Here is a 114,804-nt window from a genome sequence, read left to right as displayed (position 1 = left end):
CTCGATGGCCTCCTCCTCGTCCTCCAGGTCGACGGTCTCGCCGTTGGTGTCGACGACCTTGGCGGCCTCGACGACCACGGCCAGCGCCTTGCCGCGGGCGACCTCGCCGACGAGCATCGGCACCTGGCCGCCCTCGACGACCGCCTTGGCGAACTGGTCGGGGCTCATGCCGGAGGAGGCGGCACGGCGCATGAGGTGCTCGGTGAGCTCCTCCTGGTCGACGTTCAGCTTCTCCTTGTTGACGATCTCGTCCAGGAGGAACTGGGTCTTGATGCCCTTGACCGCCTGCTCGGAGGTCTCGGTCTCGAACTCCTCGACCGTCTTGCCCTGGATCTCCAGGTACTTGTCGAGGGTCAGGCCCATCTGACCGAGCTGGTGGTGCTCCAGGTTGTGCCGACGGGTCTGGACCTCGTCCGCGAGGAGCTTCTCCGGGATCGGGACCTCGGCCAGCTCCAGCAGGGCGTCCAGGACGCGCTCCTGGGCCTGGGTGGCCTGCTCGTACTGGCGGCTCTCCTCAAGGCGCTTGCGGCTGTCCGCCTTCAGCTCGTCGAGGGTGTCGAACTCGCTCGCCATCTGGGCGAACTCGTCGTCCAGCTCGGGAAGCTCACGGGCCGCGACGGCGGTGACCTTGACGGTGACCTCGGCCTCCTTGCCGGCGGCCGAGCCACCCTTCAGCTCGGAGGTGAAGGTGGCCTCGCCACCCGCCTCCAGGCCGGTGACGGCGGCGTCGATGCCGTCGAGGAGCTCACCGGAACCGATGGTGTACGAAACACCCTCGGCGATGCCGTCCTCCAGGACCTCGCCGTCGACCTTCGCCTGCAGGTCGACCGTCACGACGTCGCCCTCGGCGGCGGCGCGCTCGACCGGGCTGGTGGAGGCGAAGCGCTCGCGGAGCTGCTCCACGGCCTTCTCGACGTCCTCGTCGCCGACCGTGACGGCGTCGACGGTGACCTCGATGCCGGAGTAGTCCGGGATCTCGATCTCGGGGCGTACGTCAACCTCGGCGGTGAAGGCCAGCAGCTCGCCGTCCTTCAGCTCGGTGATGTCGACCTCGGGCTGGCCGAGGACGTTGAGCTCACCCTCGTTGACGGCCTCGGTGTAGAACTTCGGGAGCGCGTCGTTGACGGCCTCCTCCAGCACCGCGCCGCGGCCGAACCGCTGGTCGATGACCCGCGCGGGGATCTTGCCCTTGCGGAAGCCCTTCACCGTGACCTGCTGGTTGATCTTCTTGTACGCCGCGTCGAGGCTGTCCTTGAGCTCCTCGAAGGGCACCTCGACAGTGAGCCGAACCCGGGTCGGGTTCAGGGTCTCCACGGCGCTCTTCACGGTTCGGTCTCCTTGTGGCTGACTTCTTGGGGTTCTGCTCCGCCGCACGGGAGGCGGCTTCGCGGACCGAGCCCGGTACATCAGACACACGGGCACGCATTTTGCATAGTAACGGCAAGGAGACGGACTCCCACAATGCGCTCTCGCCGGTGCTTCCGCGATCCCGCCGGGGCGATCCCGGCCGGTCCTGCCGGTGGTTCCGTGATCGTGCCGGGTGGTCCGTGTACGTGCCGGTGGTCGGGGTGGCCGGATTCGAACCGACGACCTTCCGCTCCCAAAGCGGACGCGCTACCAAGCTGCGCCACACCCCGTCGGTGCGACACGTAGGGTACATGCAGACAGGCGATGCATCGGCCGCTTTGCGCGGGCGGCTCGCAACGGGCGGCTCGCGCGGGTCGCGTTCCGGACGCGACGACCGGAGGAGCGGCCATCAGGTGTGCGGGCAGCACCCACGACCCGCTACGATGCTTCTCGTGCCGCCGGTCGCCGGACCAGCGGTGCGACGTATGCGGGCGTAGCTCAATGGTAGAGCCCTAGTCTTCCAAACTAGCTACGCGGGTTCGATTCCCGTCGCCCGCTCCACGCCAGGGCCCGGCCCGACGAGATCTCGTCGGGCCGGGCCCTTTGCGTCGGACCGTCCGCGCCCGCGGTTGCCCTCGGGGCCGGGACGCCGGCCGGGGCGGGGTCAGAAGCTGATCTGGTTGATGGTGTGCGCTATCGAGTCCATGAAGCGCTGGATCGTCGGCGCCAAGCCGGTCGAGGCGAGGAAGAAGCCGAAGAGGGCGGCGACGACCGCGGGGCCGGCCTTGATGGATCCGCCTCGGATCATGACCACCAGGATGATCGCCAACATCAGCACCACAGACAGCGAAATGGCCACAACTGATCACACCCTCGGTCGGTCCGCCTTGCCGGCCCGGAGGCGTGCGGCCGAGCACCCCTCCGATCCGTCCATCGTGCCATCAACTCCCCTCCGGCCGCCGCCGAGTGACGGATCGCACTGACAGGATCACGCCATCCTTGCGCCCCGCGCGCCCTCACGTGCGCCCCTCAAGGGCTGCCCCGCGGCCCCTGGTGGATCAGCGCACGGCGTCGGATGCGATGGCATCGCACGACGGAGGGACGTCCGCATACTGGACACATCCGGACGTTCCGACAACGCGACGAGGTGTCGCAGCTGTCGTCGTGCGCCCGTCAGGGATTACGGGACCGCCTTTGACGACGCCCTGGTGCACAACTGCACGGGCCCCGCACCACGGCGATCCGGCCACGAGCCCGCACCCCTGTGAATCACCTGTGCGCCGAATCGTCTGCGTACCGAATCGCCTGTGTGACGAATCACCCACGAGTCGGGAAATCACAACAGCGCATGAACATAACGGTTTCCGCATCCGCACACTTCATTCACATGCAATTCTCAGATTCGCGCACCGCGAAATTCCCCCCGCCAAAGAGTCTTCGATATGCCCCGTTCAAGGGGGATAAATGCGGGCATATCAGACAGTACTCCGCGGTTTCGCCAGTGAATGGACGCGGACATGTAATTCCAGCAGGCGGTTTTACGAATTGCGATCGGGGCGTCTATGGTGCTTTGGATGTTCCAAGCTCCGAACGTATTTCAGAGGGCCCCGCTCCCATCGGCGACCCGGGAGTCGGAGCCCAGACACCAAGGGCCGATTTCCTCTGCGACAGCGGCCGGTACGTCGACGGCCGATCCCGCGACGGCCTCGCGCGGGAATCCGGCGGCGGCTCCGACGAAGAAGCGGGATCCCTACTTCGACAACGTCAAATACCTCGCCATCGTGCTCGTGGCGATGGCACACGCGTGGGAACCGGTGATGGAGGGAAGCCGGACCGCCCGCGCGCTGTACATGGTCGCGTACACCTTTCACATGCCGGCGTTCATCGTCGTCTCCGGATATTTCTCCCGCTCGTTCGACATGTCGGCCGCCAAGGTGAAGCGTCTGGTCACCGGAGTCGCCGTGCCGTATGTGGTGTTCGAGACGGCGTATTCACTGTTCAAGCGATACGCGGACGACACTCCCGATCATCCGATCAGCCTGGTCGACCCCTGGTACCTCACCTGGTTCCTGGTCGCCCTGTTCGTCTGGCGCCTCACCACACCGCTGTGGCAGGCGCTGCGCCATCCGCTTCCGGTGGCGCTCGTCGTCGCTGTGCTCGCCTCCTTCTCACCGACCATCGGCGACGATCTCGACCTCCAACGCGTGCTCCAGTTCCTGCCGTTCTTCGTGCTCGGTCTCCGGCTGAGGCCCGAGCACTTCGACCTGGTGCGCCGGCGCGAAGTGCGGATGCTCGCCCCGGCCGTGTTCGCCGCGGCCGCGGTGTTCGCGTACTGGGCGGCGCCGCGGATGCAGCTGGGCTGGTTCTACCGCAGCAACAGCGCGCAGGAGATGGGCGCTCCGTGGTGGTCGGGCGCCGTGATGACCCTGCTCATGTTCGGCTGTGCGCTGCTGCTCACCGTCGCCTTCCTGTCCCTGGTGCCGCGCCGCCGCACATGGTTCACGGTGCTGGGCGCCGGGACCATCTGCGGCTATCTGCTGCACGGTTTCCTGGTCAAGGGCGCGGGATACGCCGGGCTGTTCGACGCCTACGACTGGCTGTCGTCGCCCGCCGGGCTCGTGCTCGTCTCCGTGGCGGCGGCCGGTGCGGTGACGCTGATGTGCACGCCTCCGGTGCGGCGGCTGCTGCGCCCGGTGACCGAGCCGGAGATGGAGTGGGCGTTCCGGCGGGGCGGCGCCGGACGCTGATGCGGTACGGACCGGTCCCGGGGCGGACGCCTTGCCCCGGACCGGTTCACCGTCAGCGATCGGTTCTGTGCCGGGGTCGGTCGCTCGCGGGATCGGCCCCTTCTCCGGGATCAGTCCTCGCCATGTTGGCTTGAATTCATTGGATGGTGGGCGATTCGCCCGAGGTGAGGCCGAGCAGTCGCCGGACGTGTGCATACTTCTCGGTCAGCCGGGTACGGGTCGCCGGTTCCAGTACGGCGAGGCGGGCCGGATCCGCGTTGTGCGCCAGGTCGGACTCCTTGATCAGCAGGGCGCCCGGGGTGTCGAGAATGCGCCGGGCGTACGCGCCGAGGTCCTCGCCGTCGCGCTTGGTGACGGCGAGGACCATGTCCTTGACCTGCTGCGGAAGTGCGGCCCCGGCCAGCCATTCCTCCGACAGGACCTCGTCCTCGACGGCGTCGTGCAGCCAGGCGGCGGCGATCTGTTCGTCGGTTCCGCCCCTGGCCCGGACCCCCTCGGCGACGGCGTGGAGGTGTTCCGCGTACGGGCGTCCGGCCTTGTCCGTCTGCGTGCGATGGGCGGCGCGGGCGATCGCCTCGACTTCGGCCAGGTCCAGGTTTCTGCGTGGCGTGGTCATGACCCGACTCTAGGACAGAGCCCGAGGACAGCCCCTAGGGACGGGCGGCCGCCCCGCGCAGGGCCGCCCGGGCCGGGATCGTCGCGGCGGCGAGCCCGAGCCCGAGGGTCACGGCGACGAAGGTCCCGTACAACACCGGTGGGATGTACGGGGGTTCACCGGTCAGCCCCTTCATCATCGGATTCAGCGTGGCCAGTGCGATGGCGGTGCCGAGCCCGGCCCCGGCCACGGTGACGAGCAGCGCCTCCCAGCGGATCATGCCCATGATCTGGCGGCGGGTGGAGCCGACGAGGCGGAGCAGGGTCAGTTCGCGGCGGCGGTCGAGCACGGTCATCACCAGGGTGTTGACGGCGGCGACGGCGGCGAATCCGCCGAGGACCGCGGCCATGACGGTGTTGGCCCAGGCGTTGAACTCGCGGTCGCGGTCCCGCGCGGCGGCGTAGCCGGAGGCGTCGGTGACGGTGCCGAGCGCGGCGAGCTTCCGCGCTGCCGCGGGGGTGGCCCTCACCAGCAGCTCGGAGGCGTACGGCGCGGTGACGCGGGTTTCGAGGTCGGCGGCGGGGAGTGTGACGAGGCCGGTGCCCAGGCCGCGGCCGTAGACGGCGACGATCTCCGGGGACGCCCGGGTGCCGTCCGGGAGGCGCAGTTCGAGGCGGTCGCCCGTCGTCCGGCCCGCGGAGTCGGCGAGGGTGGTGTCGATGGCCACGGTGCCGGGGCGCAGGCCGTCGAGCGAGCCGGTCCGGACGTCGAGGTCCTGGACCTCGGTCAGTGCGTCGCCGTTGCCGATGACGCCCTGTGCGGGGGCGTTGCGCATCATGCGCTCGTCGCCCGAGCCGACGGTCACCAGGACGGAGGTGCGGAGCAGGCCGACGGCGGTGGAGACCCCGGGGGTGGCGGCGGCGCGTCCGGTGGCGTCGGAGGCGAGTCCCCCGGGGGCGGTGACGACGTGGTCGGCGATGACCGCGTCGCGCTGCTGGTGCGCGATCACCCGCTCCTCGCTGGTGTGCATGAACACGAGCGTGGAGGAGAAGGCCATGGCGAGCACGATCGGGGTGATCGCGGAGGCCAGCCGCCGGGAGTTCGTACGGGAGTTGGCGGCGGCCAGCGAGCCGGAGGCGCCGGCGCCCCGCAGTGGGAGGCCGATGACGGCGGCGCAGGACCGGGCGATCAGCGGGCCGAGCAGGCCGACGGCGAGCATGAAGAGCATGGCGACGCCGAGGGCGGCGTTCGCCGCGTCCTCGCCGCTGCCGGCCCCCGCGACACCGGCGAGGGCGATGCCGCCGACGAGCGCGGCGATGCCGAGCGGGGTCCGGATCCAGCCGTACGGCGGCTGTTCGACCGCGGACTGCGCGAGGGCGAGCCCGGGTTCGGTCCGGGACGGGCGGCGGGCGGCGAAGTAACCGGCGGCGAGCGCGGTGAGCATGGTGGTGGCCGTGGCGATGGACAGCGGCAGCCAGGACACGTGCAGGACGACCGCCTCGGGGACGGCTCCCTTGTCCCGGAGCTGCCCGAACCACCAGTGGGCCAGGACGGTTCCGGGCAGGCAGCCGAGCGCTCCGGCGAGCGGCGCGATGAGCAGCGACTCGCAGGCGATGGCGCGGCGCAGCTGGCCGGGGGTGGCCCCGATGGCACGCAGCATGGCGAATTCGCGCCTGCGCTGGCCGACGGAGAGGGCGACCGTGCCGGCGGCGGTGAAGACGGCGACCGTGGTGGCGACGCCGCCGAAGGAGCCGCCGAGCGCGATGAGGAGTTCCTCGGCGTTCGCGAGGCCCAGGTCCTCGACGCCTCCGCGGTCGTCGCCGGTGTGGACCCGTGCCCCGGCGGTGCGGCCGACGCTCGCGCGTACCCGGTCGGCGAGGGTGGCGGTGTCGGTGCCGGAGGTGGCGAGCACGGCGATGGCGTCGACCCGGCCGGGGTGGCCGGACAGCCTCACGGCCTCGCGGTCGCCGAACCAGACGGTTCCGGTGCCGTTCTCGGTGGTGGCCGGGGCGTCGGCGGTGCCCGAGACACGGAACCTCCCGGCGCCCGCGGGGGTGTCGAGGGCGAGGGTGTCGCCGACGCGCGCCCCGGTGCCGGCGGGGACGACGACCTCGCCGGTGCGGGGTGCCTCGCCGGTGAGCAGCCGGTTGCCGGTGAGGGCGGCGGAGCCCCAGCCGTGGGCGGTGAGGGGGGCGCCGTCCCGGCGTACCGGGTAGCCGACGTCGCCGATCGCGGTGGCCGCGCCGGGGACCGAGGCCGCCCTGTCCACCAGGGACTCGGGGAGTCGTGCGGTGTCCGGTACGAGCGCGCCCACGTCGACCTCGCTCTCGCCGCGTCCGATCGTCATGTGGACCCGCTGGTCGGCGGCGACCACGACGGGCGCCTTCGCGTAGCGGTCGGCGGGGACGGAGGCGCGCAGGCCGGTCTCCAGCAGGATGCCGCAGGCGGAGACGATCGCGGCGGCCAGCAGGAGGGCGACGAACGTGCCGACGAACGCCGCGGGCCTGAAGCGGACGGCCGCGCGGGCGAGGCCGTTGGGAAGGCGTGGAACGAACATCAGGCCGCCGCTCCGGCGCGGGCGGTGGCGTCGCCCTGGGCGGCCGGCGCGGTCGCCGTGGTCAGCGCGGTCAGCCGGGCGGCGATCCGTGCGGCGTCGGCGCGCGGCAGACTGTCCACGATCGACCCGTCGGCCAGGAAGAGGACCCGGTCGGCCCAGGCGGCGGCGGCCGGGTCGTGGGTGACCATGACCACGGTGGCGCCGAGGACGTCCACCGCGTGCCGGAGCAGGCCGAGGATCTCGGCGGCGGTGGTGGTGTCGAGTGCACCGGTCGGCTCGTCCGCGAAGATCACGTCGGGGCGGGTGATCAGGGCGCGGGCGACGGCGACGCGCTGCTGCTGGCCGCCCGAGAGTTCGCCGGGGCGGCGGGCCCCCTTGTCGCCGAGGCCCACCGCGGCGAGCATCTCGGCCGCGGCGCGGCGGCTGCGGGCGCCACCGGTGCGCTGTCCGGCCAGGCGCAGGGGCAGCAGGACGTTCTGCTCGACCGTCAGGGACGGGAGCAGGTTGAACGCCTGGAAGACGAAGCCGAGACGGGTGCGTCGCAGTTCGGTGAGGCGGTTCTCCTTCATCCCAGTGATCTCGGTGCCGCCGAGGCGGACGGAGCCGGCGGTGGGGCGGTCGAGCCCGGCCGCGCACTGCAGGAAGGTCGACTTCCCGGAGCCGGAGGGGCCCATGACTGCGGTGAAACCGGAGCGCGGGAGGGCGAGGTCGACACCCCGCAGGGCGTGCACGGCCGCCTTGCCCCGGCCGTACTGCCGTCGGACGCCGCGCAGCTCGACCGCGAACTCCGTGCGGTCCGCGAACTCCGTGCGGTCCGCGTGGTTCGTGCGGTCCGAGCGGTCGGTGACGTCCGCGGACCCCGAGGGGCCCGCGAGGTCCGTGCGGTACGCCGGCTCCGTGCCGTCGGTGAAGTCCCTGCCGCCGCTCCGTGTGCGCACGCCCCGCGCGTCCCACGCGTTCCGCTCGTCCCGCTTCTGCGCGCCCTGCCTGGTGCGTCGCAGCGCCATGATGTCCGCCTTCCGTTGCTCACCGGCCGCTTCTCCGGCCGGCGATTCGAACGTACGGACAAGGGGCAGGCGCGGACCATGGCGGCTGCTGGCGGATCGGGGGTGGGGCAAACCCGAGGTCGGCGATCGGGAGCCCGGGCCATAGTTACAACGTCAATTGTTCGGTAAACTAATTACTGACGAATCCTTGACGCTCTCTTGACCCGAAGAAGGATCAGGCTCATCGGACACGCAGACACGCTCATCGCCATGGGCGGCGCCTTCCTCGCCGCCGCCGTTCTCGCCCGTGTCGGCAGCCGCATCGGACTGCCGACCATTCCCCTGTTCATCCTGGCCGGGATCCTGCTCGGCCCGCACACCCCGGGCATCGTGCTGGTCGCCGACCCGCACGACCTGGAGATGCTCTCGGCACTCGGCCTGGTGCTGCTGCTCTTCTACCTCGGCCTCGAATTCCACCTCGACGACCTCAAGGCAGGCGGCCGCAAGATGGTCGTCGCGGGCTCCGTCTACCTGATCCTGAACGTGGGGGCCGGGCTCGGATTCGGCTTCGCGCTGGGCTGGGGCACCTCGGAGGCCCTGGTCATGGCCGGGGTCATCGGCATCTCCTCGTCGGCCATTGTGACCAAGATCCTCGTCGACACGAAGCGTCTGGGGAGCCCGGAGACCAAGACGATCCTCGGCATCATCGTGGTCGACGACATCTTCCTCGCCCTCTACCTCGCCGCGCTCCAGCCGATCCTGTCGCGCTCGGACAGCCTCGCCGCCGCGCTTCTCGACGGGGGCAAGGCGTTCGGCTTCCTGCTGCTCCTGGCGCTCACCGCCCGGTTCGGCACGAAGCTCGTCAGCAAGCTCATCCACACCTCGGACGACGAGTTGCTCGTCATCTCCTTCCTCGGTGCCGCCGTGCTCGTCGCCGGGGTGTCCGAATGGTTCGGGGTCGCGGACGCGATCGGCGCGTTCATGATGGGTCTGATGCTCGGCAGCACGACGTCCGGCGGGCGCATCCTCAAGCTGGTCCATCCGCTGCGCGACGCCTTCGGGGCGATCTTCTTCTTCGCCTTCGGACTGTCCATCAACCCCGGCGACCTGCCCGGAGTGCTGTGGCCGGTGCTGGCCGCCGTGGTGCTGACCGTGGTGATGAACGTGCTCTCCGGGATGGTCTCGGCACGGGTCTACGGCTTCGGCGCGCAGGCCGCGGCGAACATCTCGACCACCCTGACGGCCCGCGGCGAGTTCGCCCTGATCCTCGCCACGATGGCCGCGGGCGCGGGGCTGGACGAACGGCTCCCGCCGTTCATCGCCGGTTACGTGCTCGTCCTCGCGGTCCTGTCGCCGCTGGCCGCCGGACGCTCGCACTGGCTGGCCCGCGTCCTGCCGGGCGGCCGGGACCGGGGTCCGGACCAGGGCAGCGGCGGTGGTCGTGGCGACGGCAGCACCGAAGAGGTCCCGGTCCCGGCATGAGACGGGGGCGGGCGGCCGGTTCGTCGGCGGGTACCGGGCCGGTGCCCGGACCCGCCGGGCCCGTCGCGCGGGCCGCGGACCGCTCGGGTGCCGTACGCGTACGACTCGGGGTCCGTCCGGTACCGGGTGTCGACGGCGGGGTCAGGCGGTCCGCGACAGCAGCAGCAGCGCCCGGTCGTCGTTGACGTCCTTGGCGCACGCCTCGATCAGATGCCAGGCCGCGCCCTCGAATCCGGTCGTGACATGGCGGTCGGCCTCGCCGGTCAGCCGGTCGATGCCCTCCGCGATGTCACGGTCGGACGCCTCCACCAGGCCGTCGGTGAACAGCATCAGCACGTCACCGGGGGCCAGCGAGCCCTTCACGGCGTCGAACTGCGCCCCGTCGTACACCCCGAGGAGCGGCCCCTCGGCGGCCTTCTCCTCCCACTGGCCGCTGCCCGAGTGGAGTTGCAGGGCCGGCGGGTGCCCCGCGGAGAAGAGTTCGTAGTCGCCCGATTCGAGGTCCAGGACCAGATGGATCGAGGTGGCGAAGCCCTCCTCCCAGTCCTGGCGCAGCAGATAGCCGTTGGCCGCGGGCAGGAAGCCGTGCGGGGGCAGCGAGCCGAGGAGACCGCCGAAGGCGCCGGACAGCAGCAGGGCACGCGAGCCCGCGTCCATGCCCTTGCCGGACACGTCGGTGAGGACGGCCTCCAGGGTCCGGCCGCCGTTCGTACGGGCCGCGACGACGAAGTCGCCGGAGAAGGACTGCCCGCCCGCCGGACGGAGCGCCATCTCGCGGTGCCAGCCCTGCGGCAGCCGGGGCAAGGCGCTCTGCACCCGGATGCGTTCACGCAGGTCGAAGAGCATGGTGCTGCCGCGTCGCCACGGCACCCCGACCCTCGCCCGGAACTGGGCGAGGACCAGCCCGAAGAAGCCGCAGGCCGCGACCACCAGGACGATGCCGGGCGTCACCCGGGCCGGACCGTCCTCGTACGGGCCGAGTCCGAGCGACTCCACGATCAGGGCCAGGGCGGCGGTCGCGTACACCCCGAGCAGGCTCGCGGGGCGCAGCAGCAGACCTCCCGCCACGATCGGCAGGCCGAGCGCCGCCGGTGAGAACCACACGGGGTTCAGCAGGGTGGCGCAGGTGATGGCCGGAACGGTGAGCAGCAGACCGGCCAGCGCGATCCAGTCGGCCCCGTCGCCCCGGAAGTAGTCGACCCCGGCTTTGCGCAGCGCGATGCGCGCCCGGTGCACCGATTTCCGCAATCGGGCCGGGTACGTCTCTGCTCCTGCGCGACGGGCCATTGCGGGGACCCTATCCACCCGACGGCTTCCGGTGCAGGGGGACCCCGTGACAATGCGTTCGAAATCGGGTCGACCAGGTGCTGCGCCCCTGATAGGTATGAATCATGACGACCGAGCTTCGCGTACTGCGCCCCTCCGAGTGGAACCAATGGTTCGAGTCCCTGGAACTCGCGTTCGGCGGAGTCGCGGAGCCACCGGAACAGCGTGAGCTGGATGAGCAGCTGACCGAGCCCGAGCGGTCGCTCGGCATCTGGGACGGTTCCGACGTGGTCGCCACGGCGGGGGCGTTCAGCTTCCGGGTGGCCGTGCCGGGCGGCGCGCTGGTGCCCGCCGCCGGGGTGACGATGGTGAGCGTCGCGTCCACGCACCGCAGGCGCGGGCTGCTGACCTCCATGATGCGCCGGCAGCTCGACGACGTCCGGGCGCTGGGTGAGCCGTTCGCCGTTCTGACGGCGTCGGAGCCCGTGATCTACGGCCGGTTCGGATACGGGGCGGCCAGCCGGCAGATGTCCCTGACGATCGACACGGACCGGGTGCGGCTGACGGTGCCGGAGGGCACCGACGCGGTGCGGCTGCGTCACGCGCGGCCGGACGAGGCGATGGCCGCGTGCGAGAGCGTCTACGCGCAGTTGGTGCCCGGTCGTCCCGGCACCCCCGCCCACGGCCCCGGCTGGGAGCGCAAGCCGATGGTCGATCCGCCGAGCGGACGTCAAGGGGCCTCCGCACAGCAGTGCGTGCTGGCGGAGCTGGACGGCGAGGTCGTCGGCTATGTGACGTATCGCATCAAGCCCGACTGGGACATGGCGGGCCCCCGGGGCACGGTCATCGTGAACGATCTCGACGCGCTGGACCCGGCGTCGTACGCGGCGCTGTGGCGGTTCGTCTTCGACATCGACCTGACGTCGACGGTGGAGGCGCGGAACCGGCCGGAGGACGACGCGCTGCTGCATCTGGTGTCGGACGTGCGGCGGTGCCACGTCCGGCTCCGGGACTCGCTCCACGTACGGCTGGTGGAGCTGGGGGCGGCGCTGGAGGCACGGACGTACCGGGCGCCGGTGGACGTGGTGTTCGAGGTCGAGGACACGTTCTGCCCCTGGAACGCGGGGCGTTGGCGGCTGACGGGCGACGCGAAGGGCGCGGCGACCTGTCGGCGCACCGAGGACCCGGCCGACCTCGCTCTGTCGGTACGGGAGTTGGGCTCGGTGTATCTGGGTGGCGAGTCCCTGACGGCGCTGGCGCGCGCCGGACGGGTGCGGGAGCTGCGGCCGGGCGCGCTGGCGGAGGCGTCGACGGCGTTCTCGTCGGACGTGGCGCCGTGGCTGCCCCGGGGGTTCTGAACCGGGGTGCCGTACCCGGGGGGTTTCGCCCCGGGGTACTGATCAGGCGGTTCCGGGACGGCCCCTTCCGGGACGGCCCCTTCCGGGGGGCTCCAGCTCGTGGGAGGTCACCCGACAGGCTCTCAGGCCGGTTGGCAGCCCGGGCACCAGAAGAGGTTGCGGGCAGCGAGATCGGCGGTGCGGATATCGCCGCCACAGATGTGGCAGGACTGCCGGGCCCTGCGGTACACGTACACCTCGCCGCCGTGGTCGTCGACGCGCGGCGGGCGGCCCATGGCCTCCGGGGTGTGCTCGGGACGGACCGTGTCGATCCGATTGTTCCGCACGCCCTCGCGCATCAGCGCCACCAGGTCGGCCCAGATCGCGTCCCACTCGGTGCGCCGCAGGTCCTTGCCCTGGCGGTAGGGGTCGATGCCGTGACGGAACAGCACCTCCGCGCGGTACACGTTGCCGACGCCCGCGATGACCTTCTGATCCATCAGCAGGGCGGCGACCGTGATCCGGCTGCGGGAGATCCGCCGCCAGGCCCGCTCGCCGTCCTCGTCGGTCCGCAGCGGGTCCGGGCCGAGGCGGTCGTGTATCGCGCGCTTCTCGGGTTCGGTGATCAGGGCGCAGGTGGTGGGGCCGCGCAGATCCGCGTGGTGGTCGTCGTTCACCAGGCGCAGCCGGACCGTGTCGGTGGGCGGCGGGGCCGGGGTGGTCCCGAAGCCGAGCTTGCCGAAGAGGCCCAGGTGGATGTGGACCCAGCCGATGTCCCCGAAGCCGAGGAAGAGGTGCTTGCCGTGGGCATCGACGCCGGTGAAGGTCCGGCCGTCGAGCAGCGCGGCGCTGTCGGAGAACTTGCCCTGCGGGCTGCTCACCCGTACCGGCCGCCCGGCGAACCTGTCCCGGTGGTCCGCCGCGAGGCGGTGGATCGTGTGTCCCTCGGGCACTTCGGCGGCTCTCCTCGGCGACGGTGGCGGTAGCGCTGACAGTGGCGGTGCGGCCGACGGCGGTGATGACGTCGCCGGCGGCGAGGGGCGCGACGGGCCGGACACGGCTGTGCCGCCGGGGGCTCCGGCGGCACAGGGGCGGTCGTCGGTCAGCCCTGCTGCGGGTGGTGGGCGGGGATCGGCGGGAGTTCGCCGGTCGTCTCGTACGCCGTCAGCATCTCGATGCGGCGGGTGTGGCGCTCCTCGCCGGAGTACGGGGTGGCCAGGAAGATCTCGACGAACTTGGTGGCCTCGTCCAGCGAGTGCATCCGGCCGCCGATGGCGACCACGTTGGCGTTGTTGTGCTCGCGGCCCAGGGCGGCGGTCTGCTCGCTCCAGGCGAGCGCGGCACGCACGCCCTTGACCTTGTTGGCGGCGATCTGCTCGCCGTTGCCGGAGCCGCCGATCACGATGCCGAGGCCGTCCGGGTCCGCGGCCGTCCGCTCGGCGGCACGCAGGCAGAACGGCGGGTAGTCGTCCTGGGCGTCGTAGATGTGGGGGCCGCAGTCGACGGCCTCGTGGCCCTGGGCCGTCAGCCACTCGACGAGGTGGTTCTTGAGTTCATAGCCGGCATGGTCCGAGCCGAGGTACACGCGCATGTTCCGAGTGTGGCACGAGCGGCGCCGGACAGCCGTCATCGGGGTCATGTCAGGGTGGCCTCCGGGCCCGCCGGACCCGGAGGCCACCCCGACGGCCCCGCGTGACGTACGACACACCCTCGTGCGGCGCGGCATGACGCCGTGTGAGGCACGGCACGTCCCCGCGTCGGGCGCGGTTCGTCCCGCGATGCGGTAGAACGCGCGCGGTGAACACGGTGCCGCACGGGCGGAACCCGCACGGCAACCGCCCCGCGCGGGGCCGGTCACCCCTGTGCCGTTCGTGTGCGCGCCGTGTGTGGGGAATGCCTCACCGGCAACTTTTCTGCCAAGAAATCGGAATGAAGGGTTCCGTTCTTGGTGTCCGAGGAGCTTCAATGCACCACGCCCTGCTCACGGCATCCGCGAGCCGGGCGACCGCGCCCCACCGCGGTCTTCGTGGCCGAGCGACCGCGCCCCACCGCGGCATTCGCACGGCGGCCGGGGCGTGCTCGAGTGATCGGCACACGTAAGGACTCCATTCCCATGACGTCGCAGACGACTCCGACCAGGCCGGGCCGGGCCGGCGAACCGGACCGGTCCGACGGGGCGGCCCCGGCGAACTCCTCCGGCGGACTCCAGGCGGGCCTCAAGAACCGCCACCTCTCGATGATCGCCATCGGCGGTGTCATCGGTGCGGGCCTCTTCGTCGGTTCCGGTACCGGCATCGCCGCGGCCGGACCGTCCATCCTGATCTCGTACGCCCTGGTCGGCCTGATGGTCGTCTTCGTGATGCGGATGCTCGGCGAGATGGCGGCGGCCCGTCCCAGTTCCGGTTCCTTCTCCGCCTACGCCGACCAGGCGCTGGGCCGCTGGGCCGGCTTCTCGATCGGCTGGCTGTACTGGTTCTTCTGGGTCGTGGTGCTCGCCGTCGAGGCGACGGCCGGCGCCAAGATCCTGGAGGGCTGGGTACCGGGGGTCCCGCAGTGGGCGTGGGCGCTGATCGTGATGGTCGTGCTGACCGCGACGAACCTGGTCTCGGTCGGGTCGTACGGCGAGTTCGAGTTCTGGTTCGCCGGGATCAAGGTCGTGGCGATCGCCGCGTTCGTGGTCGTCGGCCTGCTGGCCGTCTTCGGGGTCCTGCCCGGAGCGGACAACCCGGCCACGGGGTTCGCCCATCTCACCGACTCGGGCGGGTTCTTCCCCGAGGGGGTGGGCGCCATCCTCACCGGTGTGCTGATGGTCGTCTTCTCCTTCATGGGCAGTGAGATCGTCACCCTCGCCGCGGGCGAGTCCGAGGACCCGCAGCGCGCCGTGCGGCAGGCCACGAACAGCGTGATCTGGCGGATCGCCGTCTTCTACCTGGGCTCGATCTTCGTCGTGCTGGCCCTGGTGCCGTGGAACGACCCGTCGCTCGTGAAGGACGGCAGCTACGTAGCCGCCCTCAACGCCATCGGCATCCCGCACGCCGGCCAGGTCATGAACGTCATCGTGCTGACGGCCGTGCTGTCCTGTCTGAACTCCGGCCTCTACACCGCCTCTCGGATGGCGTTCTCGCTCGGCGAGCGCGGGGACGCGCCGAAGGCGTTCGCCCGGGTGAACAAGCGGGGCGTGCCGCAGGCGGCCATCCTGTCGTCCGTCGTCTTCGGCTTCGTCGCGGTGTTCTTCAACTACCAGTGGCCCGACACCGTCTTCCAGTTCCTGCTGAACTCGTCCGGCGCGGTCGCGCTGTTCGTCTGGCTGGTCATCTGCTTCACGCAGCTGCGGATGCGGGGCATGATCCTGCGCGAGTCGCCGGAGAAGCTGGTCGTGCGGATGTGGCTCTTCCCGTACCTGACCTGGGCGACCATCGCGATGATCTCGTTCGTCCTGGTCTACATGCTGACCGATGACAGCGGGCGTGAGCAGGTGCTTCTCTCACTGCTCGTGGCGGCGCTGGTGGTGGCGATCGCGCTGGTGCGCGACGTCCGGCACCGGAAGGCCGCGGGATCCGTGCAGGCCGCGAACGCCGTGACCGCCGCGGAGGCCGTGGCCGGCGGGGCGGCGCGTCAGGCCCGGGCCTGAGCGCCGCTCCGGAGCCGGGCGCGGAACGCGGAAGAGGCCGGGCCGGCCGTGACGTGTCACGGCCGGCCCGGCCTCTTCGCGTGTTGCGGGCGTACGCGGGGGTGGTGCGGGCCGGGGGTCAGCCCCGGCGGCCGGCCAGCTTCCAGGCCGCGGGCAGCGCGCCCATGGCGAGCGCGGCCTTCAGCACGTCACCGAGCAGGAACGGCACCAGGCCGGCCGCGATCGCGGCGCTCGCCGACATGCCGGTGGACAGCGCCAGGTACGGAACGCCGACCGCGTAGATGACCGCGGAGCCCAGCGCCATCGTGCCCGCGGTGCGCAGCACGGACCGGTCCCCGCCACGACGAGCGAGGGCGCCGACCACGACGGCGGCGAGCAGCATGCCGAGGACGTAACCGAACGACGGGAAGCCCATCCCGGACCTGGCCTCGGCGAACCACGGCATCCCCGCCATGCCGACGAGCGTGTACACGGCGAGGGAGAGGAAGCCGCGGCGGGCGCCGAGCGCGGTGCCGACGAGGAGCGCGGCGAAGGTCTGGCCCGTGACCGGGACCGGGGAGCCGGGGATCGGGACGGCGATCTGGGCGGCGATCCCGGTGAGCGCGGCGCCCCCGAGGACCAGGGCCGTGTCGACGGCGTAACGGTTCCGGGCGGCGGGCAGCAGGTCGGCGAGGACCGCTCCGGTACGGACGGGGGCGGCGGCAGCAGTGCTCATCGGGACTCCGCGGGGTGAGGACAGGAAGGGACAGACCGGACCGACGTTAGCCCACGGGTCAACGGCCGATCACCGTCAGCGGCTGACAAGCGCCGATCGAGGCATTGGTGGAGTTCACACAAAGACGCTGACGCAATCACACGGTGACGTGATGCTCGTCACTGAGGTGGGGCCTGATCACGCGTCCACCCGCTCACGGGATCTTCTCCGGGAGAACTGTAGGTTCCCCCCAAAAGCCGGTGCGGGCATTTCTCCCGGTTCGCGACGTCGGCGGCGGCACGTGCCCGTATGTGCACGGTGTGTGAGCATCGTGCCCGTATGGCGGACACCGGTTCCCGGTCGATGACAGGCGCGCCCAGACTGTGCGCGACGTCCCCCACGCCCCACCCCACGTCCCCCATGTGTCGCCTACCGAACAGAGCACGTCCATGTCGCGGAATCCCGCTTCTCCCCCCACGGAAGACCCCGCGGAACCCCGGGCCGGAACCGGCACCGGTCCGGGCTCCCCCGTCGAATCCCCCGGCACCGTCCCCGGCGCCCCCACCGACGCCGTCCTCACCCACGGGCTCAAGCAGCGGCACCTGTCGATGATCGCGCTCGGCGGTGTCATCGGCGCCGGGCTGTTCGTCGGCTCGGGCGCCGGCATCGCCGCCGCGGGTCCCTCGATCGTCGTCGCGTACGCCATCTCCGGGCTGCTGGTCATGCTCGTGATGCGGATGCTCGGCGAGATGTCGGCCGCGAATCCGGCCTCCGGTTCCTTCTCCGTCCACGCGGAGCGGGCGATCGGGCCGTGGGCGGGGTTCGCCGTCGGCTGGGCGTTCTGGGTGCTGCTCTGCGTCGCCGTCGGCCTGGAGGGCATCGGCGCCGCGAAGATCGTCACGGGCTGGCTGCCGGGCACCCCGGAGTGGGCCTGGGTCGCGCTGTTCATGGTGGTCTTCCTCGGGACGAACCTGGCCTCGGTGAAGAAGTTCGGCGAGTTCGAGTTCTGGTTCGCCACCCTCAAGGTGGTGGCGATCACGCTCTTCCTCGTCCTGGGCGTGCTGGCGATCCTCGGTCTGCTGCCCGGTACGGACGCCCCCGGCACCAGCAACCTCCGCGGCGAGGGCGGCTTCCTGCCGAACGGCGGCGAGGGACTGGTGATCGGCCTGCTCGCCTCCGTCTTCGCGTACGGGGGTCTGGAGACCGTCACCATCGCCGCGGCCGAGTCCGAGAACCCGGTACGGGGCGTCGCCAAGGCCGTACGGACCGCCATGTGGCGGATCGCGCTGTTCTACGTCGGTTCGATGGCCGTCGTCGTGACGCTGGTGCCGTGGGACGACCCGCAGATCGTGAAGGTGGGCCCGTTCTACGCGACCCTGAACCACCTCGGGATCGGTGGCGCCGCGCAGATCATGAACGTGGTCGTCCTGGTCGCCCTGCTCTCCGCGATGAACGCCAACATCTACGGCTCCTCGCGCATGGCCTGCTCGCTGGTGGCCCGTGGCCAGGGGCCGCGGCGGCTCGGCCGGATCTCGTCGGGCGTGCCGCGCACCGCCGTCCTGGCCTCGTCGGTGTTCGGCTTCCTGTGCGTGCTGCTCAGCTACTGGCGTCCCGACGACGTCTTCCCGTGGCTGCTCAACATGATCGGCGCGGTGATCCTGGTCGTCTGGATATTCATCGCCGTCTCCCAGCTGATCCTGCGCGGCCGGCTCCAGCGCGAGGCCCCGGAGAAGCTCGTCGTACGGATGTGGCTCTTCCCGGTGCTGACACTGGTGGCGCTGCTGGCGATGGCTGGGATCTTCGTCCTGATGCTGCGCCAGCCGGGCACGCGCGACCAGCTGGTGGCGAGCGGCGCCCTCACCGCCGTACTGATCGTCGCCGGTGTCGTACGGCAGCGGCGGGCCGCGGCGGTCACGGGCTGACGCCGGGGGCGCGGGGCGCGTCCGCCGCGTTCGGCACGGCGGGGTCGTCCGGGGCGCACGGCACCTCGGGGTCGTCCGGGGCGCACGGCACGTTCAGGGAGAGCAGCGCCCCGCCCCGCTCCCCGATCCGCACCTCGCTGATCGCCGTGTTCCGCAGCTTCGGGAAGACCCGGCGGTAGGCGCCCAACGGGATCGACAGCAGTTCGCAGAGGACGAGCCTGAGCAGGGTGTTGTGGGCGACGACGAGCACCCGCCCGCCCGGGTGCTCGTCCGCGATGCGGCGCAGTGCGGTCGCGCCCCGGGCAGCCGCCGCCCGGGGGTCCTCGGCCCCGGGGAACGGATGGGCCACCGGGTCGGTGCGGTACTCCCGTCCCTGCTTCGGATGCTCGGCCTCGAACTCCGCCAGGGTGCGCCCCTCCACCTCGCCGAAGTCGCACTCGCGCAGGTCGTGGTCGTGCCGGGGCGTGAGACCGAGCGCCAGGCACGCGGGCCGCGCGGTCTCGATCGCGCGGGTGAGCGTCGACGTCCGGATCGCGTCGACCGGGTGCCGGGCCGCCCACTCCCCCAGCCGCCGGGCCTGACGGCGCCCCTCGTCGGTGAGCGCGATGTCGCTGACTCCGGCGTAGCGGTTCTCCGCGTGCCAGACGGTCTGCCCGTGGCGGACGAGCAGCAGGGTGGCCGGGCTCCTGGTCATGGCTTCTCCGTTCGGGTACGGGCGGTCATGGCGTCTGCGTTCGTACGGGTCGAGGAGCGGTGTCCCAGGGCTCTCGCACGCGCCGGGAGGCACGGCTTCCCGGGACCGCCGCGGTCACGGTTTCCCCGCGCGGTCACGGGCATGGGCGGCGACGGGACCGGGGAGCCAGCCGCGCCGTTCCAGCTCGTCGACCAGCGCGACGTACGGCTCGGTGTACCACGCGGTGCGCGCCGGATGCGGGCGCAGCACGTGCCGCAGTCGTACCATCCGGTTCGCGGCCCCCGCCAGGGTGTCGGCGGCCCGCGCGCCGTACGCGGCGAGGACGGCCATGCCGAGCGCGGGTTCGGCGGAGCGCGGAATGTGCACGGGCCGGCCCAGGATGTCGGCGCGCAGCCTGTTCCAGTGGCCGCTGCGGACCGCGCCGCCGGTGAAGGTGATCCGGCCGTGCAGCGGGGCGCCGAGCAGGTCGAGGTAGTCGAGGCAGAGCCGTTCGACCAGGCCCGTCCCGGTGAGCAGGGCCGCCCAGTGCTCGGCCTCGTCGGCGGGCTCGCCGAGCAGGAAGCCGGTGGCCCCGGGCGCGGCGAAGGGGAAGCGTTCGCCCGTTCCGGCGAGGGGATAGGCCACCACCCGCGCCGGTTCGCACGCGCGGGCCAGCACGTCCATGCGGGCCGGGTCCGCGCCCGGGAACGCGGCGGTCAGCGCCCCGCCGCCGACCCCGGAGGCGCCGCCCGGCAGCCAGCCGCCGTCCGGCGCGCGGTGGTTGTAGACCACCCCGGCCCGGTCCACGACCGGCGACGAGGTGACCCCCTTCAGGACCAGCGTCGTGCCGAGCACCGAGTTCCAGGAGCCCGTGGTGAGCGCGCCCGAGGCGATCTGCGCCGCGCAGCCGTCCGTCATCCCGGACACCAGGAGCGTGCCCGCCGGGACGCCGGTCTCCTCCGCCGCCGCCCGCCCCACCTCCCCGATCCGCCGGCCGGGCCGCACCACCTCCGGGAACAGCTCCCGCGGCAGGCCCAGCCCGCCGAACCCGCGGTGCGGCCAGTCGTCCCGCTCCAGGTCGTACCCGGTCTTCAGGGCGTGGCTGGAGTCGGTGGGCAGCGGCGTCCCGGCGAGCCGGGCCAGCACCAGGTCGGCCTGGTGCATGACGCGCACCGTGTCGCCCACGCGTCCCCCGTGCTCCCGTCCGTACTCCCGCAGCAGCCACATCACCTTGGGCAGGGCCCAGCTCGGCGGCGTCCGGGCCCGGGCGGCCTCGGCCGCGGCCCGCCCGTCGTCGTACATCACCCCCGGCGTCAGCGGCCGTCCCGCCCGGTCGCCGAGCAGGACCGTGCCGGAGGTGGCGCAGACGGCCAGCGCGCGGGGCGGGGCGGGGCGGTCGCGCAGCGCTCCGCGGCAGGCCGCGCAGACCGCCGTCCACCAGTCGACGGGCCGCTGCTCGTGCCGTACGCCGTCGCGTCTTCCGGTGAGCGGGGCGGAGCCGCTGCCGAGGATCTCGCCCCGGTCCCCCACCACCACCGCGCGGACGCCCTGCGTGCCGAGATCGATGCCCATCCACATATCGGTCCCTCCTGTGAACTTCTCACTCTGCACCGAGAATTTCCGTTGCGCGAGGGATTGACGGTCAACTTCGCCTGTTCCAAGCTCTGTTAACCAGTCGATCTGGTGTGTGAACGGGCCCCGCCCGTGAGGAATTTCAGAAGAATTCGGGAATCAGAGGGATCAGCACGTGAGCAGCGTTCCGCAGCGGGGGCCGGCCCCGCGTCAGGCATCCATGGCCGAGTACGTCCTCGCGCAGGGCGAGGCGAGCGCCGCCGAACTGGCGGAGCGTTTCGACGTCAGCCTGATGACCATCCACCGGGACCTGGACGAACTGGAGCGGCAGGGCATCGTCCGCAAGTTCCGCGGCGGGGTCACCGCGCAGCCGTCCGGAGTCTTCGAGTCGAACGTCGCCTACCGGCTGAAGGCGATGCGGGCCGAGAAGGCCGCCGTCGCCGCGCGGGCCCTGGAGCTGGTCGAGCCGGGCATGGCGGTGATGCTGGACGACTCGACGTCCACGCTGGAGATCGCGCGCGGGCTGCGGTCCATCACCCCACTGACCGTCGTCACCAACTTCCTCGAGGCGATCAATCTGCTGTCGCGCGAGCGCGGCATCCATCTGATGGGGCTCGGCGGCGACTTCGACCCGCTGCACGCCTCCTTCCTGGGTGTCTCGTGCGTGGAGGCGGTGCAGTCGCTCCAGGTCGACATCTGCTTCACGTCCACCTCCGCCGTGTCCGGTGGTTTCGCCTACCACCAGGAGCAGCGCATCGTCTCGGTGAAGCGGGCGATGCTCGACTCGGCGAGCCGCAACGTGCTGCTGCTCGACCATTCCAAGCTGGGCCGGGTCGCCCTGCACCGGCTGGCCCCGCTCTCCCGTTTCGATCTGCTGCTGGTCGACGACGGGGCCTGTGAACGATCGCTGCGCGAACTCGACGAGCACAAGGTGCCCTACGAGGTCTGCCGCACCGGCCGGGAGCCGGGGACGGGAGGCCGCGATGACGGCTGACCGGGCCGGTCCCGCGCGGTCCCGGACGGGTCCGTGCCGGTGGTGCGGCCCCGCCCGGACGGGCGTCCCGGCGTCCCGCCGCCGCGAGCCCGCACCGGACGTCCCCCCGCGGCCCGCGCCCCGGACGGACGGCATGCCCCCGTCCGGGGCGGTGCCCGCCACCCGCCGCACCACCCGGCGGCGGGTCGCCCGGGGATGCCCCTCGGCCGGCCGGAAGATCTTCGTACGCGTCACCGCCGCTCCCCACGGCACATCCATGTCTTCGACGCCCGGACAGGAGACGCTCCGCGATGACCCGTCCCATGACGCCCGACCCGACGACGCCCGCCGACTCCACGACGCCCCGCCCCACGACGCGGGTGCTCGCCGCCGGTGACCACTTCGTCCGCAACTCCCTGATCACCCAGGCCCTGCTGCACGCCCTCGGCCCGCTCGACGCAGAACCGCTGATCACCGAACTCACCCTGCCCTGGCCCCTGGAACCCTTCGGAAAGGTCGCCGAGGTCGACGAGGCCAGCCACGCCGAGGACGCGCTGATCGGCGCCCTGGACGGGGTCGAGGTGTGCGTGACCCAGATGGGCCCGTTCACCGAGCGGGTCCTCGCCGCCGCCCCCGATCTGCGACTGGTCGTGGTCTGCCGGGGCGGCCCGGTGAACGTGAACGCCGCGGCGGCGCGGGCCCGCGGGGTGCGGGTGTGCTTCGCTCCCGGGCGCAACGCGGCCGCGACCGCCGAGTTCACGGTGGGCCTGATGCTGGCGGCGCTGCGCCGCATCCCCGACGCGCACCGCTCGCTCACCGCGCACCGCCGCTGGGACGCCTCCCACTACACGTACGAGCAGTGCGGTCTGGAACTGGAGGACACGCCCGTCGGCCTGATCGGCTACGGCGCGGTGGGCAGCCGGGTGGCCCGGGTGCTCACCGCGTTCGGCGCGCGGGTCGAGGTGTACGACCCGTATGTGCGCGGCGACGTGCACGGCATGCGCGCCCCCTCGCTGGAGGCGTTGCTCACCCGCTCCCGGGTCCTCACCCTGCACGCCAGGCTGACCCCGGAGACCCGGCATCTCGTCGGCGCCCGCGAGCTCGCCCTGCTGCCGCGCGACGCGGTCCTGGTGAACGCGGCCCGGGGCGGGCTGCTGGACACGGAGGCGTTGTGCGACGCGCTGGACTCGGGGCGACTGCGGGCCGCGGCGCTGGACACGTACGAGCAGGAGCCGCCGTCGCCCTCGTCACGGCTGTTCCGGACCCCGAACCTGCTGATGACGCCTCATGTGGCGGGCGCCAGCCGGTCCGTCGCGCGGAAGGCGGCGCGGATCGCGGCGGCCGAGGTCGCGCGCTACGTGCGGGGCGAGCCGCTCGCCCACGCGCTGTGACGGGAGGCGGGCCCATGACGACGTACGGAGGCACTCCATGACGACGTACCGGACCACGCCCCCCGCACCCACGGCCGAGGACGCCCCCACCCGGTACATCGGCATCGACGTCGGCACGTCCGTGGTGAAGGCCGCGGCCTTCGGCCCGGACGGCCGCACGCTCGCCGTCGAGTCCCGCCCGGTGGGGCTCACGATCCGCGACGGATTCGTGGAACAGGACATGGACGAGGTGTACGGGGCGGTCCGTGAGGTCCTGGCCGCGCTGGGCTCCGACGGGGTCGCGTTCGCCGGTCTCACCGGCCAGGGCGACGGGGTCTGGCTGGTCGACGCGGCGGGCCGGCCGGTCCGCACCGCGATCTCCTGGATGGACGGCCGTGCCCATGAACTCGTCGACGCCTGGCAGGAGTCGGGGGTGTTCACGGCCGTGTACCGGCGCACCGGCAGCGCGATGTTCCCCGGCTGTCCGGGACCGGTGCTGGCCTGGCTCGACCGCCACGACCCCGCCTCGCTCGACGCCGCCACCACCGCGCTGTACTGCAAGGACATGGTGTTCCAGCGGCTGACGGGGGTCCGGGCCACGGACGTCTCCGACGCGTCGATGCCCTTCCTGGACCCGATGACGCGTACGTACTCCTCCGATGTCGTGGCGGCGCTCGGCCTCGGCCATCGGGCCGCGCTCCTCGCCCCGGTCAGCGATCCGGTCGCCACGGCCGAGCTCCCCTCGGGCGTACAGATCTCCAACGGCCCGTACGACCTGCCGGCCTGCGCGCTGGGCGCGGGCGTCACCCGGCCCGGCGACGGTCTGCTGATCGTCGGCACGTGTCTGGCCGCGCTGGTGGCGACGGAACGGCTCGACCTGGACGGCGAACCCGCGGGCCTGCACATCTCCACCGACCGTCCCGGTCACTGGCTGCGCGCCATGCCCGCGATGGTCGGCACGGCGGCCCTGGACTGGGTCCTGGCCACGACCGGCGTACGCCACGCGGACGTCGACCGGCTACTCACCGCCACCCCGCCGGGCGCCAACGGCGTACGGGTGCTGCCCTACTTCGCCCCCTCAGGCGAACGCGCCCCCTTCGTCGAGCCCCGGCTGCGCGCCGAGTTCCTCGGGGTCTGTCTGGAGACCACCCCGGCGGACCTGGTCCGCGCGGTCTGCGAGGGCATCGGTTTCGCCGCCCGCCACTGCCTGGACGCCGCGGGCCTCACCGGCACCCTGGCGCTGTGCGGCGGCGGCACCCGCTCCCCCGCCTGGACCCGGCTGTTCGCGGACGTGCTGGGCCGCCCGGTGCGGATCGTCGAGGGCGAGGTGGGCGCGCGGGGTGCGGTCCTCGCGGCGGCGCGGCGCTTCGGCGCGGAACTGGACACGGCCGCCTGGACGGCCCCGACGGAGGTGGCCGAACCGGACCCCGCGCGTGCGGCGTTCTACACGAAGGCGTACGAGGACCACCTGACCCGCCTCGCCGAGGCCCGCACGCGCGCCCGCGCCTGAGGCCGGGACCGTGCCTGGAGCGGTTCCCGTACCCGAACCCGGGACCGTGCCTGGAGCGGGCTCCGTACCCGGGGCCGCTGTTTCCTCACTTCTCCCCGGGACCGCTCCGGGCGGACGGCTCACGGCGGACCCGGTAGCCATCCTCCGTGTCGGGGTCCCCCTCGAAGTACACCTCCGGCTCGTCCCCGCCCCGAGCGGCCCGGAGCAGGGCGAATCCGCCCTCATCGGTGAACGAGCCGCCCTCGGCGAATCTGAGCTCGATTCCACTGCCCGGGTCCCGCTGCCACTCCATATCCCATTTCCCCCTCCCGGAGAGGCTGCCCTTCCCGGGAGGGAGAGTGGAGAAGCTGGGCTTGACGGCACTCCGCGGGATGCCCGACATGTCGAACGTGCCGTCCGCCCGGAACTCGATCCGCCCGCCGTCGGAGCCTTTCCAGACACCGACAACCTCCTCGGAGCGAAGTTCCGGGCTCTCCTCCTCGCACCCCTGCATCACGAACAGGGCCACGAACAGCAGCAGAGGAACAGCCACGCATATCGCACACCCACGAAAACGTCTCATACCCAGCCCACTCGCTACTTGTAGATCTTTTCCTGCCAGCGGATATCGACCCGGAATCCTGCGAAATACCCGCCCATATGGCGCGGCGCCTCGTTCGCGACCTCTTGCCACTTGAAGTGGCTCGGGAGGAATGACTCGTTGTCGATGTCGGTCCACGCATGATAATTGACCGTTAGCGTGTCCCCCTTGGACTTCGTCACCGTGTACTCAAGCGCGTAGGAACCGAGAACGCCCTGGGCCACGCGGTCCTCCTTACCCATCACGAGCCCACCGAGGTCCGAGCGGTATACCCCCGCCATCTGAATGAGATTCAGATCGCTGCCGTCCCTGTTTTTGGCGGTGCTGTAGTCGGCCCGGTCGTTCTTCTTGCCAAGCCAGGCGAACTGCCCGGCGATTTTCACCCGTGCGTCCTTCATGCTCGAGGATTTGATCAGATCCTGCGTCAGTACGTCATCACCGTCGTAGCTCTGATTTGCCGTGGTGTTCTTGATTTCATTGCTCCCATGGCTTCCCAAGATCCAGCGAAAGGCCAGGCTCCATGGACCGCCGTACTTGACCTTTCCGTCACCGCCGAAGGTGCCGATCAGACGTCCGGAAGGCGGTCGGCAGAGGGCCTGAGACTCCATCAGCATCTTCTGGACCTTCTTCGTCTCCAGGCTCTGGTTGAACTGGACGGGGAGCGGGTCCGGGCCCAGCAGCAGCGGCGGCAGCTGGAGCAGCACCGGTGACGTCGGCAGGAAGCCGGTGAGCCCCTGGCTGGTTGTCGGTGCGCTGCCGGATGTCCCGCTTCCTGGGAACGGGGGAGCGGCGAACATGTCCGACATCATCGCGCCAACGCTGCAGTCCACTCCCACGGTGCACTCCGACGCCCGGCCCGTGGGGTCCGAGAAGGTCGCAGGGTTGTACCGGGGCCGACGCGGCGACACGGTCCCGGACCTAAGTCGAAGGGCTGATCACCATCGGCACGCCCTGCTGTTAGCCTGCTCCTGCTCTTGCATAGAGTTTGCAACAACAACAGGAAAGCAGCTGGAGGGTTCGAACCATGGCCACGTACACGCTTCCGGAACTCCCGTACGACTACGCGGCGCTCGAACCGGTCATCAACCCGCAGATCATCGAGCTCCACCACGACAAGCACCACGCCGCCTACGTGAAGGGGGCGAACGACACCCTGGAGCAGCTGGAGGAGGCGCGCGACAAGGGGACGTGGGGCGCGATCAACGGGCTCCAGAAGAACCTGGCGTTCCACCTCTCCGGCCACATCCTGCACTCGATCTACTGGCACAACATGACCGGTGACGGCGGCGGCGAGCCCCTCGCCGCGGACGGCGTCGGCGACCTCGCGGACGCGATCACGGAGTCGTTCGGTTCGTTCGCCGGCTTCAAGGCCCAGCTGACGAAGGCCGCGGCCACCACGCAGGGCTCCGGCTGGGGCGTCCTGGCGTACGAGCCGGTCAGCGGCAAGCTGATCGTCGAGCAGGTCTACGACCACCAGGGCAACGTCGGCCAGGGCTCCACCCCGATCCTGGTCTTCGACGCCTGGGAGCACGCCTTCTACCTCCAGTACAAGAACCAGAAGGTCGACTTCATCGACGCCATGTGGGCCGTCGTCAACTGGCAGGACGTGGCGAAGCGTTACGCGGCGGCCAAGGAGCGCGCCGACGTGCTGCTGCTCGCCCCCTGACCAGGAGGCGCGTGAACGTCCTGCCTCGTGATCGTCTTCTCAACCTTCACCGGGCAGGCGGATGAAAGGAGGACCCCCGCCAGGACGTGACTGGCGGGGGTCCTTCCATCGTGTCGCCGGGCAGGACGTCAGGGCGCGGGGACGTGCTCGAGCAGGGCGCCCAGCACCTGCTCGGCATGGGTCCAGAGCAGGGATCCGCCCGCGTCCGGCACGAGGTGCCGGACGGCGCCCGGGATGCGCGCGGCCAGTCCGTCGCCGTGGTCGGGCGAGTGGCCGGTGTCCTGTTCCCCGTACCAGAGGTCGACGGGCACGGCGATGTCCGACAGCGCGATTCCCCAGTGCCCCATGGCCAGGACGGTGTCCCGGGCGTATCCGTCCGCACCCTGCGCGAAGGCTTCGTCGAGGGCGCGGCGGTAGGCGGCGGCGAACGCGGGCTGCCGGTAGACGGCCAGATCGCGGTCCGGGCTGCCGGACATGACCATGTCCCACATCGCCCGCGGGGTGAACCCGGCGAAGATCTTCTCGGCGGCGCCAGGATCGGACACCGCCAGGTCCACGAGGCCCCGCAGGTCCTCCGGGAGCGCCTCGGCGAACCGCGGCTCGGCCACCTCGTCCGCCCCGGAGACCACGGCGAGCGCGCCGACCGTTCCGGCGGCGGCACAGGCGAGGGCGAAGGGCGCTCCCTGCGAGTTGCCGACCATCGGCGGCCGGCCCAGGCCGCGCAGGGCGGCGAACGTCCGGACGTCGTCGGCGAAGTCGCCGAACGTACGGCCGGGCAGCGGCGAGGAGGCGCCGAGCCCGGGGCGGTCGACGGAGATCAGCCGCACACCGAGCCGGTCCAGCGCGTCGGTGCCGAACCCGAGGTGCCTGCTGGTGGCCGCGCCGGGCGACAGCAGCACCGGCACACCGTCCTTCGGCCCCCATTCCGCCCAGCCCAGCAGCCGCCCTCCCGGCAGCCGCTCCGTACCGATACGAACCGGGTCGATCACGCGCAGATCCATGCGACTCATCCTGAGCGGGCCCCCGGGGCCTGTCGAACGAATTACGCCGACCGGTACCTAGCCGGTGACCAGGGCCAGCATCAGTCCGTCGTACCCCTTGGCGCCGACGGTCTGCAGCGCGGTCGCACTCAAGGTCGGTTCGGCGGCGACGAGTTCGGTGAACCGCCGCACACCCCGAACCTTCGGGTCATCGCTCCCGCCGTCGGTCACCTCGCCGTCCCGCACCACGTTGTCGGCGATGATCAGGCTCCCGGGACGGGTCAGCCTCAGCGACCAGGCCAGGTAGTCGGGGTTGCTCGGCTTGTCGGCGTCGATGAACACGACGTCGAACGGCCCCTGCCCCTCCGCCGCGAGCTCCGGAAGCGTGTCGAGCGCCGGGCCGACCCGTACGTCGACGACGTGCGCGAGCCCCGCCCGTGCGATGTTGGCCCGCGCGACCTCGGCGTACGCCGGATCGGCCTCCAGCGTGACGACCCTGCCGCCCTCGGGCAGCGCCCGCGCCAGCCAGATCGTGCTGTACCCGCCGAGGGTGCCGATCTCCAGCACGGTCCGCGCCCCGCGCAGCCGGGCCAGCAGATGCAGCAGCTTGCCCTGATTGGCGGCGACCTGGATGGCCGGGAGCCCGGCCTCGTCGCTCGCCGCGACGGCCGCGTCCAGGGCTTCGTCCGGACCCAGCAGCAGGCCGTTGAAGTAGTCGTCGACCTCGGTCCACCGTGCCGATTCCATGTGCGTTCCTCTCCGAACCAAAGAGTTCCCAAAAGGAACTTACCCCAGGCGGCCGGATGCGATGATGGGGGCCATGAGTCCCGCCCCCGACAATCCCGCCGCGCCCGCCGCGCCTGCCGATCCCACCGTGCTCCACCCGATGCCGGGGCAGCCCAGGGTCGTGCTGCTGAAGCCCCTGGTGAAGTCCGGACTGATCGAGGTCGGGGACTTCTCGTACTACGACGACCCGGACGACCCGACCGCTTTCGAGACCCGCAACGTGCTCTACCACTACGGCCCGGAGCGGCTCGTCATCGGGAAGTTCTGCGCGCTGGGCACCGGAGTGCGGTTCATCATGAACGGCGCCAACCACCGGATGGACGGCCCGTCCACGTTCCCGTTCCCGTCCATGGGCGGCTCCTGGGCCGAGCACTTCGACCTGCTGACCGGACTGCCGAACCGGGGCGACACGGTCGTCGGCAACGACGTCTGGTTCGGGTACGGCGCCACGGTGATGCCCGGCGTGCGGATCGGACACGGCGCGGTCATCGGCGCCGGTTCGGTCGTCACCTCCGACGTGCCCGACTACGGCATCGTCGGCGGGAACCCGGCCCGGCTGATCCGCACCCGCCACGACGAGGAGACCGTCGCCCGACTGCTCGCCGTGGCCTGGTGGGACTGGCCCGTCGACCACCTCACCCGCCACATCCGCACCATCATGTCCGGCAGCGTCGACGAGCTCGAAGCGGCCGCCCCGGAGGGGACACCGTGACCATCACCGTTCGCGAACTCATCTACTACCCGGTCAAGGGCTGCGCCGGAACCGCCGTCGATTCCGCGCGGGTCCTGGGGACCGGTCTCGAACACGACCGCACGTTCATGGTGGTGGACGCGACGAACGGCGCGTTCCGCAGCCAGCGCACGCACCCCGCGATGGCCGCGATCGGGGTCGAAGTCCTGGACGCGGGCGCGGCGTTGGCGCTGTCCGCCGAGGGCGTCGAGCCGCTGCGGGTGGACGTCGTCCCGGACGGCCCGCGCCGCGAGGTCAGCATGTTCGACCGCCCGCTCGGCGTCGCCGCCGACCAGGGGGACGAGGCCGCGGAGTGGTTCTCGGACGCGCTCGGCGCCAAGTCCCGCCTGGTACGGGTGGCGCCCGGCTTCGACCGGGACGGCTGGGGCGACACCCCCGGCAAGGTCAACTTCGCCGACGCACACGCGGTGCTGGTCGCCTCGACGGCATCCCTGGACGGTCTCAACTCCCGTATCACCGCCCGGGGCGACGCGGCGCCCGTCCCGATGGACCGCTTCCGCGCCAACATCGTCCTGGCCGGCGCCGACGAGCCGCACTTCGAGGACCGGGTGCGCCGGATGACCCTCGGCACGGTGGAACTCGCCCATTCCGTACGGGCGACGCGGTGCGCCGTCCCGATGGTCGACCAGCGCACCGGCCGCCGCGCGGGCCCGGAGCCGATCCGGACCCTGTCGACGTACCGCCGCGAACCGGAGTACGGGAACAAGGTCAGCTTCGGCGCGAAGAACGCGGTGGTGCGCGAGGGCGTGGTGAGCGTCGGGGACACCGTCGAGGTCGCGGAGTGGCTCGCCCTCTGAGCCGAGTACCTGGACGAGAACCAGTGGCTGCAGGGGGTGTGCGGCCCGAAGCTGAGATGCGGCGGCGGCGAGGCAGTGGTTCGGGTGTCGCTCTCTCTCATCCATCGGACGGAAGTTGCCAGGCTCGGCGAGGGCGGTGAGCGAATTGGGTCAAGTTCCTGACTGGTTCTGGGAGGTCTTGGATGCGACGAGACCACGTCTGTCTGCGCTGGAGGCATGGCTGGAGTCACAGCCGAGAGAGATCCTTGAGGGGTTCGCGTCGGCATACCTGGATGCGGCGGAGTCGCTGATTGACTTCTCGGAAGGCGTGACTGTCGACGGAGGAGTCTGGTCCGAGGACAGCACCGAAGATCTGTGCATGTGGGTGGTCGGCCAGGGCCGCGGGTTCTGGGACTCGGTGGTCACAGGTGAATGGGAACTTGCGGAGGCCGCGCAGGCATATCTGGGACGCGCGTCGCCGCTCAGCGGAGAAGTGACTCAGTGGGACCAAGAAGTCTCGGCCCCGGAGCACCGGGGATACCAGTCTCCGGACGCTCTCGTCCACGGCGTCTATCGAACGCGTTTCGCACAGGACCTGTACGGATGGCTTTCGGAGAGTTGACCCACCGACCGGCCCAAGGCGCCGCCCACCCACGCACCTCCCCATGGCCGGTTCTCAGCCAGGCACCGAGGCCCCATACGGGCGCCCCGACCTGGGCCGGGAACGGACCGGGTCGGGGCCAGGCGAGCGAAGGGGCGGTCAGGGCAGGAGGTAGCCGAGCATCCCGCCCATGATCTGTCCCTCGCAGTCGGGCTGGTGGGACTCGAAGATCTGCCGGTTCTCCTTGCGCAGGCAGCGCAGCAGCGGCAGGGTCGACGTCCCGGCGGGCGGGGAGGCGTACAGCCAGCCGAGGCGCGTCACGTACGTCTGGCCCTCGCAGCCGACGTCGGTGGTGGCGAAGTGGTCGCCGCGCACCTGGCAGAGGTAGAGGGGCACGGTGCCCGGGTTGGGGGCGGTGAACAGAGTGCCCAGCGGGCCCTGGAGGTCGTAGCCCACGGGGGCGTCCCACGAGGTGCTCTGGGTGTCGGAGCTCTTGTGGTAGCGGTAGAGCACGAAGGTCGGGGAGCCCACGTTGGGCTCACCAGTGCACAGGTACTCGATGTGTACCTGCACCCACCCGTTCGGGAGCGAGTTGACGACGGCGGGGCCGGCGCTCACCTGGCAGTCGGAGCGCGCGAAGCCTCGGGCAACCGCGGCATCGAGTCCGGTCTCGCGGGCGGACTGCACGGCGACGTTCAGCGGGCCGCTGCCGAAGCCCGCTACGTAGAGCCTGACGGGCCCCACGGACGCGGCGGTGGCCGGGGCCACGGCGGATGCGGGCGTGGCCGGTGCCGCGACGGCGGCGCCGCCGATCGGGGTCAGGGCGAGCGCGGCGGCGAGCGCTGTGGCGAGGGCGGCGGCAGACCGTCCGATGGCGCGGCGGAACAACCTCACAGGGCATACCTCGTTCCGGCATGCCGGTGCGTGCCCCGCCTACGAGGCCATGCGCACCGGCGGGGGTCAGTACGACAGGCCATGACTACCAGGCGGAATCGGCCCTGTTGGCGCGCCTCACGCGGTATGTCCGGTTCCGCGAGAATGCTGGCCGAATGAACGCTCTTGACCACACGGGCCACGATCCGCTCGGCGCCCGGGGGCGCGGGAGCCGACCACATGCCGCCCCGATACCTCTTTCGTGGCCCCGCAACGGGACGCCTGGCCCCCGGGGCCGACGGCAAGAAGCCGGGCGGTTGGCGCTTCGTTCGCCCGGATGGTTCTGGCCGGGTGTTATCCGAGTGGGGTGATGTCGACGGGTTCGCCCAGGTCGTAGAAGTGTTGAGTGCGGGTTTCCTGTGAGCCGGCGATCTCTGTGGTGGCTTGGTCACCAACGGGGGTCCAGTCCTCTGCGAACCAGAGGACGAAATCCTTCACCGGGATCCCGTTCCATGTGAAGGCGCCGTCGCTGTCGATCCGGTACGACTCCACGGATTCGCCGTTGGGCAGCTCGATCTTGTCCTTCGCGTCGTCCACCTTCCACACCGGCTGTGACTGCACCATTTCGGCGACGTACTTGACGTCGGAGAAGAGTCGGTAGAGTTCGCCGGTCGTCGCGACGAGCCGCTCTTTGGGGTCGTCTGATTCCTTGTCGCCCTTGACAGGGCCGTCCCCCTGGTCGATCCACATCGTTCCGTCGACGAAGGCCATCTTGATCGGACCGTCGGGACCGGTCAGCTCGCCTTGGAAGTTGTATTCGGGGTCATAGGTGAATTCGACATCGCCGTAGGTGTCGGCGGTGATGTGCATCTTTCCCGAGCCGTGACTTGACAACGCTTCGGAGACGCACTTTCCGAGCGGTGCGCCGTCGAGTACGGCGCCGGGCTGGAGACTCAGGTCGGTGCATGACTGCGGCGCTTCCCATGCCTGCTTCGACGGCGCGGCTTTGCTGCTCTCGGCAGTGGGCTTCTTGTCGGCCGGCCGGGGCTCCGTCGCCTCCTTCGTGCAGGCCGCAAGGCCGAGTCCGAGGCTGACCGCTGTCGCCAGCCCGGCCATGGTTCTCTTCCTCGTTCTCACTTCGTTCCTCCGCCTCTTGTGTTTCTTCCCCGCTACTGGGCCTTGGTCTCGAATCCTGAACCGTGTTATGCGGCTGGCGTCAGCGTAGTTGATGCTTTTTCGGACGCCTCTCGTAGGTGATCGGGCGGCGGTGCCCCGAGGCGGGAGTGACGGCGCGGGATGTTGTAGCGGTGCAGCCAACGGAATGCGTCGAGGCGGGCCTCGCGCTCGCGGAACCGAGATAGGTGATGTCGCAGACGTACTTCGTGTTCGGTTCATCGCGGTGAAGTCGCGGCCGATCAGGTCCGGGGCCTTCGCCGCGGCCGGTCCGTGATCGTGGTGCGGTGCCTGCGGTGCAGGCGCACGCCCGCCAGGCCGATGCTTCGCATCACGCGCGCGATCCGCTTGTGGTTGACCTGCTCGCCGTCATCGCGGAGCTCGGCGGTGATTCCGGGGACGCCGTAAGCGCCGTCCGACTCGCAGTGCACGGCCCGTATTTGGGCGGCGAGCCGGGCGTCGGCCGCCTGCCGGGAAGCCCGGTCCGCGCGGCGCGGCAGCGCACCACGAGACGGCCCGCTTCGAAGACCTCGCCCTGAGCCCATGGAACGCGCCGCGCGCGCAGCAGTTGAACGATGGCGGCGTGCCCGACGCCGGAGCGGCACGCGGCCCCCTCGGCCACCGAGACGCCCGCAGGAGCCACAGCGCCTGCGGGAAGCAGCAGGGGACGCCCGAAGACCGCCGCAGTTCAGCACCTCCGGCGCGGAGGCGTGCAGATGCGCCTGGTGAAGGCCCTGGGGCCCGGCTGACCGCAGAGCCAACCGGCACCCCTCGGGCGCCGGCCCCCACGGAGCGGCTCAGTCCCTGAAGGCCCCGGCCTTCACCCCACCGATGAACGCCGCCCACCCCTCCGGGGCGTAGAACTGGAGCCCGCAGTCAGGGTTCTTGCTGTCCCGGACGGCCCGACCGCCGTCGGCTGCTTGACCACCAGGTCGGCCGCCGCGTCATCGACAACGTCCGGACTGGCGTCGGTCAAGGCAAGTGTGTAGCCCGCGGTCTGAAGCAGGCCCGGCACCAACATCGGCTGCCACGTACGGATGTACGTGATCGATGAAACAGCCCTGATCGTCAGCGAGTTGAGCACCAATGACGTCAACCACGCCCAGGGCACCGGCGATTACTTCGAGCTCGGACTACACCGCAGAGACGGCACCCTCGTCCTGGAGGTGTCCGACTCCTACCAGTGGGGCATGCGAACTCCGCTCCCTCTCGCTCGACGACCTCTCCGGGCGCGGCCTGGTCATCGTCGACGCCCTCGCCGCGAACTGGAACGTACGGCCGCGCGATCCCGGCAAGACCGTGTGGGCCCATCTCGCCATCGAGCACGGCAAGTCGCCGTGACGACGCGGGCCCGGATTCCGGTGCGGATCGCGCGACCGGCGGTCACCGCGATTCCGCGTTGGCGCCCTTGTCCCGGTCCGCTTCCAGGGATTCCGCGATGTGGGCCATGACCGACCAGATAATCGCCTGCTGGCACTGACTCAGCCCCTTGGTACCGATGTACAGGGTGTTGTCCCTGCCGACCCGGTAGTTCCCCCGGGTGCCGTCCGCCTTGAGCTTGACGCCCTCCATGCGGCGCTGGAGGTGGGGGACGGTGAGGGTGATCTGCTGAGGGTCCACGGTCATCCGCGTGACCTCGCCCCAGGGGATCTCGTCGGCGGCGCCGTCGACGTAGAGGTACGTGGCGCCGATCTCGAAGGGCGGATAGCGGACGTCGCCGCCCTCGGCCAGTTCGTGCAGGATGAGCCGTACCCGCGCCTCGACGACGAGGTCGACGATTCCGCCGAACATCGACGTGAGGTTGCCCGTGGACCGCAGGTACGTGTGCAGCATGCCGCCGCCGAGGTCGGGGAGGAAATAGTTGCCGGACAGTTGTTCGCCTCCCGGCCCGGGCGCCGTCTCCATACGGGCGACGATCTTGTTCGACAGCGGTCGCGACGACCCGCCGACGTACGTCGTCTCGTGGGTCAAGGTGACGTCGTGGAACTCCTCCCACTTGTACGCCCACCGCACCTTGTGCCGCCCCCGATAGACGATCCCGTCCTCGTACAGGTCCAGCCAGGAGGCGAAGGAACGGATCAGCCTGACCGCTCCCCAGACGGACAACAGGACGCAGACGGCGTCGAATATCAGGTGCCCGATGCCGTGCGTGGCGAAGGATTCGCCCAGGAACAGGAAGAACGCGACCGCCGGGACGACGGTCATGGCGAGCTTGCCCATCGTCGGGCGCTCCCGGTAGCTCGCGAGGACCCGGCCCAGGTCCGCCGGGTCCGCCGTCCGCCGTCCCTTTCCGCCCCCTCCGCCGCTGCCGCGCTCACCACGTCGGTCCGTCATGTTCTCTCCCTCTTGCTCGACCCCTTGTCGTATGCGTTCGCTCAACGGCGGGTCGGGCGAACGACGTTCGGCGTCGGTCGCCTCCCGGCTCCGTCGTGCTGTTCGCAGCCTATGCCCGCCCCGCGTCCACCAGTGTGTTCCCCACTTCCGTACGGAAGTACAGCACCGACCGGCCCGCTCGGCGGCGGTCGATCAGGCCGGAGTCCAGCAGCACCTTGAGATGGCGGCCCACCGAGCCCAGGCCCTGTCCGGTCAGCGCCACGAGCTGGGTGGTGCTCTTGGGCTGCGCGAGGAGGACCAGGACCGCCGCCCGCGCGGGGCCGAGCAGCCGGCCCAGGGCGTCCGGCACCCGTGCCCGGTCCGCGTCGGCCAGGGCGCCCGAGCACGGGTAGACGATCGCGTATCGCAGGGCGTCGTCGGCCCAGGACACCCAGCCCGCCTTCTGCGTGACCGGTACGAGGAGCAGCCGCGCCCCGGACAGTTGCTTCGGCGGGTAGTCGTGCGCGTTGATCCGGAGCCGGCTGCCGCCGAGCCACCGCATCCCCGGGCGCAGACCACTGAGGGCGGCGGCCCAGCCGTCCCGGCTCAGCTGCCCGGTCCGTGCGACCACGTCCGCCTCGATGATCCGGCGACGGCGCGGCCAGTCGGGCAGGACGGTGTGCCGCCAGACCCAGTGCAGGACGTCGGCGGCGGACCGGGGCAGGTCGTCGCGGTCCAGGAGCCGCGGGAACGGCCGGTCGCCGAGGGACATCACGAGGTCGGACCGGGCGCGCTCGGGCGTGGTGGCCCGGACCGGGGCCAGCTCCTCCTCGAAGGTTGGCGTGCCCTCGCCCGTCGGGGTGGGGGTGATGAAGTCCGCGTTCCAACTGCCGCAGAGCGCCACCGGTACGAGGAGCGCCGCCACCGGGTCGGCGGCCTGCCGGGCCCGGTAGGCGGGCAGATGGACGTCGAGCCAGGACCGTTCGCCGGGGTGACCGGCGCTCCCCCGCTCCAAGGACTTCAGGGCGGCGACGGTCTCGGCGAGCGGTGAGACGACGAATCTGCTCCCGGCGAGCGTGTCCGTGTTGATCTCCCACAGGCCCATGACGTTTCGCCTCCGCGCGAAACAGTAACGGCCCGCGCCGGCGCCCGCCCAGACTCCCCGCATGCGCACCTACCGGGAACTCTTCCGGGTGCCGCGGTTCCGGCCGTTCTTCGCGATCAGCGCCCTGCAGGTCGCCGCGTCGACGGTGAGCGGGCCGGCCCTGGGCACCCTCGTCTACTCCGCCACCGATTCGCCGCTGCTGGCCGCCCTGTCCATGTTCGGCCCCTCGCTCGCACAGGTGATCGGGGCGACCGCGCTGATGTCGGCGGCGGACCGGCTGCCGCCCCGGGCCGCGATGAGCGGCATGGCGCTCGCCTTCGCGGCGGCGACCGCCGTGCTCGCCTCACCCGGGCTCCCGCTGCCGGGCGTCTTCGCGATCATCCTGGTCGAGGGGGTGGTCGCCGCGGTGGGCGGCGGGGTGCGGTACGGGCTGCTCCACGAGATCCTGCCCAAGGACGGCTATCTGCTGGGGCGTTCGGTGCTGAACATGTGCACCGGTCTGGCGCAGGTCGGCGGGTACGCGGTCGGCGGACTGCTGGTGGTGACGCTGTCCGCGCGCGGGACTCTGCTGGTGGCCGCCTGCCTGTACGCGGCGGGGGCGGCCGTGGCCCGGTTCGGGCTGGCGCGCCGTCCGCCCCGGGCCTCCGGGCGGCCGTCGGTCGGTGAGACGTGGCGGGTCAACCGGATGCTGTGGTCCTCGGGACCGCGCCGGCGGACGTATCTCGCGCTCTGGGTGCCGAACGGGCTGGTCGTCGGCTGCGAGTCGCTGTTCGTCCCGTACGCCCCCGGGCACGCGGGGCTCCTCTTCTCCTTCGCCGCGCTGGGGATGCTCGTCGGGGACACGGTGGTGGGCCGGTTCGCCGCTCCATTGCGGCGGGGACGGGCGGCCACACCGCTGCTGCTGCTCCTGGCCGCGCCCTACCTGGTGTTCGCCGCACGTCCGGGGCTGCCCCTCGCGCTCGCCCTGGCCGCGCTCGCCTCGGTCGGGTTCGGGGCGAGCCTGCTGTTCCAGGAACGGCTGATGGCCCTGACCCCGGACGGGATCACCGGCCAGGCGCTCGGGCTGCACGCCTCCGGCATGCTCACCATGCAGGGGGTCGCGGCGGCGCTCGCGGGCTCCGTCGCCCAACTGACCTCGCCGGGAACGGCGATGGCCGTGATGGCGGGGGCCTCCCTCACGGTCACCCTGGCCCTGGCGGCGGCCGGGCAACGGGACACGGAACCGGCGGGCACCGGGCCGACGGACACCGGGCCCGCGGCTCCCGGTCCCGCCGATCCCGGTCCTGCGGACGCGGGGCGCGTGGGCCCCGGCCCTGCCGACCCCGGCCCCGTGGGCCCCGGTACGGCGGACTCGGGGCCCGGTACACGGCGGGGTGTCAGCGCGGAGTGAGCACGTACTCCATCAGCGGCAGCACACGTCCGGGGATCGAGCCCGACGGGGTCTCCCCGATCCGGACCGCACCCATCGCCCGGTAGAACGGCTCCGCGTTCGGGTCGGCGTCGATGGTGAGCCGGGCGAAGCCGAGGCGTCGGGCCTCCGCCGCGGTGTGCTCGAACAGGCGCCGCCCGATGCCCCGGCCGATCGCGTCGGGGGCGATGAACATCATGCCGAGGGCGCCCTCGGGCGGGATGCCGTCCAGGGTGGTGAAGCCGAGGACGCGCCCGTCCTCCTCGGCGACCGTCGTGCGGCGGCGCTCGATGTCGGCGGGGATCAGGGTGAGCTCGTCGCGGCAGGCGGCGAGGAACGCCTCGTCGTAGTCCCAGTACCCCTTCGACTCCAGTGCCAGTTCGGTCAGCAATCCGGCCTCGTGCGCCCGTGCCGGTCGCAGGTCCATGTCCGCCCCTCCGTCGTCCCCGTGTCGTCCGGTCCCTCGTCCCGTCCCGCTCCGGTGTTCCGCCCCTCCGCTCGGCTCCTTCGCCGCCGTCGGGGGCTCGCCGGGCCGGGACTGCCGGACCATGATCCATGCTGTCGCCCGTGGACGCCACGGACTTCCGGCGCCCGACGGCCGCCTCCTGCCGCGCCGAGCCGTACGCCTGACGGGCCGCCCGCCGTGCCCGGGGGCGCGGGGTGTGCGGGGCCGGCTCATGGCCCGGTCCCGCACACCCCCGTCGTCACCTCGTCGTCGCCGGCGCCGGACTGCCGCCGGGCTCAGTCGAAGATCGGCCCCTGCGTGCGCGTCCGCTTGATCTCGTAGAAGCCGGGGATCGACGCCACGAGCAGCGTGCCGTCCCACAGCTTCGCCGCCTCCTCGCCCTTCGGGGCGGGGGTGACGACCGGGCCGAAGAAGGCGATCTGCTCGCCGTCCGAGCCCGGGACGGCGATGACCGGGGTGCCGACGTCCTGGCCGACCTTGTCGATGCCCTCCTTGTGGGAGGCCCGCAGCTCGGTGTCGTAGGCGTCGGAGTCCGCGTGGTCGGCCAGCTCGGCGGGCAGGCCGACGTCCTCCAGCGCGCCCACGATCGCCTCGCGGGTGGCACCCTCGCCCCGGTTGTGGAAGCGGGTGCCGAGCGCCGTGTAGAGCGGGCCGACGATGTCGTCGCCATGCTTCTGCTGGGCGGCGACGACCACGCGGACCGGGCCCCACGCCTGGTTCTCCAGCATGTCCCGGTACTCCTCGGGCAGCTCGTCGAGCTTGTCCTCGTTGAGGACGGCCAGGCTCATCACATGCCAGCGGACCTCGACGTCGCGGACCTTCTCCACCTCCAGCATCCAGCGGGAGGTCATCCACGCCCAGGGGCAGAGCGGGTCGAACCAGAAGTCGACTGGGGTCCGGCCGGTCGCCGTGCTGTTCTCGGACATCTCTCTCCTCATCGGGACCTCATCGCACGTGATGCGGGCGTGCGCCCGTGCCCGCATACGCACATGCGGGCGTGCGCACATCTCCGCACAACGCCGTCGTGCGCACCGCTCATTCCCGCGCGCGGGCCGGTCGACGACGTGGCCGCCCGGCCGGACGACGGCATGGGAGGATCAAAGTAATCGAACGTACACAAAGGAACGTGACACAAAGGAGTGTGCCCGTGCCCGGTGAGAACCTGTCCCGCGACGAGGCCCGCGAGCGGGCCGAGCTGCTGAGCGTCGACGGTTACGAGGTCGTTCTCGATCTGCGTTCCGCCGTCGGCGGGCCCGACGGGGAGGGCGGGTCCGAGGGGGCCGGCGACGGCGCCTCCCCCGGCCCGCTGACCTTCCGCTCGGTGACGACGATCCGGTTCCGCACCGCGCGGGCGGGGGCGTCGACCTTCGCGGACCTGGTGGCGCCGAGCGTGAACGCGGTGACGCTGAACGGGCGCCCGCTCGACCCCGCCGTCTTCGACGGCACGCGGGTGGCGCTGGACGACCTCCCCGAGGGCGAGAACCTCCTGGTGGTCGACGCGCAGTGCGCGTACAGCCGGACCGGCGAGGGCATGCACCGGTTCGTCGACCCGGAGGACGGCGAGGTCTACCTCTACACGCAGTACGAGCCGGCCGACTCGCGCCGGGTCTTCGCGAACTTCGAGCAGCCCGACCTGAAGGCCCCCTTCCGCTTCGAGGTGGCGGCGCCCGAGGGCTGGACGGTCTGGAGCAACGGGGCCGTCGAGTCGCGGGACGACGGGGTGTGGCGGTTCGCCGAGACGAAGCCGATCTCGACGTACATCACGGCGGTCGTCGCCGGTCCGTACCACTACGTCACCGACTCCTACACCCGCGCGTTCGACGACGGCACCACGCTGGAGATCCCGCTCGGCGCCATGTGCCGCAAGGGGCTCGCCAAGCACTTCGACGCGGACGACGTCTTCCTGATCACCAAGCAGGGCCTGGACTTCTTCCACGACCACTTCGACTACCCGTACCCCTTCGGCAAGTACGACCAGGCGTTCGTGCCCGAGTACAACCTGGGCGCGATGGAGAACCCGGGCTGCGTGACGTTCCGCGAGGAGTACATCTTCCGCGGCAAGGTGACGCAGGCGTCGTTCGAGGGCCGGGCCAACGTCATCCTGCACGAGATGGCGCACATGTGGTTCGGCGACCTGGTCACCATGCAGTGGTGGGACGACCTGTGGCTGAAGGAGTCCTTCGCGGACTTCATGGGCGTCTTCGCGATGGTGGAGGCGACCCGGTTCGAGGACGGCTGGATCACCTTCGCCAACAACCGCAAGGCGTGGGCGTACCGAGCCGACCAGCTGCCGTCCACACACCCGATCACGGCCGACATCCGTGACCTGGAGGACGCCAAGCTGAACTTCGACGGCATCACGTACGCCAAGGGCGCCTCGGTGCTCAAGCAGCTGGTGGCGTACGTGGGCCGGGACGCGTTCCTGGAGGGCGCCCGGCGCTACTTCAAGAAGCACGCCTACGGCAACACCCGGCTGGACGACCTGCTGTCGGTGCTGGCCGAAACCTCCGGGCGCGACATGACCGCCTGGTCCCGGTCCTGGCTCCAGACCGCGGGCGTCAACTCGCTGACGCCGGTGGCGACCTACGACGCGGCGGGCCGGCTCACGGAGCTGGCCGTCCTCCAGGAGGCGGCCGAGTCCCATCCGGAGCTGCGCCCGCACCGGGTCGCCGTCGGGCTGTACCGGCGGGCGGCCGACGGGAACCTGGTGCAGTACGCGCGCGCCGAGGTGGACGTGGCGGGGCCGCGCACGGTGGTCGAGGAGCTGGCCGGTGCACAGCGCCCGGAGCTGATCCTGGTCAACGACGACGACCTGACGTACTGCAAGGTCCGCTTCGACGAGATGTCGCTGGCCACGCTGCGGGAGCACCTCGGTGACCTGACCGACCCGCTCGCGCGGGCGCTGTGCTGGTCGGCGCTGTGGAACATGACGCGCGACGGCCTGATGCCGGCCCGCGACTTCGTCTCCCTCGTGCTGGCCTTCGCCGGCCGGGAGTCCGACATCGGCGTCCTGCAGATGCTGCACGCCTGGACCCGGACGGCCCTGACCCACTACGCCGCGCCCGAGTGGCGCGAGGAGGGCGGCCGGGCGCTGTCCGAGGGCGCGCTGCGCGAACTGCGGGTCGCCGGTCCGGGCAGCGAACACCAGCTGGCCTGGGCGCGGTTCTTCGCGTCGATCGCCGACTCGGAGGCGGACTTCCGGCTGCTGTCGGGGCTGCTCGACGGCTCGGCCGCCATCGACGGTCTGGACGTCGACCAGGAGCTGCGCTGGGCGTTCCTGTCGCCGCTGGCCGCGCACGGGGTGGTCGACGCGTCGGTCCTCGACGCCGAACTGACCCGTGACGACACGGCGTCCGGGGAGCGGCACCAGGTGCGGTGCCTGGCCTCGCGCCCCTCGGCCGAGGTGAAGGCGCGTGCGTGGGCGGACGTCGTGGAGTCCGACGCGCTGTCCAACGCGCTGACGGAGGCCGTGATCGCGGGCTTCGCGCAGTCCTCGCAGCGCGAACTGCTGGCGCCGTACACGGAGAAGTACTTCGCCGCGATCGAGCGGGTGTGGGCCGAGCGGTCGATCCAGACCGGGATGAACGTGGTGCGGGGCCTGTTCCCGGCACTCCAGGACAACCCCGCGACGCTGGAGGCGACCGACGCCTGGCTGGCCGCCCACGCGGACGCGGCACCGGCGCTGCGGCGACTGGTGCTGGAGGCTCGGGACGACCTGGCGCGGTCGCTGCGGGCCCAGGCGTGCGACGCGGGCACGACCGCGCCGACCGGCATCTGACGGGACCGGCGGCGGCCTGACGGACCGTCCGGGGGCGCCCGGAGGTTCCCGGGCCGTCCGGGGGCCGTTCCGGCGGAGACCTCCGCCGGGGCGGCCCTCTGCCGTCCGGCCGCCCGGGGCGTGCTTTTCGGCCGTGGGACACACACGCTTCAGGACCGCGTTGTCCCGGTTCGCCGACGGGTGTGTAACAGCGGGTTGGTGCCGGGTCCGGCTCGCCGCGGCCGAGCAGCAGGCGGTCGTGGCGCGTACGGCCCTGTCCGCGGCGGCGAACCACGCACCGGCGGCCCGTGTGATCGTCCTGCCCCGCTGACCGTGCGCGCTTCGCGTGCCGCGCACCGCGCAGGCAGAGCTCGCACGCACCCCGTTCCGTACGCGTGCCGGATTCCGCCCGCACCATGTCGAACTCCCGCCACAGGCACCGCTATCCACCGTTTCATCCCTGATGGCACATCAGCCCCGGTGGCGGGATGCCGCCATGTCCACATCTCGCCCCCCACAACTCTCCACAAACCCCTGTCATTTACGAAAGGGTGAGCGGTCATCCGGTACCGAATTCCGGACCTTCTCTTTCACTTTCAGGGATGCTGATGACCACCGAGTCCTCCAGTCTGATACCCGGGGCGAGACGCGCGGCCCGAGTCGCGGCTGCCGCCGGCCTGGTGGCCGCGCTCGCCGCCACCGGCGCGGCCCCCGTCTTCGCCGTCGACAACCCCGCGCCCGGTCCTGTCAAGTCCGCCGCCGAGGACGCCTCCAAGGACAAGCTCGGCGCGAACGACGCCGAGGTCCTGGCCAAGGCCAAGGCCAAGGGCGAGAAGAACATCACGATGATGGTCGCCACCGCTCCCGGTGCGACCGCCCAGGTCGCCGAGCAGCTGGACGCCGTCAAGGGCTCCGTGCTCGGGCGCGCGTACGACAAGCTCGGCTACGTACGGGCCACCGTGCCGACCGCGAGCGCCGAGGCGACCATCAAGGCCGCCTCCAAGCTGTCCTCCGTCCACGGCATCGATCTCAAGCAGGAGATCAAGCTGGACGACCCGACGCCCGCGGGCGACCGCGCCGCCGGGGCGCCGAAGACGAAGGCCACCGGCAGCTACCCGGCTCCCGACAAGAAGACCCCGGCGAAGAACCCGTACAACCCGTCCTTCGAGACGGGCGCGGTGGACTTCGTCGAGCAGCACCCCCGGGCCGACGGCCGCGGGATCACCATCGGCATCCTCGACTCGGGTGTCGACCTCGGCCACCCGGCGCTGCAGAAGACCACCACGGGCGAGCGCAAGATCGTCGACTGGGTGACCGCCACGGACCCGGTCAGCGACGGCGACGGCACCTGGCTGCGGATGACCGACTCGGTGTCCGGCCCGACCTTCACGCACCAGGGCCGCACGTACAAGGCGCCCAAGGGCGACTACCGGATCAGCCTGTTCGCCGAGGCCGCCACCAAGGGCGGCGACATGGCGGGCGACCTGAACCGCGACGGCGACACCACCGACGTGTGGGCCGTGCTGTACGACCCGGTCACCGGTGACGTGCGCGTCGACCTGAACGACAACGCCGACTTCACCGACGACGCCACCCTGAAGCCGTACAAGGAGAAGCACCAGGTCTCCTACTTCGGCAAGGACGACCCGCGCACCGACGTCGCCGAGCGCATCCCGTTCACCGTGGAGACGCGCAAGAACGTCGTCTACAACGCGGCGGGCGCCACGGCCGACTTCGTCAACATCGGCGTCATCGAGAGCGAGCACGGCACCCACGTCGCGGGCATCACCGCCGCGAACGGCCTGTTCGGCGGCAAGATGAACGGTGCCGCGCCCGGCGCGAAGATCGTCTCCTCGCGCGCCTGCACCTGGTCCGGCGGCTGCACCAACATCGCGCTCACCGAGGGCATGATCGACCTCGTCGTGAACCGCGGTGTCGACGTCGTCAACATGTCGATCGGCGGCCTGCCGCCGCTGAACGACGGCAACAACGCCCGCGCGGAGCTCTACAAGCGGCTCGTCGACATCTACGGCGTCCAGCTGGTCATCTCGGCCGGCAACGACGGCCCGGGCGTGAACACCATCGGCGACCCCGGCCTCGCCGACCACGTCATCTCCGTCGGCGCGTCCATCTCCAAGGAGACCTGGGCCGCCAACTACGGCTCGAACGTCACCAAGAAGTACGACATGATGCCGTTCTCCTCGCGCGGTCCGCGTGAGGACGGCGGCTTCACGCCGACCCTGACGGCCCCGGGTGCCGCGATCAACACCACCCAGACCTGGCTGCCCGGCGGTCCGGTCAAGGAGGCGGGCTACAACCTGCCGGCCGGCTACTCCATGCTCCAGGGCACCTCGATGGCCTCGCCGCAGGCCGCCGGCGCGACCGCGCTGCTGCTGTCCGCCGCGAAGCAGAAGCACATCGAGCTTCCGCCGGCCGATCTGCGCACCGCGCTGACCAGCTCCGCCACCCACATCAAGGACGTGCCCGCGCACGCCCAGGGCTCCGGTCTGATCGACATCGTCGGCGCCTGGAAGCTGATCGAGAAGCAGGGCACCCCGGCGCACGAGTACAAGGTCAAGGCCCCGGTCGACACCGCGATCGACTTCGCGCTCAAGACCCCGGGCTTCGGCACCGGCCTCTACGACCGCGAGGGCGGCCTGAAGGTCGGCCAGAAGAAGACGTACGACGTCACGATCACCCGCACCACGGGTCCGGACAAGGCCGTCAAGCACCAGCTGTCGTGGAAGAACAACGACGGCACCTTCAAGCTGCTCGGCCCGTCCGCCGTCTCCCTGCCGCTGGACCGGCCGGTCACGGTGAAGGTCCAGGCGAAGCCGGGCAGCAAGGGCGTGCACAGCGCGATCCTGCGCGTCGACGACAAGAAGACCGTCGGCGTCGACCAGCAGATCCTCACCACGGTCGTCGTCTCCACGGAGCTGGCGAAGCCCTCCTACGCGTTCAAGGCGTCCGGATCGGTGCAGCGCAACAGCAGCACCTCGTACTTCCTGACCGTCCCGGAAGGCGCCAAGACCCTTGAGGTCGCGATGAGCGGTCTGCGCTCCGGCAGCCAGACCCGCTTCATCTCGATCCACCCGTACGGGGTGCAGATGGAGGACAGCTCCACCATCTTCTGCTACCCGAACTACGAGAACCCGGCCAACACCTGCCGCCCCGACGTGCGCTCCTACAAGGACCCGCAGCCGGGCGTCTGGGAGATCGAGGTCGAGGCGCGCCGCACCTCGCCGCTGCTGGACAACCCGTACAAGCTGGACGTCTCGCTGCTTGGTGCCACCTTCGACCCGGCGGTGCAGACCCTTCCCGAGGCGAAGATCGGCACCCCGGCCCCGGTGACCTGGAAGGCCACCAACGACGCCGGTGACCTGGTGGGCTCGCTGAAGGGCGGTTCGCTGGGCTCGGCCAAGGTCGCCAAGCCGACGATCAAGACGGGTGACGAGCAGCTGTACACGGTCACCATCGGTGAGGGCGTCGAGAAGCTGGACGTCGCCATCGGCGGCACCTCGGACGCCAACGCGGACCTGGACCTGTACGTCTTCAAGGGCAACACCCAGGTCGCCGCGTCCACGACGGCCGGCTCCGAGGAGGCGGTCAGCATGGAGAAGCCCGCCGCCGGTACGTACACCGTCCTCGTGCACGGCTACGACGTGCCCGCCGGGACCAGCACGTACGACTACCGCGACGTGTACTACGCGCCGTCGCTCGGCACGATCAAGGTCGACGAGTCGAAGGCCGTGAACCTGGCGGGCGGCGCCTCCACCGAGATCGCCGCCGAGGTTTCGGTCGCCGGGGCGGCCCCCGCCGGCCGGCAGTTCTTCGGCGAGGTGCACCTGGTGAACAGCCGCGGCACCGCCGCGGGCACCGGCAGCGTCGTGATCGAGAAGGTCACGCAGTGACCCAGCGGTCACGCGCTGATCGAGTGAGGGTCATGCGGTGACGGACACCCTGTCCGGCATGTGATCCGTACGACAGTGGGGCGGGCGCTCGGCGGAGCGCCCGCCCCACTGCCATGCGCGCGGGAACCGCCACGCCCACCACACGCGCCCCGGCCGCCCCGGCCCGCGGGCGGGCGCTGTCCACACCCCGGACAATGGATTGGACAAGGAAGCCGTGGACATACGCATCATGGAGCGGCAACCGTGCCAGTTCGTACGTTCGAAGGAGTTCCCGTGAAGGTCGGAATCGTCGGCGCCACCGGTCAGGTCGGCACAGTCATGCGCGGGATCCTGGCCGAGCGGAAGTTCCCGGTCGACGAGCTGCGGCTGTTCGCCTCCGCGCGTTCCGCGGGCTCCACCATCACGTGGGAGGGCCGCGAGACCACCATCGAGGACGCCTCGACGGCCGACTACACCGGACTGGACATCGTGCTGTTCTCGGCCGGTGGCGCGACCTCGAAGGCGCTGGCCGAGAAGGTCGCCTCGCAGGGCGCCGTCGTCATCGACAACTCCTCCGCCTGGCGCAAGGACCCCGAGGTCCCGCTGGTGGTCTCGGAGGTCAACCCGCACGCGGTCGCCGACCGCCCCAAGGGCATCATCGCCAACCCGAACTGCACCACGATGGCCGCCATGCCGGTGCTGCGCCCGCTGCACGAGGAGGCCGGCCTGGAGGCGCTGACCGTCGCCACCTACCAGGCGGTGTCCGGTTCCGGGCTGGCCGGCGTCGCCGAGCTGCACGGCCAGGCGTCCAAGGTCGTCGCCGACGCCGACAGGCTCACCCACGACGGCGGGGCCGTCGACTTCCCCGAGCCCGCCGTCTACAAGCGCCCGATCGCGTTCAACGTGCTGCCGCTGGCCGGTTCGATCGTCGACGACGGCTCCTTCGAGACCGACGAGGAGCAGAAGCTCCGCAACGAGTCCCGCAAGATCCTGGAGATCCCGGGGCTGAAGGTGTCCGGCACCTGCGTCCGGGTCCCGGTCTTCTCCGGCCACTCGCTCCAGATCAACGCGCGCTTCGCCCGCCCGATCGGCGTCGAGCGCGCCTACGAGCTGCTGAAGGACGCCCCGGGCGTCGAGCTCTCCGAGATCCCCACCCCGCTCCAGGCGGCGGGCAAGGACGCCTCGTACGTGGGCCGGATCCGGGTCGACGAGACCGTGGAGAACGGCCTCGCGCTCTTCGTCTCCAACGACAACCTGCGCAAGGGCGCGGCGCTGAACGCGGTGCAGATCGCGGAGCTGGTGGCGGCGGAGCTGACGAACGGCTGACGCGTCCGCGCACGGACGACGCACGGGCGAGGGGCGGCCACCGGGATGCGGTGGCCGCCCCTTCGTGCGTCCGCGCGCCCTCCCGCGTCCGCTCGCGCCCGTCCGCGCTCCACTCGCGTTCCTCCGCACTCCGCCCGCGCGTGCGACGTGGAAGGATGACCGAAAACGTCACACCCAAGGAGATGACCGCGTGCCTGGCACGAATCTGACCCGCGAAGAGGCACAGGAGCGGGCGCGCCTGCTGACCGTGGACGCGTACGAGATCGATCTCGACCTCTCCGGAGCGCAGGAGGGCGGCACCTTCCGGTCCGTGACCACGGTGCGCTTCGACTCCGCCGAGGCCGGTGCGGAGACCTTCATCGACCTGGTCGCGCCGACCGTGCACGAGGTCGAGCTGAACGGCAGGACGCTGGACGCCGCGGCCGTGTTCCACGACTCGCGCATCGCGCTCCCGGGCCTGGTCGCCGGCTCCAACGAGCTGAGGGTCGTCGCCGACTGCGCGTACACCAACAGCGGCGAGGGCCTGCACCGCTTCGTCGACCCGGTCGACCAGCAGGCATATCTCTACACCCAGTTCGAGGTTCCGGACGCCCGGCGCGTCTTCGCGAGCTTCGAGCAGCCCGACCTGAAGGCGACGTTCCGGTTCACCGTGAAGGCCCCGGAGGGCTGGACGGTCGTCTCGAACTCCCCGACGCCCGAGCCGCGCGACGACGTCTGGTCCTTCGAGCCGACGCCCCGCATCTCGACGTACATCACGGCCCTGATCGCCGGCCCGTACCACGCGGTGCACAGCAGCTACGAGAAGGACGGCCGGACCGTTCCGCTCGGCATCTACTGCCGCCCGTCGCTGGCCGAGTACCTCGACGCGGACGCGATCTTCGACGTGACGCGGCAGGGCTTCGACTGGTTCCAGGAGAAGTTCGACTACGACTACCCGTTCGCCAAGTACGACCAGCTGTTCGTTCCCGAGTTCAACGCGGGCGCGATGGAGAACGCGGGCGCGGTGACCATCCGCGACCAGTACGTGTTCCGCTCGAAGGTGACGGACGCGGCCTACGAGACGCGCGCCGAGACCATCCTGCACGAGCTGGCCCACATGTGGTTCGGCGACCTCGTCACCATGGAGTGGTGGAACGACCTGTGGCTGAACGAGTCGTTCGCCACGTACACGTCGATCGCCTGCCAGGCGTACGCGGAGGGCTCGAAGTGGCCGCACTCCTGGACGACGTTCGCCAACTCCATGAAGACGTGGGCGTACCGCCAGGACCAGCTGCCCTCCACGCACCCGATCATGGCGGACATCCGTGACCTGGACGACGTGCTGGTCAACTTCGACGGAATCACGTACGCCAAGGGCGCCTCGGTCCTGAAGCAGCTGGTGGCGTACGTCGGCATGGACGAGTTCTTCAGGGGCGTCCAGGCCTACTTCAAGGCGCACGCCTACGGCAACACCCGGCTGTCCGACCTGCTGGGCGCGCTGGAGGAGACCTCCGGCCGCGACCTGAAGACCTGGTCGAAGGCGTGGCTGGAGACGGCGGGCATCAACATCCTGCGCCCGGAGATCACCACGGACGAGAACGGCCACGTCACCTCGTTCACGGTCGTCCAGGAGGCCCCGGCGCTGCCCGCGGGCGCGAAGGGCGAGCCGACACTGCGCCCGCACCGGATCGCGATCGGCGCCTACGATCTCGACGACTCCGGCAAGCTGGTCCGTACGAACCGGATCGAACTGGACGTCGACGGCGAGCGCACCACCGTGCCGTTCCCGGCCGGCACCGCCCGCCCCGCCGTGATCCTGCTCAACGACGACGACCTCTCGTACGCGAAGGTCCGGCTCGACGAGGAGTCGCTGCGCGTCGTCACCGAGCACCTCGGCGACTTCGCCGAGTCCCTTCCCCGCGCCCTGTGCTGGGCCTCCGCGTGGGACATGACCCGCGACGGCGAGCTGGCCACCCGCGACTACCTCTCCCTGGTGCTCTCCGGCATCGGCAAGGAGTCGGACATCGGTGTCGTCCAGTCGCTGCACCGCCAGGTGAAGCTGGCCCTGGACCTGTACGCGGCGCCGGAGTGGCGCGAGGCCGGTCTGGCCCGGTGGACCGAGGCGACCCTCGCCCACCTGCGCGCGGCGGAGCCGGGCAGCGACCACCAGCTGGCCTGGGCCCGTGCCTTCGCGGCGACCGCCCGCACCCCGCAGCAGCTGGACCTGCTGTCCTCGCTGCTCGACGGCAAGGAGACCATCGAGGGTCTGGCCGTCGACACGGAGCTGCGCTGGGCGTTCGTCGAGCGGCTCGCCGCGACCGGCGTCTTCGAGGAGGACGAGATCGCGGGCGAGTACGAGCGCGACCGGACGGCGGCGGGCGAGCGCCACGCGGCGACCGCCCGTGCGGCCCGCCCCACGGAGGCGGCGAAGGCGGAGGCGTGGGCCTCGGTCGTCGAGTCGGACAAGCTGCCGAACGCCGTCCAGGAGGCGGTCATCGCCGGCTTCGTCCAGTCCGACCAGCGCGAACTGCTGGCCCCGTACACGGAGAAGTTCTTCGCGGCGGTCAAGGGCGCCTGGGAGTCCCGCAGCCACGAGATGGCCCAGCAGATCGCCGTCGGCCTCTACCCGGCGATCCAGGTCGCGCAGGAGACCCTGGACGCCACGGACGCCTGGCTGTCCTCGGCGCAGCCGAACGCGGCCCTGCGCCGTCTGGTCTCCGAGTCGCGCTCCGGCGTGGAACGCGCCCTGAAGGCCCGCGCGGCGGACGCGGCGGCGGCCACGGCGTAACGCGGGCCGCACGGAAGAACGACGGTGCCCCGGCCCGCCGCCACGGCGGTCCGGGGCATCGCCGTTCTCCGTTCCCGTTCCCGAACCGTGCCAGGAGGCGCACCGGGGGTGGTGCCGTTCCCGGCAGGCCGGGGCGCCGCGGCCCCCGGACGCCGCTCAGACGGCGACAAACTCCACACCCTGCTCAAGGCCCTTGAAATCGTCCGGGTTGCGCGTGTAGAGCGGCAGCCCTTCGGCGGCCGCCACAGCCGCGATCATCAGGTCCACGCGTCGCGGACGCGGGTTCCGTCCCGACTTGACGACCAGCGCGACCAGCGTGCCGTACCGGCGCGCGGCCTCCCTCCCGAACGGCACCGCGTCGAAGTCCGCCTCCACATCGGCCAGCCGCTGCGCCCTCGCCATCATGTCCACGGGGTCCTTGGCCATGGCGACTCCCTGGGCCAGCTCTGCCAGTACGAGAGCGGGAACGGCCATCTCCACCGGAAGCCGCTCCGGAGCGATGTGCGGCAGGTCGATGACCGTGCAGGTGTCCAGCAACCCCCGCGCGTGACGCTCACCCATGGGCCCGCCCCTGGTCCCGGGACCGCTTCCAGGGGTCGTCGCTCTCACCGATCCGCTCCTCGCTCCCGAAGAACGCGTCGGACTCCGCGCGCATCCGCGCGGAGTCGACACGCGGCGCGGTCCGCCACTTGCGCTGCATCTCCTCGACCGGGATGAACCTCCGGCGAGCGGTCAGCGGGCGGACCTCGGCGATCTCCGTCCCGTTGCGGGTGATGTGGTAGGTCTCGCCCGCTTCCACGTCATCCAGGACTGCTTTGGACCGGGCCGCGAGTTCGCGCTGGGTGATGGTCTTCATGAGTCCAGCGTAGCGCGCCGTATTACATTGCGACACGCGAAGGGCGCTCCTGGCCCCGGGCACCGCTGTTCTTGTTTCCCGGCCCGGACCCGCGACGGGCACGGCACCGGCGGCGGACTACGCCCCGGCCTGCTCGTAGCGGCGGGCCAGATCGGCCGCGCCGGTCTCCGTGAGGCTGCCGTGCAGGCGCATGCGGGCGACACCGCCGTCGGGGAAGGCGTCGAGGCGGACGTGGGTGACGACCGCCTGGGCGCGGAGCGGGAAGCGGTGGAGGGTGTCGGGCTGGAGGCGGGTGCGGGGGATGATCTCGAACCATTCGCCCGTCTCGCCGTTCCGTCCGTGCAGGGCGATCCAGCCGGCCGCGTTGCCCTTGAGGTAGGCGGTGTCGATCTCGACCGCCCGGACCGCACCCTGGGCGGGGAGGCGGAAGCGGACCCAGTCGTTCGTGTCGCGGACCCGGCGGCGGCGGTTCTCCCAGCCGTCGTCCATCCTGCGGGAGGTGCCGGGCAGGATGATCTGGGTGGGCGAGGAGTAGAAGCGGTCCGAGGCGTCCTCGTGACTGCCGCCGTTCACCACGGATACCAGGTCGAAGGTGCCGAGCGCGGCCAGCCAGGAGGGGTCGGGCAGGACCTCGCCGTGGACGCGGAGGCGGGCGATGCCGCCGTCGGGGTGCTGGCACAGGCGCAGGTGGGTGTAACGGCGGCCGTCGGTGATCTCGAAGCCGTTGGCGGCGTGGCCGCGCACCGGGGTCGGCGGGACGATCTCCTCCCACTTCACGTCGTCCGCGAGGAGTTCCTCGGGACCGGGGGCGCCGTCGACCGCCGTCGCCTGGACCGAGACGCGCTGCGGGTAGTTGCCGCGGAAGTGGGCCGTGTCGACGACGATGCCGCGGATGACGCCGGGGGCGCCGAGACGGATCAGCGCCCAGTCGTGCTCGTCCGGGGCCGGGAACGGGTGGCGCGCGTCCGCACCGCGCCGACGGCGGGTCTCCCAGCCGTCCATGACCTTGCCCTTGTGGCCGAAGCGCTCCGGGTCGAAGACCGCGCGTTCCGGGACGAGGAGGTTCTCGCGCTGGGCGAAGAACTCGTCGTTGGCGGCGATCACACCCGCGCCGAGGCGGCGGTCGGCGAGGTCGACGAGATCGGTGAACGGGAGGTCGGTGGTGCGGTAGTCGGCGTACGGGTCGCCGCCGCCGTACGGGGCCGCGTCGTTGGCGTGGGGGTCCTCGGTGGCGTTCTCGTGGTGGTTCTCGTGGGACTTCCCCTGCTGGTTCTCGTTCTGGTCGAAGGTCATGGGGTCACTGTCGCCACCACCGACCCGTCGGGTCCATCGAAAGTTACTGCACTGTCCGTTCAGTGGAAGTGAACGATGCGGCCGTCCCTACGAGCGCCGCGAGGACCCGGGCCACGGCGGGCCCCCGCTCGGCGCCCTGCCGCACCGCCGCCAGCACGTGGCGCCGCGGCTGGTCCGCCTCCAGTACGCGCATCACCACGCCGCCCCGGCGGCCGTGCCGTTCCGCGGACGCCATCCGCGGGATCAGCGCCACCCCCATGCCCGCCTCGACCATGGCCAGGATCGCCGTCCAGCCCGCGGCGCTGTGTGCCTGCTCGGGTACGAATCCGGCGGCCTCGCACGCCGCCGTGGTGATCCGCGACCAGGGGCCGGAGCCGCCGAAGATCCAGGGTTCGTCGCGGAGGTCGGCGAGGCGGAGACCGGGCGCGGCGGCCAGGCGGTGGCCGACGGGCAGGGCCACGTCCAGCGGGTCGGCGAGCAGCGGCAGCACGGCGAACCGGGGGTCGTGGGACGCCGGGGCGTGGGCGGCGAGGGACAGCGCGAGGTCCGCGTCACCGGCGGCCAGCAGTTCGTACGCCTGCGCGGCCTCCGCCTCCCGCACCCGCACGTCCGGTCCCGGGCGGTCCTCGGCGCGCAGCCGCCGCACCGCCGGGACGACGAGGGCGGGCACCGCCGTGGAGAACGCCGCGACCCGTACCTCGCCCGCCTCGCCGCGCAGATAGCCGGTCAGTTCCGCGTCGGCGCGCTCCAACTCGGCGAAGACGGCATCGGCGTGACGCAGCACCAGGTGCGCGGCGTCGGTGAGGCGGACCCGTCGCCCCTGGGCCGCCAGGAGCGGGACGCCCAGCTGCCGGGACAGGTTGGACAGTTGCTGCGAGACGGCCGACGGGGTCATCAGCAGCGCCTCCGCGGTCGCGGTGACCGTGCCCCGGTCGCGCAGCGTGCGAAGGACGCGGAGCTTCTTGACGTCCCAGTCGGTCATGCCCGCGCCCCGGTCACGGCCGCCCCGTCCGGCCGTCCGGGGACGGCCCGGGGCCTTCGTCGTCCGGACACGCGTGCGCGCCGCTCGGCACGGGGTACCGGCGGCGCACTCGGCGGGAGCGGGGGCTCCCCGACATGGATCGATCGCCCGGACACGGGTCCGTCTCCCGGACCCGTCGGACCTGTCCCCCGGGGTTCGTCAGGCCTGCTTCTTGGACTTGTCGAAGACCATGACCAGGCCCGCGATGACCACGAACAGGGCGATGGGGGCCACGACGTACAGGCCGACCGTCTCCATCACGCTCAGGCCCGGACCGGGGTCGTCACCGTCGTCGCGGGTGAGCGCGAGCGCGGGGGACGACATGAGCAGCATCATCAGCGTCGTTCCGGCCGCGACGGCGCCGGCGCGCATAGCGTTCTTCTTGTCCACGGTGCAAACGTAGCGAACGCCCCCGACGGGCGCGCGCCCGGGGGTGCCGTACGGGCCTCGCCACCGCGAGCGAGCGGCGTACGGCCCTGGTACGAACCATGTGCGAACCGCGCACGAGCCGCCCGCGCCCGGGGCCGGGACGCCTCGGGATCAGGACGGGGTCACGGCCGGGGCCCCGGCCCCGTACGCGTCGTCGGCCGCTCCGTCCCGTGTTCCCCGCGCGGACGGAAGACCTCCATCAGCCGGTGCAGCCGGGGCGCGGCGGCCAGTTCCTCCAGCGCGACCGCGTCGCCCTCCGCGTCGGCGAGGGGCAGCCGCCAGTTGGGGTACTGGTCCCAGGTGCCCGGAACGTTCTGCGGGCGGCGGTCGCCGAGCGCGTCGGGGAGCCAGACGCCGACCATGCGGGCGGGGGTGCGCAGCAGGAAGCGGTGTACGGCGCGGACGGCGCCCTCCTCGTCGCCCTCGCCCTCCGGGAGCAGCCGGAGCCGGGCGAGGTGGCCGAGCCATTCGGCGGTGTCGTGGGCCTCCGCGGCCCGCTCTTCCGCGAGGCCGCGGGTGAGCAGGCCGAGGCCGTGACGCAGCGCCACGTGGTCGCCGGTCAGCCGGGCGGCGGTGGGCGGCAGGTCGTGCGTGGTGGCGGTGGCCAGGCAGCCCTCGCGCCACCGCTCGGGGGCGAGCGGGCGGCCGGTGCCGTCCCAGTCCCGTTCGAACCAGAGCACGGAGGTGCCGAGCACACCGCGGCGGGCCAGCGTCTCGCGCACCCACGGCTCGACCGTGCCGAGGTCCTCCCCCACGACGACGGCCCCGGCACGGTGCGCCTCCAGCACCAGGACGGCAAGCATCGCCTCGGCGTCCTGGCCGACGTACGTGCCCTCGGTGGGCGGGCGCCCCTCGGGCACCCACCAGAGCCGGAACAGGCCCATGACATGGTCGATGCGCAGGGCCCCCGCGTGGGCGAGGAGCCCGCGCAGCAGTGTGCGGTAAGGGGCGTAGCCGGACGCGGCGAGGGCGTCGGGGCGCCACGGGGGCAGCCCCCAGTCCTGGCCGTGGGCGTTGAAGGCGTCCGGTGGCGCGCCGACGGACATGCCGCGGGCGAAGGCGTCCCGCAGGGCCCAGGCATCGGAGCCGCCGGGGTGCACGCCGACGGCGAGATCGTGGACGATGCCGACGGCCATCCCCGCGTCCCGGGCCGCGCGCTGGGCGGCGGCGAGCTGTTCGTCGGTCAGCCAGACGAGCCGGCAGTGGAAGTCGACCCGGTCGGCCAGGGCGCGGCGGGCCCGGGCGGTCTCCTCGGAGCGGGGGTCGCGCAGGGCGGTCGGCCAGGTGTGCCAGTCGGGGCCGTGCGCCTCGGCGAGGGCGCACCACAGGGCGTGGTCCTCCAGGGCCTGCCCCTGTTCGGCCAGGAAGTCGCAGTAGGCGGCGCGGCGGCCCGGGGTGAGGGGGACGGCCCGGACGAGTTCGAGGGCCCGGCGCTTGAGCTCCCAGACGGCGTCCCGGTCGATCAGGGCGCCCTTGTGCAGGACGGTGTCGCCGAGCGCGGCGGCACCCTGCCGCAGGTCGTCGAGGGCGGCCCGGTCGGGTACGTGGCCGTACTCGGGGATCGATTCGACGTGCAGATGGACGGGGTCGGGGAAGCGCCGGGACGAGGGGCGGTACGGGGACGGGTCGGTGGGATCGCCGGGCACGGCGGCGTGGAGCGGGTTGATCTGGATGAATCCGGCGCCGAGGGCGCGCCCCGACCAGGCGGCCAGATCGGCGAGGTCGCCGAGGTCGCCCATGCCCCAGGAGCGGGTGGAGAGCAGCGAGTAGAGCTGTACGAGGAAGCCGTGGCAGCGCCCGGGCGGGCCCGGCGCCCGGGGCGGGGCGACGACGAGCGTGGCGCCCGCGCTCCGGCCGCCCGGCGCGCGGGCGGACAACCGGTGCACGCCGAGCGGCGGTTCGCTCCACCAGGCGGGGGCCGTCGGCCCGCCCGCGCCGGCGCCCGCCCCCGTGCCCGTACCGGCGGCCCCCGCGCCCGTCCTCGTGGTCCTGCCCGGACGAGCGCCCCGGCCCGGGGTCGTACCGCCGCCCGCTCCGGCGGGCGTGATCCGCATGGACAGCGGCGGGGGCGAACCGGCGTCCTCAAGGGCGATGTCGAGCGTGGTGCCGGGCGGCAGGGCGGTCAGTGCCGCGGGCGGCGGCTCCCCCGACCACACCACGAGCGTCGGCGGGAGGAGCGCGGAGCGGGCGGCGGACTCGGCGGCGACGAGCGAATCCCGTACCGAATCGGGGGTGGCGGCGTCCACGCCGAGCGCGGCGAGCACGGCGACGAGGGTGTCGTCGGGGACGGACACCGTGACACCGGCGGACGGGGAGTAGGAGGTGGCGACGCCGTGCAGTGCGGCGAGCCGGGACAGGCCCATTCAGACTCCTGGGGACTCCATGCCCCACGTGCTGCCGGCGGTGGCCGGCTCGCTGGTCAGCGGGGCATTGACGGCGAGCGGGGGTTCGCTGGTCAACGGGGTGGCCTCGGCGAGCGGGGGCTCGCTGGTCAGGGGTATCGCGTCGGCGAGCGGCGGCTCGCTGGTCAGCGGGCCGGGTCCGGGCGCGGGGAACACGCCGGGCGACGACGGGCCGGGGAGCGGATCGGGACCGGATGCCTGTCGGGAGAGGGCGGAGAGCAGAAGCTGCGCGGCAGCGGGCATGGTGGCCTCCTGGCCGTGGCGGAACAGGGCACAGCACGCCTACCCAGCGGGCCCGGCCGCAGACGCAGGCGTTGTCGCAACGAGTTCAACGTGCCCCGAGTCACATTCCGTTCCCCTGGGCCCGGTTCTCCGCAAGTCGTCCGTCGATTTCGGCCATTCGGCGTCATCCTTGGTGTCCCACGCCGATGGCCGATCCTCCCTCACCACCTCCACCGCATCGGGCATTTGCGGCACAACCGGCCCGTGCATTGACACCCTCGCGCGTGGGTGGTGGGCTCGGAAGCCACCGGTGGGACCACGGAAGCACCATCAACAAAAACGAGGCGAACGCCGGCCGGGGCGAAGGAAGCGCCGTCGGCGGGAGCCGGGGAAGCGAGGGAGACGGGCGATGCGGCTCAGGTACGGGAAGCGGGCGACGGCCGTCGCAGTCGCCGTGCTCGGCGGGCTGCTCTCCACGGGAACGCCGGCCGCGGTCGCGGCCCCCTCGGCGCCCGGCTCCCCCACCGTCACCACGCCGGACCGCACGGACGAGGGCGCGCCCCCCGCCGTGTGGCCGCGCCCCCAGTCCATCGAGAGGTCCGGCCCGTCCGTCCCGCTCACCGCGGAGGTCACGCTCGTGGCCGACGCGGACGCCGATCCGTACGCCGTGGAGGCGCTCCGGCAGGTCCTGCGGGGTGCGGGCGTGCGCACCGTCCACGAGACGCTGCCGGGCCGCGGACCCGTCGTCCGGCTCGGCGGCGACAGTGCCGGGGCCGCGCTGCGCGCGCTGCGCGTCCCGGACCGCGGCGATCTGCCCTCCGGCGGCTACCGGCTCGCGGTCGGCCGGGTCGCGGGCCGCGACACCGTCGCCGTGGACGGCGTCGGCGAGGACGGCCTGTTCCACGGGGTGCAGACGCTGCGTCAACTGCTCCGGGACGGCGGTGTCGCCGGGGTCACGGTCCGGGACTGGCCCGGCACCGCCGTGCGCGGGATGACGGAGGGCTTCTACGGGGAGCCGTGGACCCGGGCCGAACGGCTGGCGCAGATCGGTTTCATGGGGCGTACGAAGCAGAACCGGTATCTCTACGCGGCGGGTGACGACCCCTACCGTCAGGCCCGTTGGCGCGACCCCTACCCGGCCGACCGGAGGGCCGACTTCCGGGCGCTGGCCGAGCGGGCCCGTGCCGAGCACGTGACGCTGGGCTGGGCAGTCGCCCCCGGTCAGAGCATGTGCATGGCGTCGGACGGCGACGTGCGGGCGCTGACGAAGAAGCTCGACGCGATGTGGGCGCTGGGCGTGCGGGCGTTCCAACTGCAGTTCCAGGACGTCAGCTACAGCGAGTGGCACTGCGGCGACGACGCCGACACGTTCGGCAGGGGCCCCGAGGCGGCGGCCCGGGCGCAGGCGCGGGTGGCGAGCGCGGTGGCACGGCACCTCGCGGAACGCCATCCGGGTTCGGAGCCGCTGTCGGTGATGCCGACGGAGTTCTACCAGGACGGGGCGACCGCGTACCGCACGGCGCTCGCGAAGGAGCTGGACGACCGGGTGCAGGTCGCCTGGACCGGTGTCGGGGTCGTGCCCCGGACCATCACCGGCGGCGAACTGGCCGGTGCGCGGGCCGCGTTCCGGCATCCACTGATCACGATGGACAACTACCCGGTGAACGACTACGCGCAGGACCGCATCTTCCTGGGCCCGTACACCGGGCGGGACCCGGCGGTGGCGGCCGGTTCCGCCGCGCTGCTCGCGAACGCCATGGAGCAGCCGTCGGCGTCCCGCATCCCGCTGTTCACCACCGCGGACTTCGCGTGGAACCCGAAGGGGTACCGGCCGCAGGAGTCCTGGCGGGCGGCGATCGACGACCTCGCGGGCGGCGACGCCCGTGCCGGGGACGCGCTGCGCGCGCTGGCCGGGAACAACGCGACGTCCGTCCTGGGCGGCGACGAGTCGGCGTACCTGCGGCCGCTGCTGGACGCCTTCTGGCGGTCGCGCACCGCGGAGGACGCCGCGGCGCGGGACGGCGCCGAGCGCGCGCTGCGCGCCGCCTTCACGGTGATGCGCGAGGCCCCGCAGCGGCTGAAGGGGCCGGCCGGCGGACGGCTCGACGAGGAAGTGCGGCCGTGGACCGAGCAGTTGTCCCGGTACGGCCGGGCGGGCGAACTGGCCGTCGACCTGCTGGGGGCCCAGTCGCGCGGCGACGGCGCCGCCGCGTGGCGGGCGTCCCTGGCGCTGGAGCCGCTGCACAAGGCGACGAAGAAGAGCGGCGCGACGGTCGGTGCGGGGGTGCTGGGCCCGTTCCTGGACCGGGTGCGCCGGGAGGCTGATGCCTGGACCGGCGCGGACCGGAAGGCGGGCACGGTGACCCGGGCGCCGGGCAGTTACACGGTGCGGCTGGACCGGGCCCGTCCGGTGGAGACGGTGACGGCGATGACGGTGCCCGGGAGCGGCACGGCGGCCGGAGCGACGCTGGAGGCGCACGTGCCCGGCGAGGGCTGGCGTCGGCTGGGCCCGGTGTCGGGGACGGGCTGGACCCAGACGCCGGTCCGGGGGCTGCGCGCGGACGCGATCCGGATCGGCTGGCCCGTCGACGGTCCGGCCGCTCCCCCGGTCATCACGGGCGCGCTGCCGCCGATCGTGCCGCAGGCCACGAGCGGGAGCGACACCTCCGGAGTCTCCGGGGGCGACGCGTCCGGGAACGGACTGACCGCCGGCGGACCCTCCGCGTCCGGGAGCGGGAACGGCGCCTCCGGGGACGCGGCGGCTCCGCGCGTACGGGCGCTCGTGCCGTGGTTCGGCGACGAACCGGCCGCCCGGCTCGACCTCGCGCGCGGCGAGACGGACGCCGAGATCGGCGGCGGGCCGCAGCGGGTCCGGGCCCGGCTGGCCGCCCGGCGCCCCGCCGAGGTGCGGGGCAGGCTCACCGCGCAGGCTCCCGAGGGCATCGAGGTGAGCGTGCCGAAGCAGACGAGGGTGCCGCGCGGCTCCCGTACCGACGTCCCCGTCGAGATCACCGTCCCGGCGGGCACCCCGGCGGGCGAGTACGAGGTGCCGATCGGCTTCGGCGAGGAACGCAGCACGCTCACCGTCCGGGCGTATCCCCGCACCGGAGGTCCCGACCTGCTGCGCACCGCCACCGCGTCCTCCTCGGGTGACGAGACCCCGGACTTCCCGGCGTCGGCCGCCTCCGACGGCGATCCGGAGACCCGCTGGTCCTCGCCGGTCGAGGACGGCGCCTGGTGGCAGGCGGAGCTGTCGAGTCCGGCCCGGATCGGTCAGGTGGTGCTGCACTGGCAGGACGCCTACGCCTCCCGCTACCGCGTCCAGGTCTCCCCGGACGGGCGGACCTGGCGCACGGCGGCGACCGTGCGGGACGGTCGCGGCGGGCGCGAGTCGGTGCGGATGGACGCGAAGGACACCCGCTTCATCCGTGTCCAGGGCGATGCCCGGGGCACCGAGTTCGGCTACTCGCTCTGGTCCGTGGAGGCGTACGCCGTCGCCGGGAGGGAGTAACGCGGGGCGGAGCGACGCGGAGTGCCGGTCCGCACGCGGAAACGTCCTGCGCGGGCCGGGCACGGCTGCGCAGGCCCGCGGCCCCGGTCGCGCGGGCTTCCACCCGCGGGCGCGCCGGACCGCGTCCCCGGGCCCGGCCCCGGGGACGACGAAGGCCCGGATCCTAGGCTGATACGCCGTCGATCCGGGCCATCGCGTCGTCCGCGCCGAAGGGTTGCAAGTACGGCAACCAGCGCGGGTCGCGATGACCCGTACCGATGATGCGCCAGGCGAGGCCCGTGGGCGGGGCGGGCTGCTGGTGCAGCCGCCAGCCGAGCTCGGGCAGGTGCCGGTCGGCCTTGACGTGGTTGCAGCGGCGGCAGGCCGCGACCACGTTGTCCCAGGAGTGCTGACCGCCGCGGCTGCGCGGGATGACGTGGTCGACGCTGGTCGCGGCGGCGCCGCAGTACATGCAGCGGCCTCCGTCGCGGGCGAACAGCGCCCGGCGGGTCAGGGGTACGGGCCCCCGGTAGGGAACCCGTACGAACCGTTTCAGCCGGACGACACTGGGCGCCGGGACGACCCGGGTGGCACTGTGCATGAAGGCGCCGGACTCCTCGAGACAGATGGCCTTGTTTTCGAGCACGAGGACGAGAGCGCGGCGGAGCGGTACGACGCCGAGCGGCTCGTACGACGCGTTGAGAACCAGGACATGCGGCACGGTGGATGCCTCCTTGTACGCCGGCGGCGCGTGGCTCGCGCCGGGACGATCCGATCCGATTTTCTCCTCACGCCCGGTCGAAGCGCCACCACGTGCGGGTAACGGGCCGGAAGGATTTTCGTCGTCACCGCCCCGCCCGGCCCCGTCGACGCCCGGCGGCACGGGCTCCTCGGGCCCCGCCGCGGCGGAGACGACCGTCCGGTGTGTAATCGGCCACATGTGCGCCCCGGCGCCCCCGTAACGCTTCCGTCCGCTCCGTCGCGACGGTGGTGCTCGTTCGCTGCCCCGTTAGTGTGGTGGGCCTGTCGCACCCCATCCGGAGGTTCCGTCGTGTCCCTGTCCGCCCTGTTGACCGCAGCCCCGTCACCCGTGACCGGCAGCTCGCTCGACGAGGCCGCCGAGCAGGCCGGGAACGCCGCGAGCTGGGTGGAGGAGAACTGGTCCACCTGGCTGAGCATCGGTCTGCGCATCGTGCTCATCATCGCGATCGCGATCGTGCTGCGGACCGCCGTCCGGCGCGCTCTCACCAAGCTCATAGAACGGATGAACCGCAGCGCCCAGGCCGTGGAGGGCACCGCCCTGGGCGGGCTGCTGGTCAATGCGGAACGCCGCCGTCAGCGCTCCGAGGCGATCGGTTCCGTGCTGCGTTCGGTGGCGTCGTTCCTGATCCTCGGCACGGCCTGCCTGATGATCCTGGGCGCGTTCCAGATCAACCTCGCCCCGCTGCTGGCCTCCGCGGGCGTGGCCGGTGTGGCGATCGGTTTCGGCGCGCGCAACCTGGTCACCGACTTCCTGTCCGGCGTCTTCATGATCCTGGAGGACCAGTACGGCGTCGGCGACACCATCGACGCGGGCGTGGCCAGCGGCGAGGTCATCGAGGTCGGCCTGCGGGTCACCAAGCTGCGCGGCGACAACGGCGAGATCTGGTACGTGCGCAACGGCGAGGTGAAGCGGATCGGCAACCTCAGCCAGGGCTGGTCGACAGCCGGTGTCGACGTGATGCTGCACCCCTCGGAGGACCTCGACCGGGTCCGCACGGTGATCGACGAGGCCGCCGCCGCGATGGCCAAGGAGGACCCGTGGAACGAGCGGCTGTGGGGCCCGGTGGAGATCCTGGGCCTGAGCGACGTGCTGCTGGACTCGATGACGGTCCGGGTCGCGGCGAAGACGATGCCCGGCAAGGCGGTGGGCGTGGAGCGCGAGCTGCGCTGGCGGATCAAGCGGGCCTTCGACGAGGCGGGCATCCGGATCGTCGGGGGCGTCCCGGCCCAGGTGGAGGAGGAGCCCGCCCCCGACCCGTCGGCCGCGGTGGCCGCCCCGTCGGCGTTCGCGTCGGCGACCTCGCCGCAGTCCCTGGCCACGAACCCGATCACCCCGCCGTCGAACCTGTCGAAGTAGCCGGGACTTTCCGAACGCGCCCGAAGGGGCACGCGTGGATCCGTCGATCCGCGCGTGCCCCTTCGGCCGCCCCGCTCCCCGACCCCGGTTCCACGGCCCCCCAGGGGGACCGGAGGCAACCGAACGGCCGCCTCCACGTAACGCTTTGATTGCCGCAGCGATGCTGACCATTGACGACCCGGCCGCGGCGCCATACCGTCCTCTCACCGAATAGGAAAGTTTCCTAACAACTTTCCGAACAACCTTTCCGAACACAGGGCAGGTGGAGCTCATGGCCGGAACCACACCGGGTACCCCCCGCGTTCTGCGAGCCATGAACGACCGGGCCGCCCTCGATCTGATGCTGGAGCACGGACCGCTCTCCCGCACAAGGATCGGCAAGCTGACCGGGCTCTCCAAGCCCACCGCCTCGCAGCTGCTGGCGCGGCTGGAGGCGGCCGGGCTGGTCGTCGCCACCGGGACGGTGGCGGGGCGGCCCGGACCCAACGCCCAGCTGTATGCGGTGAACGCGCGGGCCGCGCACGTCGCGGGGCTGGACGTGAACGCCCAGCGGATCCTCGCCGCGGTCGCCGACGTGACCGGCGAGACGGTCGGGGAGTTCGAGCTGCGCACCCCGGGCCGGCGCACCGACTCCGTGGTGCGGCAGGTGGCGGACGCTCTGGACGGGGCGGTCAAGGACGCCGGGCTCACCCGCTCCGAGATCCACCGGGTCGTCATCGGCACCCCCGGCGCCTTCGACCCCGGCACCGGACGGCTGCGGTACGCCTCGCACCTGCCGGGCTGGCACTCCCCCGCGCTGCTGGACGAGCTGGCCGCGTTCCTGCCGATGCCGGTCGAGTACGAGAACGACGTGAACCTGGTCGCGGTGGCCGAACAACGGCTCGGCGCGGCGCGGGGGCACGACGACTTCGTCCTGTTGTGGAACGAGGAGGGACTCGGCGCCGCCCTCGTGATCAACGGACGGCTGCACCGCGGCTTCACCGGCGGCGCCGGTGAGGTCGGCTTCCTGCCGGTGCCGGGCGCACCACTGGTCCGGCAGGTCACCAAGGCGAACTCGGGCGGGTTCCAGGAGCTGGCGGGCGCCCAGGTGCTGGCCCGGCTGGCCCGGGAACTCGGCATCGACGACGAAACGGTCCGCGCCCCCGGCACCCATCACGAGGTGGCGTCCCGGCTGATCGCCAGGGCCGCCGAGGTCGCGGAGGCGGACGAGGAAGGTCCGTACACGCGGCTCCTCGACCGGTTCGCCACCGCGCTCGCGACCGGGCTGGCGTCCATGGCCGCCGTGCTGGACCCGGAACTCGTCGTGCTGTCCGGCGACGTGATCGCGGCCGGCGGGGAACCCCTGCGCGGCCGGGTGGAGTCCGAACTCACCGAACTGTCCGCCTCCCGGCCCCGGTTGATCGCCGGTGCCGTGACGCATCGCCCCGTCCTGCGCGGCGCGCTGGAGAGCGCCCTCGTCACCACCCGCGACGAGGTCTTCGACACCTCGCGCTGACCGCGCACCCCGCTCCGACGTCCGCCCGTCCCTCCGAATCCGCTCCTCACCCCACTCCGTACGTCACCCCTCCGCACCTCGTACTCGGGAGTCACCGTCATGTCCGCAGTCCGCCGGAAGTCGGCCGCCGCGCTCGCCGCGGCCGCCGCGCTCACGCTGTTCGCCTCCGCCTGTACCGGCCAGAGCAACTCCGGTGCCACGGACGACGCGTCCAAGGAATCCACCATCACCTTCTGGCACGGCTGGAGCGCCCCGGGCGAGGTCAAGGCGATCCAGGAGACGGTCGACGCCTTCCGGAAGAAGCATCCCAACATCAAGGTGAACGTCGTCGGCAACATGACCGACGACAAGATCAACCAGGCGCTGCGGGCAGGCGGTTCGAAGGCTCCGGACGTCGTCTCGTCGTTCACCACGAACAACGTCGGGAAGTTCTGCTCCTCGAAGGCGTTCGTCGATCTGAACCCGTTCCTGAAGCGGGACGGCATCGACCCGGACAGGACGTTCCCGAAGGCGATGAACGAGTACACGCAGTTCGACGGCGTGCGTTGCACGGTTCCGCTGCTCGGCGACGCGTACGGCCTCTACTACAACAAGGACGCGTTCAAGGCCGCCGGAATCGCCGAACCGCCGAAGACCTGGTCCGAACTGGCCGCGACCGCAAAGAAGTTGACCAAGACCAAGGGCGACTCGTACGAGCGGCTCGGGTTCATGCCGAACTACCACGGCTACGAGTCGACCACCGAGCACTACCTCGGCGGCTGGAACCCGAAGTACTTCGACGCGGACGGCAGATCGAACATCGCCGAGGACCCGGCGTTCGCCGCGATGCTCACCACCCAGAAGAAGCTGGTCGACGGCCTCGGCGGATTCGAGAAGCTGGAGAAGTACCGCACGTCGTTCGGTGACGAGTGGGGGGCCAAGCACCCGTTCCACACCGGCCAGGTGGCCATGCAGCTGGACGGCCCGTGGCGGCTCGGGATGGCCGAGGAGAGCAATCCCGGGTTCGAGATCGGTGTGGCCCCGATGCCCGTCGCCGACGACCAGGCCGACACCTACGGCAAGGGCTACATCACGGGCACCATCGCGGGGATCGCCGCCACCTCGAAGAAGCAGAACGCGGCCTGGGAACTGGTCAAGTTCATGACGACCGACACGGACGCGGTCGTGAACTTCTCCAACGCCATCCACAACGTGCCGTCCACGCTGGCCGCACTGAAGTCGCCGAAGCTGAAGTACGACCCGCGGTTCAAGACGTTCCTGGACATCGCCGCCGACCCGAACAGCACCACCACCCCGCCCTCGGTGAACGGCGGCGCCTACCTGGTGTCCCTGCAGAATCTCGGATTCGACATAGAGAAGGGCGTGCAGAAGGACATCGGGGCGGGCCTGAAGAAGACCGCCGCCGAGATCGACGCGGCGATCGCGCAGGCGAAGTAGCACCGCGATGAGCAAGCGTACGGACGCACTCGCACCGCCGGTGAAGCGCCGAGGACCGACCCTCGGCGCGAAACGCGGAAAAGCGGCACTGTGGACCGCGGCCTTCATGTCGCCGTGGCTGATCGGGTTCTGCTTCTTCTTCGCCTACCCGCTGATCTCCACCCTCTACTTCTCCTTCACCTCCTACGACGGTTTCACCGCCCCCGAATTCAGCGGGCTGAAGAACTGGCAGTTCGTCTTCGGCGACTACCCGCTGTTCTGGCCGGCACTGCGCAACACGCTCTGGCTGGTCGTGGTGATGGTGGCCTGCAGGGTGGTGTTCGGCCTCGGCGTCGGGCTGCTGATCACCAAGATCAAGATGGGGGCCGGGGTCTTCCGCACCCTGTTCTACCTGCCGTACCTGGCGCCGCCGGTCGCGGCGACGCTCGCCTTCGTCTTCCTGCTCAACCCCGGTACGGGGCCGGCCAATTCGATCCTCGGGGCGCTGGGACTGCCCACGCCCGGCTGGTTCACCGACGCCACCTGGTCCAAACCCGCGCTGACCGCGCTCGCGGTGTGGGGGGTGGGCGACCTGATGGTGATCTTCATGGCCGCGCTGCTCGACGTGCCGAAGGAGCAGTACGAGGCGGCGGAGCTGGACGGGGCGGGCCCGTTCCAGCGGTTCCGCTTCGTCACCTTGCCGAACATCGCGCCGATCGTGATGTTCGCCGTGGTCACCGGGATCATCCAGGCCATGCAGTACTACACCCAGCCACTCGTGGCCGGGAAGGTCGCCTCGGGTGTGATGGGCGGCTCCGGGCAGCAGTTCGAACCCGGCTATCCCGACAAGTCGACACTGACGCTTCCGCAGCTCGTCTACAACCTCGGCTTCCAGCGCTTCGACTACGGCTCCGCCTGTGTGACCGCGCTCGTTCTGTTCCTCCTCGCCATGGCGTTCACCGCACTGCTGATGCGGCGCCGCGGCGGGCTGATCCAGGCAGGTGAGTGACGTGGCCCAGGCACTGGACACCCGAGCGACGACGTCCGACACGGCACCGGCGACCGGCCCGGTCACCCCGGCCGGTCGCGCGGCGCGCCGCAAGGCGCTGCTGAACTGGATCGCCGTGCACGCGCTCGGCGTCGCGGCGGCACTGTTCTTCGTGCTGCCGTTCGTCTTCCTGGTGCTCACCTCGCTGATGAGCGACCAGCAGGCGCTGACCCGCGATCTGTGGCCGCACCCCTTCGAGTGGGGCAACTACAAGAAGGTGTTCGACACCCCGGGCTTCCTGACCTGGTGGAAGAACACCCTGTTGTACGCGGGGCTCGGCACGGTCCTGACGGTCGTCTCGTCGGTGCCCGTGGCGTACGCGCTCGCCAAGTTCCGCTTCCGCGGCCGGCATCTGTCGCTGATGCTCGTCATCTCGATGATGATGCTGCCGCCGCAGGTCGTCGTCATCCCGATGTACCTGTTCTGGGCGAAGCAACTGGACCTGTCCGGCACGCTCTGGCCGCTGATCATCCCGATGGCGTTCGGCGACGCGTTCTCCATCTTCCTGCTGCGGCAGTTCCTGCTGACCATCCCCGACGAGTACCTGGACGCGGCGAAGGTCGACGGCTGCGGCGAACTGCGCACGCTTTTGCGGGTGGTGCTGCCCATGGCCAAGCCTGGCATCGCGGCCGTCGCGCTCTTCCAGTTCTTCTACGCCTGGAACGACTACTTCGGCCCGCAGATCTACGCCTCCGAGAACCCGGCCGCCTGGACCCTCAGTTACGGACTGGAGTCGTTCAAGGGGGCGCACCACACCGACTGGAACCTGACCATGGCCGCGACCGTACTGGTCATGGCCCCCGTGATCCTCGTCTTCTTCTTCGCCCAGAAGGCGTTTGTCGAGGGCGTCACACTGACCGGAGTAAAGGGCTGACCATGAAGCTCGCTGTAGTGGGTGGCGGGTCCACCTACACCCCTGAACTGATCGACGGATTCGCCCGGCTGCGGGACACGCTGCCCATCGAGGAACTGGTGCTCGTCGACCCGGCGGCCGACCGCCTGGAACTCGTGGGCGGCCTCGCCCGGCGGATCTTCGCCAAGCAGGGCCACCCGGGACGGATCGTCACCACCGCCGACCTGGACGCGGGCGTCGCCGACGCCGACGCGGTCCTGCTCCAGCTGCGCGTCGGCGGCCAGGCCGCCCGCAACCAGGACGAGACCTGGCCGCTGGAGTGCGGCTGCATCGGCCAGGAGACCACCGGCGCGGGCGGCCTCGCCAAGGCGCTGCGCACCGTCCCGGTCGTCCTGGACATCGCGGAGCGGGTCCGCCGCACCAACCCGAACGCCTGGATCATCGACTTCACCAACCCGGTCGGCATCGTCACCCGGGCGCTGCTCCAGGCCGGGCACAAGGCCGTCGGCCTGTGCAACGTGGCGATCGGCTTCCAGCGGAAGTTCGCCCGGCTGCTCGACGTCACCCCCGACCAGGTGCACCTCGACCACGTCGGACTCAACCACCTGACCTGGGAGCTGGGGGTCCGCCTCGGCGGCCCGGACGGCGAGAACGTCCTGCCGAGGCTGCTCGCCGAGCACGGCGACACGATCGCGGGCGACTTGCGCATGCCCCGGGCGATCGTCGACCGCCTCGGCGTCGTCCCCTCGTACTACCTGCGGTACTTCTACGCGCACGACGAGGTCGTGCGGGAACTGGGCACCAAGCCGTCCCGGGCGGCCGAGGTGGCCGCGATGGAGAAGGAGCTCCTCGCCATGTACGGCGACCCGGCGCTGGACGAGAAGCCCGCGCTGCTCGCCAAGCGCGGCGGCGCCTTCTACTCCGAGGCGGCCGTGGACCTGGCGTCCTCGCTGCTCGGCTCGGGCGGCTCCCCGGTGCAGGTGGTGAACACGTACAACCGCGGGACGCTGCCGTTCCTGCCGGACGACGCGGTGATCGAGGTGCAGGCCCGGGTCGACGGCACGGGGGCGACCCCGCTCGCCGTGCCGGAGCTGGACCCGCTCTACGCGGGCCTGATCGCCAACGTGACCGCGTACGAGGACCTGGCCCTGGAGGCGGCGCTGCTCGGTGGGCGAGCCACCGGGCGGGCGGGCGGGAGGGACGCAGTGTTCAAGGCACTGCTCGCGCACCCTCTGATCGGCCAGTTCGAGTACGCCGAGGCGCTCACCGACAAGCTGATCGCGCACAACCGGGAGCACCTGGCGTGGGCGTGAACGCTTCGGTCCTCGCGATCGACGCCGGGAACAGCAAGACCGACGTGGCCGTGATCGGCACCGACGGAACGATTCTGTCGGCCGCTCGTGGCGGCGGTTTCCAGCCACCGGTGGTGGGCGTGGAGGCGGCCGTCGACGCGCTCGGCGCGATCGTCGGCCGGGCGCTGGAGCTGTCCGACGTCCCGTCCGGCGGCGTGAGGCACGTGTCGGCCTGTCTCGCCAACGCCGACCTCCCGGTGGAGGAGGAGGAGCTGGCGACGGCGCTGCGTGCCCGGGGCTGGGGCGAGTCGGTCGAGGTGCGCAACGACACCTTCGCGATCCTGCGCGCGGGTGTGGACGAGCCCCGGGGCGTGGCGGTCGTCTGCGGTGCGGGCATCAACTGCGTCGGCATGCTGCCGGACGGGCGGACCGCACGCTTCCCCGCGATAGGCCGCATCTCCGGTGACTGGGGCGGCGGTTCGGGGCTGGCCGAGGAGGCGATGTGGTTCGCCGCGCGGGCCGAGGACGGTCGCGGCGAGCCGACCGAACTGGCCCGCGCGCTGCCCGCGCACTTCGGGCTCGACTCGATGTACGCGCTGATCGAGGCGCTGCATCTGGGCCGGATCGAGTCCGAGCGGCGCTACGAGCTGACCCCGGTGCTCTTCGCGACGGCCGCGGCCGGGGACGCGGTGGCGGGTGCGCTGGTGGACCGGCTGGCGGAGGAGGTCGTCTCGATGGCGTCGGTGGCGCTGGGCCGACTGGGTCTGCTGGCGGAGGAGGCTCCGGTGGTGCTGGGCGGCGGGGTGCTGGCGGCCCGTCACCCCCGGCTGGACGAACGGATCGCGGACCTCCTCGCGGTACGGGCCCCGAAGGCGGTCGTCCGGGTGGTGACGGAGCCCCCGGTGCTGGGGGCCGCCCTGCTGGGCCTGGACCGGACGGGAGCACCGGCCGAGGTGCACGAGAGGCTGCGCGCGCTGTACCGCCGCTGACCGACCGGCCCGGCCCCTCTCTCCGGGGGGCGCCCCGTCCTCCTCCGGGGACGTCCCCCGGGCCTCCGGGCCTCCGGGCCTCCGGGCCTCCGGGCTTCCGGGCTTCCGGGCTTCCGGGCTTCCGGGCTTCCGGGCTTCCGGGCTTCCGGGCTTCCGGGCTTCCGGGCTTCCGGGCTTCCGGGCTTCCGGCAGAGCGTGTCATGTCCTGTTCCTCGTCCGAGGCGTCCCGCGGTGTTCCGTGCCGCGGGACGCCTCTCGCGTACGGGAACCGATCAGTGACTCCGGACGTGTTCATGAAAGGGGATCGGTTCGCTCCGGTGTCCGGTTCGGAGTTCGGTTCGAGGTCCGCCCCGGAATCCGGATTCCGGGTGCGGTCCGGGCCCGGTTTCGGGGTCCGGGCCCCGATCGGCTTGATCGACGGCGCGCGCCTTGATCGAATGCGGATGGATCCGACGTGGACCGACGCGGGATCCGGGCGTTCCCGGTGTGGCGGCCGGTCCACGCGGCCATACTTCTGGCCGGGTACGAGCTCCCCGACCGATCGGGGGCCGGCCGGTCCACCGTCAGCGACCGAGGGGGAGGTCAAGTGACACACCCGCCGAACATGCGCACCGCCCCGGAGCACGTGCGGGCCCGGCCTTCCGCGCCCACGGCCGTACCCGCGCCCGCACCCGCGCCCCCGGCCGTTCTGCCGCATCCCGGTGTCCGGGCCATCACCTCGCGTCGGCTGCGGGCCGCGGCGACGACCGAGCCGGGCCGGCTCCGGATCATCGGGGCCGTGCTGGCCCTGTGCGTCGTCGCGTTCGGGGCCGTGACGGCGTTCGAGGTCGGCGACCGGGCGGCCGTCGCCGACGACGTGGTGCACCGCAGCCAGCCGCTGAGCGCGAGCGCGGCCGCCATCTACCGCTCCCTGGCCGATGCCGACACCTCGGCGGCCAGCGGCTTCCTGGCCGGTGCGCAGGAGCCGCGCGCGGTCCTCGACCGGTACGACAAGGACATCGAGGAGGCCTCCCGACTGCTGGTCCGGGCCGCGGCCGGCACCGACCCGTCGTCGGAGTCCGGGCGCGAGATCACCACGCTCAACAAGGAACTCCCCCGCTACACGGGCCTGATCGAGCGGGCGCGCGCCAACAACCGCCAGGGGCTGCCGCTGGGCGGCGCCTACCTCCGGTACGCGAACCAGAAGATGACCGATGTCCTGCTGCCGGCCGCCGAGCGGCTGTACGCGGCGGAGACCGGCCGGCTCGGCCGGGACGGCGACGAGGCCAGGGCCTGGCCGTTCCTCTCGCTCGGGCTCGGTGTGGTGGCGGTGGCCGCGCTGTTCTGGGCGCAGCGGCGCAACTACCGCCGGACGAACCGGGTCTTCAACCAAGGACTGCTCGTCGCGACCGCCGCGTCGACCGTGGTGCTGCTGTGGCTGGCCGTGGGGCACACGGTGGCCCGCGCCGAGCTGCGCAGCGCCGACACGCACGGACAGCAGTCCCTGGACGTGCTCAACCACGCGCGGATCAACTCCCTGAAGGCGCGGGCCAATGAGAACCTCACCCTGGTCGCCCGGGGCGCCGTGCTCACCCCGGACGGCAGGAACGACAAGTACGAGACCGACTTCAACACGGGGATGAAGGCCCTCGGCGAGCAGTTGGCGAGGGCCCGGGAGCTCGCCGACGACGACCGGGGAAGCGGGCCGGTGGAGACCGCGATCGGCGCGGTCTCCGAGTGGCAGGACCGCCACCGGGCCGCCCGTACGACCGACGACAGCGGCGACTACGACGGCGCGCTGGAGCAGATCATCGGGCCGGAGAAGTCGACGGGCGAGTCGTTCGGCCGGGTGGACGACGCGCTGGCGCAGGCGCTCGCCCATGAACAGGACCAGTTCACCGCGGCCGCGAACGACGGTCTCGGAGCGCTGACCTGGCTGCCGGTCGGTGCCGCCGTGCTCGCCGCGCTGGGAGCGGTCGCCGCGATCGTCGGTGTCAACCGCAGGCTCTCGGAGTACCGGTGAGAGCGGGAGGGGGAGCGATGACCAGGAAGCATACGGGAGCGAGGTCCGCCGCCGGCAGGCTGCGCGGCTGGGGCGGTGTGACGGGCATGGCCGTGGCCTGCGCGGTGACGGCCTCGCTGACGCTGCTGCCGCTCTCCCGCGCCGGTGCCGACGCGTTCGGCGGCTTCTCCGGTCCGGGTACGGCGCACGCGACGCAGACCCTGACCGAGGACTGCGCGGACCCGGAGGCGAGCCTGCCGCCGTCCGGTGCGGACGGCCCGAACATCGCGAGGATCAAGGCGCGCGGGAAGCTGATCGCGGGCGTCGACCAGAACAGCTTCCGCTGGGGGTACCGCAACCCGGAGAACCGCCGGCTCGAAGGCTTCGACATCGATCTGGTGCGGGCCGTCGCCAAGAACATCCTGGGCGACCCCGACGCCGTGGTCTTCCGGGCCATCCCCACCAACCAGCGGGTCGCCGTCCTCGAGAACGGCAAGGTCGACGTCGTCGTCCGGACGATGACGATCAACTGCGAGCGGGCCCGCCAGGTCTCGTTCTCGACCGCCTACTTCCAGACCGGGCAGCAGGTACTCGCGCCGAAGGAGTCGACGATCACCGGGTACGACACGTCCCTGTCCGGCAAGCGGGTCTGCACCGCCGAGGGCTCCACCGCCTACGACGCGCTGAAGAAGCAGTCGTTCGGGGCGGTCTTCGAGGACGAGCACGACGGCACCGGCGCGGACGAGGACCGGCTGACCGTCCCCAACCAGCTCGACTGCCTGGTGCGGCTGCAACTGGGCGAGGTGGACGCGGTGGTCACGGACAACGCGCTGGCGGCCGGGCAGGCGGCCCAGGACCCGGCGGTCGAGCTCAAGGGCGACAAGCCGTTCACCACCGAGTACTACGGCGTGGCGACGAAGCGGGGCGCGGACGACCTGGTGGCCCGCGTCAACCAGGTGCTGGTGGGCTACCGCAGCGGTGGCGCGAACAGCCCCTGGATGCTGTCGTACCGGAAGTGGCTGGAGGCCGGTCTGCCGGGACTGACGGCGCCGCCGGCGCCCAAGTACCGGAGCCGATAGTGCCGAGCGGGGCGCTGATGCCGGACGTGGCACCGGTGCCGAGAGGGGCACTGGTGTCGTGAGGGCCGTGAGGGGCATTGTGTGCCGGGAAGGACATCGGTGACGGGGGCACCGGTGGCAGCAGTGGCAGACGAGACAGTGGCAGGCGAGGAAGCGGCACTGATCCCGGCGGGTCCGTCCCGGCGGGAGGAGCGGAGAGGTGATCGATGAGCGTCGCGGGCCCCTTCCCCGGCTACGCGGAACGGCCCCCCGGACCGGTCATGGACCGGGACGAGGCGGACCGTGCGCTGGACCGGCTGGGCGCGGAGCACGAGGCGATCGAGACCTCGCTCCTCGCCCTCCAGGACCACGCGGGCCGTCGGCTCCTGGAGGGTGCCGACCTGACCGGCATCACCAAGGAGCGCTGGGCCGCCACCGAGGGCTCGATCGCGCTGCTGTGGCGGTACTTCGACGCGTACGCGGGCACGCTGGCGAGGGCCCGGGCGATACGGTCGCGCCGCCGCCACCCCAACCGGGACGACCTGGTGGCCCTCACCGATCTGATGCGCGGCCGGAGCGTCACCGTGGCGCACGCCGCGGGTCACTCCGGTACGTCGGCCGGCGGTCCGGCCAGGCTCTCCGAGCGGTTCTCGCTGGAGGAGCTGGTCGCCCGGATGAACGATCTGTACGCCCGCTCGCTGGACATGGTGGTCGCCTCCGACTCCGTGTGGTCCGCGCTGCCCGCCCGGATCGACCTGCTCTCCGCCGAGCTGCACCGCACCCGTTCGCTGGCGCGTTCGGTGGGCGTCCGGCCCGGTGAGCATCCGGCGGGCGACGAACTGGAGGCGATCACCCAGGAGCTGGCCACGCTGCGGGTGCAGGTGATCTCCGATCCGCTCGCCTTCTGGCTGTCGGGGCCGGGCAGTGCCGCGCCCGGCGGCGGACGCCCCGACACGACGCGCTACGACCGTGCGGCCCGCGCCCTGGAGGACGTACGCCGCGAGATCGAGGCGGTCCTCGCGGTCCGGCAGGACGCCGAACAGCGGCTGGGGCGGCTGCGCGACGTCCTCTCCCGCGCGGACCGGACCCTGACCGAGGCCAGGGCGGCCCGCGGCGAGGTGCTGGCGAAGATCGCCGCCTCCGAGGTGCCCGCCGTGAGCGGCCCGGCGACCGCGCTCCAGGAGCGGCTGGTGGCGGCCTCGGAATACCGCAGGCACGCCCAGTGGCACCGGCTGTCACCGCTCCTGGAGTCGCTGGAGCGGGAGGCCGAGGAGGAGCTGCTGCGCGCCCGCGAGTCGTTGACCGCCGTCACCGCGCCGCTGGCCGTACGGGCGGAGCTGCGCGGCAGACTGGACGCGTACCGGGCGAAGGTGGCCCGGCACGGTCTGGCCGAGGACCCGATGCTGATCGAGCGGTACGACGTGGCGCGCCGGATGCTGTGGAGCGCGCCGTGCGATCTGCGGGTCGCCGCCCAGGCGGTGCGGCGCTACCAGGAGACGGCGGCCGAGCTGCTGTCCCAGAACCGGGCCCCCGAACCGGAGGACGGGCGGTGAGCACGAACACCCGCGAGACGGAACGGACCGCACGGACCGTGAGCACGAGCACGCGCGGAACGGGACGGCCGCCGCGGCTGCGGGGCGGACAGGGGGACGGAAGATGAGTACACAGTGCCAGCGCCCCACGTGCGGGGGCGGCTACGAGGACGTGGGCGGCGGTGAGCTGTACTGCGACACCTGCGGTCTGGCCCCGGTCGTCTCCCCGACGGGCATGGTGAGTTCGCCGCCCACCGGGCTCGCGGGCGGCGGTGCGCACGGCCCGGGAAGCTCCGGCAGCCGGGGAAGCCGTGGCAGCGACGGCTCGCGGGCGGCGTCCCGCTCCTCGTCGCGTTCCTCCTCGCGGTCCTCGTCCCGTTCGTCGACGTCCCGGCGGTCCGTCTCGGGCCGGCTCTCGCGTTCGCTGTCCGGGGCGGCCACCTCACCTTCCGTGTCCGCACGTTCCTCCGGCTCGTCCTCGGGCGGGTCCGGCCGGGACAGGCTGGGCGTGGGTCTGGTGCAGGTACCGGACGTGCCGCGGCCCGACCCGCACACGGCGGTGATGGCGAACCCGGAGGTCCCGGAACGGAAGCGCTTCTGTTCGCGTTCCGACTGCGGGGCGCCGGTGGGCCGGTCCCGGGGCGAACGGCCGGGCCGTACGGAGGGGTTCTGCACCAAGTGCGGCCACCCGTACTCCTTCGTGCCCAAGCTCGGCGCCGGCGACGTGGTGCACGGCCAGTACGAGGTGGTGGGCTGCCTGGCGCACGGCGGGCTCGGCTGGGTCTACCTCGCGGTGGACCGCGCCGTGTCGGACCGCTGGGTGGTCCTCAAGGGCCTGCTCGACACCGGTGACCAGGACGCCATGGCCGCCGCGATCTCGGAACGCCGGTTCCTCGCCGAGATCGAGCACGCCAACATCGTCCGGATCTACAACTTCGTCGAACACCTCGATCAGCGCACCGGTTCGCTCGACGGCTACATAGTGATGGAGTACGTCGGCGGCAAGGCGCTCAAGGAGATCGCGAACGAGCGGCGCACCCCGGCCGGGAGGCGCGACCCGCTGCCGGTCGAGCAGGCGTGCGCGTACGGGATCGAGGCGCTGGAGGCGCTCGGGCACCTGCACAGCCGCAACCTGCTGTACTGCGACTTCAAGGTCGACAACGCCATCCAGACCGAGGGCAGGCTGAAGCTGATCGACATGGGCGCGGTGCGCCGGATGGACGACGAGGAGTCGGCCATCTACGGCACGGTCGGGTACCAGGCGCCGGAGGTCGCCGAGGTCGGCCCGTCGGTCGCGTCCGACCTCTACACGGTCGCGCGGACGCTCGCGGTGCTCACCTTCGACTTCCAGGGCTACACGAACGTCTTCGTGGACTCGCTGCCCGACCCGGACAACATCGAGGTGTTCCGGACCTACGAGTCGTTCTACCGGCTGCTGGTGCGGGCCACCGACCCCGATCCGGGGCGGCGGTTCGCCTCGGCGGCGGAGATGGCGGAGCAGCTTACCGGGGTGCTGCGCGAGGTGGTGGCGCTCCAGACGGGACGGCCGCGACCGGCGCTGTCGACGCTGTTCGGTACCGAAGTACGCGTCACGGACACGCAGTTGTTCGCGAAGCCGACGGGCGAGGTGTCGCGGCTGGGCGCGCGGGCCGCCGGACCGGCGCCGTCCGGGCTCCTCGGAAGGCGCCGCCGGAATCGGCCGGGTGCGAGCACGGGCACGGGTACGGGCGCACCGGCGGTGGTGGGTGCGGGGGCCTCGGGCCCCGCGATCCCCGGGCCCCGGGTCCCGGCCGCCGTTCCGGGAGCGCCGTCCACGGCACCGGTGCCGTCGGCTGCGGCTGCGGCCTCGGCACCGTACGTCCCGAGCCTCCCCCGGCCCGCCGGGCTCGACGCACGGACCGCCTCGCTCGCGCTGCCCGTGCCCCGGGTCGACGCGAACGACCCCAATGCCGGTTTCCTCGCCGGGCTGATGGCCACCGCCCCGGCCGACCTGATCGCCGCGCTGGGCAACGTACCGGCGCCCTCCCCGGAGACCCGGCTGCGCGAGCTGCGGGCCCGCCTGGAGACCGGCGAACTCGACGCGGCCGTGCGGACCCTGACCGAACTGGAGGGGCGGCACCCGGACGACTGGCGGGTCGTCTGGTACCGCGGTGTCACCTCGCTGGTGACCGGGGCGTACGAGAGCGCGGCGCTGTCCTTCGACGCGGTGTACGACGCGTTCCCCGGTGAGCCGACGCCGAAGCTGGCGCTGGGGATCTGCGCGGAGGTGCTGGGGCAACTGGACAACGCCGCCGAGTACTACCGCCTGGTGTGGACGACCGATCCGGGCTTCGTCAGCGCGGCGTTCGGCCTGGCCCGGGTGCGGCTGGCGGCCGGGGACCGGGCCGGGGCGGTGGCAACGCTGGAGTCCGTGCCCGAGGCGTCGATCCACTTCACGGCGGCCAGGGTCGCCGCGGTACGAGCACGGCTGCGCGAACGGGCCCCGTCGGAACCACTGTTCGCCGACCTCCGGGCCGCCGCCGACCAGGTCTCGGCGCTGGCGGGATTCGGCCTGGACCCCGTGCGCCGCGAGGAGTTGTCGACGGAGGTGCTGGGGACCGCGCTCGACTGGGTGCTCTCCGGCAGCCCCGCGGCCGGGGGCCCGGCAGCGCGGCCGAACGGCCCCGGTGGATCCGCCGGACCCGCTGCATCCGGCGGGCCGAACGGACCTTACGGACCGGACGGGTTGGGGAAGCTGCTCGGCAGTGAGTGGGACGAGCGCGGCCTGCGGTTCGGGCTGGAGCGTTCGTACCGGATGCTCGCCCGGCTCGCGGAGCCCGGCGACGAGAGGATCGAACTGGTGGAACGGGCCAACCGTTTCCGCCCCCGGACGTGGGTGTGAGGATGTCGCAGAAGCCCCAGGAGACGGCCCTGTCGAAGTGCCCGGGCTGCGAGGAACCGGCCGAGTCGGGCGACCGGTTCTGCGGTGCGTGCGGATACGACCTGTCGGCCGTGCCCGCGCCGCCACGTGACCGCCCGACGGTCGCCCTGACCGTGCCGGCGGCGGAGAACCGGCCCGACGGGGCGGGCGGTTCGGGAGACTTCGAACTGGCCGCGCCCGCGACCGCGGACGCCCCAGGGTCCGATCGGCCACCTACACGGTCCCCGGCCCAGGCACAGGAAGCGACGGCGCACGCCCTGGCCGCCGGGGCATCCGCACCGGCGGCCACCGGCGCCCCCTCCGCCGCGCCGCCCGTGCCCGACCCGCGCACCCGCACCGACGGGCCGTTCGCGACGCCGTCGGCCGGCACCAAGCTGTGCGTGGCGTGCCGCGCCGGGCGCGTGGACACCGACGGCTACTGCGAGAACTGCGGGCACGCCCAGCCGCGCGAGCGCGACCACATGGAGCAGGAACTCGGTTCGGTGGCCGCCGTCAGCGACCGGGGCCTGCGCCATCACCGCAACGAGGACTCGTTCGCCGTCTCGACCACCGCCCTGCCCGACGGTTCGCCGGCCGTCGTCGCGATCGTGTGCGACGGCGTCTCCTCGGCCAGCCGCCCCGACGAGGCATCGGCCGCCGCCGCGAACGCCGCCAACGAGGCACTCCTGGAGTCGTTGCCGCGCGGCACCCATCCGCAGCAGGCGATGCACGACGCGATCGTCGCGGCCTCGAAGTCGGTCGACTCCCTGGCCGGGGAGACCGGCCGGGCGACGGAGCACGATCCGGGGCGGCACCAGAACGCGCCGGCGTGCACCCTGGTCGGCGCCATCACGGCGGGAGACCTGCTGGTGGTCGGCTGGGTCGGCGACAGCCGCGCCTACTGGGTGCCGGACGACCGTTCCGCGCCGCCCGCCCGGCTCACCGAGGACGACTCGTGGGCCGCGCAGATGGTGGCGGCGGGCCTGATGAGCGAGGCCCAGGCGTACGCGGACGACCGTGCCCACGCGATCACGGGCTGGCTCGGCGCCGACGCGTACGAACTGGAGCCGCACACCGCGTCGTTCAAACCGGACCGGCCGGGTCTCGTGGTGGTGTGCACGGACGGTCTGTGGAACTACGCGGAGTCGGCCGCCGAGATGGCCGCGGTCGTACCGGCCGACGCACGGTCGCGACCACTGCACGCCGCGCGGGCGCTGGTGGGTCACGCGCTCGACGGCGGGGGCCACGACAACGTAACGGTGGCGCTGGTGCCGTTCGCGGTGACGCCGCAGGGGGCAGGATCGGGCTGCGACACCCCATGAGTGCCGTTGCGTAACGCTTGGTTCCGGTTCGCTTCCGGTTCACTCCCGGGGCGTTCCGGTTCCGTCCGATCTCGTCCAGATTCCGACCGTTTCCGTTCCGTGCCCCTTCCTTGTCTCGTCCCCCTCACAGCTGTCCTCATCCGACACCTGGAGTTCCCGAGGAGCCGATCAGATGGCCAACTTCTCCAAGTCGAACGTGCCGCAGTTCTCGGTCGAGGTGTACCAGAACGAGTTTCTCCCGCAGGGCGGTCGCGAGGTCAACGCCATCGTCACGGTCGCCTCGACCGGGGGCGGCACCACCGGCGGGGTCCCGCTGTCCGGCGCGGCTTCGGCGGACGTGTCCGGATCGGGCCGGGCGGCGGGCGCCGGCGTGGTGATCATGGTCGACTGCTCCGGGTCCATGGACTATCCGCCGACGAAGATGCGCAACGCCCGCGACGCGACGGCCGCGGCGATCGACACCCTGCGCGACGGCACCGCGTTCGCGGTGGTCGGCGGAACGCATGTCGCCAAGGAGGTCTACCCGGGCAACGGAAGGCTCGCGGTGGCCGACGCGCGGACCAGGGTCCAGGCCAAGGAGGCGCTGCGTTCGCTCGCCGCCGGCGGCGGTACGGCGATCGGCACCTGGCTGCGGCTGGCCGACCGGCTGCTCGGCGCGGCCGACGTGGGGATCCGGCACGGGATCCTGCTGACCGACGGCCGCAACGAGCACGAGGCCCCGGAGGATCTGCGGGCCGCTCTCGAATCCTGCGCGGGCCGTTTCACCTGTGACGCCCGGGGTGTCGGCACCGACTGGGAGGTGAAGGAGGTCACGGGCATCGCCTCCGCCCTGCTCGGTACGGCCGACATCGTCGCCGACCCGGCGGGCCTGTCCGCGGACTTCCGGCGGATGATGGAGAACGCGATGGGCAAGGAGGTCGCGGACGTCGCGCTGCGGCTCTGGACGCCCGTCGGGGCCGAGATCATGTTCGTGAAACAGGTCGCGCCGACGGTCGTCGACCTGACCGGACGCCGCACCGGGGCGGGCCCCCGGGCCGGGGACTACCCGACGGGTTCATGGGGCGACGAGTCGCGCGACTACCACGTGTGCGTACGGGTGCCGGAGGCCGGGATCGGCCAGGAGATGCTGGCGTCCCGGGTCTCGCTGGTGCTCCCCGACCCCGCGGGCGGGGCGCCCCGGACGCTCTCCCAGGGCCTGGTACGGGCGGTGTGGACCGACGACATGGCGGCGTCCACCTCGATCAATCCGCAGGTCGCGCACTACACGGGCCAGGCGGAACTGGCGCAGGTCATCCAGCAGGGGCTGGACGCCCGGAAATCGGGCGACTTCGACAGCGCCACCGCGAAACTGGGCCGCGCGGTACAGCTGGCGTCGGCGTCCGGGAACGAGGACACTGCGAAACTGCTTTCGAAGGTGGTGGACGTCGTCGACGCGGCGACCGGTACTGTGCGACTGAAGGCGAAGGTCGCGGAGGCCGACTCGATGACGCTCGAAACACGCTCCACCAAGACCGTCCGCGTCAAGAAATAACCGCACAGGACAACCGCACACCGAAACACCCGCACACCGAAGCGCCCGCACGACGCGCGTCCGCACGGACGCGAGGGACGGCGCGGGGGCCAGGCGCGGAGACACGGTGCCGTGCGGGGCACAATCGCACAGCCGTACAGTCAGGCCGCCCGGCCGGAGCGAAATGGTCCGCCGGGCAGCGAAGAGCACGGGAAACGACGGCCCCGCGGGGCCGGACGAGGAGAGGGGGAAGCGCCGACATGCCGACCTGCCCGAACGGACACCAGTCGGGTTCCGAGGACTGGTGCGAGGTCTGCGGCCATCGCATGACCGGCGCGGGCGCTCCCGCGGGCTCGGTCCCTCCGCCGCCTCCCCCGCCGCCCGCTCCCGGGTACGGCCACCCCCAGGGGCCGTCCGGCGCCGACCCGACCCAGCAGGCCGAACTCTGCCCGCAGTGCCGCACGCCCCGCGAGGCGATGGCGCCGTTCTGCGAGGAGTGCCGCTGGAACTTCCTGACGAACACGGCGACGTCGTACACGCCGCTGGCCCCGCGCCCCAGCGCCGCCACCGGCCCTCCGCCCGGTCTGAACCTGCCGCCGGGCTTCCAGGCGCAGCAGCCGTCGGGGCCCCAGCGGATGCCCGATCCGTTCGAGTACCAGGGCTCGCGGCCCTCGCAGGTGAACCGCCCGGCCGAGCCGCTCTCCCCCGAGCAGGGGAGCCGCCCCGAGCCCCCGGCCCCCGCGCCCGGCCCGGTCCCCGCACCCACGCCCGGCCCGGCGTCCGCGCCCGGCCCGGGTCCGCAGGCACCGCAGCCGCCGCAAGTACCGCAGGCGTCACAGCCCCCGCAGCACTTCCAGCAGCAGGGGCCGCCTCCGCCGCCGTTCCAGCAGCAGTCCTCGTCGCCGTTCCAGCAGCAGTCGGCGCCGCCCTCGTTCGAACGGCCCGCTCCGGCCGCGCCCTCGGCTCCTCAGCCGCCCGCACCGCAGCCGCCGCGGTCCGCCGACGACGACTGGATGCTGTCACCGCCGTCCCGGCCGCAGGACCCGCAGCCGTCGTCCCCGGCGCAGCAGCAACCGCCGTCGCCGGGCGGGAACCAGAACCAGCCGCCCGCGAGCTGGACCGCCGTCATCGCCCCGGACCGCGAGTACTTCCTGGCGATGATGCAGCGCAGCGGTCCGGAGGCGACCGGCCTCAACCTGCCCGCGTACTCCCCGGAGCAGCGGGTGGCGCTGACCGGCAACCAGGTCACCGTCGGGCGTCGCAGGCACAGCACCGGCGAGTCCCCCGACATCGACCTGTCCGTGCCTCCGGAGGACCCGGGCGTCTCGCACCAGCACGCGGTGCTGGTGCGGCAGCCCGACGGCGGCTGGGCCGTGGTGGACCAGAACTCCACGAACGGCACCACGCTCAACGGCGCCGAGGACCCGATCCAGCCCTACGTCCCCGTCCCGCTCAAGGACGGCGACCGCGTGCATGTCGGGGCATGGACGACGATCACGATCCGCCAGGACTGACGGGCCGCGGGAACCCCGCCAGGACCGCCGAGGCACCCGGGCCGGCCGGGGCCGGGACTACCCCTCGGGCAGTGGCCAGGCGTACGGCCCTTCGGGGTCGTCCAGCCAGGCCCACTGCCGCCCGTCCCGGACGGTGATGCCGAACCTCTCCCTCCCGGGGCACCCCTCGCGCTGCCAGAGGGAGAGGGCCTCGTGCGGGTCGAGACTGGATCCGGTCAGCTCCAGCAGGAACCGGAAGCGTTCGTCCTCGCTGAAGCGCCGGGGGAGCGCGCCGGTGTGCGGGCGCCGGGCGGGTCCCGTCGTGCTGCCCCGCAACGGTACGAAATAGGCGGGCGTGCGCAGGAAGCGTCCCTCGGCGTACCTGCGGCGCGCGGTCACCCGCACCTGCAGCACGATCAGTCCGGTGGCGAGCGGTGCCAGTATCCGCGCGTCCGGAGCGCACTGGTCCAGCCAGGCCGGTGGGACGCACGACAGGGTGCAGGTCGCGATGATCCGGTCGTACGGGCCGCGCGGCGGCCAGCCCCGGGTCCCCTCGCCGGTGATCACCGCCGGGTGGTGACCGGCCGCCGCCAGGTGCCGACGGGCCGACTCGGTGATCTCCGGGTCGAGGTCGACGGTGGTCACGGCGTCGTCGCCGAGCCGGTGCGCGAGGAGGGCCGCGTTGTAGCCGCTGCCCGCGCCGATCTCCAGCACCCGTTGTCCGTCGCGCACGTCCAGTTCGTCGAGCATCCGGGCCATCAGCGACGGCTGGCTGCTCGACGAGATCAGCTCGCCGTCCCTGATCCGGGTGGCCAGCGCCTCGTCCGCGTACGCCCCGCGCAGCCATCGGGCCCGGCGGACCGGGTCCGGGTCCTCGCACCACAGGCGGTCCGTTCCACCGGCCACGAAGTAGTACGGCACGAACAGATGGCGCGGCACCTCCTCGAACGCGGCCCGCCAGCGCGGGTCGCCCAGTCCCCCGCGGGCCACGATGCCTCGCACCATCGCCCACCGTTCACCGGTGGCGGCCTCGGCGAACCGGTCCGGATGTGTGTCGTCCATCTCTCCGTCTTCCCGTTCTCCCCGGTCTCCCGGTCTCCCCGATCTCCACCTTCCTGCGCGCGGCCCCCGGTGGCCAGGACCCGGGCCGTGGCAGGCCTCAGTTCGAAGGCAGGGCCTAGGCCCCAGGTACTCGGCCGGTGCGTCTGCGACGATGGACGGGTGACTGAGATTCCGCGCGACACGCTGCAGGAGCAGACCTTCTACGAGCAGGTCGGCGGCGAGGAGACCTTCCGGCGCCTGGTGCATCGTTTCTACCAGGGGGTCGCCGAGGACCCGCTGCTCAAGCCGATGTACCCGGAGGAGGATCTGGGCCCGGCCGAGGAACGGTTCAGCCTGTTCCTGATGCAGTACTGGGGCGGCCCCCGTACGTACACCGAGCGGCGCGGACACCCGCGGCTGCGGATGCGGCACGTCCCGTTCCGGGTGGACCGGGCGGCGCACGATGCGTGGCTGGGCCACATGCGGACCGCCCTGGACGAGCTCGGGCTGGCGCCGGAGCACGAGCAGCGGCTGTGGGACTACCTCACGTACGCCGCGGCCTCGATGGTGAACACCGAGGGCTGAGCCGCCACCGGAGCCGAGGACGGGCCCTGTGTCCGGGGGCCGAGCACGGGTCCTGTGTCCCCCGGGCCGAAACCGAGTCCTGTGCCCGGGGCCGAGGACGGATCCTGTCTCCCCCGGGCCGATCCGAAACCGACAGCCGAACCGTGCCCAGGGCCGTCCGGGGCCGTGGAGGGCCGAGGACGGAGCCGGCCCTCCTCGTCCCCCGGTGTGACCGGTGGTGCTGACCCCAGGCCGTACCGACCGGGTGGCCGGATGTCCGTCGGTCGCGTGCGCGCCTAACTTCGTGCGGGATTCGTCCATCCGATCCCGAGGAGCACGATGCGCGTCGCCGCACCGGCCACCGTCGGCCTGGGCCTGGCCTGTTTGCTCACCGGCGGAATGCCCGCGTCCGCCACCGCCACCACTGCCCCCTCCCCCGTCGTCCCCGCCTCCGCCGAGCCCTCCGCCCGCGCCGTCCACCAGCGGCTCGTCTGGGGACCCTGTTCTCCGCGGCAGACGGAACTGCGCGCGGCGGGCGCGCGGTGCACGCGGGTGACCGTCCCCCTCGACCATTCCGACCCGGGCGGCCCGACGATCGAGATCGCCGTATCGCGCATCGGGGCCACCGGCGGACGCGGCGAGCGGCGGGGCATCCTGCTGTCCAATCCGGGCGGACCAGGTGGCACCGGACTGGCCGACCCCCTGCGTCTGCGGCCCGCGTTGGGGGACGCCGCGGACCGCTACGACCTGATCGGCTTCGATCCCCGCTTCCTCGGCGAATCCACGCCCATCACCTGCGGCCCCGCCGCCCCGGCGCCCGAGCCCGGTCCCACCACGACCCGCCGCGAGGACTTCGAGGCAGCGGTGCGCGATGCCCGGGACACCGCGCGCCGCTGCCGGGAGCACGGGGACAACGCCCGGCTCCTGCCGCACGCCACGACCCGGAACGTCGCCCGTGACATGGACGCGATCCGCGCGGCGCTGGGCGAGCGCCGGCTGTCGTACTACGGCGTCTCGTACGGTGCCGACCTGGGCGCCGTCTACACCCAGATGTTCCCCCACCGCGCCGACCGGATCGTCATCGACTCGTCCACCGATCCCGCCGCCGGCCAGTACGAGCTGTTCCAGCGTGCGGGCAGGCCGCTCGAAGAGGCGCTGGACACCTGGGCCGGGTGGGCCGCACGGCACGACGCCGCCCACCGGCTCGGGGACACGCCCGCCCGTGTGCGGTCGAGCGTGCTGGCGCTGCTGGACGGGGCCGAGCGACGCCCGGTCACCGTCTCGGGCGTTCGCCTCGACGCACCGCTGCTACGGCTGATCCTGCGGCAGTTCATCCAGCACGAGGAGCACGACCCGGCGCTCGCCGCCACCGTGCGCGACCTGGTCGACGCCGCCGCGGGCCGCCCGGTCGAACCGGGCCCGGAACTCGCTGCCCTGCTGGAGCTGTTGGCCTCGCCCGAGCTGACCGATTCCATGCTGGGCGGAGCGCTGTTCATGTGCGGCGACCGCGGCTGGCCGGCCGGTGGCTGGCCGAAGGACCCCGAGACGTACTGGCGGAACATGGAAAGCAGCCGGGCGGCCCAGCCCGTGTTCGGTCCGCTCGTCAACGGCATGATGGCCCCGTGCGCGTTCTGGACGAGCACGTCCCGCGAGCCCGCCACGGTCGTCGGCAACGCCGTGCCCGTACTGATGCTTCAGGCCCGGTACGACAACAACGTGCCGTACGAAGGGGCGTTGGCGCTGCACCGCCGTCTGACGGGTTCACGGCTGGTGACGGCGGATGTCCGCGCGCACGGGGTGTTCGGGCGCGGGCTCGACGGGCTCACACCGGTCCCGTGCGCCGACCGGGCCGTCGTCGGCTATCTGCGGGACGGCGTCCTGCCCGCCGCCGACCTGACCTGCCGGCGCGCCGGGAAGGCCCGGTGAGCGGGCGCCCGGCCCTCGGCCCACGGGCGTCGGACCGGGCTCTCAGCCCACCGAGACCGCGAGCCCGCCGCCGAGCCCGCTGTCGTGGCCGCGCAGGGCGATCGAGCCGAACGGCGTGCGCAGCCGCAGCCAGGACCCGGCCGCGAGCAGGGCGACCGGGAAGTCCGGCGCCGGGCGCAGGAAGCCCAGGGACAGCGCGGCGTGAACGGCCCGCAGTGGGAGGGCGGTGGCGCCGATCGTGCGCGACCAGATCTCGCGGCCGATCCGGTCCCGTTCGGTCCGGGTGCGACGGGCCTCGGGCAGCGCCTCGTCGCGGGTCCGGAACTCCGCCACCGCGGCGGTGACGGCCCCGCGCAGGGAGACCGGGTCGGGCAGGCCCGGCAGTTCTCGCCAGCCGCCGCGCGGCGGGAGCACCCCCGTCCACGGCGGTCCGGTGACTGCGGCGGGCAGCGGGCCCGGATCGGCCCCGCCCTCGGTGTCAAAGGAACCGAGGGTCTCCAGGAGCTCCCCGGCGGACACCGTGATGTCGAATGCGTGGCGCTCGGTCAGCCGGGCCGTGCGGATCGCCAGCACCTCGAACGACGGCGGTCTGCCGAACACCGCCAGCGCGCCGCCGCCCGCCTGCATCCGCACCGCGGCGGCCCGGTCGTAGTGGAGGAGCCGCGCGAGGAAGGCCGCGAGATCCGCGGTCTCCCTCGCGTCGGCGAACTCCAGTGGCAGCACGGGTACGGTCATGCCGCCGCGGGCTCCTCGGCCAGGTACTGCTGGAGGAAGAGCTTCTCCTCGGCGCTGATCCGCCGGGGCCGCTCCGCGGCCAGGTCGTACGGGACGACGACGGTCGTGGCCCGTACGTAGACCTGGTCCGGGTCCTTGATCTCGTACGAGATCGTCAGCGACGCGGCGCCGATCCTCGTGACCCACGACTCGATGGTCACCGGCTCGTGCCGGTGGACCAGCGGGCGCACGTAGTCGATCTCGTGCCGGGCCACCACGGAGCCGCCCGAGAAGGACGGCGAGCCGTCACCCGGCGCCAGCCGGAACATGAAGTCGATCCGCGCCTCCTCCAGATAGCGGAGGAAGACGACGTTGTTGACGTGCCCGAAGGCGTCCATGTCCGACCAGCGCAGGGGGCACTGGTAGATGTGGCGTGCCAAGACGGATCAGCCTCGCGTCAGCTTCTTGTACGTGGCGCGGTGCGGACGGGCCGCGTCCGGACCGAGGCGCTCGATCTTGTTCTTCTCGTACGACTCGAAGTTGCCCTCGAACCAGTACCACCTGGAGTCGCCCTCGTACGCCAGGATGTGCGTGGCGACGCGGTCCAGGAACCAGCGGTCGTGGGAGATGACCACCGCGGCGCCCGGGAACTCCAGCAGGGCGTTCTCCAGCGAGGACAGGGTCTCGACGTCGAGGTCGTTGGTGGGCTCGTCGAGGAGCAGCAGGTTGCCGCCCTCCTTGAGCGTCAGCGCCAGGTTGAGGCGGTTGCGCTCACCACCGGACAGGACACCGGCCGGCTTCTGCTGGTCCGGGCCCTTGAAGCCGAACGCGGAGACGTACGCCCGCGACGGCATCTCGACCTGGCCGACGTTGATGTAGTCCAGCTCGTCCGAGACGACGGCCCAGAGGGTCTTCTTCGGGTCGATGTTGGCCCGGCCCTGGTCGACGTAGGAGATCTTGACCGTGTCACCGATCTTGATGGAGCCCGAGTCGGGGCTCTCCAGGCCCTGGATCATCTTGAACAGCGTGGTCTTGCCCGCGCCGTTCGGACCGATGACGCCGACGATGCCGTTGCGCGGCAGCGTGAACGACAGGTCGTCGATGAGGACCTTGTCACCGAAGGACTTGGCGAGGTTCTCGACCTCGACGACGACGGAACCGAGCCGCGGGCCCGGCGGGATCTGGATCTCCTCGAAGTCCAGCTTCCGCATCTTCTCCGCCTCGGCCGCCATCTCCTCGTAACGGGCGAGACGGGCCTTGGACTTGGTCTGCCGGCCCTTGGCGTTGGAGCGGACCCACTCCAGCTCCTCCTTGAGCCGCTTGGCGCGCTTCTCGTCCTTGCGGCCCTCGACCTTGAGGCGGGCGGCCTTCTTGTCGAGGTACGTGGAGTAGTTGCCCTCGTACGGCAGGGCGCGACCGCGGTCGAGCTCCAGGATCCAGTCGGCGACGTTGTTCAGGAAGTAGCGGTCGTGGGTGACCGCGACGACGGCACCGGCGTACTTGGAGAGGTGCTGCTCCAGCCAGTTCACCGACTCGGCGTCGAGGTGGTTGGTGGGCTCGTCGAGGAGCAGCAGGTCGGGGGCCTCGATGAGCAGCTTGCAGAGCGCGACGCGGCGCTTCTCGCCACCGGAGAGGTTGACGACCGCCCAGTCGCCGGGCGGGCAGCCCAGCGCGTCCATGGCCTGCTCCAGCTGAGCGTCCAGGTCCCAGGCGTTGGCGTGGTCCAGGTCCTCCTGGAGCTTGCCCATCTCCTCCATCAGCGCATCGGAGTAGTCGGTCGCCATGAGCTCGGCGACCTCGTTGAAGCGCTTGAGCTTGCCCATGACCTCGGCGGCGCCGTCCTGCACGTTCTCCAGGACCGTCTTCGACTCGTCGAGCTGCGGCTCCTGCATGAGGATGCCGACGCTGTAACCGGGCGAGAGGAACGCGTCACCGTTGGACGGCTGCTCCAGGCCCGCCATGATCTTCAGCACCGTGGACTTGCCGGCGCCGTTGGGACCCACGACACCGATCTTCGCGCCCGGCAGGAAGTTCAGGTTGACGTCATCGAGGATCACCTTGTCGCCGTGCGCTTTGCGCGTCTTGCGCATGGTGTAGATGTACTCAGCCAAGAGAAACCGTCCGGCTATCGATGTGTGGGCAGATACACCCCATCTTGCCTGACGTCCGTCCCCGGACGGAAACCAGCCCGTTGGACGCCGCCCATGTCCCGGACCCGCGCCCGGGGCCCGCACACCGGGCCCTCCGGGCCCGCCCCTCAGGGCCGGCCCCGCCCCTCCCCGCCCCCGTTCGCCGGTGGCGCCCCGGGCACGCCGACGGCCCCGGTACGCGTACACGTACCGGGGCCGTCGGCGAGCGGGCGTGACGCCATGCTCGCCGTTCGTCACTCCGCGATCACCGAATCACCGGGGCCACCCGGATCACTGGAATCACGGGATCGCGGGGATCACTCGAATCGCGGAGTCACAGGCTTGCCGCAATCACTGCGCGGAGGGCTGGGCCTTGCGCTTGCGGAGGAGGAAGACCGCGCCGCCGCCGACGACGACGAGGGCGATCGCGACACCGGCGATGACCGGGGTGGCGCTGGAGCCACCGGTCTCGGCGAGGTCACCCGCGGAACCGGTCGAACCGCCGCCGGAGGTGGCAGGGGCCGGCTGGCCCTCGGTCTGGGTCTCGTGACCGCCGTTGCCACCGGCACCACCGGTGCCGCTGCTGCTGGTCTTGCAGTCCAGGACGCCCTTGAACGTCTTCGAGAAGCCCTCGGGGCCGGTGACCGTGATGTCGTACGCCTGGTCCTCGGCGACCGGGACGGTCACCGTCTCGGACTTGCCCGCCTCGACGGTGTGCTTCTTCCCGGCCAGCTCGAAGGTGAAGGCCTCGTCGCCCTTGTTGCTCGCGGTGACGTCCACGCCGCCCTTGACGCAGTTCTTCTCCGCCGAGACGGCCGGGATCGCGCCCTGCTTGGCCCAGGTCGCGGTGGCGGTCGCGGAGACCGTGGAGTCGCTGGAACCGGCCAGGATCATGGTCTGGCTCTTGGTCGCGCTGGCGAAGGCCCGGCCCACCGGCACCGAGGTGGTGGCCTGGACGGTCAGCGAGGCGGAGCCGTCGGCGGTGCCCGCCGGGACGTCGAAGTACAGCTCGCCGCCGTTGACCGCGGAGGTGAGGGGCTTGCCGCTCTTGTCGGTGACCTTGACGCCGCTGGCGGCGTCCACGGGCGGGGTCACGGTGGCCTGGCCCGCGTTGGTGTGGACGGTGATCGGACCGAGGCGCTGGCCGGACTTGCCGGAGACCGCGGCCGGGTCCAGGACGAGGGACGCCTTGGGCTCGGCTTGGTCGACGGCGCTCTTCTCCAGCCAGTCGGCCAGCTTCTCGGCCGCGGCGTCGGTCGCCTCGACGTCCACGTTGTCCGAGTAGCGCCAGATGGCGACCTGGGTGCCCGCGGCGGCGGTCTTCTCCGTGAGCGGGCCGGTACCGGCTTCCTCGGCCAGTGCCGCGAGGTTGTCGACCTTCGGGTAGGAGTGCTCGAGAATCCAGCGGATCTTGCCGGCGTTCTTGTTGGCGCCGAGCGAGGTCTGGTCCCAGGGCGTCTCCAGGTACTTCGCCCGGTCCTGCGTGGGGTTGTGGATGTCGATGCAGTACGTCTTGAGCTTGCCGCCGCCGTCGACGGTCATCTCGAAGACCCCGGCGGGCAGCTGCTGGTTCCTGCCGCCCGCGTGGAGCACGGCACGGTCGTACGTCTTCAGACCGTCCAGGACCGCGGCGGCGCCGCCTTGATGCTGCGGCGCCTCGTCGGCGACCGCGCTGCCGGCGCCGACGAAGGCGCCTGCCATGACCAGACCGGACGCCACCACCGATGCGGCCAGTCGGGCCATGCCCCGCCGCCGCGCGGAATCAGGTGCCTTCAAGGAAGACGAAACGGTCGCTGAATCAGCAGAAAACACAGAATTCCCCTCCGGGCGGAACCCTCCGCGCCTGCTGCGCGTGTGGGGATTGTCCCGCCAGTCGACTCAAGTGCCCCGTGAGTACGGGGGAATCCTAAGGACGAAGCGATGAACAGTCCCCCGTCACAACGTCATATAACCATTCCGACTCAGAATCGTTATGGCCGGTGCGCCTCATTGACGCCCCGTCCGCCCCCGCATACACCACGTCCGAGCCTGCCACCCCATCACCATACGAACCGCTCACGTCACCAACACGAGCGTGCCACTGTCCTTTTGGCTTTCCGTCACACGCTTGCCCCGCTGCCGCACGGCACGCCCGCCGCCCTCTCCGCGCCCAGTACGCCGAGACCGTTCGGTCCGTTCGGCCCGCTCACCTCCTTCGGCCCCATCGGCCCGCCTTTCCGACCCGACCGGCCCTTCCCGACCGGCCGCCGCTCCCGGTACGGGGGCCTCTCCCGGTACGGGGGCCTCCGCCGAACCGGCCGCCCGTCCCGGCCCGGGCGCCCCTCCCGATCGGGACCACTCTTCCAACCCGGGGGCCGCCTCGGCCCCGAAGGTCGTTTCCGCCCCGGGCGCCGCTCCCTGCCTGAGCGCCACTCCCGACCAATCCGGTTCGTCCGCGCGCGCCGAAGCACCACCCACGCCGCCCGCACCGCCCGCACCACCCGGCAGCGCACTCTCCGTGCGCGCGTCGATCCCCGGCCCGCTCCTCATCACCCTCCGGAACGCCGACGTCCCCCGCGTCAGATCGTGCCCCACGGCGACCGCCTCGACGTCCACGAACGTCCGGTGTCGGCCTTCCCGTTCCTCCTCGCGCACCTTCAACCTTCCGTGTACGACGAGTGGTTCTCCCACGGCGACGGAACCGGACAGATTCGACGCCAACGCCCGCCAGGCCCACACGGTGTAGAAGCTGGTGCGCCCGTCCGTCCAGAGTTGCTTCTCACGATCCCAGCGGCGCGGTGTCACCGCGAACCGGAAGCGTGCCATTCCGCCGGTGGCGGTCTCCCGGTACTCCACCGCCGTCGCCGCGTTGCCCACCAGCGTCACCAAGGTGTCGTTCATGACTCCGCCTCCCCTTCGGTCCTCGGTCCTCTGTCCACGGGGCCGCGGTCATCGACCACCGGTCGTGGGCCGTCGGCTCCGGCGACCGCGTCCGCGCGGTCACGGATCCCAGGGTGAAGGAGAGGCGGAAATCCCGCTGACGCCTGTGGACTACCGAACAGTTGTGGAAAACTCCGTCACCGCCACGTATCGCTCCCGCACCTCGCGGTACCGCACGAGCTCAGCCGCCACCGGGTCGAGCACCCTCGCCCGCCCGCAGGCCGCCGCCGCCTCCCGCAACCGGCGCTCGGCCTCCTGCCCGTACCGCCGCGCGGGCCCACGCGCGGCGGCCGCGCACGACCACTCCACCAGCGGCCCCCCGACGACACCCGCCAGCGTCAGCAGGGCGGGTGCGAGGAATCCCGGGTCGAGCACACCGGCGATCCGGCCCATCAGCCAGAGAACGCCGAAGACCTGCAACAGCGTCATCGACACCTGCGCCAGCACGGCGGCGGGCCACCATCCGGGCCGTGGCGGCCTGGGCCGTGTCGTCAAAATGCCGCCTGCCGCGCCACCAGCGTGCCCGGCACCAAACCCGCCGAGCACTCCGGCCGCCCTCGTCATCGCGGCTCTCAGCGCCCCCCTCGAACCACCCGCACAACCCGCACCATCCGCACTCCTCCCATCCACGCGGCCGACCCCGCTCGCACCGTCCGACGCATCACCCGGACCAGCGGATTCAGCCGAACCACCCGCATAGCCGCCACCCGCATCGCCGCCGCCCGCACGATCCACCACGCTCACGCCACCGGAGCCACCCGGCCCCTCCTCCCCCGTGACACTCGTAACCGTGGCACTCGTGACCAGTTCGTCCAGCGCCTCCGGCAGACCCTGCGCACCGGTCACCGCCGCCTCGCGGACCGCCTGGGCCCAGGGGGCCGGCAGCCCGCGGGCAGCCTCGTCCGCCAGGATCCGGACCGCCTGCTCGACACCCTGCCGGGCGGTGAGCCGCTCCTCCGGCGAGGCGGGCCCCGCCGGGCACTCCGGACGCCCCGGCCGCCGCGTGGACTCGTACCGGCGCCACAGCCTCAGCCATGGCGTGCCGCACGCCCGCCCCACGTTCCCGCGCCACTCCCGCTCGGCCGCCTGGCCCGCCGCCGCCGCCCCGACGGCCTCCGCGAGCCGGTCGGCGAACTCCTCCCGCGCCCGTTCCCCGAGACCGGTCCGGCCCTCGGCGACGTACAGCGGACGGAGCCTGGCCGCGGCGGCGTCCAGGTCCGCAGAGAGACGGAGCGCAGCCGCCCTGCGCTCCTGGACGAACCGGCCGAGCAGGTCGCGCAGTTCGCCCACGCCCTCGCCGGTGAGCGCGGACAGGGACATGACGGTGGCACCCGGTTCACCGTGTTCGCCCAGTGCCATGCCGTCCTCGTCCAGCAGTCGGCGCAGATCGTCGAGGACCTGATCAGCGGCGTCGCCGGGCAGCCGGTCGATCTGGTTGAGGACCACGAAGGTGACCTCGGCGTGCCCGGCGAGCGGCCGCAGATAGCGCTCATGCAGGGCCGCGTCCGCGTACTTCTCCGGATCGACCACCCAGATCACCGCGTCGACCAGGGCGAGCACCCGGTCGGCCTGTTCGCGGTGCCCCGCCGCCGCGGAGTCGTGGTCGGGCAGGTCGACGAGGACGAGCCCCTGAAGCGCCTCGTCGGCGCCCGCGGCACCCTGCTGCGGGCGCCGCCTGAGCCGGCCGGGAATGGCGAGCCGGTCGAGCAGTCCGGCGGCCCCGTCGGTCCAGGAGCAGGCGAGGGGGGCGGAGGTGGTCGGCCTGCGCAGCCCGGTTTCGGAGATCTGGGCGCCCGCGAGCGCGTTGAACAGGGTCGACTTGCCGCTGCCGCTCGCCCCGGCCACGGCGACGACCGTGTGCCGGGAGGAGAGCCGACGCCGGGCCGCCGCCTCGTCGAGCACGCGCCCCGCTTCGGCGAGGGCGTCCGCGTCGATCCGGGCCCGGGACAGTCCGACGAGTTCGCGCAGCGCGTCGAGCCGTGGCCGCAGCGGCCCGCCGGACGGGACGTACGCCTCGACCTGTGGTGCCCGCAGGTCGCCGTCCGGGCCGGTGCCGGGCTCGTCGGACACCGTCCGGACGGCCGCGCGACGGGCGATGAGCCCGTCGTTCCAGCCCGCCATCGTCTCCGGGGCGTCCACGCACCCCTCGACCGGACGGCCCGGACTCGATCGGTCCTGGCCGGCGCCCGACCGGCCCTGGTCGTCGTGCGGGCGCTCCCGATCAGGATCCGCGTCATGAGAACAGTCGGGACGGGGACGGCCGGGGCAAGAACGGTCAGGGTGAGAACGATCGTGGTCGTCGGGGGACGCGGTACCGGCGCCCCGGCTCGCCCCCTCGTCGATGACGGCAGTCAACGCTGCCACCTCTCCTTCTGCAGTACGGACAGCGCGGCGATGAGTTCGGCCTGTGGTTCCGGGGCGACGTCGAGGGCGTCGAGCGGGGCGAGCCGCCGGTCGCGTTCCCCGTCGAGCACCCGGCCGAGGCAGTCGGTGAGCAGTGCGCCGCCCCTGTCGCGCAGCCGCAGCGCGCCCTGGGCCCCGATCCGCTCGGCGAGCTGCTCCCCGGCGGCTCTGGTACGCCGGCCGCCGAGCAGGGCGGCGGCCAGGAGCACCGCCACCGTCTCGGCGTCGGGCGCGGTGTTGCGTTCGAGCCGGCGCACCTCCTCCTCCGCCAGTTCCTCCAGCACGCGCCACCACCGCCGTACGGCCACAACGATCCGGCCCTCGACGTCCTCGGCCGGTCCCCACCCCCCGGCCTCCCGGCCGGCGTCCCCGTGGCCGAACACCCCGGCCGCGGGTTCGCGCCGCCAGGCCGTGCGGATCTGTTCGTCGGCGGCGGCGACGGCGCACCGCAGAAGCGCCGCGAGGCTTTCCACCAGCGATTCGAGGACTTCCTCGGAAGTGCTGTACAGGGGGTATCCGCGCCACCGGGTGCGGGCCTCCCCGGCGAGCACGCCGCCGTTGCGCAGCCGCCGTTCGACCCGCTGCGCCTCGGCGCGGTACGCGTCCTCGACGACCGCGGTCAGTCGTACCGCCGCCGCGTACTGTGCCGCGACGGCCCCGGCCAGCGCGGGCAGCCGTACGTCCAGCGAGGCGATGACCCCGGCCGCAGTGCGCCCGACGGCCTGCTGGCGGGCCGCCCGGTCCTGGGCTCGGTGGCTGAGCCAGGCCCGGAGCGGGGCGACGGCGGTGGTGGGCAGCAGCCCGCTGCCGCCGCCCGCCGATTCGGGCAGTTCCGGGATGGTGAAGCGCGGCACCTCACCGAGGCCCGCCCGGGTGAGCAGCGCCCCGTACTGCCGCGACACCTCGGCGATCACCTGGTGCGGCACCCGGTCGAGGACGGTGACGAGCGCGGCGTCGTACTCCTTGGCGGTACGCAGCAGATGCCAGGGCACCGCGTCCGCGTAGCGCGAGGCCGTGGTGACCATCACCCACACGTCCGCGGCGCAGATCAGCTCGGCGGCCAGCACCCTGTTCCGTACGACGAGCGAGTCGATGTCGGGCGCGTCGAGCAGCGCCAGCCCGCGCGGCAGCCCGGTGGCGGTCTCGACACGCAGCGTGGTCCCGTCGTCCTCGGCGTCCTCGAACCCGTCGAGGTCGTCGGCCCCGCCGAGACCGCCGAGTGCGCCGAGGCGTTCGCGTCCGCCGATGCTCCGCGCCTCCTGGGGCGGCAGCCAGACCCTGGTGAGCTGGGGCAGCACGCGGGTCCCCGCGAACCAGTGGTGATCGTCCGGGTGGCAGACGAGCACGGGCGTGCGCGTGGTCGGCCGCAGCACCCCGGCCTCGCTGACCAGCCGCCCCACCAGCGAATTGACCAAGGTCGACTTCCCGGCCCCGGTGGACCCTCCGATCACGGCCAGCAGGGGCGCTTCCGGATCCTTGAGCCGGGGAAGCAGATAGTCGTCGAGCTGGGCCAGCAACTCGCTCCGGGTCCGGCGGGCACGAGCGGCCCCCGGGAGCGGAAGCGGAAGACGCACGGCGGCGACACGGTCGCGCAGGGCGGAGAGTGCGTCGATGAGCTGAGGCCGTACGTCCAAGGTCACCACATGCGAAGAATGCCCAATTTTGGAGCCTTTTTGAAGCGTATAGCGACCCCTGCGCGCCGGTTCCTCCGCAGAATTCAAGTCAGGACAGAGGGGACGAGTGGGGCGCAGGTATAACGAGTGCACAACACCCGGGGCGTGAGGCGTAAAAAGCGATGCGCGAATCCGGTCCACCTGCGATTATCGGTTCGCTTCACCGAACCTCCACATCGTGCCACGCAGGTGAAGCAACCGGTACGAGGCGATCGGAGCCCTATCCTTGTTCCGGCAGGTCACCGACCGGCCCGGCCCAGGGCTCCAGGCCACCGAGGCCACCACCGGCCCCCGTAGCTCAGCGGATAGAGCAGGTGCCTTCTAAGCACTTGGCCGCAGGTTCGAGTCCTGCCGGGGGCGCACCAGGACAGACCCTCCTTCGGGAGGGTCTTTTTTGTCGGTCAGGAGCGACTTCCGGTCGGGTACGGAGCCGGCGGGGCGCGAACCACGGATGGCTGAAAATATGCGGCTGAAACTGGCTGCGGACGGCCATCCGCGACCAGCTGTTGCAAAGTTTCGCAATTCGGATAACCGGCAGTTACCGTACCGGGGTGATCGAGAATCTGCCGCCCTGTCCCACGTGCTCGTGCGAGTACACCTACGAGATGAACGCCCTGGTGGTGTGCCCCGAGTGCGGCCACGAGTGGGTCCCCGCCGAGGGCGACGCCCAGGACGAGGGCACCTCCGGGGAGCGGGTGATCAGGGACTCAGTCGGCAATGTGCTGAAGGACGGGGACTCCGTGGTCGTGGTCAAGGCGCTCAAGGTCAAGGGCAGCCCGTCCGGGATCAAGGCCGGTACGAAGGTGCGCGGCATCCGGCTCGTCGACGGGGTCGACGGGCATGACATCGACTGCCGGATCGACGGGTTCGGGGCCATGCAGCTCAAGTCCGGCGTGGTCAAGAAGGCCTGATCCCGACGCGTGACCGGTCCCCCGGGGAGCGGCGGGACCGGTCGCATCCGGGGACGGGGCCGGTCTCGTCGACGAGCGGTCGGTCGCGTCGACGGGTGGCCGGTCGCATCGACGAGCGGTCGGTCAGCGGTTGAACGACGAGCCGAGCCCCGCTTTCGTCGGGGTGGTGCCCAGCGTCCCGTGGCCGAAGGTGAACGACCCCTTGGCGGTCGGGCCGGAGGCCGTGGTCGGAAAGACCCAGAGGGAGCCCGCGTCGGCGTTCTCGCCGGGGGCGCCGACGAACAGTTCCGCGCGGCCGTCGCGGTTGGCGTCGACCAGGGTCGCGGCGGCGCCGAAGCGGTCGTTCGGCTCGGCGCCGCCGGGGACGTCCGCCGTGTCCTGGTTGAAGCCCACCGTGCCCTTGCCCGTGGGACCGGACGCGGTGCCGGGGAGGACTAGGACCGAACCCGCGTTCTTCGTCGTGCCCAGGTCCTCACCGGGTACGCCGACGGCGATGTCGCCGTAGCCGTCGCCGTTCACGTCCCCGATGGAGACGGAGGCTCCGAATCCGTCGGACCGTTCGGCGGCGCCCGGGACGCCGGGGCTGTCCTGGTTGAGGACCTGGGCCCGGTCCCCCCGCGGGCCGGTGGGGCCGCCGGGCACGTAGGTGATCATGCCGCCCTTGGCGAGCGGGAGGTCCACGTCGCTGTCGTAGCCGTCGACCGGGCGGCCCACGACGAGGTCGGCGTACCTGTCGCCGTTCACGCGACCCGCGGCGATGGTCTCGCCGCCCTGGAGGCGGGAGCCGTCCGCACGGTTGACGACGGTGTACTCCTCGCTCGGGCCGGTGGCACCGCCGCTGCGGATCAGGATGCGCCGGGCGTCGTACTCGTCGCCGTCGTGGACCACCGCGGCCAGGTCGTCGCGGCCGTCGCCGTCGAAGTCGCCCGCGGTGATGTCGAGGTAGCGCAGGTCGTCCATGTCGCGGATCACCCTGACGGGAGCCGCCGGACTGCCGTCGCGCCCGAACGGGCCGGACAGGACGTGCGTGTCGCCCTGTCCCCTTCCGAGAGTGACGACGTCGACGGCGCCGTCGCCGTCGAAGTCGCCCACGGCGGTCCTGGTGCCGATCCCCTGATACTGCTCGTCGCCGGTCAGCAGCGTGGCACCGCCGGACAGGCCCCGTGGGCCGCCCCAGATCACGGTGAGCGAGCCGGCCTTCTCGGTGGTGCCGGCCGACTCTCCGGGCGCGCCGATCACGAGGTCGTCGTACCCGTCCCGGTCCAGGTCGGCGGAGACCAGCGAGCTGCCGAACGCGTCACCGGCCTCGGCCCCGTCCGGGACGCCGGGCGAGTTCTGGGTGAGGACCTGCTTGGTGGAGGTCCTCGGACCGCTCGCGGATCCGTACACCACGCCCACGTAACCGGCCCCGGCCTTGCCGTCGACGGTGGCACCGGGCGCGGTGAACGCCACGTCCGGGTAGCCGTCCCCGTTGAAGTCGTTCCGCCCCGGCGGCTGGGCGGGGGCGGTCCCGCCCGGCGCGGATGCGACGGGCGCGGCGGGTGCGGCGGGTGCGGCGGGTGCGGCCGTCGCGGCGGTCGCCGCCGTGACGGCGAGGACGACAGTGGTTCCGAGAACGGCGGCGGTTCCGAGGACGCGGGATGTCACGTGGATTCCTTTGTTCGGGCGTGAATATCGGATGTGAATACCGGCACTCCACCCATTCGGACCGGCAGCCGGGCGCGTTGGTTGCGCGGCCCGCCGTGACCGTCACAGCTCCTCCACCCGTACACAGCACCTCGCCCACAGAACGGCCGTACGAGAAGGCGCAACGGCCCTCGGCGAAGGCGGAACGGAAGTCCGCGAGAAGGCCCGTCGGCCAAGGGCCGTCCCGTCGGCCCCGACGGGCGCCCGACGTCGGCCGCGGCACCTCGCCGCGTCGCCGGCACGCCCGCATACCTCCCCGTACACGGGCGTCCCTCCGTCCTGCGAGGCACCGCATCCGACGCCGCGCGCCGATCCGCCACGGGTCGCGGGGCGGCGCCCTCAGACGACGGCCATCGTGGTCAGCAGGACGAACGCCGCGAGGGAGAGTGCGCTCCGGATGCGGTGGAGGCCGTTCCAGCGGGTCTCGAACGCCGCGCGGGCCGCCCCGTCGTCGCCGTCGCCCTCGGATTGCGCGAGCGCCTTGTTCAGCGGGATGTTCCCGGCGATCGTGACGAGGTGGCTGCCGAGTGCGCAGGCCAGGGCCCCCACCGCACACGCCCGTTCCGTGCCGCCGGTCCCGGCGCCGCTCCCGAAGGCGGTGACGACGACGGCCGCCGGGAGGGCGACCACCCCGACGAAAAGGACCAGGAAGAGGGGGCCGGGCACCTTCTCGTTGAAGCGGCGCATCGCGTCCGCGAACCGCTCGTCCGGCAGCAGCGCGATGCCCGGCATGATCGCGACCAGGAACGTCAGCAGGAATCCGGCGTAGATACCGGTCGTGATCACCGCGAGTATCAGGAAGAGGGAGGGCATGGCCTCCATCATGGCCACGGCGGGCGGCGCGCACGGCCGGTTTCCGCGGGAACGGCCGCGCAGCCGGCCCCCGTACGAACGGCCCGCACCGCCGTTTCCCGGCTCCCGTACGCGAGTTCCGGCTTCCGGTTCCGGCTCCCGAACCCGGTCGCGGTACGGGCGAGGGCTCAGGACACCACGTCCTTGCGGCCGAACCCCCTGAACGCGAGCGCGAACAGGACCAGCGCGTAGGCCACCGAGACCGACGCCCCCTTCAGCATGCCGCCCCATTCCAGTTCGGGCTGGAGCGCGTCCGCCCACGCGAACTGCCAGTGCGCGGGCAGGAATTCGCGCCAGGAACCGAGCGCGGTGACGGCGTCCAGCACATTGCCGACGATCGTCAGCCCGACCGCCCCACCGACGGCGCCCAGCGGGGCGTCGGTCCTCGTCGAAAGCCAGAACGCCAGCCCGGCGGTGACCAGTTGGGACACGAAGACGAACGCTACGGCGAGCGTCAGCCGCGACATCGCCGTCGTGGCGTCGAGCGCGCCGCCGGTGGGGAGCTGGAGCGGCCCCCACCCGTACGCGACGGTTCCCGCGGCCAGGGCGACGAGCGGCAGCAGCACCATCGCCGCCAGGCTGAAGCCGAGGGCCACGACAAGCTTGCTCCACAGCAGCCTGGCCCGGGGCACGGGCGCCGCCAGCAGATAGCGCAGCGAGGACCAGCCGGCCTCGGACGCCACCGTGTCGCCGCAGAACAGTGCCACCGGGATCACGAGCAGGAACCCCGCGGACACGAACAGGCAGGTCGCGGCGAAATTCGCGCCGGACGCGGTCGCGGTGTCCATCAGGGTGATCCGTCCGCCACCGCCGCCCCGCGAGGACGGTGTGCCGCCGATCGCGAACGCGGCGATCAGGACGAACGGCAGCAGGGCCAGCACCGCGCCCATGAACAGCGTGCGGCGCCTGCGCAGTTGGCGCACCGCCTCGACGCGCAGCGGCAGGGTGCGCCGGGCGCGGTAGCCGGGCGCACCCGCCCCGCCCCCGGCACCGGACACACCGGATGCACCGGACACACCCGATGCACCGGACGCTTCGGATGCGTCCGGCGCATCGATCGTCGCGCCGGTCTCTGTGGCATCGCCTGTGGCACTCATGCGGAGCCTCCGGAAATCAGGGTCAGGAACGCGTCCTCCAGGCGGCGGTGCGGCCCGACGCCGGTCAACGGCACGTCGAGCCGGACCAGTTCGGCGATCAGATCGGACGTCGTGGTGCTGGTCGCGTCGAGGCGTACCAGCAGTCCCCGCCCGTCGTCCGTACGCGTGGCCGAGCCGATCCCCGGCAGCGCGGCGACCTTCTCCACGAGGGGGTCGGACAGTTCGCGTGCGGTGGTGACCAGCAGCACGTCGCCGGAGCCGATGATCTCGGCGACCGGGCCCGCCTGGACGAGCCGGCCCCGGTCCATGACCACGAGATGGGTGCAGGACTGTTCGACCTCGGAGAGGAGGTGGCTGGAGACGATGACGGTACGGCCCCCGGCCGCGTACCTGATCATCACGTCGCGCATCTCGCGGATCTGGGGCGGGTCGAGCCCGTTCGTCGGTTCGTCGAGGATGAGCAGGTCCGGCATTCCGAGCATGGCCTGGGCGATGGCCAGCCGCTGCCGCATGCCCTGCGAGTACGTGCGGACGGCGCGGGCGAGCGCGTCGCCGAGCCCGGCGATCGCCAGGGCCTCGTCGATGCGGGAGTCCTCGGCGGGGCGGCCGGTGGCCGCCCAGTACAGCTCCAGATTGGCGCGCCCGGACAGGTGCGGCAGGAATCCGGCTCCCTCGACGAACGCCCCGACGCGCGACAGCACGGGCGCGCCCGGCCGGACGGTCTGCCCGAACACGCGGATCTCGCCGTCGTCCGGTGTGATCAGGCCCATGAGCATGCGCAGGGTGGTGGTCTTGCCCGCGCCGTTGGGGCCGAGGAGTCCGAGCACCTGCCCCTTCTCGACCCGGAAGGACAGGTCCTTCACCGCGAATGGGGTCTCCCCTGCCCGAACCGAGTCGAGAGCTCGGGGAATGCCGGCCGACTTGACGTACCTCTTCGAGAGGCCGGTGATACGGAGGGGGACGGCGGCGAGCGCCGGGTCGGGTGCGGTGCCGGGCGCCGGGCGCGTGGTACGCCGGGCGCCGGAGCCGGAGGTGCGGCGGGCGGTGAACAGCAACAGGGCGGCGATCACCGCGGCGGCCGCCGGGAGCCCCCAGGTCCACCGGGGCAGCGCGGCCGCCGCCGTCCTCAGGGCGGGGGCGGTGGGGACGGTGAGCGGTCCGGTGGTGGTCGCCGTGTACGTCGCCGGTTCGGCCGGCGAGGCGTACCCGAGGTCGGTCGCGGAGAGGACCAGCCGGAGCCGGTGCCCCGCGTCGAACCGGTGGTCGATGGCGGGGAGGGTCAGCTCCATGTCCCGGCCCTGCCGGTCCGGGGTGATGCGGAAGGGGGCGACGAGTTGCGCGGGCAGCACCTGTTGCCCGCCGTCCGGCGATACGTCGTAGACCTTGCCGAACAGCACGGCGTCGCCGTGGTCCGCCTTCACGTTCATCCGCACGGTCGGGGAGCCGGTGACGCGTACGGGCCCGTCCAACGGCGCGGAGTCGAAGCGCGCGTACTGTCCGGGGAAGTCCATGGAGAGGCCGACACCGAGCGAGGACAGCCGGGTCAGCCCGCCGCCGACGCCCGGTACGGCGGAGATGCCGGGCGGGTTGGCCCCGGCCGGGTTGTGGAACGTCTGCGTCCGCCGTCCGAGGCCGATCGTCCTCTTCCCGTCGCCGGCCAGTCCCGGGTACGTGGCGCTGCTCGCCCCGCGCGTACGGGCGGCGCCGTCGGTGGAGTCGACGCCTCCGGTCCGGGTGACGCGGAAGGCGGGCCCGGTGTCGGCGTTCGTGTCGTCCTTGAGGTAGCGGTCGAACCAGTCGGTGATCCGGCCGTGGATCCGGTCGGCCTCCAGGTCGCCTCCGTCGTGCCCGCCCGCGATCCAGTCGACGGCGACCGGTGCGCCGTTGGCGCGGATCGCACGCGCCATGGCGTCCGCCTGGCCGAGCGGGAAGAGGGAGTCGGACTGGCCCTGCACGATGAGCGCGGGCGCTCCGATCCGGTCGGCGACGGCGCTCGGGGACCGTTCGGTGAGCAGTGCGCGCGCGGCGGCGTCGGGTTTCCCGGTGACGGCGACCCGTTCGTACATCGCGCAGATCCGCTTCTCGAACTTCTGGCAGCCGCCGCCCGTGGTGACGAAGATCCCGGCCCACAGCTTCTTGAAGACCCCGTCGGGGAAGAGCGCGTCGGCCAGGTTCCAGTACGTGATCTGCGGAGCGACGGCGTCGACGCGCCGGTCGTACCCGGCGGCGAGCAGCGAGACGGCACCGCCGTAGGAGGCGCCGGTGACGCCGACACGCGGGTCCCCCTCGGCGTCGAGCCGCACCTCGGGCCGGTCCGCGAGCCAGTCGATCAGCCGGGAGACGTCCTTGACCTCGCGGTCGGGGGCGTTGAGCGAGATCTCCCCGCCCGACTTCCCGAACCCTCGGGCGGACCAGGTCAGCACGGCGTACCCGGCACCGGCCAGCCGCTCGGCCTGCGCCCGTACGTCGTTCTTGCTGCCGCCGAACCCGTGCCCGATCAGTACGGCCGGGCGGCGTTCCGTGCCACCGGTGGTGAAGTACGAGGTGTCGAGTGACACCCCGTCGACACGCATCGTCCGGTCCTGGCGGTGCACGGCTGGGGTGCCGTCGTCGGCCACGGCGTTCCACGTCCCGGCGGCGGCCAGTACGGCGAGCGCCGCGAGGCCCGCGGCCCACCGGCCGCGCACGCCCCCGAGCCCTCGCCGACGGGCTCGGGGCAGCGGAAGCCGCCATCGGGGCGTACGCGCTTCAGGGGTCTCCATGCCTCCCGACCCTAACGACCTCGCCCTCCCCGGTGAATCAGCGCACGGCGTCGGATGCGGTGCATCGCAAGGCGGAGCATCGCCCTCGTACGGGACGTCGGGGGAAGTCTCCGGCCTCCGACCGGTGCACGGCCGCCGTCCGGCGTACTCCATGCGCGGTATGCCGGGGCGATACGCGGTGCGCGCCGGGGATGCGCGGCAGGTTCCGGTGCGAGGAATCGAAGGGACGCCCGACACGGGCGGGCGTCTCGCGGTGGCCTTCGCGGACTGGCACCCTGCCGACATGAATCAGGCGGAGGTATTGCTCATCGGCGGGCGCGCGGGCGTGGGGAAGTCGACCGTGGCCTGGGAGGTGTCGGCGCTGTTGCGGGCGGCGGAGGTGGCACACGCGGTGCTGGAGGGCGATCTGATGGGGCAGGTCCATCCGGCTCCGCCCGGCGATCCGCACCGGGCGGGGATCACCGAGCGCAATCTGGCGGCGGTCTGGTCGAACTTCGCGGAACTCGGATACCGGCGGCTCGTCTACACCAACACGGTGAGCGTGCTGCCGGAGTCGGCGGCGATGTTCGAGCGCGCGATGGGCTCGCACGTACGGATCGTCCGCGTTCTGCTCACCGCCTCCGACACCACGACGTACGGCCGGCTCCTGGGCCGGGAGATCGGCTCGGAACTGGACCGCGAGGTGGCGAACAGCATGCGCAGGGCCCGTTTCCTGGACGAACACGCCCCGGCGGACACGGTGCGTGTGGCGACGGACGGCCGGAAGGTCACGGATCTCGCGCGCGAGGTGGTGGCCGTGACGGGGTGGGCCGATGCGGTGGCCCCCGAGGCGCCGTAGCACGGCGGGGACGGGGGCCGGATGCCGCTGGCCGGGCTCCGTCCCTCGCGCCCTGCGCCGGGTTCCGTGGTTCCCGGGGCCGTCGTCCGGGGCCGTGGTGGCGCCCCGCGCGCCTCACTTGGTGTTCATGATCAGGCCGATGTGGGTGAAGTAGGCGAGCGCGCCGAACAGGAAGAACGCCAGCCCGGACAGCCCCCAGGCGACCCCGATGACCTGGGCCGCCCGCCCCCGGGGCCGGCGCAGCATGAACGGGAACAGGACGGCCCCGACGCCCACCAGGAGGTACGCCGCGGAGACGAAGGACGTCTCCAGCCACGGCCACCGCGCGAACTCCCCGGCGACGGGTTCCTGCGGAGGCGCGGCGAACAGCGTGTACTTCCAGCCCGCGGCGGCGATCCCCAGACAGGCCAGCCCGACGCCGAACACCAGGAGGGAGACGGGCGCGGTGACGCGGGCCGTGTGGACGACGCGGTTGGCGCTGTTGATGTCGGCACCGCGTTTCCAGAGGTAGAGGGCGGCGGCGAGGAGGAGGACACCGAAGAGCACCGCCGGTTCGCCGAAGGCGATGTTGTTCTGCGGGAAGCCGCCCCCGGCGAGTGGCCAGGTCAGGACCATGTGGAGACCGGCCACGACCAGGACGAAGCCGATGGCTCCGAACGCCAGCGCCCATCCGTCGGGGGTGATGGTGCGCCCGGGCTTCAGGAGCTGGTACCCCAGCGCCACCACGAGCAGCAGCCCGGCACCGGCCGTGACCGCGATGATCGTGTTGTACGTCGGCATCCCGGCCCAGTTGATCTTCAGACCGGGCGCCGACAGCAAGAGGGCGTGGTGGGTCATACGCGGAACGTAACGCCGGGCCTGTCACCCCGCAGAAGCATTGGCCCGCTCGCCTGATCCACGCGGCTGCACGCGCTGCCCGGTCACGCGATGTACGCGCCCGCGCGCCCGGTCGCCCCGCTCCCCCGCACCGGCGAACAGCGGGGTGGAGCTCAAGAGGCGGTGTGGCCCGTCGCCCCGGGGTAGGGCAGCTCCCTCGGCAGCAGTTGCGTCGCCTCGCCGAGCCGCCCCGCCGTCACGTGTTCGTGGATGCGCCGGGCCAGCGGCGTGACGTCACGGATCGAGACGGTCCACTCGTCCGCGTACCGTCGCGACGCCTCGCCGGACAGGCCGAGTTGCAGCGAACGGTACGGGAGCCGGTCCAGGCGCAGATCGCGTTCCGGGTCCCACTGGACGCGGGCCGGGCTCCGGCGCAGGCTGTCCTGCCAGGCGGCACGGTCGGCGTGAACTCCGCGCACGTAGTGGGAGAGTTCGGAGTGGGCCAGTGCCCAGTCGAATCCCTCGCGGGCGATCTCGACGGCCAGAACGGTCTCCTGGCCCTCCTTCATGGCCCAGCCGCAGCGGTACATCATCCACAGGAAGCTCGGCTTGATCCATGTCATGCGGTCGCGCTTCCACGCCTCCGGGAACCGCCCGTCGCGCGCCGCCGGCTGTCCGATGAACGGGGCGTACGCCTGGTAGACGGTGATCGTCGTGTCCGTGTACAGGGCGCGGATCTCGTGCTGCGGCCTGACCGGAGCGGTCGTGGCCGGGGCGGGCACGGACGGAGCGGTCGTGGCCGGGGCGGGCACTGACGGGGCGGTGGACGCGGTCGGAGCGGTCGCGGTCGGGGTGTTCATGGCCCCATCACAGCATCGGCGAGGCTACGCCGCGAGCGAGTTGCACCGCGCCGACGGCGTCGACGCCGAAAACCGGGGCAGGGGAGCCATGACGGCTCCCCTGCCCCGGTCGTTCTTCGGCTTCCCCGCTCAGTAGGCGGAGTTGACGTTGTCGATGGAGCCGTAGCGGTGCGCGGCGTAGTTCGCGGCGGCGGTGATGTTGGCCACCGGGTCGTAGACGTTCTTGGCCGTCCCGCTGACGTGGTAGGCGTTGAACGTCGGGTCGATGACCTGCAGCAGCCCCTTGGACGGAATGCCCTTGGCGGCGTTGGAGTCCCAGTTGTTGATGGCGTTCGGATTGCCGCCGGACTCACGCATCAGGTTGCGGTGGATCCCGTCGTACGAGCCCGGGATGCCCTTCGCCCGCATGACCTCCAGCGCCTGCTTGATCCAGGCGTCGACGTTGCCGCCACTCGCCCGGGTGGGGGCGGCGGGAGCCTGGGCCGGGGTGGCGGCCGAGGCGGCCGGGGCTCCGGCGACGGCACCGGCGACAACCGCCGCGCCTGCCGCGAGCACGCCCAGAGAAGTCTTCTTGGCGCGGGTCATACGAGCGAAATTCTTGGGCATCGCAGTGATCTGCATTCAGCAATTCCTCTTCGATCGGGGGGGTGATGTCAAAAATTGTTATGCGAGGAGGAAATCCAAGTCAACGAGGACCTTTTACTAAAACGCACCGTAGGTGTCGATGGAAATGATCCGAGATTTCTTCGTGGAGCATTGAAACGCAGGGAGAATGGGTTCGGAGAGGCCTACTACTGAGCCTCATAGTGACCGCCGCCACATGACCCACCCCACACGCCAAACGCCCCAAATCGGGATAAGAGTGGCACATATCACGTGGCCTGCGTCACACGGGAAGCCTTCTTTTCACTCGCCGTCATAAGAGAAATGCGCGGCGCGTTCACGCGCATGACCTCAGAGGTAATTGAGCGGGTGCCGCGTGCGTCCGTACCTTCCTCGTGCGGCACGCGCCTTCGCCGAAGGCACGACACGACAGACCGCGTGACAACGACAGGAGGACCCAGTGATGGCGTACCGGAACGCGAGTACGGCCCCGGCACCGGGCACGAAGGAAACGGCGGGCGTCGCCCGCACCGACGGACTGCTCCGGACGGCCCTCATGGCGGACGTGGTCCTCACCGGCGCCAACGGCATCGGCTATCTCGCGCTCGCCACGGTCCTGGACTCGTTCCTCGGTGTACCACGCCCGGTGGAGTACGCGGTGGGCGTGTTCCTCACGGTGTACGCGGCGTGGCTGCTGTCCGTCTCCCGCCGGGCCGAGCTCCACCGGGGCGCGGTCACCTTCGTCATCGCCCTGAACACCGCCTGGGCCGTGGCGAGTGTGGTCGCCGTGCTCGTGGACGCGCTGACGGCGACGGGGATCGGCAACGGCTGGATCGTGTTCCAGGGTCTGACCGTGGCGGGCATGGGGGCGCTCCAGTACCTGGGGCTGCGGCGCATGTGAGCCCCTGGGACGCACACGCGGTCCGCCCGGGGCCGTGGCCCGCCCGGCCGCGGAAAGGAACGACGGCTCGCCCGGGGCCGTGGTCCGCCCGGCTGCGGAAAGGAACGACGGCCCGCCCGGACACGGAACGCGGCGACGGCCCGTCCGGACACGGAGGGGTGTGTCCGGACGGGCCGTCGCCTCGGGGTGGATCGGGGACCGCGGGCGGGGCAGTGGGATCAGTGGTTGCGGGGGAAGCCCAGGTCCACACCGGCCGGTGCGTCGGCCGGGTCCGGCCAGCGGGTGGTGACGACCTTGCCGCGGGTGTAGAAGTGCACGCCGTCGTTGCCGTAGATGTGGTGGTCGCCGAAGAGGGAGTCCTTCCAGCCACCGAAGGAGTGGTAGCCCACCGGCACCGGGATCGGCACGTTGACGCCGACCATGCCGGCCTCGATCTCCAGCTGGAAGCGGCGGGCGGCGCCGCCGTCACGGGTGAAGATCGCGGTGCCGTTGCCGAACGGCGAGGCGTTCATGAGGGCCACGCCCTCCTCGTACGTCTCCGCGCGCAGCACGCACAGCACCGGGCCGAAGATCTCGTCCTTGTACGCGTCCGAGTCGGTGGACACGTGGTCGAGGAGGGAGAGGCCGATCCAGTGGCCGTTCTCGAAGCCCTCGACGGTGAAGCCGGTGCCGTCCAGGACGACCTCGGCGCCCTGGGCCGCCGCGCCCGTGACATAGGAGGCGACCTTGTCGCGGTGGGCGGCGGTGATCAGCGGGCCCATCTCGGACGACGGGTCGTTGCCCGGGCCGATCTTGATCTTCTCGGCGCGCTCCTTGATCTTGGCGACGAGTTCGTCGCCGATGGAGCCGACCGCGACGACCGCGGAGATCGCCATGCAGCGCTCACCGGCGGAGCCGTACGCGGCGGAGACGGCGGCGTCGGCGGCGGCGTCGAGGTCCGCGTCCGGCAGCACCAGCATGTGGTTCTTCGCTCCGCCGAGCGCCTGGACGCGCTTGCCGTTGGCGGAGGCGGTGGCGTGGATGTAGCGGGCGATCGGGGTGGAGCCCACGAAGGAGACCGCGGCCACGTCCGGGTGGTTCAGCAGCCCGTCGACGGCGACCTTGTCACCGTGCAGGACGTTCAGCACACCGTCCGGCAGACCGGCCTCGGCGGCCAGCTCGGCCAGCAGCATGGCGGCCGACGGGTCCTTCTCGCTGGGCTTGAGCACGAACGTGTTGCCGCACGCGACGGCGAGCGGGAACATCCACATCGGCACCATGGCCGGGAAGTTGAACGGGGTGATTCCGGCGACGACGCCGAGCGACTGGCGGATCGCGGCGACGTCCACCCGGCTGGACACCTGGGTGGACAGCTCGCCCTTGAGCTGGGTCGTGATGCCGCAGGCCAGCTCGACGATCTCCAGACCGCGGGCCACCTCGCCCAGGGCGTCCGAGTGCACCTTGCCGTGCTCGGCGGTGATCAGGCGGGCGATGTCCTCGCGGTGGGCGTCGAGCAGCGCGCGGTAACGGAAGAGGATCGCGGTGCGGGTCGCCAGCGAGGACGTGCCCCAGGTGGCGTAGGCGTCCTTCGCGGCGGCGACCGCGGCGTCCACCTCGTCGAGGGAGGCGAGCGCGACCCGGGTGGTGACCTCGCCCGTGGCCGGGTCGGTGACCGGGCCGTAGTTGCCCGACGCACCCTCGACGGTCTTGCCACCGATCCAGTGGTTGACGGTCTTCATGACAGAGCTCCTTCGATGGCGTGCGGTGGGGGTTCGATGGCGTTCGGTGACGTCTTCGGACGGCTGGACGGTGCCGGCGGGAAGGGCGGTCTCCGGGCACTGAGCGGCGGTCGTCGCTTCAGAGGTGATGGCGTCGGTCGGCGGCATTCCGGTCGTACGTCTCGCGGGCTTTCACGGCCGACGGCCGGGTGGCCGTCTCGGCCACGGGAACATCCCACCACGCCTGCGCCGGAGGAGGGCCCGACACTGTGTCTGCCGTTTCGGTCTCGACGTAGACACAAGTGGGAACGTCCGAGGCCCGCGCCTCGGCGAGGGCTTCGCGCAGGTCGCGCACGGTCCTGGCGCGCAGCACCCGCATGCCGAGCGAGCCGGCGTTGGCCGCGAGGTCGACGGGCAGCGGCGAACCGGTGAAGGTGCCGTCGGTGGCGCGGTGACGGTAGGCGGTGCCGAAGCGCTCGGCGCCGACCGTCTCGGAGAGGCCGCCGATGGACGCGTAGCCGTGGTTCTGGAGCACGACGAGCTTCACGGGCAGCTCCTGCTGCACGGCGGTGACGATCTCGGTGGGGTTCATCAGATACGTGCCGTCGCCGACGAGCGCCCAGACGGGGCGGTCGGGGGCGGCCAGCCGGACCCCGATCGCGGCCGGGATCTCGTAGCCCATGCAGGAGTAGCCGTACTCGACGTGGTACTGGTGCGGGGAACGGGCCCGCCAGAGCTTGTGCAGGTCGCCGGGGAGCGAACCGGCCGCGTTGATCAGTACGTCGTCCTCGGTGACGAGCGCGTCGAGGAGGCCGAGTACCTGGGCCTGGGTGGGGCTGGCGTGCGGGTCGTCGGCGGTGAACGCGGCCGTCACCCGTCGTTCCCACTCCTTCTTGGCCTCGGTGTACTCGGTCTCGTAGGCCGGGTCGACGCGGTGGTGGCGCGCGCCGAGCTCCGCGTCGAGCGCCTTCAGCGCGGTACGGGCGTCGGCGACGAGCGTGAGGGCGCCGAGCTTGTGCGCGTCGAAGCCGGTGATGTTGACGTTGAGGAAGCGGACCGCCGGGTTCTGGAAGAGGGTGGCGGAGGCGGTGGTGAAGTCGGAGTAACGGGTTCCGACCCCGATCACCAGGTCCGCGTCCCGGGCCAGCGCGTCGGCGGTCGCGGTGCCGGTGTGGCCGATGCCGCCGACATCGGCGGGGTGATCGTGTCGCAGGGAGCCCTTGCCCGCCTGGGTGGAGGCGACGGGGATGCGGGTGGCGGCGGCGAACGCGGCGAGGGCCTCCCCGGCCCCGCTGTGGCGTACCCCGCCGCCCGCCACGATCAGCGGCCGTCGGGCACCGCGCACGGCCCGTACCGCCCGCTGAAGTTCGTACGGGTCGGGGGCGGGGCGGCGCACGTACCAGACGCGCTCGGCGAAGAACTCCTCCGGCCAGTCGTGTGCCTGGGCCTGCACGTCCTGCGGCAGCGCCAGCGTGACCGCGCCGGTCTCCGCCGGGTCGGCGAGGGTCCGCATGGCCTGGAGGGCGGCCGGGATCAGGGCCTCCGGGCGGGTGATCCGGTCGAAGTAGCGGGAGACGGGGCGCAGGCAGTCGTTGACGGAGACATCGCCCGCGTACGGGACCTCGATCTGCTGGAGCACGGGGTCGGCAGGCCGGGTCGCGAAGATGTCGCCGGGCAGGAGCAGGACGGGGAGGTGGTTGACGGTGGCGAGGGCGGCTCCGGTGACGAGGTTGGTGGCGCCGGGGCCGATGGACGTGGTGACGGCGTGCGCGGAGAGCCGGTCGGACTGGCGGGCGTAACCGACGGCGGCGTGCACCATGGCCTGTTCGTTGCGGCCCTGGAAGTACGGCATGGACCGGCCGGACTCGACGAGCGCCTGACCGATCCCGGCGACGTTGCCGTGGCCGAAGATGCCCCAGGTGGCGCTGATCAGCCGCTGCCGACGGCCGTCGCGCTCGGTGTACTGGCGGGTCAGGAAGGTCACCAGGGCCTGGGCGGTGGTGAGCCGGCGGGTGGCTGACGCGCTCACGAGGCTGCCTCCGGTCCGTACAGCGGAAGTCTCGGGTCCGCGGGTTGCGAGGACCAGGTGTCGCGGATCCACGCGTGGTCGGGGTGGTCGGTGATGAGCCACTCCCGCTCCCCCGGGCCCGCCATGACGTTGAGGTAGTACAGGGTGCGGCCGGGCGGGGCGATGGACGGGCCGTGCCAGCCGTCGGGGATCAGGACGGCGTCGCCGCTGCGGACCTCGGCGAGGACGTCCGTACCGCCGGGACGGGACGGCGACACCCGGTGGTAGCCGAGGCCGTCGCGCTCCACCTCGAAGTAGTAGATCTCCTCCAGCACGGACTCGGCGCCGGGGCGGTGCTCGTCGTGCTTGTGCGGCGGGTACGACGACCAGTTGCCGCCGGGCGTGAGGACCTCGACGGCGATCAGCCGGTCGCACTCGAACGTGTCGGCGGCGGCGAAGTTGTTGACCTGCCGGGAGCAGTTCCCGGAGCCGCGAAGCTCCACGGGGACCTCCGGCGCGGGGCCGTAGCGAGCGGGGAGTCGTCGCTCGCACTTCGCTCCTGCCAGGGCGAAGCGGCCTCCTGCGCCGGAGGCGATCTGTGCGTGGGCGTCGCGCGGTAGGTAGGCGAAGTCGGATACCCCACTGAACACGCTTTCCCGGCCCAGCAGTTCAAAGATCTCACCTGAGGTATGCACCGTACAGCCACCGGTCAATGGCAGGACGATCCACTCGCTCTCCCCGGTGACGAGCGTGTGAATTCCACCCGGCTCCAATGCGAGCACGCGCAGGCGGGACCGGTCCCAGCCAGCGCGTTCCGGAGAGATGTCGAGGGTGTAGGAGCCGCTCGCCGTGCTGCCCGCGCCGAGGTGGCGGCGCGGTTCGTCGTCGTCATCCGTCGTCATGTCTCTTCCCTACCCGTCCCTGCCCGTCGCTCGCCGACGTGCTGCCCGACGTCCGGGCCGGTGCGTGACCCGATGCGTGCCCCGGCGCTCGGGCCGGTGCGTGACCCGACGCACGGGGTGGTGCGTGGCCGCGTCATGGTGCGGCTCCGGTGCGGTGGGCGGTGACGGCCCCCTCGGCCAGGACCGCCTCGACCTCGTGCGGGAACGGCATGGCGGACGAGCAGGAGAGCCGGGAGGCGACGATGGCCCCGGCCGCGTTGGCGTACCGCATGACGCGTGCGGCGTCCCAGCCCGCGAGCAGCCCGTGGCAGAGCGCCCCGCCGAACGCGTCGCCCGCGCCGAGGCCGTTGACGACCTCGACGGGCAGCGGGGGCACGTCGGTGACCGTGCCGTCGCGGTGGACGGCGAGCACGCCCGCGGGGCCCCGCTTCACGACGGCCAGTTCGACACCTGCGGCGATCAGGGCGCGGGCGGCGGCGTACGGTTCGCTCTCCCCGGTCGCGATCGCGCACTCGTCGGGGTTGCCGACGGCGACGGTGGCGAGTGCGAGGGCCTCGCGGTAACGGGCGGCGGCATCCGTCACCCGGCCGGAGGCGCCCGGCACCTGGTCGGAGGCGCCCGGCAGCCGACCGTGAGGGTTCGGCGCCCGGCCGAGTTCGTTCGGCGTGACGGCCGCGTCCGGTGGAGTGGCGGCATCCGCCGTGGCGTCGCCCCAGAACATCGGGCGCCAGTCGAGGTCGAACACGGTGATGCCGGACCGGCCGCGGGCGCGCAGCGCGGCGAGCGTCGAGGTGCGGCTCGGCTCGGCGCACAGGCCGGTGCCCGTCGCCCAGAAGACCCGCGCGGACCGGATCGCGTCGAGATCCAGTTCCTCGGTCCGGATCTCCAGGTCCGGCGCCTTGGGGCGGCGGTAGAAGTAGAGCGGGAAGTTGTCGGGCGGGAAGACCTCGCAGAACGTGATCGGCGTCGGGTACGCGTCGACGGGCGTCGCCCACCGGTCGTCCACCCCGAACTCCCGCAGCTGGTGGCGCAGATAGTCCCCGAAGGCGTCCCGCCCGGTGCGCGTCACCACCGCGGTCCGCCGGCCGAGCCGCGCCGCCGCGACGGCGACGTTGGAGGGCGAGCCGCCGAGGAACTTGCCGAACGTCTCGACCCGGGCCAGCGGCACGCCGGTCTGCAGGGGGTAGAGATCGACACCGATCCTGCCCATGGTGATGACGTCGTACGGCTCGGGCTTCGGCTCGGGCATGGGCGCGCACATCCCTTCGACCGGCGGCGCTGACGGCTGTTCAAGGTCTAACGGCCCTCCGACCCCCTGTCAACGCTATGTCCGGACATAAGGACGAATGATTGACAGGGGTTCCGGGGCCCGGAAGTCTGGGCCGCATGGTCTCCTCCTCCCGAGCACCTGCTCCGTCGCGCATCCGCATCGGTTCGGCACCCGACTCGTGGGGGGTCTGGTTCCCCGACGATCCGCGGCAAGTGCCTTGGCAGCGCTTCCTCGACGAGGTCTCCGAGGCGGGTTACGAGTGGATCGAGCTGGGTCCGTACGGCTATCTCCCGACCGATCCGGCCCGGCTCGCCGACGAGACCGGCCGCCGGGGGCTCGGGGTGTCGGCCGGGACGGTCTTCACCGGATTGCACCACGGGCCGGGTGTCTGGGAGCGGACCTGGGCGCATGTCTCCGGCATCGCGGCACTCACGCGGGCGATGGGCGCCGGGCACCTGGTGGTCATCCCGGCGTTCTGGCGCGACGACCGGACGGGCGAGGTCCTGGAGGACCGGGAGCTGACCGCGGAGCAGTGGCGCGATCTCACCACCCAGACGGAACGGCTGGCCCGGGAGGTACGGGACCGGTACGGGCTGCGCGTCGTCGTCCACCCGCACGCCGACACCCACATCGACGGGGCGGAGAACGTCGGCCGCTTCCTCGACGCCACCGATCCCGACCTGGTCTCGCTCTGCCTCGACACCGGTCATTACGCGTACTGCGGCGGCGACAGCGTCGAACTGATCGAGACCTACGGCGAGCGGATCGGCTATCTGCACCTCAAGCAGGTCGATCCGGAGGTCCTGGCCCGGGTGGTGGCGGACGAGGTGCCGTTCGGGCCCGCCGTGGCGCGGGGCGTGATGTGCGAACCGCCGGGCGGGGTGCCCGCGCTGGAACCCGTGCTCGCCGCGGCCCGCGCCCTGGACGTCGACCTCTTCGCCATCGTCGAGCAGGACATGTACCCGTGCCCGCCCGACAAGCCGTTCCCCATCGCCCGCCGCACCCGGGACTACCTCCGCTCCTGCGGCGGCCCGCGCCGCCCCGGCGTACCGACCGACCCGCGGAGGAACGACGCACCGGTCGACACGCCCGGGAACGGCGCGCCGACCGGGCCGCACCGGGCCGGCTGACACGCCGAACGGTTCCTGGAAGTGACATCGTGGCGGTACGCGGTGTTGTCCTCGACAAGAGGGCGGTGCGCGGCCCCGGTCGCGCACCCCGCCGCACCGCACGAGGAGCAGGACCGACCATGACCCGGAAGACGCTGCTGTCCCGCAGGACCCACTGGACACACAGGCCGGACAGGACACACAGGCCGGACAGGACACACAGGCCGGACAGGGCACGCGGGGCGGACAAGACGCGCGGGGCGGCGCGGGCCGTCGCCCTGGCCGTGGCCGCGCTGACCGCCTCCCTGGCCGCTTCCCTCGCCATCGCCCCGGCCGCGTCGGCCGACCCGCGGAACCCGGTGCCGCCGCCCGGTTCCAGCCCGGTCTGCGCCTTCTACGACGGCGACGCGCCGACCGTGTACGGAGAACGGGGCGACCGGGTCTCCCAGATCCAGTGCATGCTCGCCAACCGTCACTACCTGCCGTGGTCCGCTCTCGACGGTCGGTTCGGGCCGCAGACCTTCCTGGCCGTGCGGCGCTTCCAGGCGGACCATCCCCCGCTCGCGCCGAACGGCCTGGTCACCGAGGCCACCTGGTCGGCGCTCTGGCACGCGGGACCGAGCCGTACGAGCCCGCTCCCCCACCCCCCGATGTGAGGCGACTCATCCACCGGTGGAACTCGCCCGTCGGCGGGGGCACTCGCATTCATACCCCCTAGGGGTATAGAGTGCAGTGTCGGAGCCCACCGGACCCGCCGGGTTCCCGACGCCATGCCGTTTCGCGCTCACCGCGACCGGAAGGCCGTGGCCGGAACGTCGCGGCCGAAGAGTGGCAGTCGAAGAGTCGAAGAGGAGAACACCATGACCGTCGAGACCCAGCTTCCCCAGGCCACCGGCTCCTGCTGCTCGCCGAGCGGCTCCTGCCACGACAGCGCCGACGTCGACTCCGCGGCGGGCGCGGTGACCACCGTCTACCAGGTGTCCGGCATGACCTGCGGCCACTGCGAGGGGGCGATCTCCGAGGAGATCTCCGGCATCAAGGGCGTCACCTCGGTGAAGGCGGTGGCCTCCACCGGCCAGGTGACCGTCGTCTCCGACGCCCCGCTGTCCGAGGAGGACGTGCGCGCCGCGGTCGACGAGGCGGGCTACGAGCTCGTCGGCGCCACGGCCTGACCACGAGCCCGGGACGAAGCCGCTCCCCGGGCCGAGCCGCATCACCCGCGTTGTCGCCGGGCCCGACCTGCCAGCAGATACTGGTGGGGTACGGCCCGGTCGGCGTTTCAGGAGTTTCGGACATGCACAGCGCGACGGAAGCCGGGGCACCGGCGACCGACAACTTCCGGGCCGAACTCGCTATCGGCGGGATGACCTGCGCCTCCTGCGCGGCCCGGGTCGAGAAGAAGCTCAACCGCATGGACGGCGTCACCGCCACGGTCAACTACGCGACCGAGAAGGCCCGGGTGTCGTTCGGTCCGGGCACCGGGATCGCCGATCTGATCGCCACGGTCGAGAAGACCGGTTACACGGCCCAGCCCGTATCCTCCCCCGCCCCGGCACGGGCCCCGGCACGACCTCCCACGCCCCGGACCGGTACCGAAGCCGACCGGTCCACCGACGTCACCGGGCGGGTCGATGTCCCAGCACGGGCCACTGTCCCCCCTGACCGGCCCACCGGCACCGCCGACCGGTCGGCCGACGTCACCGAGCAGCCCGCCGACGCCGCCGAACGGGAAGCCGACGCCGCGCTCGCCGCACTGCGCCAGCGCCTGACCGTGTCGGCGGTCCTCGCCGCCCCCGTCGTCCTGCTCTCGATGATCCCGGCCTTCCAGTTCGACGACTGGCAGTGGCTCTCCCTCACTCTCGCCGCGCCCGTCGTCGTCTGGGGCGGGCTGCCCTTCCACCGCGCCACCTGGACCAATCTGCGGCACGGCGTGGCCACCATGGACACCCTGGTCTCGGTCGGCACCCTCGCCGCCTTCGGCTGGTCCCTGTGGGCCCTGTTCCTCGGCGACGCGGGCGTGACCGGGATGCGGCACGGCTTCGACCTCATCGCCTCGCGCCACGGGGCCTCCTCCACCATCTATCTGGAGGTCGCGGCGGGCGTCATCACCTTCATCCTGCTCGGCCGGTACCTGGAGGCCCGCTCCAAGCGGAAGGCCGGTTCCGCCCTGCGCGTGCTGATGCACCTGGGCGCGAAGGACGTCTCCGTCCTTCGCGACGGCAGGGAGGTGCGCGTTCCCGTGAGCCGTCTCGCCGTCGGCGACCGCTTCGTCGTACGGCCCGGCGAGAAGATCGCCACCGACGGCACGATCGTCGAGGGCGCATCGGCCGTGGACGCCTCCATGCTCACCGGGGAGTCCGCCCCGGTCGACGTGGGCGTCGGCGACTCCGTCACCGGGGCCACCGTGAACGCCTCCGGCCGGCTGGTCGTCGAGGCGACCCGGATCGGCGCCGACACGCAACTGGCCCGGATGGCCAGGCTCGTCGAGGACGCGCAGAACGGAAAGGCGGCGGCACAGCGCCT

At 72.1% G+C, this 114,804-nt stretch carries 90 protein-coding genes, 3 tRNA genes and 3 pseudogenes (1 of these 96 only partly in view); 45 read left to right on the top strand and 51 right to left on the bottom strand.

What is annotated here, in order from left to right; all coding sequences use genetic code 11:
• Positions 1 to 1,326: the 5' portion of a trigger factor gene (gene tig / locus ACFYY6_RS19985; RefSeq protein ID WP_351522555.1), read on the bottom strand. 111 nt of this gene lie to the left of the window's left edge; the window shows 1,326 of its 1,437 coding nt (coding positions 1-1,326); it begins with the start codon at positions 1,324 to 1,326; its stop codon lies beyond the left edge, outside the window.
• Positions 1,327 to 1,560: 234 nt separating this feature from the next.
• Positions 1,561 to 1,637 (bottom strand) — tRNA-Pro (locus tag ACFYY6_RS19980).
• A 197-nt stretch (positions 1,638 to 1,834) separates the two neighbouring features.
• Here ACFYY6_RS19980 and ACFYY6_RS19975 point away from each other — a divergent pair.
• Positions 1,835 to 1,908: transfer RNA gene (locus ACFYY6_RS19975), tRNA-Gly, on the top strand.
• A 103-nt stretch (positions 1,909 to 2,011) separates the two neighbouring features.
• Here the strand turns inward: ACFYY6_RS19975 and ACFYY6_RS19970 are convergent.
• Positions 2,012 to 2,206, bottom strand: coding sequence for a hypothetical protein (locus ACFYY6_RS19970; protein ID WP_351522554.1), 195 nt, complete (start codon positions 2,204 to 2,206; stop codon positions 2,012 to 2,014).
• 715 nt (positions 2,207 to 2,921) lie between these two features.
• On the opposite strand from ACFYY6_RS19970, the gene ACFYY6_RS19965 reads away from it, so the two are divergent.
• Positions 2,922 to 4,094, top strand: a complete 1,173-nt coding sequence (locus ACFYY6_RS19965) for an acyltransferase family protein (protein WP_351626530.1) — start codon at positions 2,922 to 2,924, stop codon at positions 4,092 to 4,094.
• Positions 4,095 to 4,230: 136 nt separating this feature from the next.
• On the opposite strand, the gene ACFYY6_RS19960 is transcribed toward ACFYY6_RS19965, so the two are convergent.
• Genes ACFYY6_RS19960 through ACFYY6_RS19950 form a run of 3 tightly spaced genes read right to left on the bottom strand, consistent with a single transcriptional unit; the run spans position 4,231 to position 8,253 of the window.
• Positions 4,231 to 4,710 carry an HD domain-containing protein gene (locus ACFYY6_RS19960; protein WP_351522550.1) on the bottom strand — a complete coding sequence of 160 codons (480 nt, stop codon included), beginning with the start codon at positions 4,708 to 4,710 and terminating at the stop codon, positions 4,231 to 4,233.
• Positions 4,711 to 4,744: 34 nt separating this feature from the next.
• Positions 4,745 to 7,246: an FtsX-like permease family protein gene (locus ACFYY6_RS19955; protein WP_389194423.1), complete on the bottom strand. Its 2,502-nt coding sequence runs from the start codon at positions 7,244 to 7,246 to the stop codon at positions 4,745 to 4,747.
• Positions 7,246 to 8,253, bottom strand: coding sequence for an ABC transporter ATP-binding protein (locus ACFYY6_RS19950; RefSeq protein ID WP_389194420.1), 1,008 nt, complete (start codon positions 8,251 to 8,253; stop codon positions 7,246 to 7,248). Before ACFYY6_RS19950 ends, ACFYY6_RS19955 begins: the two co-directional genes overlap by 1 nt.
• Positions 8,254 to 8,502: 249 nt before the next feature.
• On the opposite strand from ACFYY6_RS19950, the gene ACFYY6_RS19945 reads away from it, so the two are divergent.
• Positions 8,503 to 9,714, top strand: coding sequence for a cation:proton antiporter (locus ACFYY6_RS19945; protein WP_351522546.1), 1,212 nt, complete (start codon positions 8,503 to 8,505; stop codon positions 9,712 to 9,714).
• A 141-nt stretch (positions 9,715 to 9,855) separates the two neighbouring features.
• Here ACFYY6_RS19945 and ACFYY6_RS19940 read toward each other — a convergent pair whose 3' ends face one another.
• Complete coding sequence (locus ACFYY6_RS19940; RefSeq protein WP_351626519.1) at positions 9,856 to 11,001, bottom strand: PP2C family protein-serine/threonine phosphatase; 1,146 nt, start codon at positions 10,999 to 11,001, stop codon at positions 9,856 to 9,858.
• 104 nt (positions 11,002 to 11,105) lie between these two features.
• Here ACFYY6_RS19940 and ACFYY6_RS19935 point away from each other — a divergent pair, with 104 nt between their 5' ends.
• On the top strand, positions 11,106 to 12,338 hold the full coding sequence (locus ACFYY6_RS19935; RefSeq protein ID WP_351522544.1) for a GNAT family N-acetyltransferase: 1,233 nt from the start codon (positions 11,106 to 11,108) through the stop codon (positions 12,336 to 12,338).
• 122 nt (positions 12,339 to 12,460) lie between these two features.
• Here the strand turns inward: ACFYY6_RS19935 and ACFYY6_RS19930 are convergent, their stop codons facing one another.
• The gene (locus ACFYY6_RS19930; RefSeq protein WP_351522542.1) at positions 12,461 to 13,270 is read right to left on the bottom strand and encodes a DNA-formamidopyrimidine glycosylase family protein; all 810 of its coding nucleotides are present in this window, start codon (positions 13,268 to 13,270) and stop codon (positions 12,461 to 12,463) included.
• A gap of 149 nt (positions 13,271 to 13,419) precedes the next feature.
• Positions 13,420 to 13,908: a ribose-5-phosphate isomerase gene (locus tag ACFYY6_RS19925; protein ID WP_073783026.1), complete on the bottom strand. Its 489-nt coding sequence runs from the start codon at positions 13,906 to 13,908 to the stop codon at positions 13,420 to 13,422.
• A 522-nt stretch (positions 13,909 to 14,430) separates the two neighbouring features.
• On the opposite strand from ACFYY6_RS19925, the gene ACFYY6_RS19920 reads away from it, so the two are divergent.
• Positions 14,431 to 15,948, top strand: a complete 1,518-nt coding sequence (locus tag ACFYY6_RS19920; protein WP_389194417.1) for an amino acid permease — start codon at positions 14,431 to 14,433, stop codon at positions 15,946 to 15,948.
• A 118-nt stretch (positions 15,949 to 16,066) separates the two neighbouring features.
• On the opposite strand, the gene ACFYY6_RS19915 is transcribed toward ACFYY6_RS19920, so the two are convergent.
• A complete protein-coding gene (locus ACFYY6_RS19915; protein ID WP_073783028.1) occupies positions 16,067 to 16,663 on the bottom strand; it encodes a biotin transporter BioY in 597 nt (198 codons plus the stop codon).
• Positions 16,664 to 17,091: 428 nt separating this feature from the next.
• Here ACFYY6_RS19915 and ACFYY6_RS19910 point away from each other — a divergent pair, with 428 nt between their 5' ends.
• Positions 17,092 to 18,564, top strand: a complete 1,473-nt coding sequence (locus ACFYY6_RS19910; protein WP_389194414.1) for an amino acid permease — start codon at positions 17,092 to 17,094, stop codon at positions 18,562 to 18,564.
• On the opposite strand, the gene ACFYY6_RS19905 is transcribed toward ACFYY6_RS19910, so the two are convergent.
• Both ACFYY6_RS19905 and ACFYY6_RS19900 read right to left on the bottom strand, forming a co-directional pair.
• A complete protein-coding gene (locus tag ACFYY6_RS19905; protein ID WP_388649926.1) occupies positions 18,554 to 19,258 on the bottom strand; it encodes a histidine phosphatase family protein in 705 nt (234 codons plus the stop codon). The two genes, ACFYY6_RS19910 and ACFYY6_RS19905, sit on opposite strands and share 11 nt — an antisense overlap.
• 114 nt (positions 19,259 to 19,372) lie before the next feature.
• A complete protein-coding gene (locus ACFYY6_RS19900; RefSeq protein ID WP_386607888.1) occupies positions 19,373 to 20,815 on the bottom strand; it encodes an FGGY-family carbohydrate kinase in 1,443 nt (480 codons plus the stop codon).
• Positions 20,816 to 21,029: 214 nt separating this feature from the next.
• Here ACFYY6_RS19900 and ACFYY6_RS19895 point away from each other — a divergent pair, with 214 nt between their 5' ends.
• The 3 genes from ACFYY6_RS19895 (at position 21,030) to ACFYY6_RS19885 (ending at position 24,662) form a co-directional block, all read left to right on the top strand.
• The gene (locus tag ACFYY6_RS19895; RefSeq protein WP_388650007.1) at positions 21,030 to 21,803 is read left to right on the top strand and encodes a DeoR/GlpR family DNA-binding transcription regulator; all 774 of its coding nucleotides are present in this window, start codon (positions 21,030 to 21,032) and stop codon (positions 21,801 to 21,803) included.
• 302 nt (positions 21,804 to 22,105) lie between these two features.
• On the top strand, positions 22,106 to 23,173 hold the full coding sequence (locus tag ACFYY6_RS19890) for an NAD(P)-dependent oxidoreductase (protein WP_351518169.1): 1,068 nt from the start codon (positions 22,106 to 22,108) through the stop codon (positions 23,171 to 23,173).
• Between the two features lie 37 nt (positions 23,174 to 23,210).
• Positions 23,211 to 24,662: an FGGY family carbohydrate kinase gene (locus tag ACFYY6_RS19885; RefSeq protein WP_389194411.1), complete on the top strand. Its 1,452-nt coding sequence runs from the start codon at positions 23,211 to 23,213 to the stop codon at positions 24,660 to 24,662.
• An 85-nt stretch (positions 24,663 to 24,747) separates the two neighbouring features.
• On the opposite strand, the gene ACFYY6_RS19880 is transcribed toward ACFYY6_RS19885, so the two are convergent.
• Together ACFYY6_RS19880 and ACFYY6_RS19875 are read right to left on the bottom strand one after the other, a co-directional pair.
• Entirely contained in the window at positions 24,748 to 25,194 is a 447-nt protein-coding gene (locus ACFYY6_RS19880; protein ID WP_388649919.1) for a hypothetical protein, read from the bottom strand.
• Positions 25,195 to 25,238: 44 nt separating this feature from the next.
• The gene (locus ACFYY6_RS19875; protein WP_389194408.1) at positions 25,239 to 26,039 is read right to left on the bottom strand and encodes a hypothetical protein; all 801 of its coding nucleotides are present in this window, start codon (positions 26,037 to 26,039) and stop codon (positions 25,239 to 25,241) included.
• Positions 26,040 to 26,266: 227 nt separating this feature from the next.
• Here ACFYY6_RS19875 and ACFYY6_RS19870 point away from each other — a divergent pair, with 227 nt between their 5' ends.
• Complete coding sequence (locus tag ACFYY6_RS19870) at positions 26,267 to 26,908, top strand: superoxide dismutase (RefSeq protein ID WP_351518159.1); 642 nt, start codon at positions 26,267 to 26,269, stop codon at positions 26,906 to 26,908.
• A gap of 128 nt (positions 26,909 to 27,036) precedes the next feature.
• On the opposite strand, the gene ACFYY6_RS19865 is transcribed toward ACFYY6_RS19870, so the two are convergent.
• Together ACFYY6_RS19865 and ACFYY6_RS19860 are read right to left on the bottom strand one after the other, a co-directional pair.
• Positions 27,037 to 27,909 carry an alpha/beta fold hydrolase gene (locus ACFYY6_RS19865; protein WP_389194405.1) on the bottom strand — a complete coding sequence of 291 codons (873 nt, stop codon included), beginning with the start codon at positions 27,907 to 27,909 and terminating at the stop codon, positions 27,037 to 27,039.
• Positions 27,910 to 27,966: 57 nt separating this feature from the next.
• Complete coding sequence (locus tag ACFYY6_RS19860) at positions 27,967 to 28,635, bottom strand: O-methyltransferase (RefSeq protein WP_351518157.1); 669 nt, start codon at positions 28,633 to 28,635, stop codon at positions 27,967 to 27,969.
• 73 nt (positions 28,636 to 28,708) lie between these two features.
• Here ACFYY6_RS19860 and ACFYY6_RS19855 point away from each other — a divergent pair, with 73 nt between their 5' ends.
• From ACFYY6_RS19855 to ACFYY6_RS19845, 3 genes are all read left to right on the top strand, one after another.
• Entirely contained in the window at positions 28,709 to 29,386 is a 678-nt protein-coding gene (locus ACFYY6_RS19855) for a CatB-related O-acetyltransferase (RefSeq protein WP_351518155.1), read from the top strand.
• Positions 29,383 to 30,222, top strand: a complete 840-nt coding sequence (locus tag ACFYY6_RS19850) for an MOSC N-terminal beta barrel domain-containing protein (protein ID WP_351626491.1) — start codon at positions 29,383 to 29,385, stop codon at positions 30,220 to 30,222. The genes ACFYY6_RS19855 and ACFYY6_RS19850 overlap by 4 nt, the downstream gene beginning before the upstream one ends.
• Before the next feature lie 136 nt (positions 30,223 to 30,358).
• Positions 30,359 to 30,823 carry a hypothetical protein gene (locus ACFYY6_RS19845; protein WP_351518152.1) on the top strand — a complete coding sequence of 155 codons (465 nt, stop codon included), beginning with the start codon at positions 30,359 to 30,361 and terminating at the stop codon, positions 30,821 to 30,823.
• 138 nt (positions 30,824 to 30,961) lie between these two features.
• Here ACFYY6_RS19845 and ACFYY6_RS19840 read toward each other — a convergent pair whose 3' ends face one another.
• The 4 genes and pseudogenes from ACFYY6_RS19840 to ACFYY6_RS19825 all read right to left on the bottom strand — a co-directional run.
• The gene (locus ACFYY6_RS19840) at positions 30,962 to 31,696 is read right to left on the bottom strand and encodes a hypothetical protein (protein ID WP_351518151.1); all 735 of its coding nucleotides are present in this window, start codon (positions 31,694 to 31,696) and stop codon (positions 30,962 to 30,964) included.
• Between the two features lie 333 nt (positions 31,697 to 32,029).
• Complete coding sequence (locus tag ACFYY6_RS19835) at positions 32,030 to 32,791, bottom strand: hypothetical protein (protein ID WP_351518150.1); 762 nt, start codon at positions 32,789 to 32,791, stop codon at positions 32,030 to 32,032.
• Between the two features lie 238 nt (positions 32,792 to 33,029).
• Positions 33,030 to 33,351, bottom strand: a pseudogene (locus ACFYY6_RS19830) (IS3 family transposase); the annotation flags it as partial.
• 294 nt (positions 33,352 to 33,645) lie between these two features.
• A pseudogene (locus tag ACFYY6_RS19825) lies at positions 33,646 to 33,747 on the bottom strand (DUF397 domain-containing protein); the annotation flags it as partial.
• A gap of 187 nt (positions 33,748 to 33,934) precedes the next feature.
• On the opposite strand from ACFYY6_RS19825, the gene ACFYY6_RS19820 reads away from it, so the two are divergent.
• Positions 33,935 to 34,189: a hypothetical protein gene (locus ACFYY6_RS19820; RefSeq protein ID WP_389194401.1), complete on the top strand. Its 255-nt coding sequence runs from the start codon at positions 33,935 to 33,937 to the stop codon at positions 34,187 to 34,189.
• A 42-nt stretch (positions 34,190 to 34,231) separates the two neighbouring features.
• Here ACFYY6_RS19820 and ACFYY6_RS19815 read toward each other — a convergent pair whose 3' ends face one another.
• Together ACFYY6_RS19815 and ACFYY6_RS19810 are read right to left on the bottom strand one after the other, a co-directional pair.
• Entirely contained in the window at positions 34,232 to 35,182 is a 951-nt protein-coding gene (locus ACFYY6_RS19815; RefSeq protein WP_389194398.1) for a hypothetical protein, read from the bottom strand.
• A 109-nt stretch (positions 35,183 to 35,291) separates the two neighbouring features.
• A complete protein-coding gene (locus tag ACFYY6_RS19810; RefSeq protein WP_389194395.1) occupies positions 35,292 to 36,266 on the bottom strand; it encodes an ArsR/SmtB family transcription factor in 975 nt (324 codons plus the stop codon).
• Between the two features lie 61 nt (positions 36,267 to 36,327).
• Here ACFYY6_RS19810 and ACFYY6_RS19805 point away from each other — a divergent pair, with 61 nt between their 5' ends.
• Positions 36,328 to 37,656 (top strand): MFS transporter, encoded by a 1,329-nt coding sequence (locus ACFYY6_RS19805; protein WP_388649903.1) that lies wholly within the window; start codon positions 36,328 to 36,330, stop codon positions 37,654 to 37,656.
• On the opposite strand, the gene ACFYY6_RS19800 is transcribed toward ACFYY6_RS19805, so the two are convergent.
• Together ACFYY6_RS19800 and ACFYY6_RS19795 are read right to left on the bottom strand one after the other, a co-directional pair.
• A complete protein-coding gene (locus ACFYY6_RS19800) occupies positions 37,643 to 38,101 on the bottom strand; it encodes a GNAT family N-acetyltransferase (protein WP_351518142.1) in 459 nt (152 codons plus the stop codon). The two genes, ACFYY6_RS19805 and ACFYY6_RS19800, sit on opposite strands and share 14 nt — an antisense overlap.
• A gap of 314 nt (positions 38,102 to 38,415) precedes the next feature.
• Positions 38,416 to 39,066, bottom strand: coding sequence for a DsbA family protein (locus ACFYY6_RS19795; RefSeq protein ID WP_351626477.1), 651 nt, complete (start codon positions 39,064 to 39,066; stop codon positions 38,416 to 38,418).
• Between the two features lie 221 nt (positions 39,067 to 39,287).
• Between ACFYY6_RS19795 and pepN (ACFYY6_RS19790) the strand changes: the two genes are divergently transcribed.
• The 5 genes from pepN (ACFYY6_RS19790) to pepN (ACFYY6_RS19770) all read left to right on the top strand — a co-directional run bounded on the left by pepN (ACFYY6_RS19790) (position 39,288) and on the right by pepN (ACFYY6_RS19770) (position 49,880).
• Entirely contained in the window at positions 39,288 to 41,918 is a 2,631-nt protein-coding gene (gene pepN, locus ACFYY6_RS19790) for an aminopeptidase N (protein ID WP_389194392.1), read from the top strand.
• A 133-nt stretch (positions 41,919 to 42,051) separates the two neighbouring features.
• Positions 42,052 to 42,228 (top strand): hypothetical protein, encoded by a 177-nt coding sequence (locus tag ACFYY6_RS19785; RefSeq protein WP_389194389.1) that lies wholly within the window; start codon positions 42,052 to 42,054, stop codon positions 42,226 to 42,228.
• Between the two features lie 271 nt (positions 42,229 to 42,499).
• Positions 42,500 to 45,808: a S8 family serine peptidase gene (locus ACFYY6_RS19780; RefSeq protein ID WP_351518139.1), complete on the top strand. Its 3,309-nt coding sequence runs from the start codon at positions 42,500 to 42,502 to the stop codon at positions 45,806 to 45,808.
• A 273-nt stretch (positions 45,809 to 46,081) separates the two neighbouring features.
• Positions 46,082 to 47,113 carry an aspartate-semialdehyde dehydrogenase gene (locus ACFYY6_RS19775; protein ID WP_351518137.1) on the top strand — a complete coding sequence of 344 codons (1,032 nt, stop codon included), beginning with the start codon at positions 46,082 to 46,084 and terminating at the stop codon, positions 47,111 to 47,113.
• 190 nt (positions 47,114 to 47,303) lie between these two features.
• A complete protein-coding gene (pepN, locus tag ACFYY6_RS19770) occupies positions 47,304 to 49,880 on the top strand; it encodes an aminopeptidase N (protein WP_351518136.1) in 2,577 nt (858 codons plus the stop codon).
• A 156-nt stretch (positions 49,881 to 50,036) separates the two neighbouring features.
• On the opposite strand, the gene ACFYY6_RS19765 is transcribed toward pepN (ACFYY6_RS19770), so the two are convergent.
• The 7 genes from ACFYY6_RS19765 to ACFYY6_RS19735 all read right to left on the bottom strand — a co-directional run bounded on the left by ACFYY6_RS19765 (position 50,037) and on the right by ACFYY6_RS19735 (position 56,124).
• On the bottom strand, positions 50,037 to 50,441 hold the full coding sequence (locus ACFYY6_RS19765; RefSeq protein ID WP_351518135.1) for a type II toxin-antitoxin system VapC family toxin: 405 nt from the start codon (positions 50,439 to 50,441) through the stop codon (positions 50,037 to 50,039).
• On the bottom strand, positions 50,434 to 50,736 hold the full coding sequence (locus ACFYY6_RS19760; RefSeq protein WP_351518133.1) for a PhdYeFM domain-containing protein: 303 nt from the start codon (positions 50,734 to 50,736) through the stop codon (positions 50,434 to 50,436). The genes ACFYY6_RS19765 and ACFYY6_RS19760 overlap by 8 nt, the downstream gene beginning before the upstream one ends.
• 117 nt (positions 50,737 to 50,853) lie before the next feature.
• Positions 50,854 to 52,029, bottom strand: a complete 1,176-nt coding sequence (alc, locus tag ACFYY6_RS19755) for an allantoicase (protein WP_351518131.1) — start codon at positions 52,027 to 52,029, stop codon at positions 50,854 to 50,856.
• Positions 52,030 to 52,072: 43 nt separating this feature from the next.
• The gene (locus ACFYY6_RS19750; protein WP_351518130.1) at positions 52,073 to 53,011 is read right to left on the bottom strand and encodes a LysR substrate-binding domain-containing protein; all 939 of its coding nucleotides are present in this window, start codon (positions 53,009 to 53,011) and stop codon (positions 52,073 to 52,075) included.
• A gap of 198 nt (positions 53,012 to 53,209) precedes the next feature.
• A complete protein-coding gene (locus tag ACFYY6_RS19745; RefSeq protein WP_351518128.1) occupies positions 53,210 to 53,440 on the bottom strand; it encodes a hypothetical protein in 231 nt (76 codons plus the stop codon).
• 161 nt (positions 53,441 to 53,601) lie between these two features.
• The gene (malQ, locus tag ACFYY6_RS19740; protein ID WP_389194385.1) at positions 53,602 to 55,842 is read right to left on the bottom strand and encodes a 4-alpha-glucanotransferase; all 2,241 of its coding nucleotides are present in this window, start codon (positions 55,840 to 55,842) and stop codon (positions 53,602 to 53,604) included.
• Entirely contained in the window at positions 55,843 to 56,124 is a 282-nt protein-coding gene (locus tag ACFYY6_RS19735; RefSeq protein WP_351518125.1) for a hypothetical protein, read from the bottom strand.
• A 388-nt stretch (positions 56,125 to 56,512) separates the two neighbouring features.
• Between ACFYY6_RS19735 and ACFYY6_RS19730 the strand changes: the two genes are divergently transcribed.
• The gene (locus tag ACFYY6_RS19730) at positions 56,513 to 59,614 is read left to right on the top strand and encodes a beta-N-acetylglucosaminidase domain-containing protein (protein WP_351626458.1); all 3,102 of its coding nucleotides are present in this window, start codon (positions 56,513 to 56,515) and stop codon (positions 59,612 to 59,614) included.
• A 163-nt stretch (positions 59,615 to 59,777) separates the two neighbouring features.
• Here the strand turns inward: ACFYY6_RS19730 and ACFYY6_RS19725 are convergent, their stop codons facing one another.
• Positions 59,778 to 60,314 (bottom strand): HNH endonuclease, encoded by a 537-nt coding sequence (locus ACFYY6_RS19725; RefSeq protein WP_351518123.1) that lies wholly within the window; start codon positions 60,312 to 60,314, stop codon positions 59,778 to 59,780.
• A gap of 330 nt (positions 60,315 to 60,644) precedes the next feature.
• Between ACFYY6_RS19725 and ACFYY6_RS19720 the strand changes: the two genes are divergently transcribed.
• The 14 genes from ACFYY6_RS19720 to ACFYY6_RS19655 all read left to right on the top strand — a co-directional run bounded on the left by ACFYY6_RS19720 (position 60,645) and on the right by ACFYY6_RS19655 (position 80,621).
• Positions 60,645 to 61,712, top strand: a complete 1,068-nt coding sequence (locus ACFYY6_RS19720) for a mechanosensitive ion channel family protein (protein ID WP_351518122.1) — start codon at positions 60,645 to 60,647, stop codon at positions 61,710 to 61,712.
• Positions 61,713 to 61,983: 271 nt separating this feature from the next.
• Positions 61,984 to 63,207 (top strand): ROK family transcriptional regulator, encoded by a 1,224-nt coding sequence (locus ACFYY6_RS19715; protein WP_351518120.1) that lies wholly within the window; start codon positions 61,984 to 61,986, stop codon positions 63,205 to 63,207.
• A 99-nt stretch (positions 63,208 to 63,306) separates the two neighbouring features.
• Positions 63,307 to 64,644 carry an ABC transporter substrate-binding protein gene (locus ACFYY6_RS19710; RefSeq protein ID WP_351626453.1) on the top strand — a complete coding sequence of 446 codons (1,338 nt, stop codon included), beginning with the start codon at positions 63,307 to 63,309 and terminating at the stop codon, positions 64,642 to 64,644.
• 106 nt (positions 64,645 to 64,750) lie between these two features.
• Entirely contained in the window at positions 64,751 to 65,632 is an 882-nt protein-coding gene (locus ACFYY6_RS19705) for a carbohydrate ABC transporter permease (RefSeq protein WP_389194496.1), read from the top strand.
• Between the two features lies 1 nt (position 65,633).
• The gene (locus ACFYY6_RS19700; protein ID WP_386607916.1) at positions 65,634 to 66,545 is read left to right on the top strand and encodes a carbohydrate ABC transporter permease; all 912 of its coding nucleotides are present in this window, start codon (positions 65,634 to 65,636) and stop codon (positions 66,543 to 66,545) included.
• Positions 66,546 to 66,547: 2 nt separating this feature from the next.
• Positions 66,548 to 67,837 (top strand): 6-phospho-beta-glucosidase, encoded by a 1,290-nt coding sequence (locus ACFYY6_RS19695; protein ID WP_351518117.1) that lies wholly within the window; start codon positions 66,548 to 66,550, stop codon positions 67,835 to 67,837.
• Positions 67,828 to 68,805, top strand: coding sequence for a BadF/BadG/BcrA/BcrD ATPase family protein (locus ACFYY6_RS19690; RefSeq protein ID WP_351518115.1), 978 nt, complete (start codon positions 67,828 to 67,830; stop codon positions 68,803 to 68,805). Before ACFYY6_RS19695 ends, ACFYY6_RS19690 begins: the two co-directional genes overlap by 10 nt.
• A 586-nt stretch (positions 68,806 to 69,391) precedes the next feature.
• On the top strand, positions 69,392 to 70,807 hold the full coding sequence (locus tag ACFYY6_RS19685; RefSeq protein ID WP_389194379.1) for a hypothetical protein: 1,416 nt from the start codon (positions 69,392 to 69,394) through the stop codon (positions 70,805 to 70,807).
• A 17-nt stretch (positions 70,808 to 70,824) separates the two neighbouring features.
• Entirely contained in the window at positions 70,825 to 71,865 is a 1,041-nt protein-coding gene (locus ACFYY6_RS19680; RefSeq protein ID WP_351626445.1) for a glutamate ABC transporter substrate-binding protein, read from the top strand.
• Positions 71,866 to 72,071: 206 nt separating this feature from the next.
• A complete protein-coding gene (locus ACFYY6_RS19675) occupies positions 72,072 to 73,397 on the top strand; it encodes a hypothetical protein (RefSeq protein WP_386607920.1) in 1,326 nt (441 codons plus the stop codon).
• A 103-nt stretch (positions 73,398 to 73,500) separates the two neighbouring features.
• Entirely contained in the window at positions 73,501 to 76,257 is a 2,757-nt protein-coding gene (locus ACFYY6_RS19670; RefSeq protein ID WP_389194376.1) for a tetratricopeptide repeat protein, read from the top strand.
• A 2-nt stretch (positions 76,258 to 76,259) separates the two neighbouring features.
• Complete coding sequence (locus tag ACFYY6_RS19665) at positions 76,260 to 77,597, top strand: protein phosphatase 2C domain-containing protein (RefSeq protein WP_351518108.1); 1,338 nt, start codon at positions 76,260 to 76,262, stop codon at positions 77,595 to 77,597.
• A gap of 172 nt (positions 77,598 to 77,769) precedes the next feature.
• A complete protein-coding gene (locus ACFYY6_RS19660; RefSeq protein ID WP_351626434.1) occupies positions 77,770 to 79,128 on the top strand; it encodes a VWA domain-containing protein in 1,359 nt (452 codons plus the stop codon).
• A 239-nt stretch (positions 79,129 to 79,367) separates the two neighbouring features.
• Positions 79,368 to 80,621 carry an FHA domain-containing protein gene (locus ACFYY6_RS19655; RefSeq protein ID WP_351518105.1) on the top strand — a complete coding sequence of 418 codons (1,254 nt, stop codon included), beginning with the start codon at positions 79,368 to 79,370 and terminating at the stop codon, positions 80,619 to 80,621.
• Between the two features lie 57 nt (positions 80,622 to 80,678).
• Here ACFYY6_RS19655 and ACFYY6_RS19650 read toward each other — a convergent pair whose 3' ends face one another.
• Positions 80,679 to 81,662 carry a methyltransferase domain-containing protein gene (locus tag ACFYY6_RS19650; protein ID WP_351518104.1) on the bottom strand — a complete coding sequence of 328 codons (984 nt, stop codon included), beginning with the start codon at positions 81,660 to 81,662 and terminating at the stop codon, positions 80,679 to 80,681.
• Between the two features lie 159 nt (positions 81,663 to 81,821).
• On the opposite strand from ACFYY6_RS19650, the gene ACFYY6_RS19645 reads away from it, so the two are divergent.
• Positions 81,822 to 82,226, top strand: a complete 405-nt coding sequence (locus tag ACFYY6_RS19645) for a globin (protein ID WP_351518103.1) — start codon at positions 81,822 to 81,824, stop codon at positions 82,224 to 82,226.
• Between the two features lie 318 nt (positions 82,227 to 82,544).
• Positions 82,545 to 84,131, top strand: coding sequence for an alpha/beta hydrolase (locus tag ACFYY6_RS19640; protein ID WP_389194372.1), 1,587 nt, complete (start codon positions 82,545 to 82,547; stop codon positions 84,129 to 84,131).
• A gap of 42 nt (positions 84,132 to 84,173) precedes the next feature.
• Here the strand turns inward: ACFYY6_RS19640 and ACFYY6_RS19635 are convergent, their stop codons facing one another.
• From ACFYY6_RS19635 to ACFYY6_RS19605, 7 genes and pseudogenes are all read right to left on the bottom strand, one after another.
• Positions 84,174 to 84,866: a hypothetical protein gene (locus ACFYY6_RS19635; RefSeq protein ID WP_351518101.1), complete on the bottom strand. Its 693-nt coding sequence runs from the start codon at positions 84,864 to 84,866 to the stop codon at positions 84,174 to 84,176.
• Complete coding sequence (locus ACFYY6_RS19630) at positions 84,863 to 85,285, bottom strand: thioesterase family protein (RefSeq protein WP_073783097.1); 423 nt, start codon at positions 85,283 to 85,285, stop codon at positions 84,863 to 84,865. Before ACFYY6_RS19630 ends, ACFYY6_RS19635 begins: the two co-directional genes overlap by 4 nt.
• A 6-nt stretch (positions 85,286 to 85,291) precedes the next feature.
• On the bottom strand, positions 85,292 to 86,956 hold the full coding sequence (ettA, locus tag ACFYY6_RS19625; RefSeq protein WP_351518100.1) for an energy-dependent translational throttle protein EttA: 1,665 nt from the start codon (positions 86,954 to 86,956) through the stop codon (positions 85,292 to 85,294).
• A 369-nt stretch (positions 86,957 to 87,325) separates the two neighbouring features.
• Entirely contained in the window at positions 87,326 to 88,717 is a 1,392-nt protein-coding gene (locus ACFYY6_RS19620) for an LAETG motif-containing sortase-dependent surface protein (RefSeq protein WP_351524640.1), read from the bottom strand.
• A 729-nt stretch (positions 88,718 to 89,446) separates the two neighbouring features.
• A pseudogene (locus ACFYY6_RS19615) lies at positions 89,447 to 89,854 on the bottom strand (single-stranded DNA-binding protein); the annotation flags it as partial.
• A 150-nt stretch (positions 89,855 to 90,004) separates the two neighbouring features.
• Positions 90,005 to 92,014: a GTPase gene (locus ACFYY6_RS19610; RefSeq protein WP_388650005.1), complete on the bottom strand. Its 2,010-nt coding sequence runs from the start codon at positions 92,012 to 92,014 to the stop codon at positions 90,005 to 90,007.
• A 230-nt stretch (positions 92,015 to 92,244) separates the two neighbouring features.
• Complete coding sequence (locus ACFYY6_RS19605; protein ID WP_386608011.1) at positions 92,245 to 93,930, bottom strand: ATP-binding protein; 1,686 nt, start codon at positions 93,928 to 93,930, stop codon at positions 92,245 to 92,247.
• A gap of 326 nt (positions 93,931 to 94,256) precedes the next feature.
• On the opposite strand from ACFYY6_RS19605, the gene ACFYY6_RS19600 reads away from it, so the two are divergent.
• Both ACFYY6_RS19600 and ACFYY6_RS19595 read left to right on the top strand, forming a co-directional pair.
• Positions 94,257 to 94,329 (top strand) — tRNA-Arg (locus ACFYY6_RS19600).
• Between the two features lie 191 nt (positions 94,330 to 94,520).
• Entirely contained in the window at positions 94,521 to 94,880 is a 360-nt protein-coding gene (locus ACFYY6_RS19595; RefSeq protein ID WP_351524639.1) for a zinc ribbon domain-containing protein YjdM, read from the top strand.
• 123 nt (positions 94,881 to 95,003) lie between these two features.
• Here the strand turns inward: ACFYY6_RS19595 and ACFYY6_RS19590 are convergent, their stop codons facing one another.
• The 4 genes from ACFYY6_RS19590 to ACFYY6_RS19575 all read right to left on the bottom strand — a co-directional run bounded on the left by ACFYY6_RS19590 (position 95,004) and on the right by ACFYY6_RS19575 (position 101,277).
• Positions 95,004 to 96,527, bottom strand: a complete 1,524-nt coding sequence (locus ACFYY6_RS19590) for an FG-GAP repeat protein (RefSeq protein ID WP_389194369.1) — start codon at positions 96,525 to 96,527, stop codon at positions 95,004 to 95,006.
• A 378-nt stretch (positions 96,528 to 96,905) separates the two neighbouring features.
• Positions 96,906 to 97,379 (bottom strand): anthrone oxygenase family protein, encoded by a 474-nt coding sequence (locus ACFYY6_RS19585; RefSeq protein WP_351626420.1) that lies wholly within the window; start codon positions 97,377 to 97,379, stop codon positions 96,906 to 96,908.
• 167 nt (positions 97,380 to 97,546) lie between these two features.
• Positions 97,547 to 98,434 (bottom strand): ABC transporter permease, encoded by an 888-nt coding sequence (locus tag ACFYY6_RS19580; RefSeq protein ID WP_351524636.1) that lies wholly within the window; start codon positions 98,432 to 98,434, stop codon positions 97,547 to 97,549.
• 77 nt (positions 98,435 to 98,511) lie between these two features.
• The gene (locus ACFYY6_RS19575) at positions 98,512 to 101,277 is read right to left on the bottom strand and encodes an alpha/beta fold hydrolase (protein WP_351626414.1); all 2,766 of its coding nucleotides are present in this window, start codon (positions 101,275 to 101,277) and stop codon (positions 98,512 to 98,514) included.
• A 283-nt stretch (positions 101,278 to 101,560) separates the two neighbouring features.
• On the opposite strand from ACFYY6_RS19575, the gene ACFYY6_RS19570 reads away from it, so the two are divergent.
• Positions 101,561 to 102,115, top strand: coding sequence for a hypothetical protein (locus ACFYY6_RS19570; RefSeq protein ID WP_351524634.1), 555 nt, complete (start codon positions 101,561 to 101,563; stop codon positions 102,113 to 102,115).
• A 114-nt stretch (positions 102,116 to 102,229) separates the two neighbouring features.
• On the opposite strand, the gene ACFYY6_RS19565 is transcribed toward ACFYY6_RS19570, so the two are convergent.
• The 3 genes from ACFYY6_RS19565 to ACFYY6_RS19555 form a co-directional block, all read right to left on the bottom strand.
• The gene (locus ACFYY6_RS19565; protein WP_386607931.1) at positions 102,230 to 102,952 is read right to left on the bottom strand and encodes a DUF981 family protein; all 723 of its coding nucleotides are present in this window, start codon (positions 102,950 to 102,952) and stop codon (positions 102,230 to 102,232) included.
• 152 nt (positions 102,953 to 103,104) lie between these two features.
• On the bottom strand, positions 103,105 to 103,791 hold the full coding sequence (locus ACFYY6_RS19560) for a DUF4291 domain-containing protein (protein ID WP_386607932.1): 687 nt from the start codon (positions 103,789 to 103,791) through the stop codon (positions 103,105 to 103,107).
• A gap of 129 nt (positions 103,792 to 103,920) precedes the next feature.
• Positions 103,921 to 104,412 carry a transglycosylase SLT domain-containing protein gene (locus ACFYY6_RS19555; protein ID WP_351524631.1) on the bottom strand — a complete coding sequence of 164 codons (492 nt, stop codon included), beginning with the start codon at positions 104,410 to 104,412 and terminating at the stop codon, positions 103,921 to 103,923.
• A 445-nt stretch (positions 104,413 to 104,857) separates the two neighbouring features.
• Between ACFYY6_RS19555 and ACFYY6_RS19550 the strand changes: the two genes are divergently transcribed.
• Positions 104,858 to 105,295, top strand: coding sequence for a hypothetical protein (locus tag ACFYY6_RS19550; protein WP_351524630.1), 438 nt, complete (start codon positions 104,858 to 104,860; stop codon positions 105,293 to 105,295).
• Between the two features lie 218 nt (positions 105,296 to 105,513).
• Here the strand turns inward: ACFYY6_RS19550 and mmsA are convergent, their stop codons facing one another.
• The 4 genes from mmsA to iolC form a co-directional block, all read right to left on the bottom strand.
• Positions 105,514 to 107,013 carry a CoA-acylating methylmalonate-semialdehyde dehydrogenase gene (gene mmsA / locus ACFYY6_RS19545; protein WP_351525437.1) on the bottom strand — a complete coding sequence of 500 codons (1,500 nt, stop codon included), beginning with the start codon at positions 107,011 to 107,013 and terminating at the stop codon, positions 105,514 to 105,516.
• 118 nt (positions 107,014 to 107,131) lie between these two features.
• Entirely contained in the window at positions 107,132 to 109,021 is a 1,890-nt protein-coding gene (gene iolD / locus ACFYY6_RS19540; RefSeq protein ID WP_389194363.1) for a 3D-(3,5/4)-trihydroxycyclohexane-1,2-dione acylhydrolase (decyclizing), read from the bottom strand.
• Entirely contained in the window at positions 109,018 to 109,902 is an 885-nt protein-coding gene (gene iolB, locus ACFYY6_RS19535) for a 5-deoxy-glucuronate isomerase (protein ID WP_351525439.1), read from the bottom strand. Before iolB ends, iolD begins: the two co-directional genes overlap by 4 nt.
• A 133-nt stretch (positions 109,903 to 110,035) precedes the next feature.
• A complete protein-coding gene (iolC, locus tag ACFYY6_RS19530) occupies positions 110,036 to 111,151 on the bottom strand; it encodes a 5-dehydro-2-deoxygluconokinase (protein ID WP_351525440.1) in 1,116 nt (371 codons plus the stop codon).
• A 137-nt stretch (positions 111,152 to 111,288) separates the two neighbouring features.
• Here iolC and ACFYY6_RS19525 point away from each other — a divergent pair, with 137 nt between their 5' ends.
• From ACFYY6_RS19525 to ACFYY6_RS19510, 4 genes are all read left to right on the top strand, one after another.
• The gene (locus ACFYY6_RS19525; RefSeq protein ID WP_389194359.1) at positions 111,289 to 112,302 is read left to right on the top strand and encodes a sugar phosphate isomerase/epimerase family protein; all 1,014 of its coding nucleotides are present in this window, start codon (positions 111,289 to 111,291) and stop codon (positions 112,300 to 112,302) included.
• A 119-nt stretch (positions 112,303 to 112,421) separates the two neighbouring features.
• Positions 112,422 to 112,937, top strand: coding sequence for a peptidoglycan-binding protein (locus ACFYY6_RS19520; RefSeq protein WP_389194356.1), 516 nt, complete (start codon positions 112,422 to 112,424; stop codon positions 112,935 to 112,937).
• A 204-nt stretch (positions 112,938 to 113,141) separates the two neighbouring features.
• Complete coding sequence (locus ACFYY6_RS19515; protein WP_351525443.1) at positions 113,142 to 113,453, top strand: heavy-metal-associated domain-containing protein; 312 nt, start codon at positions 113,142 to 113,144, stop codon at positions 113,451 to 113,453.
• A gap of 122 nt (positions 113,454 to 113,575) precedes the next feature.
• Positions 113,576 to 114,804 (top strand): heavy metal translocating P-type ATPase (locus ACFYY6_RS19510; RefSeq protein WP_389194353.1); only part of this gene is annotated, 1,229 nt, incomplete at its 3' end.

Source organism: Streptomyces sp. NPDC001750 (assembly GCF_042892615.1).
Taxonomy (GTDB): Bacteria; Actinomycetota; Actinomycetes; order Streptomycetales; family Streptomycetaceae; genus Streptomyces.
This window is presented reverse-complemented; position numbering and strand designations above follow the sequence as displayed.

Bases quoted from the DNA above. Each gene is read 5' to 3' on its own strand.
- ACFYY6_RS19895 (WP_388650007.1), top strand. From the start codon at position 21,030: ATGGCCGAGTACGTCCTCGCGCAGGGCGAGGCGAGCGCCGCCGAACTG.
- ACFYY6_RS19855 (WP_351518155.1), top strand. From the start codon at position 28,709: ATGAGTCCCGCCCCCGACAATCCCGCCGCGCCCGCCGCGCCTGCCGAT.
- ACFYY6_RS19900 (WP_386607888.1), bottom strand. From the start codon at position 20,815: ATGTGGATGGGCATCGATCTCGGCACGCAGGGCGTCCGCGCGGTGGTG.
- ACFYY6_RS19610 (WP_388650005.1), bottom strand. From the start codon at position 92,014: ATGGCGGGCTGGAACGACGGGCTCATCGCCCGTCGCGCGGCCGTCCGG.
- ACFYY6_RS19730 (WP_351626458.1), top strand. From the start codon at position 56,513: ATGCGGCTCAGGTACGGGAAGCGGGCGACGGCCGTCGCAGTCGCCGTG.
- ACFYY6_RS19705 (WP_389194496.1), top strand. From the start codon at position 64,751: ATGTCGCCGTGGCTGATCGGGTTCTGCTTCTTCTTCGCCTACCCGCTG.
- ACFYY6_RS19695 (WP_351518117.1), top strand. From the start codon at position 66,548: ATGAAGCTCGCTGTAGTGGGTGGCGGGTCCACCTACACCCCTGAACTG.
- ACFYY6_RS19960 (WP_351522550.1), bottom strand. From the start codon at position 4,710: ATGACCACGCCACGCAGAAACCTGGACCTGGCCGAAGTCGAGGCGATC.
- ACFYY6_RS19565 (WP_386607931.1), bottom strand. From the start codon at position 102,952: ATGACCCACCACGCCCTCTTGCTGTCGGCGCCCGGTCTGAAGATCAAC.
- ACFYY6_RS19920 (WP_389194417.1), top strand. From the start codon at position 14,431: ATGACGTCGCAGACGACTCCGACCAGGCCGGGCCGGGCCGGCGAACCG.
- ACFYY6_RS19865 (WP_389194405.1), bottom strand. From the start codon at position 27,909: ATGGATCTGCGCGTGATCGACCCGGTTCGTATCGGTACGGAGCGGCTG.
- ACFYY6_RS19885 (WP_389194411.1), top strand. From the start codon at position 23,211: ATGACGACGTACCGGACCACGCCCCCCGCACCCACGGCCGAGGACGCC.
- ACFYY6_RS19750 (WP_351518130.1), bottom strand. From the start codon at position 53,011: ATGACCGACTGGGACGTCAAGAAGCTCCGCGTCCTTCGCACGCTGCGC.
- ACFYY6_RS19650 (WP_351518104.1), bottom strand. From the start codon at position 81,662: ATGGACGACACACATCCGGACCGGTTCGCCGAGGCCGCCACCGGTGAA.
- ACFYY6_RS19925 (WP_073783026.1), bottom strand. From the start codon at position 13,908: ATGCGCGTGTACCTCGGCTCGGACCATGCCGGCTATGAACTCAAGAAC.
- ACFYY6_RS19810 (WP_389194395.1), bottom strand. From the start codon at position 36,266: ATGGGCCTGTGGGAGATCAACACGGACACGCTCGCCGGGAGCAGATTC.
- ACFYY6_RS19710 (WP_351626453.1), top strand. From the start codon at position 63,307: ATGTCCGCAGTCCGCCGGAAGTCGGCCGCCGCGCTCGCCGCGGCCGCC.
- ACFYY6_RS19555 (WP_351524631.1), bottom strand. From the start codon at position 104,412: ATGCAGATCACTGCGATGCCCAAGAATTTCGCTCGTATGACCCGCGCC.
- ACFYY6_RS19735 (WP_351518125.1), bottom strand. From the start codon at position 56,124: ATGCCCGCTGCCGCGCAGCTTCTGCTCTCCGCCCTCTCCCGACAGGCA.
- ACFYY6_RS19860 (WP_351518157.1), bottom strand. From the start codon at position 28,635: ATGGAATCGGCACGGTGGACCGAGGTCGACGACTACTTCAACGGCCTG.
- ACFYY6_RS19890 (WP_351518169.1), top strand. From the start codon at position 22,106: ATGACGCCCGACCCGACGACGCCCGCCGACTCCACGACGCCCCGCCCC.
- ACFYY6_RS19765 (WP_351518135.1), bottom strand. From the start codon at position 50,441: ATGGGTGAGCGTCACGCGCGGGGGTTGCTGGACACCTGCACGGTCATC.
- ACFYY6_RS19780 (WP_351518139.1), top strand. From the start codon at position 42,500: ATGCTGATGACCACCGAGTCCTCCAGTCTGATACCCGGGGCGAGACGC.
- ACFYY6_RS19640 (WP_389194372.1), top strand. From the start codon at position 82,545: ATGCGCGTCGCCGCACCGGCCACCGTCGGCCTGGGCCTGGCCTGTTTG.
- ACFYY6_RS19660 (WP_351626434.1), top strand. From the start codon at position 77,770: ATGGCCAACTTCTCCAAGTCGAACGTGCCGCAGTTCTCGGTCGAGGTG.
- mmsA (WP_351525437.1), bottom strand. From the start codon at position 107,013: ATGAAGACCGTCAACCACTGGATCGGTGGCAAGACCGTCGAGGGTGCG.
- ACFYY6_RS19635 (WP_351518101.1), bottom strand. From the start codon at position 84,866: ATGACCGTACCCGTGCTGCCACTGGAGTTCGCCGACGCGAGGGAGACC.
- ACFYY6_RS19905 (WP_388649926.1), bottom strand. From the start codon at position 19,258: ATGACCAGGAGCCCGGCCACCCTGCTGCTCGTCCGCCACGGGCAGACC.
- iolB (WP_351525439.1), bottom strand. From the start codon at position 109,902: ATGACGACGGATGACGACGACGAACCGCGCCGCCACCTCGGCGCGGGC.
- iolC (WP_351525440.1), bottom strand. From the start codon at position 111,151: ATGCCCGAGCCGAAGCCCGAGCCGTACGACGTCATCACCATGGGCAGG.
- ACFYY6_RS19670 (WP_389194376.1), top strand. From the start codon at position 73,501: ATGAGTACACAGTGCCAGCGCCCCACGTGCGGGGGCGGCTACGAGGAC.
- ACFYY6_RS19870 (WP_351518159.1), top strand. From the start codon at position 26,267: ATGGCCACGTACACGCTTCCGGAACTCCCGTACGACTACGCGGCGCTC.
- ACFYY6_RS19715 (WP_351518120.1), top strand. From the start codon at position 61,984: ATGGCCGGAACCACACCGGGTACCCCCCGCGTTCTGCGAGCCATGAAC.
- ACFYY6_RS19820 (WP_389194401.1), top strand. From the start codon at position 33,935: ATGACGTCAACCACGCCCAGGGCACCGGCGATTACTTCGAGCTCGGAC.
- ACFYY6_RS19935 (WP_351522544.1), top strand. From the start codon at position 11,106: ATGACGACCGAGCTTCGCGTACTGCGCCCCTCCGAGTGGAACCAATGG.
- ACFYY6_RS19915 (WP_073783028.1), bottom strand. From the start codon at position 16,663: ATGAGCACTGCTGCCGCCGCCCCCGTCCGTACCGGAGCGGTCCTCGCC.
- ACFYY6_RS19575 (WP_351626414.1), bottom strand. From the start codon at position 101,277: ATGGAGACCCCTGAAGCGCGTACGCCCCGATGGCGGCTTCCGCTGCCC.
- ACFYY6_RS19655 (WP_351518105.1), top strand. From the start codon at position 79,368: ATGCCGACCTGCCCGAACGGACACCAGTCGGGTTCCGAGGACTGGTGC.
- malQ (WP_389194385.1), bottom strand. From the start codon at position 55,842: ATGGGCCTGTCCCGGCTCGCCGCACTGCACGGCGTCGCCACCTCCTAC.
- ACFYY6_RS19675 (WP_386607920.1), top strand. From the start codon at position 72,072: ATGAGCGTCGCGGGCCCCTTCCCCGGCTACGCGGAACGGCCCCCCGGA.
- ACFYY6_RS19795 (WP_351626477.1), bottom strand. From the start codon at position 39,066: ATGTCCGAGAACAGCACGGCGACCGGCCGGACCCCAGTCGACTTCTGG.
- ACFYY6_RS19525 (WP_389194359.1), top strand. From the start codon at position 111,289: ATGGTCTCCTCCTCCCGAGCACCTGCTCCGTCGCGCATCCGCATCGGT.
- ACFYY6_RS19800 (WP_351518142.1), bottom strand. From the start codon at position 38,101: ATGGACCTGCGACCGGCACGGGCGCACGAGGCCGGATTGCTGACCGAA.
- ACFYY6_RS19910 (WP_389194414.1), top strand. From the start codon at position 17,092: ATGTCGCGGAATCCCGCTTCTCCCCCCACGGAAGACCCCGCGGAACCC.
- ACFYY6_RS19875 (WP_389194408.1), bottom strand. From the start codon at position 26,039: ATGTTCGCCGCTCCCCCGTTCCCAGGAAGCGGGACATCCGGCAGCGCA.
- ACFYY6_RS19815 (WP_389194398.1), bottom strand. From the start codon at position 35,182: ATGACGGACCGACGTGGTGAGCGCGGCAGCGGCGGAGGGGGCGGAAAG.
- ACFYY6_RS19515 (WP_351525443.1), top strand. From the start codon at position 113,142: ATGACCGTCGAGACCCAGCTTCCCCAGGCCACCGGCTCCTGCTGCTCG.
- ACFYY6_RS19560 (WP_386607932.1), bottom strand. From the start codon at position 103,791: ATGAACACCCCGACCGCGACCGCTCCGACCGCGTCCACCGCCCCGTCA.
- alc (WP_351518131.1), bottom strand. From the start codon at position 52,029: ATGACCTTCGACCAGAACGAGAACCAGCAGGGGAAGTCCCACGAGAAC.
- ACFYY6_RS19760 (WP_351518133.1), bottom strand. From the start codon at position 50,736: ATGAAGACCATCACCCAGCGCGAACTCGCGGCCCGGTCCAAAGCAGTC.
- ACFYY6_RS19945 (WP_351522546.1), top strand. From the start codon at position 8,503: ATGGGCGGCGCCTTCCTCGCCGCCGCCGTTCTCGCCCGTGTCGGCAGC.
- ACFYY6_RS19965 (WP_351626530.1), top strand. From the start codon at position 2,922: ATGTTCCAAGCTCCGAACGTATTTCAGAGGGCCCCGCTCCCATCGGCG.
- ACFYY6_RS19550 (WP_351524630.1), top strand. From the start codon at position 104,858: ATGGCGTACCGGAACGCGAGTACGGCCCCGGCACCGGGCACGAAGGAA.
- ACFYY6_RS19665 (WP_351518108.1), top strand. From the start codon at position 76,260: ATGTCGCAGAAGCCCCAGGAGACGGCCCTGTCGAAGTGCCCGGGCTGC.
- ACFYY6_RS19620 (WP_351524640.1), bottom strand. From the start codon at position 88,717: ATGGCCCGACTGGCCGCATCGGTGGTGGCGTCCGGTCTGGTCATGGCA.
- ACFYY6_RS19520 (WP_389194356.1), top strand. From the start codon at position 112,422: ATGACCCGGAAGACGCTGCTGTCCCGCAGGACCCACTGGACACACAGG.
- ACFYY6_RS19955 (WP_389194423.1), bottom strand. From the start codon at position 7,246: ATGTTCGTTCCACGCCTTCCCAACGGCCTCGCCCGCGCGGCCGTCCGC.
- ACFYY6_RS19585 (WP_351626420.1), bottom strand. From the start codon at position 97,379: ATGCCCTCCCTCTTCCTGATACTCGCGGTGATCACGACCGGTATCTAC.
- ACFYY6_RS19680 (WP_351626445.1), top strand. From the start codon at position 70,825: ATGACCAGGAAGCATACGGGAGCGAGGTCCGCCGCCGGCAGGCTGCGC.
- ACFYY6_RS19940 (WP_351626519.1), bottom strand. From the start codon at position 11,001: ATGGCCCGTCGCGCAGGAGCAGAGACGTACCCGGCCCGATTGCGGAAA.
- ACFYY6_RS19950 (WP_389194420.1), bottom strand. From the start codon at position 8,253: ATGGCGCTGCGACGCACCAGGCAGGGCGCGCAGAAGCGGGACGAGCGG.
- ACFYY6_RS19805 (WP_388649903.1), top strand. From the start codon at position 36,328: ATGCGCACCTACCGGGAACTCTTCCGGGTGCCGCGGTTCCGGCCGTTC.
- ACFYY6_RS19835 (WP_351518150.1), bottom strand. From the start codon at position 32,791: ATGGCCGGGCTGGCGACAGCGGTCAGCCTCGGACTCGGCCTTGCGGCC.
- ACFYY6_RS19570 (WP_351524634.1), top strand. From the start codon at position 101,561: ATGAATCAGGCGGAGGTATTGCTCATCGGCGGGCGCGCGGGCGTGGGG.